Raw genomic sequence first — 115,343 nt, 5'->3', positions numbered from 1 at the left:
AGGCCTATGTAGCTTTTTCGGAACCTGCCAATGGTAATGTAGACATTAACGGGCAAATGGAGGACAATTACACTGGTTTTGGGTATCAGGGACCAAAAGTGCATACCATTAGCTTATTTGCAAATCCTGTATTTCAAAAACCAGATCCAAAAGATCCTAAGGTCAGAGTTTTACAACCTGGTGAAGATATCAATACGCTAGGTAGAAATGATTGGAAAACCATCATTTTTGCTCCCGGAGTACATGATATTGGTTTAAGTTTCAAGATTTTAAATAACGAAACATATTATATCCCCGGTGATGCTGTTGTGAAAGGAACCATGCATCCTCTTAATAAATGGGGTAAAGAAGCAACAAAAAACTTTAAAGTATATGGTTCGGGAACCTTAAGCAGTGAACATATTGCGAGACATCCTGATGATGATGACAATAAATCTGTTAAGCCGTTTACTTATCAAGCTGAAGGGGCTCACCTTGAAGGGTTTGTTGTTGCAGACCCGGCTTTTCACACCTTCAACATGGGGCATACAGGTGATGAATCAAATATTAACATCTATAAAAACCTAAAAATATTAGCCTGGAGAAAAAACAGTGACGGTGTCAATGCTTTTAGAAACTCAGAAGTGTTTGACTGTTTTTTTAGAGTTCAAGACGACGCCTTTTATCTTGGAGCTAGCCATGTTAATCAACATGATAACGTAGTTTGGACCGATGCCAATGGGGCGGTTTTATTTCTACAGAATGTTACGGACGGAAGCACCTGTAAATTTGAAAACGTAAAGGTAATCTATCAAAGGGCCCAATGGCATTGGTGGCATGGTGGTAGAATTATAAGTTTTCGTTCATTACGACCCGGAAATACCTTAGCTAATATTCATATAAAAAATATTTTAGTGGAAGATCCATTACCCGCGTTTCCGCCATTTTATGGAAGAATAACTTCGGGAGGTAAAGCAGGTGAGGATGCGATCATTAAAAATCTTGTTTTTGAAAATATTCATCAGGAGCATGATGGCGTATCCACCAGTTTAGATGATCAAAAAGGAAAACCCAGAAACACATTAACTGGACTAGACGACAATAGAAAGATTAAAAATATTCTATTTAAAAACTGTTATTTCAATGGTAAAATCCTAACAAGTTTTGAGGATGGCAATTTTAATACTGAATTTTTAGATCAGGACACCGTTAAATTCATTTATAGTCCTCAAAAATAATCAGGGCATTACAAATCATTTCAGTTTTTTTATTTATTCCAATGAGCTTGGTTGTTCAAAGTCAAGGTGCGGACAAACCAAATGTAATGTTCATTGCTATTGAAAATTTAAATGATTGGGTAGGTTATTTTGGTGTACATCAGCAAGTAAAAACAACAAAGCTGGATAGACCTAATTCATAAGGCATTATACGATCACTAAAAAACCGATACAAAAATGATGGTTTTAATCAAGACCAACTAAAGAATGGTCTTTAAAAAATTTTCCTTAATCTAAAAGGGTCTCTTCCTTGTCACTAGGATTCACCCATTCGGTATCCTCCATGGTGAACTCTCCTTCCATAAAACGCTCGTAATAGTTCCACCCTTTATCGGTCGAATATTTGTAACTGTTAAATATATCACCGTTACCGAACATGCGCGGATCATTCTGCTCCCTAAGCATCGTTTCCATGCGACGTTTCATACTTTTTTTCAAGTCTTCGAACTCAGAAATTGCCGCAAGATTATTCATGCATTCTTTATCTTGAGAAATATTAAAAAATTCCTCATGCGTGTCTCTTTTCCCCATGGACCACTGCCAATATTTGTCCTCCTCACCGGTTCTAAATAATTCTAATATTTCAGTTTTTGTGGGTGACCCATCAATATCTAAATAACCTATTTCAGGATTTCCGGCAGGCCATAATGAAATATCATAATTAAATAAATACAAGTAATCCTTAGATAAAATGCCTCGAATAGGATATCCCTGATTATTTGGCCTACTATAGTCGTGGCGTTCCTTTCCAATCAATATCATTTCACGGTCTGGATTAACCTGTCCTGTTTTTTTGGAATAAAAAATATCAGTTAAACTTTTACCCGGAGAACTATGCATTCCAGAACTGTCGACAGGAATACCCGCCAACTCCAAAAATGTTGGAGTAAAGTCAATAAAACTAACCATATCCTCAATGGTACGGCCCGGGTTTTTTATACCCTTTGGCCACATAATAGCTAAGGGAACATGATTAGAATAGAAATATTCCTGAGCTTTCACCCGTGGGAAAGGCATTCCATGGTCCGAAGTGAAAACTACAATGGTATTTTCCAATAAGCCTCTTTTTTCCAGATTATCTAACATCCGACCAAGGTGCGCATCGGCATACTCAATTTCAAGGGCATAATCGAGCATATCATTTCGAATGATCTCATTATCAGGCCAAAATGCCGGTACAGAATCAATGTCTTTAATATTCTTTTTACCTGTTTTTTCCCCTGATCCATACTCATAGTCACGGTGAGGTTCACGCGCTCCGTACCAAAAGAACCACGGTTGTCCTTCGGCATCATCGAGGAATTCATTAAAATTAGCCGCATAATCCTCATTACTCATCCCAGTGGCCCATGGTTTTGCCTTAAAATCAGCATAAGATTTTCCTATCAAAAGCCTGAGATCTCCATTAATCGCTCCGGGATCTCCAGGGCCCCAGCCTTTTCCCGTTTTTGCCGTGAAGTACCCATTTTCACGAAGTACCTCAGGAAAGGTTTTAAATTTTCCAGGAAAATTATTCACATGATTGGCTGCCTCTTCAAGTTGCCATGAATTTCGACCTGTGATAACGCAGGCACGGGAAGGCGCACATTTTGCGTTAGGGGTGTAAGCATTGTTAAAAAGAATACCATTCGCTGCTATCCTATCAAATGCAGGTGTTTTAACCCAATCGTATCCATAGGCACTCATGTGCGGTGAGGCATCATCGAGAATACAAAACAAAATATTAGGTCTAGCCACAACCACTTCTTTTTCAGAAGTAGTTTTACAACTAAATACGATTAAAATAAGAAGGAAATAGAATGCACGAAAATTCTTGCTAATCACTATTTTTAAATTAGTTTATTAGAATATTTTAAGAAAACCACGCCATTGGCGTTAATATCAAAAAATAAATTACCAACTTCCCTTTCTTTCCAAATATTATAAATGAAGTAATCCTTGTTGATATCTAATTTCAGGTCATCCATAGAAAATGACATTGATTGTTTTTTAGCTGATCTGTTAAAAATCCCAATCCAACCACTATCTTCTGATGTATGAGGTGTTTTCCAAATTTCTATATTATTTTTTTCATAAATTAAATGCCCCATTATACCATTTTGATTACACGCTATAATGTCATCATTCGTAACAAGCTTTAATGAAAAATCATCTAAACTTGGTAAATCACCTCCCATCATTAATGGTGAAGCTGATAAAGCCCTGAGGGTGATAAAGGTATACATTTGATCCTTTGTGAAATGGCTATGCCTATGCCATCCTTTTCCAGCGAGAAGCTCTATATTATGGAGCTCACCAGATTTTATCTTTTCCGATATCTCTTTTTTGGTTTCATCACCTTTAACCCCCTGCGGTTTTGGCGACATTAATTGTAGTTGTCCAAAGGGAATCATGTCCATATCAATCCAAAATCCCGGCGCCTCTTGACCTTGCCATTTACGCCATGCTGCGAAACATTGGTCTAAACCCTCTTGATCATCCCAAATATCTGGTGTGACGCGAAGCATGTTCGCTTTTTTAAAGGCATCAATGGCATTAACATCAACGGTACCCCCGGGACTTAAACTATAAACCATAGGTCTTTCACTTTGTTTAATGGCTCTGGCAATACCCTCAATTTCTTCCGGGTAAGGCACCAAGTCGTCGTATTTAAGGAAATCCACGCCCCAATCGGCCATTTGGTTCATTAGGGAATTATAGAATTCCTGAGCTCCGGGTTTCGACATATCTACACCATAATTTTGATGGTTCCAGTCACAAATACTTGTAGTATCAGCAATATCTTGTGCAAAATACTCGGTCCCTTTAACTTTTGTATTGTTCTCTACAGCAACTCGCGGAATGCCACGCATTAAATGAATTCCAAATTTAAGACCAAGTTCATGACAACGGTCTATGATAGGTTTTAGCCCATTCGGAAAATAGGTTTTAGAAGGTTGTAATAAACCGTATTCATTTATGTTAAGTTCTACGGCATGTTTCTCTGCAGGGTAAATAGTGCCTTCCTTTAATTTAAATTCACCAAACCATCCGGCGTCAATAACAAAGTATTCATAGCCATGAGGTTTCAGTTTCTTTGCAAAAGCCTCGAGGTTAGCCAAAGCCGCCTCTTCGTGCAAATAAACGCCATAACTATCAAAACTATTCCACCCCATTGGAGGTGTTTTTGCCAAATTTAATTGGTCTTTTTTACCCTGGTTAATTTTTATCGGAACAAATCCAAGTCCAATAACCAGCATAATAACCAGAAAAAAACTTAAAGCATTTATATTTTTTATATTCATTTCGAATTGAATATTTTAGTTCGGATTACTTAATCAATTTAAAAAATGGTAAGCGCTCTAATGGCACTGAAATTTCTATGGTACGTCCTCCCCTGTAGGTTTCCCCTTCATCTGACATCCATTTTCCTTTAGGTAAAACTACCTTTCTGGACCTTACACCTTTTTTGGTTACTGGCGCAACAACTATGGAATTACCGAGTACAAATTGATCTTTTATCGTTTCGTATCCGTTTCCGGGAAAAGCTAATTCCATGGGTTTAACAATTGGTTCGCCCGTTAAAGAAGCCTTTTTCGCAAGTTCTAAAAATTGAGATCCAAATTGAAGATGAAGCTTAGCCATGTCTTTACAAATATTTTCATTCGATTCTGAAAGAACACGCCAGGGAGCCACTGAAAACTGCATCATAGGCATTAGTGCATGCACCTGGGCCGACCTAACAATTAATTCTTCATCGATAGTCGCCGTATTCAAAAACGACTGATACTCACCACCACCAATCATGTCCGGGCAGGTATAGGCATAACCCATAACACTCTGAGACATTTGATCCGGGATCAATTTTTGCAGATCTTCCCAATTATGACCCTTATCTCTTAAACGCTGTGCTAGAGGCATTCCAGCCATTTTCCATGATGCTCTATATTCATTTAAAGGGTAACGCAACCCAATTTCAGCAAAATATTGGGTATGATCATTTGGAATTGATTCTTTAAATGATCTAAGTTCCCCGGTATAAAATTGTGCATCACCGGCATCAAATTTAAAGCCATCGACACCGTAGGCATCCATTAAGTGATCTAAGCGTTCATAAAACCAATTTTTTGCCTTGGGATTACTGAGATCTAAACATGCACTGGCGCCATTCCACCAACGGATTACCGCAGCCTTATTTTTAGTATTTGCCCATAAAATTTCTTGCGTTCCATCACCATCGAGCAGAAGCAAACCATCTGCCGCTAGTTTACGAAATACTTGAGAATCAGCACTAACAAAAGGACAAACCCACATCATCACTTTGAAACCCATACCATGTAATTTCTCAATCATGGCTTTCGGGTCTTTAAATCGTTTCGCTGAAAACTCCCATGTTCCATAGTCTTCCTGCCAGTTGTCATCTATCATGATAACGCCCGGTGGATAACCTCTAGCTATGATACTTTCAGCATACTTCAAAATATCATCCTCGTTTTGATCATACATCAGTTCGATCCAGGTATTATACTGCGGATGAGTGAATAATAATTCATCCGGTATTTTACCGTTAGAGGGGAAATAATTTTTTGAAACAAATTCGTAAGCAGATCTTAAATTCGTTCCGGCAGTACCAAATTGAATTTTGTCATTACCAGAAATAACCGTTAGTATCCCATTAGAAATACGATACTTAATCGGACCCTCACACCAAATATATCGCCCCTTACTGGAGAGCAATAGCGGTTGGGCCTGATTCCCTTTATTATCGCCATAAAGGTCTATTTCCATCTCAGAATTTATGGTATACGGGGTTTGATATCCTAAAGCGCTGATACCGCCCCACCAATATTCTGTTTTTCCAATCTCAATATTTATGGAATCTTTTATTTGCGAAAACACTAAGTTACAAGCACATAAAAGGAGTATTAAAAGTATTTTGCCTTTCATTTTACGGATAATAAGGTGAAAAAATCCCTGCCTGCAATTCTAAACAAGCAGGGAGTTGAACTAAACATAAACTCAAAAAATATGTTTTAAAAAGTCCTATTGAATTAATTAAGGTTGCACGTTAATGACTAATTCTTTGTACGCGCGATTTATATCATATTCATTGCCTGATGAAGTTCTATCATTTATATAACCCGAGCCTGAATACTGTTTTTCACCTACATTCGAAGCTATAAGTGTTGCCGTGAAGGTACCTGTTTCATTATATGTGTAGGTATAGGTGGTTTCATACCGATTGATAGCGACACCGGTTGAAAACCCACCATCAGGTGCTAATAAAACACTATTGTCTTCGAAATATAAATCAACTAAATTTCTAATCTCTTCACCTTGAATTCCAGGAACATACTCCCAAATCTCATAGGCTGCTGTTAATCTATTTGAATATTCTTTTCCAACAAGATTGGAAATATTACTCATCACATTATCCAAATTATATTGTTGACCTGCACCAACACCAGCGTTGTAACTATTTATGCGAGGCTCCAAATAATCTCTGATTTCCGGTAAACTATCAGCAACCAAAACCATAGATTCTTGGTCTACATCCATGCCCGCTGTAATTACTAAGTAGCTATTGGCAAAATCATGTGACGTATCTCCTGTGTAAATAACATAGGTATCGGCGCCTCCGGTAATCGTAAATGTAATGGTTTCACCAACCTGTGGATTTGCATTATCCACGGTGAAACTAACCTCCGGTTCCGGTGCATCTGTGTTGCAACTTAGGAAAGCAAGAACTACCGCACCTATTAAAAAAGACTTTATATATTTTTTCATTATTCTATTCATTAAATTAGTCATCCAGTTAGTAACCCGGATTTTGGATTAAATTAGGGTTTGATTGCAATTCCGTGTTAGGGATAGGCAATAGTTGGTGATGCTCATCTATATTATCTGCTGTTATATTCCATCCACCGGATTCTGCTGGTGATATTGTCAAAGGTGCCTGGATTCTCTCTACGAGATTACCCCAGCGAGACAAATCAAACCAACGTTTCGCTTCACCACCTAACTCACGAGCTCTTTCATACATAATGTATTCTTTCATAGAAGCATAATCCGGATAATCTGCAGCAGAGATATCAGGTAAAATACTTGGATCATAAGTTAAATTTCGTGGTAGGATATCGGCATGTAAATAATCTCGAGTACCATCACCATTCACATTTCTTGCTCGAGCTCTAAGCTGATTTAAGGCATCGAAAACTTCAGCATTTGGACCATTATTTACTTCATTAAGTGCCTCAGCATAAATAAGTAATACCTCAGCATACCTGAAAACTGGCCAGTTGGTATCTGCATCTCTAAACTGATAATCAGCTTTTCTAACCGGATAACGTCTAAATTTTCCAATTTTCCAAACTTGCCACCAAGGTAGGTCTAAACGCAAAGTTCCATTACCTAAAACTTGAACGTGAGGTGTAACCCATTCTTGTCTAACCATATCAGTGGGTTCATAGATGGTATGGAAATAGGTTGTTGCATGAATATTACCCCAGCTTCCTCCTAATTGTGGATTTCCTTGAAGTCCCATATGTGCACCAATCCAACTACCTTCATCGATACCGCCACTTTTGAATTGCACATCAAAAATGATTTCATCATTATTTTGATTTTCAGGAATAAAAACATCTGGATAATAAGGTAACAGGCTGTATTCTCCACTGGCCATAACCTCACCAGCCAATGTAGCTGCCATTTGAAAGTCTGCAGTACCATCTCCGGTTCCATCACGTTCCTTCATACTTCCACGAGTTAGATAAACCTTAGCTAGTGCCGTTTTAGCCGCACCAGATGTGGCTCTACCTGCCTGAGTTATTTCTGCTTTAGTATCGACATGATCTATAGCAAATTCTAAATCAGCAATAATTTTCTCATATACCATTGAAGCAGGATCTCTTGGTACTTCTAAATTTTCAAGGGAGCTTGTTTCAGTTTCAAAAAATGGAACATCACCGAAATAACGAACTAAATTAAAGTACATTAAAGCTCTTAAAAACCGGGCTTCACCAACGAGTTCATTTCTTCGATCTACGTCCATGTCTACATTAGGAACATGAGTTATGGCTGCATTTACCTCGTTAATACCTTGGAAGTGACCTTTCCATATCGGCAACACAACTTGCACGTTATCTGCAGAAAACGTATAGGTTCCAATACCACCCTGAGTATTCCAACTTGCGGTTCTCACAAGGTCTGTTGTTATAAAATATTGTTCTTTTCCAAAAACACCGTCTCGTTGTAAAGCATTATAAGCACCAACTACGGCAGCTTCTGCTTGATTCGCTGTTTTGTAATAATTCTCAGGAGATAACTGAGATTTTGGTTCTTCCTCTAAAAAATCTTGGCAACCAGTAAAGCATACTGAAACAGCTAAGATTAACAAATAATTTTTGAAATTTTTCATGGTTTTACTTTTTTTTAATTCAATATTATAGATTGATTGATGCTCCTAATGTAAAAGTCACCGATCTTGGATATGTAGCAAAATCAACACCCGGTCCTACTTTGGCAACCGTTCCAAAACCAGTACTAACTTCCGGGTCGAACCAACTGTATCTAGTAATCATAAATGGATTATTAACTCTTGCAAATATCCGCATTGATTTTATGCCGGAACTCGTCATAACATCCTCTGGCAATGTATAACCTAAGGTTATGTAATCACACTTTAAGAACGATCCGTCTTCAACTAAACTACTCTTCATAAAGTTCGAATAAGTATCTGGCACTTGGCCATGTACAGTTCCATCCGGATTAAGAGGTGTGAAGGCATTAGGCACGAAACCTGCTAATGTATTCCAGTTTCCATTCCCTACACGATCTAGAAATAGTGTGTTTGCGTTGATAACATCATTACCGTAACTCCATCTCAAAAAGAAACTAAAGTCGAAGTTCTTATAAGTAATTTCACTATTAAAACCACCAATAAAATCCGGTTGGGTATTCCCTATAATAACTTTATCGTTTGCATCGATAATACCATCACCGTTGACATCTCTAAATTTTACCTGACCAGGTATATTCTCTAAAAGGTTTGAATTGGGACTATTAGCAATTTCAGTATCACTATTTAGCACTTCGTCCTCAATATAACCTACAAACGTTCCAACTTCTTCCCCTACACGCAACATAATTTCATCTCTAAAATTGAAATTAAATACTCTGGAGAAATACATTTCTTCTCTTTCTCCCAAATCTAAAACTTCGGTTTTATTAGTGGAGAAGGTTAGCGTCGTGTTCCATTTAAAATTCTCAGTTTCAATGTTAACGGTGTTCAAAGCCAATTCAAAACCTTTACTGCTTATAGATCCTACATTCTTAACAGCCGTTTCGAATCCAGAGGTTAAGGGTAATTGCACGTCTAATAATAAATCATTTGTTTCCTTATAATAGGCATCTGCCGCTATTGATATTCTATTATCCAAAAATGCTAAATCCAGACCTATGTTATATTGTGTGGTGATTTCCCATCGTAAATCGGGGTTAGGAATACTTCCAGGTACTTGTCCTACCACCAATTGATCTCCGAAAATATATCTTTGCGTGCTTAATCTTGCTAGAGACTGGTAGGTTGGAATTTGACTGTTTCCTGTTTCACCATAAGATAATCTCACCTTAAATAAATCGAAGGTATTCAGGTCTTTTATAAACTTCTCTTCGGAAGCAACCCAACCCAAGGCTAAAGAAGGAAAATATCCCCACTTATTATTAGATCCGAAGCGTGAATCGGCATCGCCTCTGAACGAAGCTGTTAATAAATATTTATTAGCGAAGGAATAGCCGAATCTTCCTAAAAAGGATGCTGCTGTTCTTTCCTCAACAATATTTACAGGAAAATCTGTTTGTGATGCCGACGATAAATCGAAAAGTCCAAGAGATTGCTCCTCAAAGTTTGATGCACCAAAAGTTTGTAGGGTTACATCTTGCGTTCTAGCTTCAAATACAGCTGTAGCATTAAAACTGTGTTTCTTTATTCTTTTATTATAATTTAAACGCGTTTGAAAATTGGTGTCCTCAGTATCACGGGTTCTGAATCTTGCAAATCCATTAGGATCTTGACCTCTTCTTACAGTAACCGGATAAAATTGTGAATCTGAATTTTTAAATCTATTTATACCATAGCTTGTCCACCATCTCAAATTATCAGTAAGCTTATATTCGAAAAATAAATTACCTAAAGTTCTTTCTGTCTCAGAAAAATTTTGGACTTCATCTATATATGTTAATACATTTTCAGAATTAAAAATAAATGTTGGATCGTCTATAGGGAATTCACTAATTTCAAAATCATCAGACATGAAAGGGTTTAATTGAAATACCGTTTTCAGTAGTGAGTTTTGATCCCAAACAGTAACTAAGCCTTCTGTTTTCTTTAAGGAATACGTTATGGTTGAACCAATTTTAATATTCTTTCCTATTTTTTGTTCAATGTTGGCACTTAAGTTAGTACGATTGAAATCAGAGTTTTTGATAACACCTTCCTGCCCTAAAAATCCTGCTGATAATCTATAGTTCATACCGTCAGATCCACCACTAAAACTGATGTCTGCTTGATTGGTTAAGGCGGGTCGTGTAATTCTATCGATCCAAACACTACCTCGCTCGCCAGAATTTTTAGTATCTAACCATTGTTGTACTCTATTTTGGTTTCCACTATTGATGAAATTTAACTGTGGACCCCGCTCTATCTGCCAATCCAAGTACTCCTGGTCATTTAAAATATTTGGCGTATTCGTCATAAGAGAAACCCCACTATTATATTCAAAATTAATTTGTGGTTTTCCTGACTTTCCTGTTTTGGTTGTTATAAGAATTACACCATTTGCTCCTAATGCTCCAAATACTGCTGTAGCAGAAGCATCTTTTAATACTTCAATGGACTCTATATCATTAGGATTTAAATCGGCTAATGGGTTTTGAGAAGGATCACTATCATCAGGTACGATAGGGAAATTATCAATAACATATAATGGTTGATTCCCCCCTGTAAGAGTAGAACCCCCTCGAATTAATATTCTCATCCCTGCACCGGGAGAGTTGTCGGTTTGGGAAATTTGCACCCCTGCAACACGCCCTGCCAGAGCACTCTGAACAGTGAGTGGTTTTCCTTTTTCCATACTGCTTCCTTTCACAGAACCCACAGAACCTGTTAAATCCCGTTTTTTGGCTGTTCCGTAACCAACTACCACAACCTCATCAAGATCAGTAGCTGAAGGCTTTAACACAATATTAATGGTGTTACGGTCACCAACAATTACGGTTTGGTTTGCAAATCCCACATAACTAAATACCAGTATAGCATCAGGACCTTTTACGGTAATTGCATAATTTCCATCAAAATCAGTTGTCGTCCCTTTTTGGGTACCTTGAATTAAAATAGTCACACCTGGAAGAGGTATTCCATCCTCCTGTCCAGTAACCTGACCTGTTACTTCCATTTCCTGCGCGTAAGCAAAGAAACTAAGGAGACACCAAATCGCGGCACAAAAACTCTTTTTTAGTTTAAGTTGGTTTTTCATAAAATAAGAATTATTAGTTTGAAATTAGTTTGTTGACAGCGCAAATATTTTTCGATCAGAGAGATCCTGTAAAACATACCTACGACATCTAATTTCAAAGTAACTTCTTTAATTCTATAAATATAACCGTAATTTATATCCTAAACTGGTTTAAAATTGTTCAAAAAGGTTAAAAATTGGCCAGTTTATAGGTAAATATTGTTCATGACCTAAAAACCCATTTCGAACTAGGCAAATGGGCATAATATTTTTGTATTATTGTTTCTATGACAACAGGTAGTAAATTCTCCCAATTTTTGCTTTTGTTTTTAATCGGGTCTATGATGTTTGCGCAGAATAGACGATTTAAACACATTACCTCTAAAGAAGGCCTTTCTCAAAGTGAGGTTTATTGTTTCCTTAAAGATAGCCGAGGGTTTATGTGGTTTGGAACGGTAGATGGCCTAAATCGATTTGATGGGTATAAAATTGACATTTTCAATACCGAAAAGAACAACCCAAAATCCCTTACCAATAATACCGTCAGAAGTCTTGTAGAAGATCAGTTTGGAAGAATTTGGATAGGCACAGACGATGGCTTGAACATGTATGACCCCACTACTGAATTGATACACCAACTCATTCCAGTCTCTGTTTCAAGTCAAAAATTAAATATTAGTTCCTTACTGGTTTATGAAGATTATTTATTTCTGGGAACCGGCGAAGGTTTGTTCAGGATTGAACTGAAACGACAGTTTACCGGACCTAAGGATATCGATTTGGAAGCCATAGAATTTGATTCTGAAGACATGCTGGAAAATACGAACATCATTAATTTAAAACCTTGTAGCCTCGGTGGTATCTGGGTCCAAACCAATACCATCGTAAAACAAATCATCGTTGAGCCTCATAATAGCAAAGCCCTTACTATTGACACACCCATTTTTAATGAATCCTATAATTTTCTAGACCTCGAAGAGGATGATGCAAACAACCTTTGGGTTACTATTAATGGAACGGGTGTTATACGATATAATCTCATTTCAAAAGATTTGGACCTCTTTACACCAAACGGGAATAACGGCCCATCCTCAAGAAAATGTGCGGGGATTACTAAGGATATGAATGGAAATATTTGGATTGGCACTCTAGATGATGGCATCAATCTTATTCCTGCTGATCAAGTTAATCAGAAACAAATCAAATTTGAATATTTAAGACATTCGATCTACAACCCTTCGAGCTTAAACTCAAACCTTATTCGAACCTTATATGTTTCCAGAGACGATATTGTTTGGATTGGGACTATCGGAACAGGTGTTAACTATTATGATACGGAACAAAAAAATTTCAATAATTTCAAAATAAATACCTCTACCAGTAATGGATCAAATTTTATTCGTGCCGTTTACGCAAATCGTGAAAATGAAATTTGGTTGGGAACACACAGCAATGGATTATTTAAAATTGACAGAACCCAAAAAACCGTAAAAAAACTTGGCCTTGGCAACATGACTGTATTTTATATTGCCCCTTTTGAAAATGACAAATATTTTATCTGTACCGATGAAGGACTTTTATTAGTTGAGGAGAGAGATAACCAATTAAAAATTTTAAGTCATGAAAAATCAAATGCCACTTTTTATATTGTTAAAGGGGCACAAGGGTATTATTGGCTTGCGTCATTTCTTGGTCTTTATCGTCTAAAGGTTAATAATGATAAGATTAATATAGATAAGAATTACCCGCTAAAAACTTCAAAATCATCTAAACCTCAAAACTGCCGGGTGCTTTACTTTAATGAAAAAAATCATGACATTCTAGTAGGTACTGAGGGTGGTGGGCTTCACATCCTAGCACTAAATGAAAATCAAGAGCTTGTAACCGATAAAAAATATAAAAGTACGGCAACGGAAGGATCTATTAGTAATAATTATATCAGATCGATCATACACGATAGTCAGGGGAATTTTTGGATTGGCACTTATGAGGGATTAAATAAAATGATTAATTATGATTCGTCTTTGGGCAATATATCGTTTAAGTCCTATTCTAAAAAAGACGGCCTGCCGAACAATATGATCAACGCGATCATTGAAGACAATGAACATAATTTATGGGTTGGCACCAATAATGGCCTTTCAAAATTTACGCCCTCAAGAGATCGTTTTTTAAATTATTTTGAAAGTGATGGCATACAGAGTAATGAATTCTCTGAACACACGGCATTTAAAACTCAAAACGGCGAATTACTCCTCGGTGGAATAAACGGGGTAACCACCTTTTACCCCAATGAAATAAGTAAGAGTGAACGTGAACCCCAGACTACTATAACCGACTTCTATATTGATAATGAACGCGTAAAACCACTTGAAAAAGTTGGAAAAAATGTACCGCTCAAAAAAGGTATTACCATTTCGGACACCATCAATTTATTACCTATCCAAAACAATATCGGTTTTAATTTCTCTTCAATGATCTACCCAAACGCAGAGAAAATAAAATACACTTTCAAGCTCGAGGGCTTTGATAAGAATTGGCAATATACCGATGAAACAACCAATTATGCTAATTACACAAACCTGGATTACGGTGATTACATTTTTAAAGTAAAATCAACCAACAGCGATGGTATTTGGGAAGAGAACGGCACAGAAGTATTCATTCATATTAAGACACCATTTATCTATACTTGGTATGCATATTTACTATACCTGATCGTTATAATTTTAGTATTAGTTTACTTCTCATACTATTCCATCATACGGTATACAACTAAAAATAAATTATTGCTGGAGCAAGAACACAATAAACAGATCCAGTCTTTAAACAAGTTGAGAACACAGTTCTTTATTAATATTTCTCATGATCTTAGAACACCATTAACATTGATAAAAGGGCCTTTAGATAGCATTCTGAAAGAAAAAAATCTAAACAGCGACATTAAATCCAAACTCGTGTTGGTAAAAAGAAATGTAAAACGACTCAATTACTTGATTGAACAACTTTTGGATGTTCGAAGAACAGAGAAAGGAAAATTAGCAGCGCAGTTGGAAGAACGTGATATTGTGGCATTTACTGAAAAAGAAATGAGTCATTTCAGTTATGCCATGAATCAGAAAGGTTTAAGTTATCAAATTGACGGACCAAACTCGGGAAAACTTATGGTTAGTTTTGATCCGGGAATGATATCTAAAGTGTATTTCAATATAATTTCCAATGCACTAAAGTTTACTGATCAGGGTTCGATAAACATTTTGATTAATGAAGTTGAAAAAAGTGCTCATAACCTACTTGAAAATGCCACACACAAAAATTTTGTAAAAATTGAAATTCGCGATACCGGCAGAGGCATTCCTGATGAAAAATTAGCGAAGGTTTTTAAACGTTTCTATCAGGAAGATACAACTTACGGAAAAGGTTATGGTATAGGTCTATCACACACCTTTCAACTTATTGAAGCTCACGATGGCTATATTGAAGCCGAAAGTAAGGTAAATCAAGGTACCACGATTCGGTTTTTTATCCCCTTGATTCATAATCTGGAAGCACAAACCTCTACCCTGAATCCGAGTGAAGACGACATTTACCGAGACACCAATGACGATCTTTTACCGGAAGAATCCATGACTACAAATGCTGAGGCCAAAACCATTCTCATCGTGGAAGATAATGCCGATATGAGAACATACATTAAAACAACCTTAATTAAAGATTATCATGTTTTAGAAGCCGAAGATGGTATAAAAGGTGTAAGCCTGGCCGAAAATTATGATATCGATTTGATCATCAGTGATGTTATGATGCCTAATATGGACGGTATGGCCTTTTGCCAGCATATAAAATCCAATCTAAAAACAAGCCACATTCCGGTCATCCTTTTAACCGCAAAAACGGATAAAAAGTTTAAATATAAAGGTATTGAAACAGGAGCCGATGACTATCTGTCTAAGCCCTTTGAAATGGAATATTTGGTATTGAGAATTAAAAATCTACTTCAATCCAGAGAGCAATTAAGAAAAATATTTCAATCTAGAGATACCGTTTTGAAGCCTTCATCCGTGACTGTTAACTCTATAGATGAAAAGTTTTTACAAGACCTCATGGAGGCCATTGAAGAAGGTATTCCTGATTCAGAATTCAGTGTCAACTCACTCGAAAAAACACTTGGGATGAGTCATTCAAATTTTTATAGAAAAGTAAAAAGTCTTACCGGGTTATCGGGAAAGGAAATCTTGGATGAAATGCGCATGAAAAGAGCCAAACAAATTTTGCAGGACAATAAAAAAATACGCATTGATGAAGTAGCCTATATGGTGGGTTATACCAACCCAAAATATTTCGGTAAAAGTTTCAAAGAAACTTATGGTCTGTCTCCTACGGAAATGAAAAGAAAAAATTAGTCCCAAACTAAGCGTACTAGTTATAATTCTTTACAAGAAAATCACTCAAAGAATAAAAAAGACTCATTTTTTCTCTCATTGGTAATAACCAATATTTGAGAGTAACCTTCCATTTTTACGAGTTGGAAGTGCCTTCATTTACCAATCCAGCACATCTCTAACTCACCGAACAAAATCTATCTATTTTTTGGAATATAATAAGGCATTCGATTATGGGTGAAGTAGATACCTTAGCATCAACTAAATTAATGTTAATCAAAACAACAACACTTTTTATGAAAAACTTTTTAATCTATTCCCTAACCATTATGATGGGTTCAGGCCTATTTGCCCAAGTTAATATACCGATTACTAATGGCGATTTGGAAGATCAGACAGCCCTTTTTAAAAGCAAAAAATTCTGGAAAAAATGGGCCGTAGAAGGTATGTTTTTTAATGAAAATGCAGAGCCCAGTAAATTTGATGTCTCTAATAGTGGCTTAGCCCCCGGTGAAGGCATTGATAATTCTCAAGCCCTTAAATCCAAAGTTAACGACGCTGAAGGCAAAACAGCCGATGTAACGCTGGCGGTTGGTGATACAGACATCAGTAATTATGGACCTGGAACCTACAAATTCACCTTTTACGTTAAAACAGCAGACGCTTTTTCTGCCAGACCATTTTGGATTGTATGCAGTGCCATAGACGAGAAAAAAAATGATGTCAGCAAACAAACCCTTACCCATGTAGATAATGGTGGCACAGTAGCCTGGAAAGACCTTAATAATGGATACCAGGAACAATCTATCACTATAAAATTAACTAAAAACCCTGAAGGTAAGGATGCTCAATTTTTGAGATTACAAATTCAACACGGACGATTTGATAATACCTATTTTTTCGACGATTTTTCTTTAACAAAGTTGGATTAAAATAAAAAGTCTAACTTAAAAATTAACACCATCAAGATTTTTAATTAATGAACTATTTATTGTCACATTTTGAGACAAAAGTATCTAATAATATTTCATCCTAATCACTAGGTTTGATTTAATATAATTTATAGCTAACTAAAACAATTAACTATTAACTGAAACAATTAAATATTATGAAAAAAATTACTATTTCCTTTTTATTTCTTACGACCTTTTTTCTGTCTTTTGGACAAGAAAATATCCCTATCACAAATGGAGATATGGAATCGAGCACCGCAATGACCACTTCTGATAACAAGAACTATTTTATTGATGGGTTTTCCATTCTTGAAAATACACCAGACGATATTTTTGACGAGGCCAACAGCGGATTAGCTCCTGGTGAAGGTCAAGGTGGCTCCCAAGCCCTTAAATCGACAATCCAAAATTCGATTGGAGAAACTTCCAATGCTGTACTTGGAGTTAGTCCAGTTGATATAAGTGCAAATGGCCCTGGAAATTACACCTTTTCTGTATTTATGAAAACAACATCGGCACCAACAATAAGGCCTGTTTGGATGGTTGTAGTTGCATTCGATGAGGATATGGCTAACGTAAATAGTGCTACGCGAACAATTATCGACAATGGTGGAACAATTACCTGGCAGGATCTAGGAACTGGATATATCGAAGCAACTGTAAGTGTATCCATAAGAGCAAATACCTCTGGAGGTAAAGATGCTAAATTTTTAGTTTTACGTGTGCAGCACGCTGGTGAGAATAACACCTATTATTTTGACAATATTACCTTAACAGGACCAGAAGCCACCTTATCTGTAAATGAGCTAAAGAAAATTGGAGTAAGCATGTATCCGAATCCCGCCCATTCTTTATCAAGTATAAAAAGTGAGAGTCAATTGGAAAACATCTCACTTTACTCCATAACAGGAAAACAAATCTTTAATAAAGAGGTCGATTCTAAAGAGTTCCAATTTGATGTATCCGCATATGCGAAAGGACTTTACTTGCTAAAAATAACCAATTCCAAAGGTTCATCAACCAGTAAATTGGTAATAAAGTAATTTCTTTAAAATTGAGGTAATCTATTTTGATTACATTCGAAAACATTAAACACAATATTGGGGAGCCCTTTTTAAAGGGCTTCTCTCTATTTTCTTAAGATGCCAAAGAAATCCCATTCAAAAACAGTCCTGTCATTATGGTTAATTCAAAATTAAAAGACCTTATTATTATTGACATATTAAAAATGACAAAATCTTTGTTTTAAAAAACCGCCACCAAAATCTTCAAACCATGAAAAATTTATTCTTTCTGCAGACCCTTATTGGTCTGCTATTATGTTATACAACGACTCAAGCCCAACAGCTTGTTACTTATGACAACATTCCCGGCCGATCAGCTTCCGACCATTACACCTGTCGTGTAAAATTTGTAAATGAAGATGATACAGCATGGAGAGATGCTTTCGTTTTACAGACTAGAGGCAAGGAAGTTGCCGAAGATCCGGAAGATGCTTACTATGACCTCATCCGAGGTTTCACTGCTTCATGGATTACTTTCGAATCCGATTTCAACGGTGATAGTGTTATCGTTGAAATTGCTAAAAAAGATGGAACACCAATAACAGAGGCGATGGTAAGACCTGTCGCTGATGCTTCTGAAGCCGTTATAACCGATGGAAAGGCCTATGTTACTTTTACGGAACCTGCAAACGTGAATGTGGATATAAATGGTCAAATGGAAAATAACTATACTGGGTATGGTTACAACGGACCTAAGGTACACACCATAACCCTTTTTGGGAATCCTATGTTTACTGTACCGGATGTAAATGATCCCACGGTAAGAGTCGTGCAACCAAGCGAAGATATTAATACTATTGACCGTACTGATTGGAATACCATCATTTTCGCTCCCGGCGTTCACGAAATTGGGATGTCCTTTAAAATATATAGCAATGAAGTGCTATACATTCCCGGTGATGCCGTTGTAAAAGGAACTATACATCCTTTGGATGCCTGGGGACCCAGCGCTTCCCAAAATTGGAAAGTGTATGGATCAGGCACTATTAGTGGTGAAGATATCGCGAGACTCCCTGCCGATCAGGGAAAGGAATTCAAACCGTTCACTTACCAAGCCGAAGGTGCTCACCTTGAAGGTTTCGTTGTTGCAGATCCCGCATTCCACACTTTTAATATGGGACATTCCAGTGGGAATAACGCAAATCCCAATATTTATAAAAACCTAAAAATACTGGCCTGGAGAAAAAATAGTGACGGTATTAATGCATTTCGGGCTTCCGAAGTATCCGATTGCTTTTTTAGAGTTCAGGATGATGCCTTTTATTTCGGCCAGTCTGATGTTCATCAACACGATAATGTGGTTTGGAACGACACCAATGGCGCCGTGTTATTCCTGCAGAACGTTCCTGATGGCAGCACTTGTTCATTTAATAACGTTAAGGTCATTTACCACCGTGCGCAATGGCATTGGTGGGATGGTGGTCGCATCGTAAGTTTCAGACAAACACCAACATCTTCTTCTTTTTCAAATATTCTTGTTAAAAATATTGTAGTTGAAGATCCATTACCGGCTTTCCCCCCATTTTATGCCACTATGATCGATGGTACCGGAAGTGCAACTATGAGTAATATTATTATAGAAAATGTACATCAGGAACACGATGGCGTTAGCTCAAGCTTAGATGCCACAAGAGGAAAACCACAAAATACTATGATCGGTCTTGATGATGCCAGAAAATGGGAAAACATTTGGTTTAAAAACTGCTATTTTAACGGCAAGATTTTGACCAGTTTTGAAGATGGTAATTTTTACACTGAATTCGTGAATCCAAATACTGTTATTTTTAGCGCTATTGCAACAACTGGTGTAACAATTGACAATTGCCTTTCGAGCGATTTGGAGATTGAAAACGTACATCAGTTAACGGCTACAATAACTCCTACAGACGCCACCGATAAAAGCGTAACCTGGATATCTTCCAACACTTCTGTATTAACCGTAAATGAGAACGGCTTGTTAAATCCGGTTTCTTCGGGGAGCACAACCATTACGGTAACCTCAAATAATGGTAATTATACAGATACTTGTCAGGTAACCGTGAACGATTCAGGAACGTTAAAAACCAATGAATTTTCAAATCTAGGCGTTAAGGTTTTTCTTGACCCTGATAATAGATACATTAATATTGAAAGCGAAACAAACCTAAAAAACGTCTCGCTTTATTCCCTAACAGGGAAGCTGTTAATACATAAAGATCTTGATATAAGAACTTTTCAAATTGACGTTTCACCCTATTCGAATAGCCTTTATTTACTGAGCATAACCAATACTAAAGGTTCGTCTAATAATAAATTAATAGTGAATTAATTTTATCTTGAATTTTACATTTGAGAATTTCAAAATACTGTAAAAAAGTTTATCATTTCAATTTTATTAAATATCAAAAAGTAAATAAAAAATCGGTTAATTTAATTTTAACCGATTTTCATTATGCATCGCTATTAACAATTGCAAAGGGAGGTTTTACCTTAGGATATTATTGCTTTATCAATTTTCTTACACCGTTATTATTATCTGTTGTTTGTAAATGCAAAAGATATATTCCTGATGTTAATTGCGAGACGTCTATTCTTTTGTTATTTAAATCGTAAGAAGTCATCACAACTTTACCTGTGATATCATAAATTTTAATACTTGAAATTTCATCAGTAGTTTGAAAATTAAGATAGCTATTTGCCGGATTCGGATACATACTGAATGAAGCCGTATTGAATTCACCACTAGATAAGGTATTATCAGCTACCACAGAATTAATTTCAAGAGTACCGACATCATTAGCCTGACCCGGTGTTGCTGCAACTGTTGAACCAATTCCTATAGCGAACGTTTGATTTCCAGTCCATTCAGGATCAACCCCGATATCTGACAAATCAAAAGTATAGGTTTGGTCTGAGGAATCACCGGTACTCATTGTCATGGTTCTTGTATTTGTTCCATAAATAAATCTCAGTTGATCGTTGGTAGCCGAATTATTTTTTAAAGTTATATGAATATACTTATGAACATCAGCATCCACATGATGCAAAGTTTGCTCAATTTTAGCATATTTATCTGCTACGGGCGTAAAGGTTAAAACCCCACTCACTGGCCCTGAAATACTTCCGTTTGTGGCTATAAAACCTTCTACATCATCATCTGTATCAAAAGTGTAGCTCTCTCGAAGCGTGGTAGGTATTGACGAAATAAAATCAATTTTATCAATATTAACCGTTACACCTCCCACAGGCACCGTATAGGTTGCATTTCCTGCTGCTTTAAAATGAACCTGTATATCATTTTCTGTAGCGGTATCACCCCATTCGGAATTTGTTAAATCAAAATAATAGGTGACATATCCGGAGTCTCCGGCAGTAATATCTTGTTGTTGATATACACGACCACCGGCAGCCTTTGGATAAGAAATTCTTAAGAATGTTGGTCCATTAACACTAAGGTTTTGAAGGGTTACCGAACAAATGGTGTTCGTAACACCGTCAACACCTGCCGTGCTAGATCCAAATTTTGGGTTGTTTACACCTTCGGCTAAATCGACAGCCACGAAGGTCGCGTTAGGGGTTAATGTCGCCCCTGTAGTAACGGCATCCCAACCATCGGCCGTGTTGGTGAAATCGAATGTTTGGGAAAATCCAAAAAGGGGTAAAAAGATCAAAGTTAAGAGCGTAATTTTTCTCATCGTTTTAGTGTTTAGTTTTGAGTTAATTAATTAGTAATTTTTTGCAATTAGTTTCACCGTTTTCAAAAATGACCTTTACCAGATATATCCCGGATTTTAAATCTGAAACATCAATTAATTCTGAGTTTTCTTTTGGGTAAAACTGACCTAGACTAGTGTATAAGTGAATATTTGAAATTGTTTTGTTGGATTGAATTTTGACGACACCTGTTGAAGGATTTGGAAACAATTGAAAATCATTTTTTGATTTCACTTGAGCCAAACTAAGAGTCCCTTTTCCCAGAAGGGCGTTTTTCACATCTTCCACCCAGCTCCTGTCTGACACCTTGTAAATCGTTTTATTTGATTTTTCACCGGCGTCCCAAGCAGTAAAACTAAAGCCACGACTTAAAGCAGCCTCTGCAATATAATCATGGTACAAAACCCTCGAAAGATTATCAGGGCCACCATAGGGACCACAAACATTGTTTACATAATCATAACCACAGCTATTATCAGCTCCAAATTCACCTAGTAGAACAGGAATATTATTCGTTTGAGACCAGTTTAAAACAGTATCAAAATGACTATCTACATTGGCTTTGTCAGTATCGGTTCCCCAATCATAATCAGAGTATTGTTGCTTTGAGGAACTTGTAAATTTGAAGGGCACATAGTAATGGAAAGTTGCTATTAAATGAGTATCACTGGCAATGAGGGAATTCGATATTTGCAGTGGGGCTTGCCAGGAATTAGCTTCACCTCCAGTGATGATCACATTTCGGGTGGGATTGGCTTGCCGAATGATACCGAGAATATTTGTGTTTACGGCATCAACCTCTGAAGCCGACATACTAAAATATGGCTCATTCATAATTTCAAACAATAGATTTTCAGATTTTGTTTGAAAACGATTTGCAATAGCACTCCATATAGCCCGGAAACGGTCTTCCGCAGCTAACAGGTCATTACCTGTTTTGTACTCCGCACTTGTGGTATCATAACTTTCCCAAAACCACTTATCGCCATGTACGTCGATAATGGCCACAAGACCCTTGCTAAGTGCCCAATCTACAACTTGTTCAACCCGATCCAGATAATTTTGGTCTACCGTATAATCATTTGCACTACCAATGTAATTATTACTGCCATCGGTGTATGTAACATCCGTTAGAGCCGTTGTGTGCTTATCAAACCTGATCGGAATCCTCACAGTTGTAAAACCTTCAGCAACGACATCTTCAAAATAGGATTCTTCCACGGCCGGCGCCCAATTGCCCTCGTAAGGAGCACTTAAAACATTTCCTAAATTAATACCTCTGCCCATTTTCGCGACCATTTGCTGAGGGGTCGCCTGACCAATACTTTTTATTGAAAATGAAACGAGGAAAAGTATCGCAATAGGAAATGTTAGGTGCTTCATTATTAACTACTAACTATCGTTAATTTTTTACCTTATCTTTTCCTTTACTGCGTGCTTTCTTTTGTTCCTTGGTGAGCACTTCAGAATACATCTGCTTAAAATACTTTTTATTTACAGCCTTTATGGCTTCCTTATCAGCGTTACTTTTGCGTAAACCCCTCACCTCTTTAAGACGGTTCATTTCCAGTTCGGTTATTTGCGCTATTTGATCGTCTGTTAAGGCCTGTGATTTATCCCCAGCAACGATTTCGGTATTAAATTTTTCGGCACGTTCAGCGGCTTTATTCTCCATTTTTGATTGCGCTGAGAGACTTAGACTAAGTCCCAAAATCAGTAAAATACTAGTTATAATTCGTTTCATTTTTGTTTCAGTTTTTGTTAGATTAATAATTATTGGGCGATGGCTTTTACATTATCAAAGCGCCATCTGGTTCTGTAAAAATCAAAATCAATAGTTTGGGTAACACGCATTGCGATATAAAAATCTCCGGTTGCATTTACGGTAAAGGTTTCTCTCTTATAAGAATTATTACCAAAGCCTTCTCCATCCATGCTTGCTGCTGTTTCAGTGGCCAGAACCGTCCAATCACTTTCATTGAAAGTACCAGATCCATCATAGGTTTGAGACCAATAGATTGTGGCCTGACCAGAGTTTTGATTCTTAAAGGCATAGGCCACATCAACAGAAATGTTAATCGTACCTCTTCCTGTCTGTACGGGTGTTACAACAACATTATCAATGGTTCCAAAATCCGTAGCTACCTGATTGCTGTTATAGAATAAATTCAAACCATTATTAGAGGTTGCTGTAACGTCATCTACATCACTGAAATTACCAGCGTTAGTGATCAAATCAATTTGTTTATTTGAAATATCTTGTGTTGGTAAAATGATATTTTGAAATCCTAAAACATCATTTAAATAAGTATTAGATCCATCGTTGGATTCAAAGGTTTCAACATAACTATAGGCATTAGGGTCCGGGTCATTTTCAACAATGTTTGAATTATATTGAATTAATGTTGAACCGAGGTTCAATCCTCCTGAAGCATTGGTCATATCCAAAGAAAAAGGCTCATCACCTTCAAAAGACGTATCATCCGTAATCACCAGGTCTAATGATGCTGAGGAAGAACCTGCAGGAATCATTAAACTGTAAGGATTTGAACTATCCCCATTGAAGGTATAGTCATCTCCTATCGTGGCTGTACCCGATGCTGTTAATTCAATAGTGGCATCGGCCGTTGTAGTTCCTGAAATATCAAAATTTATAGTCACCGTACCTGCTCCTTCGTCTATGGTTACAGGGTTAGATGTGTTAAAATCGATTACCGGATTTGGTGCAGCATCATCATTAACTATAGAAATCGTTGTTTCTGGAGTAGTTCCAATTGCTAGTCCACCGGAAACATCCGTAATGGTAAAAATGATATTTTTATCTACTGAATATTCTGAATTATCAATAGCTTGAACATTAAAACTAGCCGCTGCAGCTCCTGCCGGAACATTAATAGTCATTGTTCCGCTGGTTTGACCTTCAACCGTATAATCAGTGCCATAAACAGCATCTCCTGTAGCTTCAATAGTAATTGTTCCACCATTGGTTGATTCCTGATCAAAAAGCATATTTATTGTTGTGCTCGATGTTGCATTTTCCTGTATACTACCCGTATTACTTTCAAAACCAACAAGAGCAATCAACGGATCGTCATTATCTAAAATAGTAAAGGAGATTATGGTATTTTCCCCAAGTTCTATACCACCCGTGGCATCGGTTAAAGTAATTGTTAAGGTTTTGTTATCCTCGATAAGGTCATCATCTACAGGTTGTATGGAGAACGTCTCCAACAAACTGTTCGCATCAACTTCAAGCTCAAAAGAGGCACTACCTGCACTCGTTTCAAAATCGGTTCCATATTCTCCACCGGTAACGGACACTGAAATAGTTCCCGCTGCATGATTATATGCGTCAATACCGATGTTAATTCCTAAAGCAGTAGTGGCATTTTCAACTTCAGTAATTTCTTTTATTGAAAAATTTGCTACACCTGTTCCGTTTGACTGAACTTCATCTTTTTCACAAGTAAAATAAAGTGTAGACAATAGGATGGTGATTATGATTAGTTTTAGTTTCATGAAATATATAGTTTACTTAGTTTTTGTAAAGTTCATGAAAATCACCTGTTTAGAGGTTCGAAAATTGTCAGATAGAGTTTATTTTAAGTAAATTATTAACGAAAAAGCATTTTTACAGGCTATTTTTTGTCAATAATGGTTTTTTATGAAATTCTAATTGTAAGAATGCTGATTAATAATTTTTATCGAAGCTATGGTTCCTGTTAAGCCTTTTGAAGTAGTCATATAGGTTGTTTTTGATCCTGAAAAATTATCTCCGGTATACAATTCAACAATAAAATCAAAAGGCACCATAATCGATTTGATATTGTCTTGATTTATTCCCAGACTCTTTAAATCCGCAAGAGTGTAATTTCCCTCCGATAATCTAAAAGAATTTCCGGCGTACGCATCAGCGTCGTAAAGTGCAATCGTATCTGGGTCTAAAATGACATCACGCACCGGTATTCCAGCGGCATCGGAAGTTTCTGTAAACCAAACATTATTTTCATAATCGTAATATTTGTTTCCCGCATTAATAGACCATGGAAGATTGAATGCATCAAGAGATCTCGACATAAAAGACGCGAAAGCTACTTGAGCAGGAATATCAAATTCGTTTCCTTTATTATAATTTCCGGCCATCCAGGCACCAACCCACGTTACGTAACCTGTTTGCTGCATCCAGTTTACTGCAGTATTAATGGGGTCTGTAATATTAGCACGCTCCAGAGCTGTAGAACCATCATTCCAATATTTTTTATTTGTAGGATCTGTGCTTGGTCCGGCCGCATAAAAATGCCATTCTACCATGGTGTATTTGTCCTTTGGTAAATCTAGGAATTGTAAATAATCAGGATTTGATAAATTCACAGGAGGAAATATAACGATACGCTTCGGATTGCTTTCTCTAATAGCAGAAAGTACTGATGCGTAAAAGTCATTCATTGCAGTGTAATTCTTTTTGTAAGTTCCTGAAATTTCAACCATGATATTAAAAGTTAAGTTTTCAGAATAATCTTTAAATTCTAAAGCCAGTTTTCTCCACCAATTGGTTAAATGATCTTTAGCTTCAGCATCACCGGTAGCGGTATCTTCAATATAATGCCCTTGGTACGCTATTATGGGGTAAATGTTGTGAGCCAAACAATAATCGACCTGACTTTTTAACATAGAAATAAACTCAGGTCCAAGATCTTCATCCTGCACACGGATCCTAACATTTTTAAATCCGGCCTTTTCGAAGTCTATCACGGCTTGTTCATTGAACAAGTTCATGTATTTTGTGAATTCTGCCCAGGTAACATCGAATCCCTTACCTAATTGAGCCACATAATTGGCGGGAAGAAGTGAAGTTCCTTTACTTTCGCCCGGACCTTTTAAGGTGTCGTTTTGAGTAGGATTAGTAACCGAATCATTTAAATCTGAAGTACCTTTTTCACAAGAAAGAAAAAGAATTGAAATGAAAAATACGGTAATAAACGGTTTAAGTTTCATGGTATGTTTAGTTAAATTGGTTTTGGTAAAACTCAAAAAAACACACCTATGGGAGGTATTCAAATTGTCAGAATGGGTCTACTTTAGGTTCGAATGCATTCTTACCCATTTAAAACCTAAGCGTATAAACTTATATTTTCTTGGCAACAATAGGGCTTTCTTTGAAACCAATGCGTTGCGCCATGCTGTAAACGTATTTTCCTTTTACAACTGAAAAAGGTTTTGTGTAGAGTTGCCAGTGACTATTAAGATCCAACTTTTTATCAGGACTGTCTGATATGATATAAGCAATGGAAGCCCCTTCCGTAGCACATTGTATCGCTACCTTACCATTATTATCCAAGATTGTTGGATGCTCTGTTTTGGGTTGTTTAAAATTTGGCCACATGATATCGATCAATTTGGCTTCCGGCATTTGCCCCATATCGGCACGATCCTCATAATGATCTCCAAAAGCAGTGCGCATGTCATTTAAAATATCAGCATAAATAGGATCATCCGCAAGATTGTTTATGTTGAAGGGATCTTTATTACAATCATACAGTTCTTCTTTCGTTTTGGTTTCAAACCAACCGTGTTGAACCTCGTTAAGTTTACCTTCTTTTTCCAGTTTAAGAAAATTAGACATCATTGGGATTTGTTTTCTGTAGCTTACATCCTTGTATTTCGGTAATTCCGGAAAGTAATTTCGTAGATATAAAAATTGTTTGTTTCTAACCGATCGAATACGGTCTGAATACTCATCGAAACGATCTGAACTACCAAATACATAATCACGCCTTTGCGAATCGTATTTTCCTCGAAATGCCTTTCCTTCCATATATTCCGGTGGTTTCACTCCTGCCAGACTTAGTACAGTGGCACCCAAATCAACATAAGAAATCAAACGATCGGTTCGCCCTGTGGTTTTATTGTTAATATCCTTTATTAAAAATGGTGTTTTTAATCCTGAATCATAAATCTCACGTTTTTCACGTGGTAATGGTCCTCCGTGATCACTATAAAAGAAAACGATCGTATTATCATACAAACCATCCTCTTCTAATTCTTTTAAAATGGCTCCCACCTTAGCGTCCATAAGTTCTATATTGCTATAATTTCGAGCTACCATATGCTTTGAAGCCGCATTATCAGGAAAATAAGGTGGCACATAAACGCTATCAGGATTTATTGTAAGTGGTAAATCTTCATGCTTCCAAAGTTTACTTTCATGGGTATCATCGATATTAAAAACCGAAAAGAATGGTTTTCCTTCTGGTCGGTTTCGCCAGTGTGCTTTTCTATTATTTTCATCCCAGGCAGTCACCGGAGCTGCAAATTGATAGTCGGTTTTTTGGTTATTGGTGCAATAGTACCCGTCTGCCCGTAAATATTCCGTAAAACATTTCACCTCAGGAGGAATAACTGCTGAATATTGACGAATAGGTTTTCCGGTGATATCATTTCGCCCCAGTTCTTCTCTGGTTTTATAACTGCGATTTCCCCAGGATTGTACATCCTGGCCCGTCCTCATGTGCATGGTACCTATGGTTGTTGGATACATACTTGTAATGATCGAGGACCGACAAGGTGCACAAACACCGACGGTAGCAAAAGCATTGTCATACACTAAACTTTCATTAGCCAGTTTATCCAGATTAGGAGTATGCGCTGTAGAATCCCCATAAAACGATAAGGTCGGACTTATATCCTCACACACGATCCAGAGGATATTAGGTTTGTTTTGCACCTCCGATTGAACCATTTTATCATCCTTTGGCTTACAGGAAACCACAGAAACGAGTGTAGTCGCAAATATTAATAAATATTTTAAAGAATTCATCTGTTTAAAATTTTATTTGGTTTTGTTTATGGTGGATTTTCCATCAATATAATCCTCGGATCTTAAGAAAGCATCTGTTTTCTTCAAGGTATCCTCAAAATAAGGGTTCCTGTTAAAAAAAGCATGCTCTGCCCCATCGTATAGATACAAATCGCAACGACTGCCAACAGTTTTCATTTTTTGCTCGAAGGCTTTAGAGGAAGCTACAGGAGTTGTTTTGTCTTTTGTGCCAAAAAAAATAATGGTGGGTGGAGCTCCTGTGGTAATATTGTGCAAAGGAGAAATTTCAAGGTAACGCCCCTTCATTTTACGATAACCATAGCCATCTTTACTATTATCATATACCGGATTGAAAAGCACCAAAGCGTTCGGTTTAGAGCTGATACTTAAATCTTCATTCGGTCCTTCGAGACCATTAATATTCCCGCAAGCGGCAGCCAAATGCCCCCCTGCTGAACCACCTCCGGCTGCTATTTTATTGGGATCTATATGTAAAGAATCTGCATGTGCTCTAACAAAACGTATCGCAGATTTTGCATCGGCTACTGCCTCAAAAGGGGATGTACCATGTAAATTAAAAATCCGGTAATCAGCAGAAAAAGTAATCAAACCTCTTGAAGCTAAATACCCGCACTGTCTTTGAAATGCCTTGTAACTGCCACTATTCCAACCACCACCATGAAAAAACACAATGCTGTTATATGTTTTATCCGGATCGTAATCCTTAGGCCTGTACATATGAAGTTTCAGGGTAATAGTGTCGATTTTTTTATAGCTGATAACTTCAGGGTCTATCTTAGGAATATAGGACTGCGCATGAATTAAGCAACACAAAAAAGAAATTATAGTAAATACTACAGGTTTCATAATCTTGAGATTAAAAATTCGATTTCCATTGATTTAATTCCGTGAGTAATGCTTCTGTTTTATCAGGCATTTCCTGAACAAGATTTTGAGATTCGAAAGGATCTTCCTTGATATTGTATAATTCCGTCCTACCTTCTTCATACCAATTGATCAACTTATAATCGCCTACACGAATGGCTGATGATTTAGTATCGCCTGTGTTTTTTGGTCTCGCATTTGGAGAGTGCCAAAAAACGGTTCTATTGGACCAGTATTCTTTGTTTCTCAGGATGGGTAAAAAACTTTGACCACCTGTACCCAATTTTTCTCCAGATGTAATATCTAAAATAGTAGGAAACACATCCATAAGCATCACTATAGACGCTGCTTCATCTCGCGGTTGAAAATGATCTTTCCACTTCACAAATAAAGGCACTTTAAGACCGCCATCATACAACCAGCCTTTACCGGCACGTAGCGGAAAATTAGATGTTGCTAAATGGCGCTTTTTATAGCCATCATTCGACAAACCTCCATGATCTGAGGAAAAAATCACAATAGTATTATCTCCAATTTGCAAATCGTCTAATACCTTTAAAAGTTTACCAACATTCTCGTCCATGTTTTCAACCATTCCTGCATAAACCGGATTATCCTGACGCATTTTTGTACGTCCCGTGCCTTCTTTTATGTATTCAGGTTGATCACCAAAATCAAATTCGGAGATTTCTTTTTTGTTTCTAGCGACATCTTTTGCCTTTGCTTCAAGAGGTTGATGCACCGCATAAAAGGCTAACATTGCCATAAAAGGTTTCTTTTTATCTCGGTTTTCGATGTATTTAATAACCTGATCCGTTAAAACATCGGTAAGATAATCGCCTTTTTTACCAATAGTATCCATATCAACGATTGGTTTCTTGTTGGTTTTCCAATTATGTTTTGGCGTATTGAAGGGATAGAAATAACTGATTGGAGAGCCGGCAGCACCCGCTCCAACTGAGGTATCATAGCCAAAACCTGTAGGACTACTTGCTCCTGTTCCCAAATGCCATTTTCCAAAATAAGCCGTTTGATAGCCAGCTGCTTCTATATGTTTAATATAATTTTTATCATTAGAAATATCTCCGATTTCAAAACCATCATCAGGTACTGTTCTATTTTGAATGGGATACCCCCCTGTCATCATAGCATAACGGGAGGGTACACAACGGGGATAATTAGCATAAGCATTTTCAAAACGTACCGACTGCATCGCTAGACTATCGATATTGGGAGTTTGATATATTTTAGATCCCGTTAAACCGAGGTCATTATAACCCAGATCATCCACATGAATAATCAGAATATTTGGTTTATTTAATGTTTCTCTTTCCTGTTTTTTCTGGTTACAAGAAAAAAAAATTGACGTGATGAAAAGGGTAATACTGAGATATTTTAAAGATTTAAATATCATTTTTACTGATTTTTAAAGCTTTTTGAATACTGTAATAGGCAGGAATAGGCTTATATTTTTCGTTATAAATCGATTGAAAATTACCAGTCTCTTTTTTAGGTCTCACACCTAAATCCCATAAATTGAGTGTGACCTCACCTTGTTTACTTTTTTCGATAAGCACATTTACGATTTTGTCGTAAATTTTTTTCTGAATTTCGCGTTCGCTTTTTAATTGATCGGCATCTTCATTTCGAACTAAGTAATCCAATTCCGTAATATGGAAGGCCAGATCATTACTGTGAGCCCAATCAATTAAATCGCTCAATTTTTGAATGCTCACGTCCATATTGTCAACAAAGTCCTTTCGTTTGGCTCCTAAAAGCAAGTGTGCTTGCCAGCCAATACCATCTACCCGATATCCTTTCGACCTTAAATAAAGTACTGTTTCTTTAACCTTACCCCACATCGGAGTTTCCATACCCACATTTTGATTATAAACCAATGCTTTGTTGGATGCATATTTTGTGGCGATCTCAAAGGCTTTTAAGATGTATAAGGGAAAACCATTTTCATCATAACCCATGTTTAACCAAGGATTCTCCCACTGATGTGTACCTTCCTTAGGTCCAAACCACGATCCGTCAGCCAAAATGGTTTCATTAACCACATCCATATATTTAACACAAGATTCATTATTGAATTTTTGAGTAATCGCCATCATGTATTCTTCCATGATTTTGGATAACTCCTCCGGGGTTCTGTGATCCGCTTTAGCCCATTTAGAAGCTTGCGGACTAACAGGGGAATGCAATCTAACTATTAAATTATGGTCATTCGCAAAATCAATAAATTCATTAAGTTCACTCCAGTCCCATTCTCCGGGTTTAGGATGCACTCGTGTTTGTTTCGCAGCATTGGCGGGTGTGAGGTATTTAAAATCTTTAAGAAATAATTTTTCCTTTTTGGTTCCCAACTCCTCATAATTCAAGGTAGCTCCTACGAGTAATGAGGGAATCGGTTTATTTTTATTTGTTGTTTTTTCTTCCTGCGAAAACCCTGATAACACGTTGCAAATAAGCAGGATATATAAAATCTTTCGGTTCATTATTTCTTTGGTTTTTCGTATTCAATATTATTTCTACCACCTTTGTGATTAGGTTTCATTTTTACCTGGCGATCCTTTTTAAAATTTTCTAATTTTGCTAGCATACTCGCTGTCCTTTGAGGCATATCGTTTGAAAGATCGTTTTTCTCAGAAATATCCTTCCCCACATTATACAATTCTACTTTACCGGTTTCCACGAATTGTAATAATTTATAATCACCTATCCGAATGGCTGAAGTCTTATCGTCTCCTGTTGAATTTGGACGCGCTTTATATGAATTCCAGAATACCGTACGTTCTGGTCCAGGTCTTTTATTAAGAATCGCAGTTTTCATGCTAACACCATCAATACCTTCAATTATTTTGTCCAGCACCAGATCAACGATTGTTGGAAATACATCCATACCAAGAATCACGGTCTCTTTATCCTCTCCCGGTTCTCCGTGTGGCACTTTGAATATTAAGGGTACTTTAATTCCACCTTCATAAATCCAACCTTTTCCTGCTCTAAGAGGCGCATTTGATGTTGGAATCAATCGGTTATTTGGTCCTCTCGTTGAGAGCCCGCCATGATCTGAAGTGAGTACGATCAAGGTGTTTTCGTACAGCCCTTCGTCTTTCAGCGTTTGGATTAATTTTCCAATATTTTCATCTACATTTTCTACAAGGCCTGCATACGGTGGATAATTTTGCTTTACTCGGGTATCACCATTGCCTTCTTTAACATAAGTTGGCCCATCGCCAAAATCGACATGCTTCATTTGTTCCTCATTGCGTTTAATGTCTTTTTCCTTGGCTTCGATGGGTGTGTGCACTGCATAATAAGCCAATACTCCCATGAATGGTTTGTTCTTATTATCCTTGATGTATTCAATGGTTCTTTTAGTGAGAACATCAGATAGATAATCACCCGGCTTGGCATAATCTTCAACATCCTCAATAGGTGCTTTATTACCCTTATTACGATTCTCTTTCTCCTCGTTAAACGGATAAAACCTTGAGTGTGTACCACCGGCCTTCCCTGCTGCAAACGAGGCGTTAAAACCCATACCAACAGGACTATCTTCTTTTTCTCCTAAATGCCATTTTCCAACGTAAAATGAATAATAACCAGCATTAGCAAATTGTTTAGCGAAGTTTTTACCTTCCGGAATAGAACCCGGATGACCATGGAATTCTTTTAAAGGATAAGTTCCCGTCATAATACCGTAACGTGAAGGTACGCAACGCGGGTAGCTGGAATATGCATTATCAAAAGTAAATCCGTTTTCCGCCAAAGCATCCACATTTGGTGTGTTGTACATTACTGAACCATTCCGACTCAGATCATGATAACCCCAATCATCAACTATGATAAACAATACATTAGGCTTCTGCTGAGCTTGAGAATTTTGAGCAAAAATTACAGCCGCAAGTATTAAAATGAATTTCAAAATAGATTTCATATTATCCTTTATTTTTCATTTGATGTTTATTACGATTATTGGCTTCCTGACCAATTTTCATAAGGTGTTTCAATAATTCAGCTTTATGCTTTTGAACCTCTTTTTGATACTCCGATTCCTTAACATGATTCTTGGTTTCCAGCGGATCTTTTTCGTAATCATAGAATTCCTCACCAACAATATAATCTTCATTGTAAGGTTTAAAACTTCTATAATTATGATTTAACCATAGTGTGTAACGATATCGATCGGTTCGAATACCATACCCCATGCGAGGTCCTCTTCGATATTGATGAAATGCAGCGTCTTGATTCACCTTAGTAGCAGGATCATCATCCAACAAAGGAACTAAAGAAATCCCTTGTGCTTGATCTGAGATCGGAACTCCTGCAAGATCAAATAGAGTTGGAAAAGTATCCAACAAATTCACGGGATTATGGCTAGTCTGATTTTTGGCAACACCCGGACCTGCAAACATAAATGGAATATGTGTAGCTTGTTCAAAATTAGAATGTTTACACCATTCTGTATGATCTCCCAAATGCCAACCGTGATCACCCCAAAGTACGATTACCGTATTTTCAAGTATTCCACGCGCTTCAAGAGCATCAAGCAATTTACCTAATTGAGCATCGATGTAAGAGGTACAGGCCATATAGCCATGAATGAGCTGCCGCTGTTTGGCTTCCGGTATTTTATCTCCAATATTCAGGCTGTCAGGGATATCGCTGAACGCTCTCAATTCACCAAAAGAGTGATAGGCAAATTCCGGCGTGCCTTCTGCTAATTCTTGAAACTTAGCTAATTCTATTTTGTCTTCATCGTATAGGTCCCAATATTTTTTGGGTGCTATAAAGGGTAAATGTGGTTTTTGATAACCTACACCAAGGAACCAGGGCTTATTCCCTTCAATTAAGATATCTAATTTTCTGAGAGCTTCTTTTGTGTAAAGTCCGTCGAGATAAGCCTCATCCGAAACGTCTTGATTTTCCGTACTGGGCTTGATCCGATCGAACACATAACTACGAAGTTTCCCTCTATTCAATCCTTTGGAAGTGGCGTCATCCATTAGAGACTGCATTTCCTTTTTGGTTTCAGGGTTTTGATAATATTCAAACATGGGGTCGCCATAATCCGGATCAAAATTATCCGGTTGGATCCAAGGAATACTCCAGCTTTTAGCATCATGCCCCGGCGCAGCTGATGGTTTATGGTAGATTTTACCAATAGCCGTAGTCTCATACCCTTGAGAGATTAAGTATTCAGGCATTGAAACAAGATCCGGTGCCGATTTTCTGAAATCAGTATGCAGATCCCAAACCTCAGTAATATCCGGATAGGCACCTGTCATCACGCTGGCTCGAGACGGACCACAAACGGCGTACTGTACATGGGCATTCGTAAAGGTCATACCCATTTTTGCCAGACGGTCGAAATTTGGTGTGATCATTTCGGAGTGACCGTAATTGGAAAGCAAAGGTTTCAAATCATCAACGGCAATAAAAAGAATATTTTTCTTTTGAGTATTAGTTTGTGCATTGCAACCCAAAGTTGCTAAACACAGTATTATGGCAAATATATTTTTCATATTATTTTCTTGTATTGTTCTTGTTTACAATATCCCTTACCGAAGTTTCCGAATCTGGTCTGTCAACAATAGAACCAAAATCAGCGTCAGTAATTTTCCTGAAATCGTCCAGTGGTATATCATCCCCGTACTGTTTCATTAATTTTTTCAATGACTCTTTAAGATGTTCAACGACATTTGAATATTGTGGATCGTTAATAATGTTATGTAATTCATTAGGATCCTTTTCACGATCATAAAGTTCCCAAACATCAATATTATAATAAAAATGAGCTAAAGTATACTGAGGTGTTCTAATACCGTAATGAGGCTGAACGTGATGCCAATACGGGAATTCATAGTAATGATAATACATTTCCTGCTGCCAGTCTTCAGGTGTGTTGCCTTCTAACACCTTCTTAAAGCTTTTTCCTTGTACCTCATGGTCAGTATTGATCCCCGCAATATCCATAAATGTTGGAGCAAAATCGATATTCGAAATAATATCACGATTCACCGTTCCGGATTTTACCATTTTTGGAAAACGCACGATAAACGGCATGCGAAGTGATTCCTCATAAATAAAGCGCTTATCAAAGAAACCGTGATCACCTAGATAAAATCCTTGATCGGAAGTTAAAACAATCATGGTGTTATTTGTTAATCCATTTTTATCAAGATAATCAAGAACACGCCCCAGATTATCATCAACAGATTTCACACAAGCCAAATAATCTTTGATAAACGTCTGATAACGCCATTTTCTTCCTTCCTCATAGCTCATCCCTTCAGGTTGTACTAATTCACCTGGTTTAGCACCATAAAACTCCCAGGCCAAGCCCTGCTTGCCTTCCAAGCTATCTGGAGTTTTTAGTTTCATATCACGACGTGAGAAAAAATCAACAGTCATTTCCGTGTCTCCGGCCGTTAACTCTCTTCCTTTATAATCATCATTAAAAGTAACCGGATATGGCATTTCAATATCTTCCCAAAGCTTTTCATATTTACGGTCGGGCTCCCATGGGCGATGTGGCGCTTTGTATTGTAAAACCATTAAAAAAGGGTCACTTTTATCACGTTGGTTCTCTAGCCAATCTAAGGCAAAATTGGTTGTTAAGTTACTGGAATAACCGGTGTGTTTAACATCTTCACCATTTTCATTGTATACCGGATTCCAATAATGTCCTTGTTGGCCGGCAGAGTTATGATATTTAAAAACATCGAAACCTTTAGGCTCAGATCCTAAATGCCATTTCCCAAACAAACTGGTTTGATAACCATTCTTTTGAAATTCCTGAGGAAAGGTCCATTTTGAAGCATCAAATTTTCCACCACTTTCATTTTTATAATAACCATTAACATTACTGTAATCGCCAGTTAAAATACTGGCTCTACTTGGCCCACATATGGCGTTTGTGCAAAGCACATCTTCAAATAACATACCCTCATTTGCCAATCTATCTATATTGGGTGTTGGCGCAATATCTTTATATATTCCACCGTAAGCACTAATTGCCTGTATGGTAAGATCATCGGCCATGACGTAAATAATATTCGGTTTCTCCTGAGATTCCTCTGTGGTTGTCGCTTTGTTATTATCGTTTTTACACGAAAAGGAAGCGAAGACAACAAACGCCGTTACAGCTAAAAGGGATACTATTGTTATTTTTCGTTTCATTTAATTTTATAATTGTTTATGACTCTATTTTTGTTTTTATTCTTTAAGATTAATTAATTCGGTAGCTTCAAATGTTACTTCTTTCAAATCCTTATCGTCTGAAGAATTTCCTGTCATCACCGTGAATTCCCCTGGCTCAACAACGAAATTGTATTCAGCATCGTAAAAAGCCAAACGGTCGGCGGTTATAGGGAGGCTTACTGTTTTAGTTTCACCCGGCTCCAGGTGAACACGTTTATAACCTTTAAGTTCCTTCACTGGTCGCGTAAATGAGCTAATATTGTCTCTGATATACATTTGAATTACCTCATCGCCTGCCATATTTCCGGTATTCGTTACGTCTACTGAAACTTCAATAGTATCGTTAATTTTTGAAAAGGATTCCCGTGATAATCGTGGTTCGGAAATTTTAAAAGTGGTATAACTTAATCCGAATCCAAAAGGATGTAATGGCACTTTCTTCTCGGTGTTATATTTATGAATGTACATGGTAGGTTTATGATTGTACACCATTTGTAATTGTCCTACAGATCGTGGAATGGTTACAGGTAATTTTCCTCCAGGATTTAGTTCTCCAAAAATAGTTTCGGCAACCGCCTGTCCTCCGAAAGATCCTGGTTCATAAGCGTAAATAACAGCATTTGCCTGATTTTCCAATTCGGGTTCTGCAATAGGGCTTCCACTAACATAAACTACAATAATCGGTTTCCCATGCGCTAAAATTTTGTTCGCTAGGTCCATTTGTTTCCCTGAAAGTTTAAGAGTTGCCCGGTCTATATTTTCACCGGTCGTTTTATTGGGCCAGTCGTACCGGAATGAATTTTCACCTAAAACGAGTACCGTCATATCGTATTGTTTAGCCAATGTGGCAGCCTGATCAATATCGTTGTCTTTCATTTTTCTTGAGCGTTCCCCGGAATTAAAGTAATCTACTTTAATTCCTTTTTCTTCACCCAGAGCTTTTAGGCCTTCATAAATGGTCGTTGTATTTTCTGCGGGTTGTTCGTAAACCCAATCGCCCATAATCGTTTCATTATTAGCGTTAGGACCTGTTACCAATATGGATTTATTATTTCCTTTCAAAGGCAGGATGCCATTGTTCTTTAACAAGGTTATGGCTTTCCGGGCTTGTTTTAAGGCTGTTTCTTGATGTGTTTTATTAAAAACAACCTCATTCTCGTTCCCAAACTCGATAAATGGATTTTCAAATAAACCGAGCCGGAATTTAGCTTCCAATATTTTGCTACAAGCCTCATCAACGCGTTCCTGCGGTAATTTGCCTTCTTTCACCAATTGGATCACATAATCCGAAAAATTTGGTCCGTGCATATTCATATCCAATCCTGCAGAAACAGAAAGCAAAGAAGCTTCTTTATAATCTTTAGCTATATAATGCCATTTTGCAATTCTGGAAACATCATTCCAATCACTTACGTAAAAGCCATTAAAACCCCAGCGATCTCTCATAACATCGGTCATTAGATATTTATCCATGTGCGCAGGAACTCCATTTACTTCGTTGTGTGATAGCATAATGGAGAAAAGGTTCCCTCCCTTTACAGCTTCTTTGTAAGGAGGTAAAAAGATTTCAAACAAGGTCCGTTTTGATACATCTAACGGTGAGGCATTAAGGCCATTTAGAGATTCGCCACCACCAATTAAATGTTTAGCACAAGCAATAACATGATTGGGTAAATACTCTCCACTTTCAAAATTATCAGACTGTAAGCCTTGTATCGTAGCCAAGCCCATTTTTCCAACTAAGTAAGGATCTTCACCAAAAGTTTCTCCGGTGCGTCCCCAACGTGGATCGCGCAGTACATCAATATTAGGTGTAAAAGCCCAGTGAGAGCCTGTAGCACGCATTTCTAGGGCTGTTTGTTTACTAGCTTCCTTCAACAAGGCATCATCCCAGGTGGCTGCCTGCGAAATTGGAGAAGGATAAATCGTTGCTCCATTGTACAAACCATTACCATGAATAGCATCGATACCGATAAGGAGCGGAATTCTTAAACGAGATTTTTGAGCTAGCTTTTGCAGCTCATTGGCCTCCTCAACAGTTACCACATGTAAAAAAGACCCAATTTTACCTTCGGCTGCCATGTCGGCAATATCTTGAATGGAATAGCCGGGATAAAAGCCCTGTGCATCATTTTTATCCAATTCGTCTGCCTTGAGGTTTTTCATCGCCTTACGCATATGCTCTAAACCAACATATTGCGTCATTTGGGCTACTTTATCTTCAAGCGTCATCCGATCCATGAGATCGTTTACGCGATCTTCTATTTTGGCTGAAGCATCTAAGTATAATGGTTCACCATTGTTAGACACTGATGTATTGTCTTGCTTGCAGGCAACAAACAAGACAAACACAATCAGATACAATAAAGTGTTGCGGGAATTCAAATTGTATTTCATTTCAATTAATATCCAGGGTTTTGATCAGCTTGTGTTATGGCTTGGTTACCTGAAATTTCCGTTGATGGGATAGGTAAAAGCATGTTTTTCACACTAACAGGATACATATAATCTTTTCTGGTATCAAAAGTTGGATTCGAATTATGAGGTTCTACAACTTCCTCCAGGAAATACTCATAGCCACGACGTCTTACATCGAACCACTCATGTCCTTCAGCCAATAATTCATATTGACGTTCTCTCATAATGCGCATTCTAAACTCGTCCTGAGTCATACCACTCCAATCTGCTGGTTCCGTGGCATTACCACTAGATGTATTACGTGCTCTTGCGAGAACTTCATTTACATAGGTATAGGCATTCGATGGACCGTTCAATTCGTTCTCAATTTCAGCCAATGTTAACAGTACATCGGCATAACGTAACACAATAAAATTTCTACTGGTCGTTGTACCGTTATAGTTGAAGTCCAAATACTTTCTGATATATGGATAGCCATCATTACCTCTGTCTTTTGCAGGATAGGTTATTTGTTCTGACCCATCTCTTAGCAAGTAGAAATCATAAATAAAGGTCGCATCTATTCTAGGGTCGTCAGGATACTGTGCTACATGCTGGTCAAAGGTTTCTTTGTTTGGTCTGATACGTCCAAACGTTCTTTGATCTGTAGAAACGTAAGCACTATTTTGTGGCGTATACATTCGAATAATATCTGAGTTTCTTGTTGCTCCATTTTGTGCATATTGAATTTCAAATATTGATTCCACTGTATTTTCGTTGCCTTGCTCAACAAGTTCTGCATAGGTTGGTGTTAGGCTATACATACCATAAACAGGTATAATTTCGTCATAGGCCTTTTGCCAGTAAGAAGGATCGCCTCCATCTTCACCCGCTAATTGCACATATACTTTAGCCAGATAAACATAAGCTGCAAGATTTGCCGGTCTCCCGGGTACATTAACACCAATTCCGGGCATCATGGTCTTCGCTTTTTCAAGGTCAGAGATAATCAAATCATACACCTCTTGTTTTGAAGCTCTTGGCGTGTGAAGAGATTCGGCTGTTGCGGGTTTTGTTTTAATAGGAACACCGCCAAACAATCTTACAAGATCAAAATAAACCACACCTCTCATAAAGTAAGCCTGACCTAATGCTGACTCTTTGTTTGCAAGATCAGCTCCGGTATTTTCGAGATTATTGATGATCACGTTAGCGACATTAATGGTTTGATACATTTGTGGCCATAAGCGTGTTAACCAGGTGTTAATTGGCGAACAATTCAGGCTTGTAGCGTCAGAACTCGCGCCTTGATTTGACCAAAATTTTCCGGAATGTGGGGCAATAAGTCCATGCCAGGATGAACCATGATACCCCGGATCGGCAAAACTTTGGTATAAACCATTAATAGCCGTTTCAACACCATCCTCGGATGAGAATATTTGATCTTCGTTGTAATAGGTCTCGGGTAATTCTTCTAAAGTATCGTCGCAACTTTGAAAAGCCGCAAACAAGGTTAGAAAATAGAGTATATATATTTTATTTTTCATGACAATATGCTTAAAATGTTATGTTTAATGAGATAGAGTACGATTTTTGATTTGGAAAAGAACTCGAATCTAAACCAACTCGAAGCGGATCAAAGGAAAAACTATTAACCTCAGGATCGAAGCCACTGTATTTAGTGAATAGTAATAAGTTCTGACCTGATATTGAAATATAGGCATTCGATATCGCCGGAATCTGATCCACAGGAATATTGTAACCTAGGGTTACATAATTCAATCGAAGGAAACTGCCATCTTCAATTAAGCGGTCTGTAAAACCGGTATCACGAGCGAGATCGTAACCCACTCTTGGATAGGTTCCGTTCGGATTATCTGGTCTCCAAGCATTAACATAGGCTTCTGTTCTTATGTTATTTGCGTTTGCATCGGCATAGGCTTCACGAAGTAAGTTTGCATTCGCGATGTCATTACCCTGAATGCCGTTAAAAAAGAAGCTTAACGATAAATTTTTATATTCAAAGCTTGAACCAAATCCGTAATTGAAATTAGGGTTAGGGTCTCCTATAACGGTTAAATCAGCATCAGTAATATTACCGTCATTATTTTGATCTATTAGATAAACATCTCCCAATTGTGGTGCAATACCTCTGAATGTAGGTGCTGCGCTTAACTCGGCATCATTTGAAATAATACCATCTGTGGCATAACCATAAAACAACGCTGGGGCTTGACCTTCAATAAATATATTAGCAGGTACTTTAAAAAAGTTACCACCTGAAACTTGTCTACCTAGGAAGGCACTGTAAGTTTCTGTACCGAATTGCGCTGGCGGAATACCTAATCTATCAATTTTGTTTCTATTAAAGGAAATGTTTCCATACATGTTCCAGGTAAAGTTTTCGGTTCGGATAATATCCCCTGCCAGGCTTATTTCCAATCCTTTGTTAATAAGATCGCCCTGGTTGGCGTAATAATTTTCAAAACCATTGGAAGGACCAATTTCAACATTCAACAATAAATCTGAAATTTTCTTGTAGTATACATCCACAGTAGCGGTGTATCGATCGTTATCTATCCCGAGGTCGAAACCAGCATTGTATTGACTCGTAGTTTCCCAGGTAAGATCGGGATTGGCCAAATTTGTTGGGATAATTGCTGTAAGTGCTCCCCCATTGGCATCAGAATACGGTGACTGGGTAGGACCAAAAGGCGTGATGGTACGGTAATTTGGAATACCTTGATTACCAGTAAGTCCCCAGCCCAAACGCAACTTAGCTTCAGAAAGCCAATCTACCTTTCTTAGGAATTTTTCTTTATTCATTTTCCAGGCAAAGGCTAGGGCCGGAAATTCTCCCCAACGGTTTCCTTTTGCAAATTTACTACTACCATCCGCTCTGAACGTGGCTGTAAACAGGTAACGATTCATTAAGGTATAATTAATTCGTCCCAGAAAAGACACGATAGTTTCCTGCTGCTTGTCGAAAAAGAGGGGTTGGTAAACCTGTCCTGTAGAAATTCCATCGGCTCTTAAATCCTTGTTTGGAAAATCCGAAGCCTGATTGGTAGTTTGTTGTATTTGTTTTTGATCGAAAATCACACCAACTGTTCCATTGATCCTATGTTTATTATTAAATCTTTTTTTGAACATTAAGGTGTTATCAACATTGTATCTAAAACGCTTTAAAGTACTTATACCAGCTTCACCATTGGCATTCTTACCTCGGAAAACCGCGGTACCATACCACACTTTACGTTCTTTGTTTCTATAATCTGCACCAAACTGGGTTCTATAAGTAAATACATCAGAAATATCATAATCCAATTTAATAGACCCAAGCACACGGGCCTCTCTAGAATAATCATCGTAATCCTTAATCCAGGCTCTGGGACCATCCAAGGTTTCTTCAAAATCAGTTCCGAAGAAATTATCCTCAAAATTTAAAATTGGAGCTCCGGAAATAATCTGTCGCACAAGGTTATTATTTGTACCTCCAAGATTATCTGTTCCCTTCGAGGCTGAATTCTTTTGATAATTGGCTGAAATTTTCGTCTGAAGCTTTAATTTGTCCGTAAGATCGTTTCTTAAGTTCGCCACAAAATCAATACTTTTTGCAGAGGTTCTAGGAATAAGACCTTGGGTATCGGTAAATCCGGCACCATAATAATAACGGTTATTATCTCCTCCACCTGAGGCAGTTATTCTATGATTTTGGTTTATTGTTGATCTATAAGTGTCTTTACTCCAATCTATACCCTCAATTCTATCTATAGAGTTCGCATTATCAATCATGTATTGTTCGCTGGTTTGGTAATACGCAGCGCTTCCATCAGGATAAACATAAAAATTAGGATCGAAGCCTAAATTTGCTCTGTATTCATTTTGATAATCTATATACTGCTCAGTGTCCAGAACATCGATATTTCGGGTGATATTTCCAATTCTAGTGGTAGAGCTATAACCAATTTTAGCATTACCTGGTTCACCCTGCTTTGTCGTTATTAAGATCACACCGTTGGCTCCTCTGGAACCATAGATTGCCGTAGCAGAAGCATCTTTTAAAACTTCTATACTTTCAATATCTCGTGGATTAATTCCTGAGATACCTCCCTGTGGAGACAAATAACTGCTTCCACCGGAAAGAGGATCCAAAGTATCTTCTGTAGCCGAATCTACAATAACACCATCTATTACATATAATGGTTGGGTATTGCCGGTTAAACTATTCACACCTCTAATCTTAATACTTGAAGGCGCGCCTGGTTCGGTACCATTAGCACTTACCAACACACCCGCGGCACGACCTTGTAGTAAGTTCTCGACACCTTGCGCTTGAGCAACAGCATCTTTTTTCGGAAGAACAGAGGAGACAGAACCAGTTAGGTCTTTTCTGTCAACTTCACCATATCCAATAACGACAACTTCATCTAACTGTTCATTATCTTGTTTTAGAACGATACTGATTGCTTTCTGGTCTGTAATGATAAGCTCCCTGGTCACATAGCCCAGGTAACTTACAACCAAGGTACTTGGTGTTTCACTGAGAGTTATTGTAAATTTCCCATCAAAATCTGTCACTTCTCCTTTTGATGTTCCCTTAACTACAATCGAGGCTCCCGGTAAGGGGAAATTTGATTCATCTGTTACAACACCACTAACGGTATGTTGTGCTAGCATCGCCAAAGGAAACATGGCAAAAAGTAGAAAGAGTAATTGCTTTGTGTACTTCATTGTTTTTTAGTTATTAGTCTTAAAATTTAGTGTCTGAAATCAAACCTCAAATTTTTAGTCTAGTTGGTAATTTATTTTTTGAGTTTAGTTACTGCTAAGCTACTTTTTTAATCCCTTTTAGAGTTTTAATAATTATCAAAAAGGGTATATTTATCGTCAAATTCTAGCATTTTCACAATATTAACCCTCTAAAAATGTGGTAATTTTAAAATTTAACAAGAAAATATACTGAATTATAAAAATCTACTATTCTGGGTTTTACTCCTGCAAACTATCAACAAAACCTGTTGGTGTTTGGCCGTAAAATTTCTTGAAAGAGGTACTAAAATATTTAGGGTTGGAGAAACCAGAAGCGTACGCAACCTCTTTGATACTTTTATCGCCGTGAATAAGTAATTTTTTGGCTTGTTTTAATTTGGTATGAATAATAAAATCCTGGGGAGATAAATTAACAAGACTTTTCAGTTTCATATATAATGAAGTTCTACTCATCCCGAAAATGCTCGATAGGTCGTGTACAGAAAAGTTATTGTTTTCAATGTTTTGAAGCACAGATCCTTCAAGATCTTCTAAGAACTTCTGATCATTTTCATTTCTGAAAGACGCAGCATTGTCTGCCTCTGTCTCATGAATGTACTTTTCTCTTAACTTTTGTTGCCATTTAAAGGTATTTACAATCTTAGCCAACAAAAATGGCATGTTAATGGGTTTTTCAATATACTCAGAAATACCACTTTCTAGGCTTTCAAGTTTTTGAACAGAATTTTGAAGAACTGTGAGCATAAAAATTGGAATGTGATTCAAATTAATGTCTTTCTTAATACGCTTCGACATTTCAATACCATCCATTTCCGGCATAATAAGATCGGTCAGAATTAGGTCGGGGAAATTTTGCATTGCCATTTTTAATCCTTCCTCCCCATTATGAGCTTCAAAAACCTGAAAATGAGTACCTAATGATTCTACCAAAATATTTCGAAGCTCATCATTGTCTTCAACGATCAGGATTTTATTATCACTTAATTCTGCCAATTCACTCGGATCCTCATGCTCTATTAAAACATCACCTTGTATTTGAATTTTTTCTGAGCTTGTTTCCTGATGTTTTGCTTTAAAATTCTTTAGAATTACAGTAAATGTGGTTCCTTTATTTTCCTGACTTTCGAAATTGATGGATCCTCCATTTTTCTCAATGAGTTTCTTGATCATAATTAAACCCAATCCGGTACCTGGTCTCTGACTGTTAATTACATTTCGAGCCCGATAATAGCGTTTTAAGATAAATTTTTGTTGATCTTTTGGGATTCCCATTCCAAAATCTTTCACTTTTAATCGAAGTTCACCGGACATTGTTTTATTTAATTCTATAATGATTTTATTATCATCGAAAGAGTATTTTATTGCATTCGAGATCAAATTAAGAAGTACCTTATCAAAGGTTTCCTTGTTGTAATAGAATAGGTCATTAGACCAATGGTTTTTCACTTCAATTTTTAAATTTCGTTCATCAAATAACGGTTTGAAATCATTTAGCATTTTTTGAATATGCTTTTCGAGATTAATGGGAGTTACATAACCTTTTCCAAATTTATCCGTAGTGGCCTTATGAAAATTTAGCATCTGTTCAAATAATGAACTAATGCGTTTCACTGTTGTTTTTATTTGATCTTTGGGAATATCATTTTGGGTTTGTTCCGTAGCATTATCCAATGACGACAATAATATGGTAAGTGGTGTTTTTATTTCATGGGTAATGTTGTTGAACATATCAATTTGTTCATCAGCATTTCTTTTATTCACTATCACACTGGTAAAATGTATAATTAGTAAAATAACACCAATTATAATTAGCACATAAATAAAAACGGCTTCGTTAGTGGCCCACCATGGCGATAATACCATAATATCAATTGCACGTTCATCACCGAAATTACCATACTTATCAGCAGCCTTTACTCTAAAAGTATAACTGCCAGAACCCAAATTTGTGTATGTGGCGAAGGCGTTATAGCTAGGAGTGCTCCAATCCGGATCGAATCCTTCAAGTTTCCATGAGTATTTTACTTTTGAAGGGGCGCCATGAGATACCCCCGTAAATGCCATTTGTATAGAGTTCTCATTACTTTTGAGAGTTATTTTTTTGGTAACATTAATATGACTTTTTAATATTTTTGACTCTCCCGGGTTAACATCCTTATTAAATAATCTGAATTTATCGAATACTAAAACAGGTTTATAGTTATGGCCTTTAATTTCGAAAGGATTGTAAGTTGATACGCCATCCACGCCACCAAAGGCGAAAAGCGAATCTTTAAGCTTAGCGAAACTACCGTAATTAAATTCCGTACAGGCTAAGCCATCGCGTTTGTCATATATATTTATGATGGTATCTGTAGAATTTGTTCTGATATGCGCTAACCCTTTGGTTGTACTTGCCCAGATATTATTATTATCCTGAACAATAACCCCTTGAATAATATCGGAGGGTAAACCGGATTGCATGTCCAACTTTTTGGATTGCTGGCTATTAAAATCATAAAACATTAAGCCGGTACCATTAGTTGCTAAGAGTAATGTTCCATTATTTAATTGAGCCAAGGCGTTAATATTGGAATAAGCTCTACTTTGGGTTGTTGGTTTTGTACCATCAATTAATTCAAATCTTGATTTGTTTGGATTAATTCTGTATGCACCATTTTTCCCTGCAGCAATAATATCACCCGAATTAGATTCTATAATTGACTTTATAGGCTGAATAGGATAGGTATCTATTTTTCCATTCGACCTTATAACGGTTACATCTCCTTGGATACCTCCAAACCAAATGTTATTTTGGGAATCTTTACAAACAGTATAAACCTTATTTAATTGAAGTTTTTGAGATTTCTTCGAATCAAATTTCGTGATACCATAGGTGTTTATATTCACTCTTAACAAACCGTTATTGTAGGTCCCCATCCACATAAAATCATCATCTGCAGCAAGGGCTAAAACGACATTGTCACTACTTCCCGGACCTGAAAAATCATTTAGGTGTTTCCAGTTGTTTGTTTTAGGATTCCATATGCTCACTCCTTTTTTAGTACCAAACCATAATCTATTCTTCTTGTCAATAGCAATCGCTCTGGTAAAATTTGTAACCAGACTGTTTTCATTATTAATTCGATGTTGAATTTTATTGAAAGGTAAGCGGAATGAATTGAAATAATTCACACCCCCACCGTAAGTCGCCAACCATAAAATACCCTCGTTGCCTATTTCTACATCATAAATACCATTACTGGAAATAGAGTTTGCATCATCAATATCATCTACAAAATGATTGAGAACATTAAAATTTTTATCTAAATAGTACAAGCCGTCTCCATCGGTGGCCAAATAAATATTACCAAGATCGTCGTTACAAATATCAGAGATAGGATAATTCCTAGAATTTTTAAAATCAACAACATTTAACTTATTTGATAATGGATTGAGTGTGTAAATATTTCCAGATTTAGTACCTACATATAAGGTATTGTTAACCTTATTGATTATATCAACATTTTTAATATCAGAAGAAACGGGCGATAATATATCACTATTAATATCGTATACGTATAAACCGTCGGAAGCACCAACATAAATTTGATTCTCTAAATAATAGATAAAATATAGAACATGATTACTTATTAAACGAACAAGGGTATCATCCTTACTATCAGGATTGTATTTCCATAAGCCGTTATAACAAGCAATCCAAATATTTCCTTTATCATCCTCAATAATTTTATTCACTAAAGAAGGATTGATATCCGGCGTTTTTCCAACAATATTGAACTGGTCTAAGGTATTGTCATATAAACAAATGCCATTTTCCATACCAGCCCAAATACGTTGTTTGGAATCTATAAAAATATCCATGGTTCTGTTACTAACAGAACTTGGTAAACCGTTGTACGTGTTATAAACTTTGTAAAATTTTGAGTTGTGTTTCAAAACACCCTCCTCAGAGGCGATCCAGACATTTCCAATACTATCCTGAACTACGGCATAGGTTATGCTTTGTGTTGAAACATTTTCACCTGTCAATTGCTTAAACTCAACTGGATTTTGAGCATAGACCAGTTGAAAAAGCCCCACAATGGCCAGATTAAGAAACAGCCAAACAGACTTCCTAAAAGGATTTATATTTAAATTTTTCGTTAGCAATTATACCGACCTTAGTTATTAACAAATATCAAATATTAAATTTAAGGACAATTAAATTAATTTTTAGTAAATAACAAGGCTTTAAATTAATAAATTCTTAACTAGTGACGCTAATTGAACCTAAACTGACAATTTACCAACCCTTTGGATATTATTAAAAATTACTTTTACTCAAAACCAAAAAATTATCGAAGAAGGTCAACATGAAGAAAAATAATCTGTTATGTCTTTTATTACTTTCACTACTTTTTACAAACCTTTTATCCAATAGGGCATTTGCCCAACAAAATTCTTATTCAATTTCCAACGAAAAATTAACCGCAACTATTTTGGCAAAAGGTGCAGAATTGACCAGTTTAAAGTCGGATTCTCTTGAATATATTTGGCAGGCTGATCCTAAGTACTGGAATCGCCATGCCCCTATCTTATTTCCAATTGTAGGACCATTAATAGACAGGGAATATATTTTAAAAGGAAAAACGTATTCCATGCCACAGCATGGATTTGTACGTGATTACGATTTCAGAGTCATTAAAAAGATGCACAACTCTATTACCTTCCAACAACAGGGTACCACCGAAACAAAAAGAATGTATCCTTTTGATTATATTCTAAAGGTAAAATACACCTTGAAAGGAAATACCCTTCAAGTAAATTATGAAGTTACAAATCCTAATTCAGAAACGATGTATTTTTCCTTAGGTGCCCATCCGGCATTTAATTGTCCATTTGAAGCCGGACAAAAACGCCACGATTACAAATTGGTTTTTGACAAAAAAACTAAAGTTAAAACAAAAAATAAGAATGAGGGGTTTTATATTGATGATTACTCAGAAGTCATGAACGCCCCAGGCGAATTAAACATTTCAGATACTTTATTCGATAATGGTTCTTTAACCTTTAATCCGAATCCGTTTTCAACAGCAACTATTGTATACAAACCTACAAATAAAAAATACCTAAAAGTCGTCTTTAGGAACTATCCGTATTTGGGTATTTGGTCCGCTGGAAATTCCCCTTTTGTGTGTATAGAACCTTGGCACGGTATTTCAGATAATTATGACCACAGTAAAAAACTCGAACAAAAAGAAGGGATCATTCAATTAGAATCTTCCAAGGTGTTTAGTTGTAGCTTCTCAATTAAAATACTCTAATTATTTTTTTTAATTCCTAAGAATTCCAAATAAAAAGGCGAATTGATTAATACTATTTAAGAGTATCGATGGTCCATGTCATACTTTCATCACTATCATTACGGTAGATTGTCCTGGGCCATCCCTCCATTTCTTTGGCTTCTTTTTTCGTAACATCTGTAAACCTGGCCCAGGATTCGAATTTCACGCTTTTTTCTTTCTTATTAAAACGAATGAAACCAAACCCATCATTTAGTTTTTCAGGACCTTCAACATTGGCGTAGGCATGCATCGTTATTTTGTTTCCAAGACCATCCTGATAATCACCGGTAAACTCCAAAGGATTTTTAGGATCCTTGTTATTACCAGATTTTTCATCAAGGGGATGCCACCATCTTCGATAGATTGTATTTACAATGGCTGGAGAAACGAAGGCAAAGGGACCGTCACGATATTCATCAATGCCATGCTGCACCAAGGTGGCTAAATGTTGATCACCCGCCAAATGAACTGCACCTGCATCGGCAAGGAGCCTTAAAGCTTTATTTCTTCCTGTTTGTGGCCAACCGTTACAGTCTAAATCGGCATGTAAATAATTTTCGAATTTGCCGTGGCGATGTGCACCACCGCAAAAACCTGTAGCCGAAACTACCGACTTAATGGCAACACCTTCATAGTTTTGCCCCCAATCCTGCAGGAATTTCAATTGCCTTTCTCCTAATAGGGTTAAACCCTCAAGATCGATAGACTTGGGATCATAATTAGAATCTATAATATGATCTGGACGAGGCCCTTGCTGAGGAATTTTTCCTTTTGGACCGCTTTTAAATTTTCTGTCCTCAATAATCGCAAAATCAATGCCTCCAACTAAGAAATTCGTATAATACACACCAATTCCCTGCTTTACAGGGATAGGATCATAAGGATCTGGTAAATGAGCCGTCTGGCAACGTTCTACCATTTTCACATACTCTGGACTAAAAAAGTAACCGCCATCATCGCCAGTCATGGAACTTGCTTTTTTACCACCTTCTCCCCATAAATTATATTGTCCGATGTCATGATCATCAGGCATTGTTACGCAAGGACGATTTCTAAAAACTTCACGAAACTGTAAACCAAATAATAACCATGCGGCCGTGTGCTCTTTATGATCATAACTCTGATCGCCAACAAAAAACACAACATCAGGATCCAAATAATTTATATTTCGAGAGAATTCTTCTCTCATACCACGATCTTTGTTAGAATTACAACTTAATAAGGCCGCTGAAATTTCATTTTTATTTATTGGATCTTTTCTAATCAGTCCTTCGAAGACAGCATTCTCTCCATGTCTTAAACGATATGGAACATTATTAGTTTCGTCCCAATTTTCGATCCTGAATGTCGTAGACCAACCAATATCATTCACTTTCTGACTGGCCACCTCTATCCAATTCCCATCTTTCTTTAGCTCTAATCTTACTTCTCTAGTTTCATCAGGATACAAGGGAAATAATTGAGCCGTAAGCTTTAGTACTTTTTTATGCGTAGTATAAATCCCAAAACAAACAACCTCATCTCTTGGCACCTCTAAATCGAGTATCATCGATTTTGTCCCACGAACTTTAGCCGCATAATTCCACCAATCATTTATGGCATACTTGTCAACGTTATCGAATGGCGCTTTCACCGGAGGAATCATAGCCTTTTTACAATGAGTTAAACTAAGCACGATCAATAACAGTAGCGTTAATATTCTATAATTTTTCATGGTTATTTTTATTATTAGGATAGTTGCCAATTATTTTTTAGTCGCCACAACTCTTACCATAGAGACCACAAGATTATCTGTATTCTCTCCGGCTTCAAGTGTAAAATCAAAATTGTGAGACATACTATTTTTGGTCATGTTATCAATAAAAAAGGTTCCCGTTTTCAATTTTTGATCTCCTATTAGAGCCAATGACTTCATTTGAGTCCCTTCATTAAATTTGAGAAGTATTTGACCTCTATTCTTATCTATATAGGTAATTTTAATGGCCAGTTTATCTTTATTTTTTTGCCATCGATCATCAATATCGAAGCCTATTTTTTTTCCTGATCTAGCAATATAATCAAAATACTTCCCGGGTTGAACCATCCACATTTCAATGGGGTGTTCAATTTTTATCTCCGGTTGCGTTTCAAACCCAGGAGCATCTCTCTGATAGAGCCACCTCTCAAAATTTTTAACCGGTATACCCTCTTGTTTTTCATCCTCAGTTTGAATTCTGTTACGGTAATCAAATTTCTTGTAATAATTTGGTTTGATAAAGCTCGTTCTCAAATAGGTCCATACATCAGGAGCATTTTCTACAGTTCGCCCCAATTCGAGAGCAATAAATGGTAACATTTTAGGAATCAAATGTCCCGTAGTATGAATGTAATTACAGCGCATTTGTAAGGCCCTTAAGTTACTTGTAAAATAACGATATGGAAATGCTTCTGTGGTTTTCCCGAACTGGAATCCACGATCTGAAGTCGCCCAGGCTTTTTCATATTCTTCATTCACTTCCCCATTAAAACAATTATATTTCATGATCGGGGCATCCTCATCAACCATGAGATACCCTTCTTCATTAATATATTGCCCCAAATTTTGGCTTGGAATTCTATAGAGATACATTTCAACAAAACCACGACGTACTCCGAAACCCTTTCTAAATCCATAATCACTGGGAGCACCCATAAAAACCTTATCCTCCTGCCCTTTAAACGCTTGCCCCCAAGCGTCCAAACGCTCCCGAACATGCCGCACGGTATCGTTCGCCGCACTATTTTGTTCTCTAAAAGGTCCGATGCCTTCATCTCCAAAACTATGCGATGCATAACCTGTATAAGCTGCCTTGACCATGTTTGGAATTCCACTTTCTTTCAGCGCCTTAATAAGTGCTAAATAATGTTTGTGAAAAACAGGGTGAGCTGGATCAAAATTTAAATTATGTCCAGAGCGCTCTTTCGGGAGTAAGTTCACTCCTAGATCCTCTAACCATAAAGGGGCCTCGCCTCGCTGAAGTGCTTTATCATCAGATCCGCGTGATTTTGAATGACAAAGAATTCTCAAAATGATTTCTGAACCAACTTTGTTAGCTTGTTTTATGCGATTTATGATAGGCTCAAAGTTATATTGGCCCTCAGTAGGCTCAATATCTCGCCATTTTACCCACAAAATACCCACAGCATTAGATTTGAATTTTAAATCCAGTGGTTGAAATTCCTTATTTAAACCAATAATTCTTTGAAGTCCAACAAGCGATCCTGGAGCAGGTTCAACAAATTCGGGCAAGGACCAGTCCCAGCCATGAACAATATGATCGTTGTTTATCCAGTTTTGCGCTGCAATTGTGTCTAAATTAGTAAGATCGAGATGCTGGTAATCGGGCCAATAGGAATAAGAACTATTTTGGTTCTGAAAAGGTTTAAAACCCGAAATTGATACAGCCAGCATTATAGAAAGAAAGACGAAAAGTATCATATTTCTTTTTTGACCTCTGCCTATAAAGCGAACACAAAATTTCTTTACCATATTAAAGACTACCATTTCCTTTTAGCTATTACTTCTATTAGCGCATATTTTTTTGAACACAGGACCATTTTGAAAGAAAAACAATGTTCTCAAATATATTTCTTCTAATCAACTTCAGACTAGGCTTTTTCGGATTCGAAACTTTATCCTAGTATGAATTCAAAATTATTTCAATTGCGTTAATAAAAGGGGTAGAATTATCCCTAATAGTACAAGGTTTTTGTTCTAAGGTAAATCGGTATTATGAAAAATACTCATGGAATTTTGGAAAAGACAATTAGTTTTTCTTGAATGAATTATTTACATTTTTATTAGTAACAAAAACCAAAAAAACTGGTAACAAAACGCCATTACAATCGTAATTTTCGCTTTATCACCAGTTTATTAACTAACTCTAATAATTCTTAATTAGAGCATTTAAAACTTCACCCGTTTAACCCTCTTAACACTTTTTGCATTGATAAATTTGCATTAAGAGGTTTATTAAACAAGCTTCAACTAAACACAAATAAGATTTTTAATCAAATCCAATATCGTCAATGAAAACCTCGACATCATTTAGACCTTGTTCCTGTATAACAAATTGGGTATAGGTCGTACTCCCATTTAAAAGAGCATTATCGAGTGGTACGGTGTAATAATTCCACTGCCCTGGAGCTGGATTGAAATAGTAACCATTACCCCATTGCTCGTTCATAACCAATCTAAAACTGGTTGCCGTTTCACAATAGACAGAAAATCTCACCACACTATAGGCACTTAGATCGATTCCCGTACCTCCCAATTGAAATCCTTGATCAGCTGGAATTGTAACACGCACTGAAAATATTCCCGTACTTGGATTTGATGTATCGTCAAATACAGGCGAGGTCCATCCTCCTATCCAATCAGCATTAAGGTTATTTTCGGTATAAACCTCATAATTAAAAGTAGGAATAGCCTGTTCATAAGTTACATCGAGACCAACCTCATCAATGTATAGAGTATTTGCTGTTAAACTAGCATCGCGAATTACTAATTGGTCAAGAATTGTTGTCCCATTTGAAATATTGGTAATAGGAATGGTTACATTAGTCCACTCACCAGCCGGTATATTCACCGTTTGACCATTATTCCATTGTTCGTTTAATATGAATGTCACAGATGTACCATTTTCAGAATAAAACGCAGCATTAACAGTAGAATATTGGGTTAGATCTTCCCCGGAACCTCCAATTTGGAATCCATCATCTCCCTGATAATCTACGCGAATCGAATAAACTCCGGACTTTACTTGTTCCGTATTTGAGAAATCTGGAGAGGTCCATCCTCCTATCCAAAATACCGGATTTAATGCATCGTCATAAATTTCATAACCATATACTGCGGCGCCTGAAGGTGGTAAAGGGTAGCCTAAGGCCTCAGCAAGTGTATCGGGAACCAGAACATTATCAATTTCATGAATAACACCATTATTGGCACCAATATCGGCGTTTACTATTGTAGAGTTTGGCGCATTTTCGTGTGTAGGTGCAAAACTCATGGCCATGTCGTCATAAGTAATACTTTCGCCATTAAGAGTTTCAATGGTCATGCCTGGAGTTAATCCCCCAGATAGTGTCGTCCCCGCAGCCAAATGATATTCCACTAGGCTTTTCAAGGCCGCTAATTCTTCCGGAGTATCAAAATCATCTAAGCTATCAAAATTATTGATCGTTAAGAAAAATGTAGTAAATGCTCCATTGCTTGGCACCAATGCTGTTAATTGATCTGTAGAGACCATAGAGGTTAGGCCTACTTTTTCGATGGCTGCAGTAAATGCTGAAAAATCGCGATCATTACATCTTTCAATAATATTTAAGGTTTTATCCAAAATGGATTGAAAAACGGTATTCGGTAATAAAACCTTATCAACACCATGAATAATGCCATTAGTAGCTTGCACATCGGTTAAATTAAGGGCGGCGTTCGTGTAACTCATATCGTCCACACTGCCGTTTTCACCAATAGTGAAACTTTCTCCTTGAACACTGGTTTGTGTTGTATTTAAAGCATCCCCGGAAACTAAATTGGTCCCTGAAACCACATGATAAAGTAAAACTTCAGTTAGAGTATCAATAGGAATTTGATCTAATGCCGTCCAGCCAAAAGCCTCTTCAACATCCATCATAAATTTTTCAAAAGCGGCATCATTAGGAGCAAAAACACTAAAAATATCAGCACCATTCAAAACATCCACTAATTCAGCTCTCTCAAGTGCGGCGGCTAATAAGGAATAATCTGGGTTAGCCAATATATGGTCAACCAAGGTGGCTGGCATTACGAGATTGTCCGTAACATGAACAATACCATTTGTAGCACCCAAATCCTTCGAATCATCCATGATTGCGGCCTGACCGTTAACCAAAACAGCATCTCCTTTATTAATATAAATACTAAGTCTTGTATTATCCGGTCCTGATGCTAAAGAAGACAAATATCCGGAGGTCATAGTTTCCGTAAAATCAGGCGTAGTGGTTCTAATGACATGGTTTAAAAGCACATTGGTGATCTCTTCCTCTGACAACGAAGATAAATCAACACCTGTGAAAGCCGAATTGTCCGGTGCGAAAACCGTATAGGTGGTAGTCGTACTTAAAGTAGACAATAAATTAGAAGTCTCCAGAGCACTTGCCAGGTTGGATAAATTAGGGTTTTCTGATATAATCTCCCCTATATTCTTTGGATTCAGACTTAGTTTATTTTCCAGAACATGGTCATCTTTAAAACAAGATAGAACCAATACTGCCATAAAAAAAAGGCTGAATATATTTTTAAATGATTTCATTAATACATGTTTTTAGTTTTCTTAATCTTGATAGTTTAGTTGATTTTATAGGAATCCAAAGTCATCGATATAAAATATATATTGTGATAATCCTGTTCCTGAAGCTTCTTGAAAGTCCATTCTAAAAATGGTATCTGGCGTTCCTCCGTTAGGATAAAAGTCTGAGAGCGGCACGACATATTTCGTCCATTCACCCGGAATTAAGGGTAAATTAATCGATGTTTCAAAATCATTTAGTGCTAAATTCACGCTGTCGCCAGACGCACCGGTACCATAAAGCGTTACAGATATCGCTTGATAATCATTGTATTTAATCGTTGTATCGATGGGTAAAAATGTTATTCCAGCCCAAGCTTCTCGGATACTTTTTACAGAATAAGTCCCCAAAGTAATATCCGTAGATTGTGATTCGTGAGTTCCTCCCCATTCTGTGATGATCCAATCAGCATTTAGTTCGTCTATATAAATAGAGTAACTAAACCCATAGGATTCTGATTTTGCAATGGCCCCTCGTGAGGTTTCCAGATATATAAAAGCTTGTTCAACACCTGCAGGAACTTCAGCCTGTACCTCTCCGGGAGAAATAATCGTGAAATTTGTAGGGCGTTCAACTAAATTTCCATTCGCTTCAGAACCACTCACAAAGGTTACCGCCGAAGTTTCACTAAAATCTCCTCCTAATAGGTTAACTACTTTTTTACCGTCAGCTGTCCCTTCTGTAAAATCAGATATCGTTAACAATGAAAAGTCATATTCGGTACTTCCAAATAAATTAACCAACTTCATTTTATTACTTTGGCCCAATACCGGAGCATTTCGAGGAACTTCTACAAAGGCTATTCCATCGGTTAAGAGGGCAGGATTAAAACTAGCTTTAACATCATTGAAATAGATCTCTACCAGAGAAGATAGGTTCTGACCTCTAATAATATAGGTGCTTTCTAAAACGCCCTGAGTTACCGCTTTATCTTCTACAGCCTCACTGACGCTGCTAATTACAGGTGGAGCGCTGTTAAAATTATCTCGTGATTCACTAAACTCACTCTCACATGATGAAACTGAAAAAATAGCTACAACACATAAGAAACAAATTTGCAGATAATTGCTTTTGATTTTTGTTTGAATTTTCATGTTTAATTTTTTTTAGTTGAAATCATATGGTACCGGAGCCTCTAATAGGGCTGGGTTGTTTTGTGTTTCTACAGTTGGATATGGGAATAATAAATCATCAACATTAGCCTGAAAAAACTCTGATTGTAATTCTCCAGTATCACTGTTAAAAGTTCCTCGATCTGTATTACTTAAAAATTCAAGGGCATCCACGGGATCCTGTCTTACAACGTCATACCAGAATTCAAATTCAAAAGCCAACTCGATACGTCTTTCGTGAAAAACATCATCCAAGGTTGGATTTGCAATTTCATTTAACCCGGCTCTTCTTCGAATTTTATTAAAGGATTCTACGCCATTGGAGATTGGTCCACCTCCATTTAAAGCTGCTTCAGCATGAATTAATAAGAGTTCTCCGTACCGCAAAATATAGGTATTGTTTGGCGTTGTGGTAATGCCACTACCATCATCTCTGGCAATCGCATATTCTGCACCAACAACATACTTTTTAATGCCGTGACGTGTACCTTGAAAATCGATATTATCGGGCACGGTATAACCTCCGTTAAGGTTAGGGTAGAATGCTCCTCTTTCCATAAAAGTGGCATAAAAACGAGCATCTCCGTCTTCATAGGCTGCCAATAAATCTGGCGAAATTCCTATAGCTGAGTAACCGTCAGAACCTCCGGTGAAACCTGAAGGTGCTAATAAAGATTGAAGGCCATTTCCTTCGGAATAACGGCTTGAACTGGTCCATTGTAGTGCAAATATAGACTCAGGATTGTTATCATTTTCGGGTATGAACAGGTCGAAATAACTCCCCGACGGATCGCCATCCGCACCATCACCACCAAATAATTTAAACTCCCCAGAATTTATAACCTCATCAGCTAACTGATATGCCATTTGATAATTACGTTCGTAAAGGTAAACTTTAGAAAGCATGGCTTTTGCAGTACCACTGGACACTCTCGCATTATCGTCATAATTTGCACCTCTTATGCGAGGATAACAATTGGCTAAAGCAAACTCCAAGTCTTCTCTAATAAACCTGTAAATATCAGACACAGGATTACGTGCCACTTTTGGCTCTAAAACGATATCGGCATTGTTCTCAATAATTGGAACAGACCCCCAAATTCTTACAATGTAAAAATATGCTACAGCTCTAATAAATCTGGCCTCGCCAAGAGCATTATTAACAACAGCACTCGAAATTTCCGGATTCACTGCCTGTGGCAAAGTATTAATTATAGAATTTGCCTGTGCAACAACGGCAAAAAGCTGTTCCCATGTCCGGCTTATTTGGGCGTTATTACCATTCACAGCAAAGTTGGTAAAATCTGCATTCCTAGGATCCCAGGTTCTGCCATTTCCTGAACTTAGTTCGCCGATGACCCAAATGGTGTTTTCATTAAAATCATACCACGGCACGGAGTAAAGTGCATTGGTGGAAGCGATAACCTGATCTTCTGTTTGAAAAAAGTCGGCCACATTAAAAGAATCTTCCGGCGGACGATTTAAAAAATCCTTTTCACACGACGTAGCTCCGCTTAGAAGAAGAACAGTAAATAAGATATATTTTATTTTGAATAAATTTTTCATTTTTATAATGCTTTAAATGAAGTATGATTAAAACTCTACATTAACGCCCAAAGAATATGTTCTTGGAGACGGATAACGTCCGGCATCAATACCTGTTAAAAGGGTGTTTTGGTTAAAGGATCCTATTTCCGGATCGTACCCAGAATATTTTGTGAACGTGTATAAATTTTGAATACTCCCATAGATTTTAATAAGACTGAAACCTATTTTTTCTGAGATCTCAGAACCTAGAGTGTATCCTAAAGTAACATTCTGGATTCTAATATAGGAGCCATCTTCTATATACCTATCTGATATTTCAATATTTCGCGTATCATTTCTAGCTAATCTTGGTGCAGTACCATCAGGATTATCTACCGACCAGTAATCCAGAACGGATGACAACTGATTGGTAAACGTTCTATTTCCTGCTGTAAGTAATCGGTTAATACCGTTAAATACATCATTCCCGTATGACCCCTGAAGGAAAACCGAAAGGTCGAAGTTTTTATAGTTGAATGAGTTTTGAAAACCGAAAGTAAAGTCCGGATGTGGATTACCAATTACGGTTCTGTCATTATCATCAATTACACCATCGTTATTTTGATCTTTAAATTTAATATCACCTAACCAAGTTGTGCCAAAAAGCGCATCTTCAAATGGTCTTCCATATTGAATTGGAGCACCTTGAAGATCATCAACAGTCCTAAAGATTCCCTCAACCTCAAGACCGTAAAAGAGTCCGATAGGATCGCCTGCTCTGGTTATAGTGATGTTTTGTTGGCCATCATAATTAATATTCATAGCCCCGTTTATTTGCGGCACATCGCCCAAATCTGTCACTTTATTTCTGTAATGTGATACTGTTAACGTTGAATTCCATGAGAAATCCTTAATGGCGTCCATATTATAATTCAGCGTCACATCGATTCCTTTATTTACCATTTTCCCTAGGTTTACCCATGGTGGGTTAATAGCACCAGGTGCCATTCCACCCGTTACAAAATTTGTAGAGGCAAATTGAAATAAAAAGTCTTTAGATATCTTATTATACAATTCTACAGTAGCATTTAAACTATTTTTGAATAATGAAAAGTCGATACCCAAGTTTGCTTGTGTTGAAGACTCCCAGGTTAAATCAGGATTTGCAAAATTGGTAGCCAGAAAACCAGTGCCTAAGCCTGTATTTACCGGATTTAATCGAGCTCCATATGCAAAGTTGGGTATGTTTTGATTTCCAACTTCGCCGTAACCGCCATAGATTTTTATGTTTTGAATAGCTTCAAAATCCTCCATAAAGGGTTCATTTGATAATCGCCATGCCCCTGATATTGATGGGAAATAACCCCATTTATTACCTTCAGAAAACTTAGAAGAACCATCAGCACGCATGGATGCTGTTAAACTATATTTATTACCGAAAGAATAAATGACTCTTCCAAAGTAGGATTCTAAAGCCTGGCTTCCTTTGAATTGTGAATTATTATCCGCTGCATCTCCAGTACCCAGGATTGGAAAATCGTTGCCTACGAAATTTCCATCTGTAGAAGTGACACCCCCAAAGCTAGATTCTTGAAACTCCGTACCAACCATAACCGTTAGATTATGTTTATCCCCAAAGGAATTATCATAGGTTAGGAAGTTTTTAATAATCCAAAAGTCATTATAATTGTTTGCGACGCTTAATGTGTTGTTGGCCACTTGAATTTCTCCATATGAATAGCGCGGCGTAAATTGATTGTTCAAGGAGGTTCCAAAGTCACCTCCAAATTCAGTTCTAAACGTCATATTTTTAGCAATCTGAAACTCGGCATAGATGTTACCAAGTATTCTATTTCGTCTCAAGTTGTTCTCCAAACTCAAGGCCTTTGCCACAGGGTTTTCTGTTCTGAAATCATCCTGTAAACTTGGACCTGCAAAGCTACCGTCTGGGTTGTATACTGCAATAGCAGGACTATTTAAAAGCGACAGACCAATAATACCATCACTTCTTCCGTTCAATGTGATCTTTTCATTAACCCTACTTGCAGTCATGTTAATTCCAACTTTAATTTTGTCGTTTATTTTAGCATCAATATTTGCTCTTACTGTTGACCGGTTAAAGCCAGAAGCTATAACGGTTCCATCTTGTTCAAGATGACCTGCAGAAATGAAATAATTGATGCCTTCATTACCACCTCTAAATGATATTTGGTGACTTTCCATAAACGCATTATCAAATATTTCTTGCTGCCAATTAGTTCCGTTACCCAATAATTCGGGATGAGAGAACTCTACAATAGGATCTAAGTTATAAATAGTATTAATAGCATTTTGAAGCTTGGCGTACTCAGGCAGTGTTAAAACATCAATAATATTGGTAGGTTCTTGAACTCCAACATAAGAATTTATACTTATAACGCCCTTGCTCTTTTTACCTCGTTTGGTGGTTATTATTACAACACCATTAGACCCCCTAGAACCATAAATAGCTGTAGCTGATGCATCTTTAAGGATACTGATGTTCTCAATATCATTTTCATTTAACGAATTTAAAGGACTGGTGCCACCGGCTTCTGTTTCCCCGGGAACGGGAACACCGTCGATAATATAGAGGGGCTCACTGGAACCTGAAATGGAATTCACCCCACGAATCCGCACCGAAACAGCCGCTCCGGGCTGACCCGAATTGGTAGTTACATTAACACCAGCTGCACGACCTTGAATCATTTGATCGACACTTACCTGAGGTATGGTTCTCAGATCCTCAGTTTCTACTGTGGATACGGCTCCTGAAATTTCTTCCTTAAGTTGTGAGCCATATCCGATCACAACAACCTCATCCAGACTTTCTAAGTCTTCTTGTAACTGAACATTTTGGGTTGAGCTGCTCGTAACTCTAATTTCTTGTTTTACAAAGCCCAAAAAGCTAAATACTAAAGTAGCCTGGTCAGCAACTTCAATATTGTAAAACCCATCAAAATTTGAAACCACTCCATTAGAAGTTCCTTTTTCAATAATATTTACACCGGCCAGAGGGACACCGTTTGAATCAGTAATTGTTCCCTTAATTACATTTTGAGCCAACACGAATTGACCCAGGAAACAAAAAAGCACAAAACAATAGTAATGTTTACTGATACGAAAAAAGTTATTCGTATTAAAATTTAGCATGTTTATAATTAGTTTAGTTAGTAAATGTCTAGAGTACTATCTAGTTTAAAGCAAAATGAATACTCAAAGTTTACGAATCAAAAGTAGTACATAAAAAGACTTAACTATAATACTATTTTGTCATTCACTAATAATAAAACAACTAAATATTCTAAATATTAGATACATAGAGAGAAAACATGATACAAATATGACATAAAAAACTCGTTTCCAACCCTTATTTAGAGTTAAAAACAAGATTAATATAACCGTATCATGGCGCAGAAATTTGTCTCATTAAAGTAGTAAAAATATTTAAACATAACCAACGTTAAATTTCACAAAAGAATGTAGCAGCCTACTCGAACAAAAATAAATAATTAAAGATAATTTGAACAATAGAAATGAATTACAGAATCCTTTTGATCCCGGAAAATTCCTGAGCATACTGACTAGGAGTTCGCTTTTTAAGTTTTTTAAAAACCCGATTAAAATTAGCAATATTATTAAAGCCACAGGAAAAAGCTATCTCTGAAATACTATGATCTCTTTCTATTAATTTCATGGTTGCATAACCAATCCTGACATCATTAACATAATCAACAAAGGTTTTACCTGTACGCTTTTTAATGAATCTATTAAAAGAAACTTCGCTCATACTCACTAGGTTTGAAATTTCTTGTAATGATATTTTACGATCGTAATTCTCGTGTACATAATCATAAACAGTCTTAATCTTATCACTGTTCTCAAAACTTTCCTTTCCAGCAGTATAAGTAGATAAGAGCCGCTGGTTTCGAGAATTGGACAAGTCATATAATATGGACAAGAACTCTAGAAAATAATCCATGCCATCAATTTTTGAGATCCGTTTAAACCTTTCATACATGATATTCGAGGTTTTTTGAGAAAACAAAATCCCATGAACCGACCTGCTTAGCATATCCTTGATCGGTTTCATGATTTGTTTAGACAATAATTTTTCATCGAAAAGATCTTCATGAAACTGCATCGTAATCTCATGGAACAATTTCCCTTTTACGTTATTGGTTAACCAACCATGATGCAAATTTGGACCAATTAATACCAGTTCTATATTCTCAATCTCTTCAACACTGTCTCCCACAATACGTTTTACGCCTTTACCATTTTTAATGAAATTTAGCTCAAATTCCGGATGAAAATGAATAGGAAAATCAAACTCTGACTTTACCCTATCGAAGACTAGAAAACTATCAGTCGCAGCCAAGGGCGTAATTTCTCTTCGTACTTTTTTCGCCATATTATTATACAATTTGTGTTTTTAGCAGTACTTATTGACAAAATAATATCATAAATTAAAACCAAATATAGTTAATTTTGTTTTTTATATATCCTATTTTAAAGGTAGGGTAATAATATTTTACCAAAATTATAATAACATATTATCAAAAATATAAAAAACGTGCCGGTTTTCAGTTCAAAATTCACCATAAATTCTCTAATACTTTTTTCAACCTTATTTATTTTTTCTTGTAAATCACTTTACAACGAGGACTATAAAAAACCAAATTTGGTTGACAACAAATTGAATCGAACCACAAAAAAGCTACATAAGAAACTATTTTTTTTAACAAAAAAAGGTTTTGCCATTGGTCAACAAGACGCTACGTCCTATGGCATTAATTGGAAACATAATGGATCTGAAATTACAGATAGAAGCGATATGAAAGAGCTTAGCGACAAGCTGCCTGCCGTTTTTGGCTTCGATATAGGCCATATCGAGTTAGGTGAATCCAAAAATTTGGATTCCGTAAACTTTAATACCATGAGATCACTGATTATTGAAGCTCACAAAAAGGGAGGCATTATTACAATAAGCTGGCACGTTAATAATCCTTCAAATGAATCCAGCTCATGGGATACCTCTCCTGCAGTAAAAGACATCATAAGTAATGGCATCCTAAAAAACAAATATGATCTATGGATCGGAAGAGTTGCCGATTTCTTAAAAACCTTAATGTACCGAGGTAAAAAAATCCCAGTAATTTTCAGACCTTTTCACGAAATGAATGGCCATTGGTTTTGGTGGGGAGACCCTAACAGCACCCCTGAAGACTACAAACAATTGTGGGTAGAAACAGTGGAACTGCTTCGCGACGAGCACAAGTTACACAATTTGCTTTACACCTATTCTCCTAATTTACTCGATGATAATGATGATTATTTAAAATATTATCCAGGTGATGATTATGTAGATATTTTAGGAATCGACATATACGACTTTAACAACTCCGAGGATTATAAAAAATCTTTATATAATGACATTTCGCTTTTAGGACAAATCGCTAGAAGCAAAAACAAACTTTACGCATTAACAGAAACTGGACTAGATAAAATTGATTCAGAGAATTGGTTTACTGAAGTTCTATACCCCAACTTAGCAAACTCAGGAATATCCTGGGTTCTATTTTGGAGAAATGCACGTAAAAGTCACCACTATATTCCATACAAAGGCCATAAAAATGCCAGCGATTTTAAAAAATTTGCCAACTTTCCTAAAACATTATTTTTAAAAGACATTAAAGAACTCTAATTAAATGAACTTATTACATACCGCTGATATTCTAATTATTGCGCTTTATCTGCTAACCATTATTATTATTGGCTTAGCACTTAAAAAAAGAGCGCAACGCAGCAAGGAAGATTACTTGTTGGGAGGAAACAGGATTCCCTGGTATCTTCTTGGGCTTTCTAATGCCTCAGGTATGTTTGATATTTCAGGTACGATTTGGCTGGTTACCTTAATGTTTGTATATGGTTTAAAAAGCGCATGGATACCTTGGTTATGGCCTATTTTCAATCAGGTCTTTTTAATGATCTATCTTTCAAAATGGCTAAGGCGATCTGGAGCTACAACCGGTGCTGAATGGATTGGAACCCGATTTGGATTTGCCAAGGGAGCAAAATTATCACATGTTATTGTTGTTATTTTTGCGCTCGTTTTATGCCTTGGGTTTTTGGCCTATGGTTTTATAGGGTTAGGGAAATTTGTTGAAATATTTATTCCTTGGGAGGTTGCCGGGAAGTATATTCCATTTAACATTAGCCCTGAATTTGTACCTCACTTTTACGGAATAATATTCACCTTTTTCGCTGTGTTTTATTCACTTTTAGGTGGCATGTCAGGAATTGTATGGGCCGATGTTGTTCAATTCGCTATTATGACGGTTTCTGCCTTGGTAATTGGCTATTTAGGTTTTATTGCCGTTGGTAAATATGGTTTAAATGTACCGGATGGCTGGTTGAGCCCATTTTTTGGATGGGAACTTAACCTGGACTGGTCTGAAATTATACCTGAGGTAAACCAGAAAATTAAAGAGGATGGATTCAGTTTGTTCACTGCATTTTTCATGATGATGGTTTTCAAAGGTATGCTTGTAAGTATTGCAGGACCAGCTCCTAATTATGACATGCAAAAAATATTATCTACGAAATCACCTGCGGAAGCTTCCAAAATGAGCGGATTTGTTTCGGTAGTACTTATGCCTGTAAGATATCTTATGATCGCTGGTTTTGGTGCCTTAGCTCTAATATTCTATGAAAAAATGGATTTAATGAATACCTCAGGTCAAATTGATTTTGAGCTTATTTTACCAAATGCCATTAAAGAGTTTGTTCCAATTGGTCTTTTAGGCTTACTGCTAGCGGGATTAATTTCGGCATTCATGTCCACCTTCGCAGGCACTTTAAATGCAGCCCAGGCCTATATTGTTAATGATATCTACTTAAAGTATAAAAACCCAAGAGCTACTTCAAAACAAATTAAAAACATGAATTACATCACAGGAATTCTGGTTGTTATTGTGAGTATTATTGTTGGTGTTTTTGCTAAAGATGTCAATTCCGTACTACAATGGATTGTATCTGTGCTATATGGAAGTTATGTAGGCGCCAATATTTTAAAATGGCATTGGTGGCGATTTAATGGCGAGGGGTTTTTCTGGGGAATGGTTTCTGGATTGGCTGCAGCCGCCATTATTCCAGAGCTTTTTCCAAATGTACTGAGTTTGTATCTATTTCCACTATTGCTACTGATTTCGGTAATCGGTTCTGTCTTAGGAACCTACACAGGCCCTCCAACAGATGAAAAAGTGCTCAAAACCTTTTATGTAAACGTTAGACCCTGGGGCTTTTGGAAACCAGTACACAACAAACTTTTAAATGAAGGGACCCTGATCAAAAAAAATACTGATTTCGGTATAGATATGTTCAATGTCTTTATAGGTGTAATAGCACAAACAGCTTTCGTGATATTACCCATGTACTTAATTTTCAGACAAACGACGCCAATGTACATCACACTGCTTGTGATTACCATTTGCGTAATACTTCTGAAGAAATATTGGTGGAATTCTCTTAACAAAAAATTAGATTAATAATGAGTCAACAAATCAAATCAAAAAACCACATGCTAGAGTCCATATTGAATAATTATAACCGTTTAATTAGTATGGAAAATGATGCCGTAAAAAATTCGAATAACATTTATACACGATATAAAAATCCGATATTGACCGCTGACCATATTCCGATCCATTGGAGATATGATTTAAACCCGCATTCAAATCCAAATTCACTGGAACGTATTGGTTATAACGCAACCATGAATTCCGGAGCCATGAAGTGGCATGATAATTATGTGGTATGTGTAAGAGTGGAAGGGAATGACAGAAAATCGTTTTTTGCTATTGCCGAAAGCCCGAACGGCATAGATAATTTTAAGTTCTGGGATAAACCCTGTGTTATTCCTGAAATTGAAAATGACCCGGAAACTAATGTATACGATATGCGTTTAGTAAGGCACGAAGACGGTTGGATTTACGGTATTTTTTGTACCGAAAGAAAAGATCCCAATGCTCCTCAGGGAGACACGAGTATGGCTGTGGCAAATGCGGGTATTGTCCGTACCCAAGATTTATTACATTGGGAGCGTTTACCTGATCTAATATCTTCTGCAAGCCAGCAACGAAATGTGGTATTACATCCCGAATTCGTAAATGGAAAATATGCTTTGTACACAAGGCCACAGGACGGATTTGTTGACGTTGGCAGTGGCGGAGGTATTGGCCTTGGCTACATTAAGGATATGGAAAACCCAAAATTAGAAGATGAAAAAATCATTTATACGAGACAATATCACACCATCTACGAATTGAAAAATGGTTTAGGTCCGGCTCCAATAAAAACCGAAAAAGGGTGGTTACATCTGGCCCACGGTGTTCGAAATACTGCTTCAGGCCTGCGTTATACCCTATATATGTTTATGACCGATCTAACCGATATTTCCAAGGTTACACACAAACCAGCCGGGCATTTGATGGCTCCCGTAGGAGAAGAACGGCACGGGGATGTTTCTAACGTTTTATTTTCAAATGGCTGGATTGAAGATTGCGATGGCAAAGTATTTATATATTATGCTTCATCCGATACACGAATGCATGTAGCTACTTCTACGGTCGATCGATTAGTGGATTACGTAATAAATACCCCTGAAGATAAATTTACCTCAAAAGGGTCCGTTGAAACAATCATTGACTTAATTGATAAGAATAAGGGATTTTATTAATGGATACAGACTATTTCAAATTAAAAAATGAACTCCACCAAGAATTATTACGGGTTCTCTCCTATTGGAGAGAGCAAACTATAGACCGTGAATATGGTGGTTTTTTTGGTCAAATTGATTTCTATAATAAGGTTATCCCTAAAGCGCCAAAAGGTATTATACTAAACACGAGAATACTATGGTCCTTTTCGGCCGCTTCAAATTATTTGAAAACAAATTCTTTTCAGGATATTTGTGAAAGATCCTTCGAGTATCTTAAAGAGCATTTTAAAGACACTGAGCATAAAGGCGTCTTTTGGGAAGTTGATTACTTGGGGAACCCCATCAATACACGCAAACAGGTTTATGCCCAATCCTTTGCCATCTACGCTCTTTCAGAATATTATATATTTTCTAAGAATGAAAGTTCCAAAGCATGGGCTATCGAGCTTTTTGAATGTCTTGAAGAATACAGCAAAGACCCTAATAAGAACGGTTATTTTGAAGCCTTTAAAGAAGACTGGAGCCCGATTGATGATATGCGTTTAAGTGCGAAAGACATGAACGCTGCAAAAACCATGAATACCCACCTTCACATTTTAGAAGCCTATACCAGCTTATTAAAAATACATGAAAGCAAAGAATTAAGGGCTGCTCTTAATAATTTAGTTGAAATAATGAATCATAGAATATTAAATTCTAAATATCATTATGATCTTTTTTTCGATAAACATTGGAATTTAATGAGCAACACAGTTTCCTTCGGCCACGATATAGAAGCTGCATGGTTAGTTCTGGAAGCCGCAGAATTACTGAATGAACCCGAACTTATTGAGGAAACAAAACGAATTGCTAGCCAAGTTGCCAATACTTTTTTAAACAAAGGTATTGATATCGATGGTCCTGTACTTTATGAGACCAATTTAACAACCAATGAAACGGATACCGATAGGCATTGGTGGCCACAGGTGGAAGCCTTAATTGGATTAAAACGTGCTTATAAACTCGAAAATAGAACCGAATACCTTTCATCTTCTCTTAAAATATGGGAATACACAAAAAAGAATTTACTTGATCACGAACATGGGGAATGGCATTTTAGGGTAAACCAGAAAGGCGTACCCTATATCCAGGAGGATAAGGTTAGTATGTGGAAAGCTCCTTACCACGTCACTCGAGCTTGTATATTGATAAATGAATAGATTAAGGAATTTATTAAGAATTTTGTTGATTAGCCTGACTGCCTTATTGGTCGACAGCTGTTCTAAGGACAGTATTGATCCAAAAGAAAACCCACAAACGGTTACCTCTCAGGTTTCAATAGTTACAGAAACAAATGTTGTTTCTGAACCCTCTATAAATGGGGCATTTAAAATAAATCTTTCCGAGGCTGTTAATAATATCACTACAGTTAATTACACCATCAGCGGAACAGCCATAAATGGTACCGATTATAAAGAACTCGATACAAAAATTAGTATTCCATCGAACACTATTTCCGTAATAATACCGATAGAAGTCTACGATGATCAAGAGACTGAAAGCAATGAGACTATCACTATAACCTTAACCAGTACCAGCAACCCGAAAGTGACTCTGAGCGCAGTAAAATCAGCTATGATAACCATTTCGGCAAATACCGAGACGTTCACTTTGCTTCCGGAAGAAACCAGAAACTACATGGTAAATCCGAATGCTACAAATGAAACTACGGCCATGTTTTACAATTTAAAGACCATATCAAAAACCAATTATCTTGTAGGGCAGCACGATGCATTTAGTAGTTTCTATATGGATATAGGAGGAGATTCAGACATTAAAAAAACAACTGGTAGCGATCCAGCATTACTAGGTTCCGATTTTATGTATATCACAGATGACGCCAATAATGAAACGTCTTCAAATTGGTATTTTCAACAAGAACAAAGCATTAAACAACGTGTTACTGAAGCCTATAATAAAGGTATGGTAAATATTTTTGCCTGGCATTTCCGAGAACCCTTTGAAGGTCTAGAGTTTTACACGAGTCAGATGTCCGACTATCAAAAGCAAAATGCCTTTAAAAGTATTTTACCGGGCGGCATTAATCATGACTATTATAAAAGGAAACTAGAAAAAATTGCGGAAGTAGCTAAAAGTTTGGTTGACAACAATGGCGCCTACATTCCTTTTATTTTTAGACCTTTTCATGAATTTGACGGGGATTGGTTTTGGTGGGGTGCTTCATATTGCTCACCTGAAGAATTTAAGACCTTATGGCAATTTACGGTAACCTATTTAAGAGACGATTTATTGGTGAACAATATTCTTTTTGCATTTTCTCCTGATAATAAATTTAATACTGAAGCGGAGTATTTAGATAGATACCCCGGAGATGCCTATGTTGATGTATTGGGTATGGATAACTACGGAGACTTCATAAGTATGACCCAAACGGGTGTGGATGAAGCTAATAAAAAATTAAAGATCATAAGTGATCTAGCGATTCAAAAGGTGAAAATAGCTGCCTTAACAGAGTCGGGATATTTTGTAAAGCCTGGGGTAACAGACCCCGATCCACAATTTTATTCCAAAAATCTTTATGAGGCTTTAACTAACAACGATGTAAATTTGGCCTTCATGATGTTTTGGAACAACGACGCAGAGAAATATTGTACACCTCCTCCCGGTTTAGCCACTACAAATGATTTTATCTTGTTTACTGATAAACCAGAATCTTTATTACAAAATGAAATTCCGAATATGTATGAATTACCACTGTAGAATGACATCAAAGCTCTCCGTCCTTATCATAATTATTATTGGACTTTTATCATGTAGAAGTGCCGAATATGTGAAAATCAAAAAAATGGATATTCCACTGATTTCCATTAAGAAATCCAGACTATTCAAAGGCCAGAAACCCTATTATTTTGTGGGTACGAATTATTGGTACGGCCCATTACTTGGAGCCAAAAAGAAGGGTGATCGCCAAAGACTTATTCGCGAGTTAGATCTCATGAAAAGCATCGGCATTGATAATCTTCGAATATTGGTGGGCGCTGAAGGTGAAGGCGAGTCCCAAATTTCCCCAAGCTTACAGCCACAGCAAGGCATTTATAATCAGGATTTACTTGATGGCTTAGATTTTCTTTTAGCACAAATGCGTAAGCGAAATATGTATGCCATTTTATATTTAAACAACAACTGGAATTGGTCTGGAGGCATGGCTCAGTATTTAAAGTGGAATGGCTACGGTGATATACCTAAACCTTTAACAGACGAATATACTTGGGATGATTATCAGAACTACACAAAACAATTTCAAAGCTGCGCACCATGTATGGAAGCATTTTACAAGCATGTAAAATTCATAATGGGACGAAAAAATCGATATACCAAATTAAAATATATTAATGATAACACGATCATGTCCTGGCAGGTTGCGAATGAACCACGTGTTATGATGACTCCTGAGCATGAGAAATCGTATTCAGAATGGCTCATAGAAACTGTTGACTTAATAGATTCTCTGGACCCTGTACATCTTATCTCTACAGGTGCTGAGGGAAAAGCGGGTTTTTTAGAAGATCTGGATATGTATAAACGACTTCATGTTAACGCTAAAATAGATTATTTAACCATGCACATTTGGCCCAAAAACTGGGGTTGGTATGATAAGAATAATGAGCCTGAAAGCCTGAAATTATCCTTAAAAAAGACCTTTGAATACATGGATAAACACATTGAAGTTGCCCGGTCCTTAAATAAACCCATTGTTATGTCAGAGTTTGGATTTCCAAGAAATAACGAAAGTATTTCCAGCCTAGCATCTGTTGAAAATAGAAACACTTACTTTCAGGACATATTCAAATATCTCTTAGACAAAAAGGGTGTGAATAGTATTTTTCAGGGTTTAAATTTTTGGGGATTCGCAGGATATGGTTCTAATAACCCTGAAAATGGTCAATGGAAATTGGGAGACGATTTCACCGCAGATCCTCCCGAAGAACCGCAAGGTTTAAACTCGGTATTTGCATCAGACACCATAACACTAAAACTGATAAGGGACTATAACAAAAGATTAACGAACTAATTCTTAATGAATTTCCTTTCATTAAAACTTGAACAAAATTTTATCTTGAACACAATGAGGCACTCAAAATTTTTAATATCTATAGGACTTCTTATTATGGTAGCTTCTTGTAATCAAAAAGATAAAAAGAAGATTGTAGATTATGAGAATATATATGCCTGGTGTATTGTTCCGTATGATAGTGTTCAGCGATCTCCTAAAGAAAGAATAGGCATGTTAAAAGAGCTTGGGCTAAAAAAATATGCTTATGATTGGCGCGAGGAAGACCTTGAAAATACGGCTACCGAATTAAGGCTTGCTAAACAAAACAATTTGGATGTAATTGCTGTTTGGATGTGGATTGATGATGCCTGGGACTCTGTTGGTAAGTTAAACCGTTCTAACACAAAAGTTTTTCAAATTATTGAGGAAGTCCAATACAAAGGACAGATTTGGGTAGGTTTTAACTCCAATTTTTTCGAAAATTTGCCTGATTCGATGGCTGTAAAAAAAGGTGCTAAAATGATAGCCTACCTTAGTAATAAAGCAAAATTCTTAGGCTGCAAAATAGCGTTATATAACCATGGAGACTGGTTTGGAGAACCCTTAAATCAAATTAAAATAATAAAAGCGCTCCCTAACCATGATTTAGGTATCGTTTATAATTTTCATCATGCACACAAACAAATAGATACTTTTCCTGAGATAATTGAAGCAATGTTGCCTTACCTATGGAGCGTAAATCTGAATGGTCTAAGAAAGGGAGGCCCAAAAATACTTCCAATTGGAGAAGGTGATTACGAAATGAAAATGATTGAGCTGATAAAGAAAAAAGGCTACAAAGGAGATTTTGGAATTTTAGGGCATGTTGAAGATGCTGATGTTGAATTAATTTTAAAGGCTAATTTGGAAGGTCTTTCAATTTACTGAATTTCACATATTGTACTAAAAAAAACGGATCATTGGTTATAAATAATCAATGATCCGTTTATGTGACCCCGGAGGGATTCAAACCCCCAACCCTCAGAGCCGAAATCTGATGCGCTATTCAGTTGCGCCACGGGGCCGATTTTAAGCTAAATTTTTCTTTACTATGGCTGAAATAGTTTTACCATCAGCTTGTCCGGCTAATTTTTTACTTACAATTCCCATAACCTTGCCCATATCCTTCATTCCATCTGCTCCAATGCTATTGATAGTGTCTGTAACTACTTTTTCAATTTCCGATTCGCTCAGAGCCGCCGGTAAAAACTGACTAATAACTTCGGCTTCCGCTAACTCCGGAGAAGCTAGATCTTCACGCCCCTGCTCTAAATAAACCGCAGCACTATCTTTTCGTTGTTTTACCTGTTTTTGAAGTATTTTGAGCTCCTGTTCTTCTGTTAATTCTTCCTGATGACCAACTTCTGTTTTTGCTAATAATATGGCCGATTTAACAGCTCTAAGGGCCGCTAAAGCCGTTTGATCCTTAGCTTTCATAGCTGTTTTTAAGGCAGACATAACATCGTCTTGTAAACTCATAGTATTCTATTTATTACCGTTTGCGAAGATAAAAAATAGATTTCTGCTACGATGCATGAATTCTTGTTTTTTTAATACAAAAACTAAAAAACCCGAAAAGTTGAGGGAGTCTTTTCGGGTTCATAACTAAAGTAAGGTTAGTATGTAAACTATGTGCTAATCCACATTATCGTGTAAGAACGAATTATTGGATCGCAATTTAATATCATCATTGTCATCGGTACCGATACTAGTTCTTGAAATATCGGTTTCCGAAGAATGTCTGGATGCCTCCAGATCAACACCCTGACGTTTGTAAGCAGGGATCTTCTCAATATCATCAATTTTAGCAGAGTTGAACTTATAATTAAAATCCTTCATTTTACGTCTGCGTTCTTCAGCACGCTCTTTTAATAAACCCGAAATAGGTAAATCAACAGGATCCGTCGACTCTTTTGAAATTTCTTCTTTTTGAGGCTCTTGTTTTAGAATTTTCTTCTCAAAAACAACCTCCTGATCGATCTCCTCAAAAGCTTCTTTTCCTGATTGCTTTTTATTGTTTAAAGATGACTCAACTTCCAAATAATCATCCAAAGCGTAACGAACATCACCTTCCTCACTTGTCTCAGTTACAGGAATGAGCTCTATATAATCATTCACAGGAATTTTTTTAATATCCTCATCCAGATCGTGCTTAATTGAATCCTCGTCATTAGCGGAGCCTGCCCTACTCTTGGGTGTTAATGGCAGGTCAAAGGTTAATGTTATTTGTTGTTCTTCTTCAATAATTTCAGAGGTATCCTTATTATCCTCCATTCTCGTTACAGGCTTAATAATAAAATCCTCCTCTTCTTCAAATTGTAATTTAACCTCTTCATATTCTACTGCCATATTCTTAATAGCATCCGTGGTTTTCATCATAGAGTCTTCATCCTCTTCTATTTTATTATCAGAAGTTACCGACTCACCCTGCTCGTCTTCATTTCCAAGATCCAAGGTGTGTTTAATAACCTCCGGCTCATCCTTTTTCTCCATTTCAATCACCGGCGAAATAATAACCGGTTCTTGATCCTGAGCTTTCACTTCGTCATGGTCACCCAAAGAGTGGATAACCCTTTTAGTTTCTGTATTCGATATTTCGTCTTGCTGTTCTATATTAAATCCGGTGGCAATGATAGTCACAGCAATGGACTCCTCTAAAGAGTCGTCTTCACCAACACCCATTATAATATTGGCACCATGACCAGCTTCATTTTGAATGTGGTCGTTAATTTCACCAATTTCATCAATTGTAATTTCATGAGAACCCGAAACGATAAGCAGCAAAACGTTTTTAGCTCCGGTAATTTTATTATCATTTAGTAATGGGGAATCCAAAGCCTTTTGTATCGCATCCTGAGCCCGGTTTTGTCCGGAGGCCAGTGCCGATCCCATAATCGCTGTACCACTATTACTTAGTACAGTTTTCGCATCACGTAAATCGATGTTCTGAGTGTAATGATGAGTAATAACCTCAGCGATACCACGAGCAGCTGTGGATAACACTTCATCGGCTTTTGAAAAACCAGCTTTAAACCCTAAATTTCCATAAACTTCACGAAGTTTATTATTATTGATCACAATTAACGAATCAACAACATCTCTTAACTTTTCAATACCCTTTTGAGATTGCTCAATTCGCATCTTACCCTCAAAAGCAAAAGGCATGGTAACAATACCAACGGTTAGGATATCTTTCTCTTTGGCCATTTTAGCAATAATAGGCGCTGCACCGGTACCGGTACCACCTCCCATTCCTGCCGTAATGAAAACCATTTTTGTATTCGAATCCAGCATTTGAGAGATTTCATCAAAACTCTCTACTGCGGCTTGTTCACCTATTTCAGGATTAGCTCCTGCTCCTAACCCTTCTGTTAGATTTACACCCAATTGAATCTTATTTGGCACACCACTGTTGTGAAGGGCTTGTGAATCGGTGTTACATACGTAAAAATCTACACCTTTGATACCTTGCTGAAACATGTGGTTTATAGCGTTGCTACCGCCCCCGCCAACACCAATCACTTTTATAACATTTGATTGGTTTTTGGGTAAATCAAACGATATGCTATCGAATTCTTTATTGCTGCTCATAAATTCCGGTTTTAGTGTGGTTTTTGTTTTTTGTTATCGTTTTTAATCGATTATGATCTTATTCTGCGTTATCTAAAAAATCTTTAACGCTCTCTGTTAATTTGTCTAAAAATGAACGACGCACTTTACGCTCGCGTTCTTTTGGTGTTTCCTCTGGAGCCTCTCCCTCATTCTCTAAAGCTTCCGCCTGAGCCTCCTCTACTTTTTTACGATCCTGGCGTTTCAGACCGTCCAAAACGAGCCCGACTGCTGTGGCAAACAATGGACTGGTAACCTCATCATCACTATCGCCTGCCAAATGTTCGTTGGGATAGCCAATGCGGGTATCCATTCCAGTGATGTACTCTACGAGTTGTTTTAAATGTTTTAACTGACTTCCTCCACCGGTTAATACGATACCGGCAATTAATTTTTTCTTTTGTTCTTCGTGACCGTAATTTTTGATCTCAACATAAACCTGTTCGATAATTTCTACCACGCGGGCATGAATGATTTTAGACAGATTCTTTAAAGTAATCTCTTTAGGTTCGCGACCTCTAAGTCCGGGAATGGACACAATTTCATTGTCCTTATTTTCACCGGGCCAGGCGGAGCCAAATTTTATTTTTAATAGTTCTGCTTGTTTTTCAATAATGGAACAACCTTCTTTGATATCCTCTGTAATCACGTTTCCACCGAATGGAATTACGGCGGTATGGCGAATGATACCATCTCTAAAAATAGCAAGATCAGTAGTTCCACCACCGATATCGATGAGGGCTACACCTGCCTCTTTTTCTTCCTGACTTAATACAGCGTTGGCTGATGCCAGAGGCTCCAGAGTAATTCCTTCTAAATTCAAACCGGCACTTTGTACACAGCGGCCTATATTTCGAATAGACGATACCTGGCCAACAACAACATGGAAATTGGCCTCAAGACGACCACCATACATACCGATAGGTTCTTTAATTTCTGCTTGTCCATCCACTTTGTACTCCTGTGGTAGAACATGAATAATTTCTTCACCCGGCAACATCACCAACTTGTGCACCTGATTGATCAGTCGCTCAATATCATCTTCATCAATAACGGTTTCAGAGTTTGGTCTTGTAATGTAATCGCTGTGTTGTAAACTTCTGATATGCTGTCCTGCAATCCCTACGGTAACCTGATCAATTTTAGTATCTGAAGCAGCTTCAGCTTCTTGGACAGCTTGCTGAATCGATTGAATGGTTTGGGTAATATTGTTAACCACACCGCGATGTACACCCAAGCTTTTAGATTTCCCGAGTCCTAAAATCTCTAATTTTCCGTACTCGTTCTTCCGGCCTATCATGGCCACTATCTTTGTAGTTCCTATGTCTAATCCTACTGCTAAATTATGTTCCATAGTTTATTATTTGGTACATACGACCTGGTTATCAAATTTTAAATTAACCATGCTATATTGATTCAACGTGTTATCCTTTAAATTCTTTTGATAAAACGCCTTCAGATTATTTATTTTTTTATCTAACTGCGTAACCTTCCCTAAATGAACAGTGAAAGTACATTCCCTTAGTTTTAAATATATATGTTGGTTTCTATCTTGATGTATTTCGATAACATTCGTTTTTAAAAATGTGTCATGTCTTACTTTATCGGCAATTTTATAAATGTCCTCTAAATGATTTTTATCAACATAACCTGTAATAAGTGGTACCCGAGCAGAATAATTAGTTGATAAAGGCATGTACTTTCCTTCATCATCAACATAAAAAGACGCATTAGTACGCACTCTGGCTATTGGGGTCTTTTGCGCAACTTCGGCGTAAAGAGTCCCGTCAATAGCGAGATAAACTTCAGCAGATTTAATCATGGGATTAGATTTGAGGGTCTTCTCTAACTGATTCAAATCTAAAATTTCTTTAGGTACATTTTCAAGAGTACCATAATTTTGTATTAACAATTTACTAACATTCTCATTTGTGATAAACAGATTGTTTTCACTCGTAAAAGTGACTTGCAATTGCTTTACTAATCGGGCGTCATTTTTGTTTGATGCAAAGGCAAACAAGAAAATAACAACGCCAAAAAGCAGTACTAACTTTATGTTACTCCAATTAAATCGCAAGTTCTAATTCTTTTTTTAAATGATCTACTTCTTCTCCAATATCTCCCGCACCAATGGTAATGATCACGGTTTCAGGTCTGTTTTTAACAACACGTATCAGGTCTTTTTTATCTACAAGTTGCTTATTTTTATTTTCAATTTTATCCAATAGCCACTGAGATGTCACACCTTCAATCGGGACTTCCCTGGCGGGATAGATATCCAGTAATATAACCGCATCGAACTGCGACAGACTTTTAGCAAATTCATCAGCAAAATCGCGAGTTCTGGAATACAAATGTGGTTGAAAAATGGCCAATACTTTTTGATTAGGATACATCTCTCTTACGGCTTGATGTACCGCATTAATTTCTTGGGGATGGTGGGCATAATCATCAATATAAACCAGGTCATTGGTTTTGATCTGATATGTAAAACGTCGTTTCACCCCTTTAAAAGACGCTAAAGCTTTGGCGAGCTGCTGGTATGGGCAACCGTAAATTACAGCCATCGCCAAGGCTATTAGTGCATTCGACAAATTATGTCTACCTGGTAGGCTAAACTCTATATTTTTAAGGACCGTTTCTGGTGTTTTTACATCAAAAACATAGGTTCCTTTATTAATTCTTATGTTTTGAATGGTGTAGTCGGAATCATCTTCAATACCGTAGGTTATACCATGAATAGACAAACCGCTTTTAACGAATAACACACCATTGGGTTTTAATTTTTTTGAAAAATCCTCGAAAGATTTGATGAGTTCTGAAGGATCGCCATAGATATCCAAATGATCGGCATCCATAGAGGTAATACAAGCCACATCGGGTGATAGGCGTAAGAAGGAGCGGTCGAACTCATCTGCCTCCACCACTGAAACTTCTGTGCCTTTTAATATTAAATTAGAATTGTAGTTCTCACTGATACCTCCTAAAAATGCTGTAACAGGTACATCACATTCAGCCAGTAAATGGGCGAGAATACTTGTGGTTGTTGTTTTACCATGGGTTCCGGCAACAGCAAAACAATAGGTGTTTTTAGTAATGATCCCTAAAACCTCCGAGCGTTTCAGAACTTCAAAATCGTGCGTCTGAAAATATAATAATTCCGCGTGATGCTTGGGAATAGCTGGTGTGTAAACGATCAGGGTATTCTTTATTTCTAAAAAGGCTTTATCTACCAAATTCAGATTGTCCTCAAAATGAATCTCGATCCCCAAGTTTATTAACCCTTCGGTAATGGCACTTGGTGTTTTATCGTAACCCGCCACACGCATACCTTTCTCATGGAAATAACGCGCTAAAGCACTCATGCCTATCCCGCCAATGCCCACAAAATAAACTTTATGTATGGTATCTAAATTCATTTATTAGGTTTCAATAATTTTTCTACTTCATTCACAATGTCTTTGGTCGCATTGGCCAAAGCCAGTTTCTTTATATTCTTTCCCAAAGCTTTTTGTCTTTCGGGAGCATTAATCAAGTTTGCAAATTTGTTCTCAAAATCAGCATCCAGATCTTCTTCTTTAATAATAACGGCGGCATCATTTTTAACCAAAGCCATGGCATTCTTGGTTTGATGATCTTCCGCGACGTTAGGAGACGGTATAAATATGACAGGTTTCCCAACAATACAAAGCTCAGAAACCGAGCTGGCACCTGCCCTTGAAATAATAATATCTGCCGCAGCATAGGCCAAGTCCATATTATTTAAAAATTCATAGACCTGAACATTATTTGTGTGATTGTATATTTTATACTGCTGATAATACAGTTTCCCGCATTGCCAAATAAGTTGCACATTATGGGTGTCGAAAAAATCCAGTTCTTTTTCAATAAGTTCATTGATGCGTCGAGCACCCAAACTACCTCCGACAACCAGAACCGTGTATTTACCATGCTTTAATTTGAATGCGTCCTTAGCTTCTACAAGTTTATCGCTTACTGATAATAGACTTTTACGCACAGGATTTCCCGTTTTTATAAGTTTTTCCTGAGGAAAGAACCTCTCCAGATCATCATAGGCCACACAGATCTTATTGGCCTTTTTACCCAATAATTTATTCGTAATTCCCGGATACGAGTTCTGTTCCTGTATAAGCGTCGGAATATTTTTAGCATTAGCTATATACAACAGGGGACCACTGGCGAAACCGCCGGTTCCGATAGCAATATCGGGTTTAAATTCTCTAACAATTTTATTAGCCTTCCACAAACTGCTTAATAGCTTAAAAGGGAATAAGAGGTTTTTCAATGTAAGCTGACGCTGAATACCGGAAATCCATAAGCCTTTGATCTCATATCCGGATTGTGGAACCTTCTCCATTTCCATACGATCTTTTGCACCAACAAATAAAAATTCGGCATCAGGATAACGCGATTTAATTTCGTTGGCAATAGCTATCGCCGGGTAAATATGTCCCCCGGTACCTCCTCCTGATAATATGATTTTATAATGACTCATTAAATTGCTTCCGATAATATTTCTAGAGGATTATCCTCCTGTAATTCACGTTCCTTAATTTCTTCACGCTTCGCACTTACACTCAATATGATACCAATGGCCATACAGGTCATCCAAATAGAGGTCCCCCCACTACTAATCAATGGTAAGGTTTGTCCTGTTACAGGAAATAATTCCACAGCAACAGCCATATTAATAAGCGCCTGAAAAACAATAGGTAATCCTACACCCAACACCAATAATTTCCCAAACATAGTGTCGGCTTTTTGTGCCACAATAACAATGCGGAATAACAACCACATGTACAAGATCATTATGGCTAGCCCTCCAAGTAATCCATACTCTTCAATAATCACTGCGAAAATAAAATCCGAGGATGATTGCGGTAGGGCATGTTTCTGTACACTTTTACCAGGGCCCTTCCCCCATATTTCACCTGAGGCGATAGCTATTTTTGCTTTTTCTATTTGATAATCAGCTTCAGTATCTTCATTATTTGCATAATTTATTAAGCGGTTTTCCCAGGTGGTTACTTTAACATTCAAGGGGCCTGTGGTTAACTTGGCTACCATAATGAAAAACATAAGCGCCACTAAACCAGAACCTAAAATAACCACTAAATATCGCACCGGATATCCAGCAAGAAACACCAAAATCACCACCATTAAAAAAATGATAGCTGCCGTTGAAAAATTGGAAGGTAATACCAACCCTAATATTAAAAATACAGGACACCATAAAGGCAACAACGTACTTTTAAAGGTGATCGTTTTATCTTTTATTTTCGACATATAGCGTGCCACGTACACTAGTAAAACTACTGAGGCTAGTGTTGATGTTTGGAAACTCATCCCCACAATCGGAATCTTTATCCAACGGCTGGCACTTGCACCACCCATAACAGTTCCTTGCATCATGGTAATAACTAACAACACTAAAACTACAGGTATCATTATGAGCGACAAGCCTTTAAAATACCGGTAGGGAATTTTATGTACCATATACATGATGGCAAAACCTAAAAGCAAATGCATAAAATGCTTTAAAAAAGCAATAAATGTATTGCCGTCGTACCTGCTGTAGGCGAGATCACTGGCCGCACTATAAACAGGTAAAAACGACAGAATAGCCAGCAAAGCTACAATAGCCCAGATAAGTCGGTCGCCTTTTATGTTTTTAAATACGGTTTGCATATGATCTTTTTATTACAGGTTTCTTACCGCTTCTTTGAACTGACGCCCACGGTCTTCATAATTTTCAAACAAGTCGAAACTGGCACAAGCTGGCGACAACAATACGTTATCTCCTGCCTCAGCCACTTTATAAGCAATCTTCACAGCTTCACTCATAAATTGCGTTTCAATTATAATATCCACCATATTCCCAAAAGTTTTCATCAATTTCTCATTATCGACACCAAGACAAATAATAGCCTTAACCTTTTCGTTCACGAACGGAAATAGTTCTTCATAATTATTCCCTTTATCCACGCCGCCAACGATCCAAACCGTTGGAGCATCCATGCTTTCCAATGCATAATAGGTGGCATTCACATTAGTAGCCTTGGAGTCGTTTATATACTGTACTCTATTAATTTTAAGAACCTGTTCCAAACGATGTTCCACACCCTGAAAGTTCTCTAAACTCTCGCGAATCGTTTGTTTTCGAATCCTTAATAATTGTGCCACGGTTGATGCGGCCATGGCATTTTTTAAGTTGTGTTGTCCCTCTAATGTAACGTTGCTTGTTGGCATAGTAATTTGGCTATTATTGATTTTAATTTTAATATTTTCGTTTTCAATGCACGCGCCATTTTCAATAGATTTCTCAAGTGAAAAAGGCAATAATGTTGATTGTACAGGATGATCTTCCAGATGCTTTACTATTACAGGGTCATCCGCGTCATAAATAAAATAATCATCTTTCGTCTGATTCTCTGCAATTCGGAACTTCGAAGCGATATAATTCTCAAATTTGTAATCATAGCGATCTAAATGGTCCGGGGTAATATTGAGCAACACCGCAATTTTTGGCTTAAAATCAACAATGTCATCCAGCTGAAAACTGCTGATTTCCAAAACATAGTTCTCGTAATTCTTTTCAAGAACCTGTTTGGCAAAACTGTCACCAATATTGCCGGCCAATCCCACATTCAATTCCTGCTTTAAAATATGATGTGTTAAGGATGCCGTTGTGGTTTTCCCATTACTACCAGTAATGGCAACGATGGTCGCATCTGTAAACCGGGCTGCAAATTCAATTTCCGAAACAACCTGAATTCGTTGTTGTCTGATTTTTTCAACAATGTCAACTTTATCAGGTATTCCGGGGCTTTTCATTACAACATCAGCGTTCAGAATTTTAGCTTCGGTATGCTGCTCTTCTTCCCATGCAATCTCATTATGTTCAAGAACGTGCTTGTACTTTTCTTTTATTTTTCCCTTATCAGAAACAAAAACGTCGTAGCCTTTTGCTTGTCCCAGAAGTGCTGTACCTACACCACTTTCGCCTCCCCCAAGTACCACTAAACGCTTCATTTTTATTTATTTTTCTATTCCGCTAAAGCGGAAAACTAATCGTTACCTAATTTTTAATGTCACTATCGATAGAATGGCCAGTAATATGCCCACGATCCAAAATCGGGTTACAATTTTACTTTCATGATATCCTAACTTTTGATAGTGATGATGTAAGGGGGACATTTTGAAAATGCGTCGCCCCTCACCGAATTTTTTTCTGGTGTATTTAAACCAACTGACCTGCATAACAACCGATAAATTTTCAGCAAGGAAGATGCCGCACAATACAGGAATCAACAATTCCTTTCTCACAGCAATGGCGATCACAGCGATAATTCCACCAATCGTTAAACTCCCTGTATCGCCCATAAATACCTGTGCAGGAAAAGCATTGTACCATAAAAACCCAATAAGGGCTCCTACGAATGCCGCGATATAAATAGTAATTTCACCTACATTAGGGATGTACATAATATTCAGGTAATCTGAAAAATCGATACGACCGGATACGAAGGTGAAAATCCCCAAAGTAAGCACCACAATAGCTGATGAGCCTGCCGCCAGACCATCAATACCATCGGTTAGATTCGCACCATTGGACACAGCGGTAATGATAAATATGGCAATCAAAATAAAGATCACCCAAGCATATTCTTTGAGTTCCGGGCTAATCCAGGTGATCATCTTCGCATAATCAAACTCGTTATTTTTTACAAATGGAATGGTAGTTTTGGTCGATTTGGTCTCTTCACCACTAAATAATTTTGAAGGTGAAATATTCGGGTTCTTTTCCAACAATACTTGTTGTTGTTCTTGCGGTAATTTCTCTTTAATCACCACATCTTCATGGAAAAACAATGTTAACCCAACAATAAGACCAAGCACCACCTGTCCCATAACCTTAAAGCGCCCTTTTAAGCCTTCCTTGTCGTTTTTGAATTTCTTTATATAATCGTCTAAAAAGCCAATAGCTCCCATCCACAGGGTGGTTACGATGAGTAAAATAATGTAGATATTCTCCAACCTTGAAAGTAGGATTACCGGAATCAGGGTAGCTAAAATAATGATGAGACCGCCCATAGTTGGCGTTCCCGCTTTTTCAGCCTGACCTTCAAGACCCAGATCGCGAATGGTCTCTCCCATTTGCTTTTTTTGAAGAAATCGAATAATGCGTTTACCATAAATAGTAGAAATAAGCAAGGCCAAGATCATCGCCATGGCCGCTCTAAAACTGATAAAGCCAAAAAGCGAAGCCCCGGGAAATTGAAACTCTTTTTCTAAATATTCAAATAAGTAATACAGCATTATTTTTGCATTTGTTTTAAAAATTCTTGAACGATCTTAAAATCATCAAAATCAAAGCGTTCGCCATTGATCTCCTGATAGGTCTCATGGCCCTTACCGGCAATGAGTATAATATCTTCCGGGTTTGCCATCTGGCACGCTGTTTTGATCGCCTGACGTCTATCCGTAATAGTTAAGGTCTTTTTAAAATGTTGTGGCTCTACCCCTACTTCAATTTCTCTTAGAATGGTTTCAGGATCTTCTGTACGCGGATTATCGCTGGTGAAAATAACCTTGGTACTCAAGGCTGAAGCGATATGGCCCATTTTTGGACGTTTTGTTTTATCACGGTCTCCACCACAACCAACAACCGTAATTAAGTTTTCATTCTTAGTTCGGATACTGTTTACGGTTTCCAATACATTTTTAAGCGCATCCGGCGTGTGGGCATAATCGACAATTGCTGTTATTTTATCATCCGAAATCACATATTGAAAGCGTCCACTTACGGTTTCCAGATCGCTAATTAATCGAAGGATCTCCTCTTTTTCAAGGCCCATTAATTCAGCGGTTCCGTAAACGGCTAATATGTTATAGGCATTAAAATTTCCAATAAGTCGTGTCCAGACCTCACTATCATTCACCTTCAACAAAAGACCACTTAATTGATTTTCTAAAATTTGAGCTTTGTAATCTGCATAGCTCTTTAAACCATAGGTAAATGTTTTCGCCTTCGTATTTTGAAGCATGAATAACCCATTTTTATCGTCTATGTTGGTTAGCGCGAAAGCATTGGCTGGCAGATGATCAAAAAAAGATTTTTTAACATTCCGGTATTCCGCGAAGGTTTTGTGATAATCTAAATGATCGTGCGTGATATTTGTAAATATGCCTCCGGTAAAATACAATCCCAGCGTACGATTTTGATGAATCCCATGTGAACTCACTTCCATAAAACAGAACTCCACACCTGCATCATTCATTTGCTTTAAATGGCTATTAATGGTGATCGAATCCGGAGTGGTATGTGTTGCTTTTAATTCTTTATTATCAATCAGTACTTTTACCGTGGATAATAATCCTACTTTGTATCCGGCTTTCTTGAATAACTGATACAAGAGACTGGCCACCGTGGTCTTACCATTGGTTCCGGTAACCCCAACCAGTTTTAGATTCTCGGAAGGATTCCCGTAGAAATTAGAAGCCATGATCGCGAGAGCCTTGCTCGAATCGTCCACCTCCACATAAGTGATTCCGGTTTCCAGATCCCTCGGTAATTTTTCACAAACAACCACTAAAGCTCCTTTATTTATCGCCTTATCCACATAATCATAACCATCAACTACCTGACCACGAATAGCTATAAACACATCGGCCTTTTCAACCTTTCGTGAATCGAAATGCAGATTATTAACCACAATACCGGTTGCTCCCTTAACCGCGTTTAGAGTGACCTTGTATAATATGTCTTTTAATTCTATCACGATGCTTTAAGTACGACAGTTTGATTATTTTTTAATTTTTGATTGGCACTTACTGATTGCGCAGTAATGACACCACCGCCCTGAAGATCCACGCGTACCTGAACATCCATGTTTTCCAAAAGTGCAAGAGCATCCATTGCAGGTAGCCCAACAAGATCAGGCATGATTGTTTTATAGGTCTTAGCAATATTAAAATACTGTTCATACTGTTCGTCAGCACGAGCCGTTTTTACATCCAAACTTTCCACTTCATCAATATTTGGCGTATCAATAAATATTTTTTGAGCGATTCTATTAAAAACCGGTCCCGTTACATCAGCCCCGTAATATCCTTTTTCCACGCTAGGCTTATAAATCACCACGATACAGGAATATTTTGGGTTCTCAGCTGGGAAATACCCGGTAAAAGATGAGATGTAGCGCTTATTCTCGTTCCAATCCTTCATCCAGTATTCGGTTCTGGCAGTACCCGTTTTACCGGCCATAGAGAAGTGTTTTGAATATAAAGAGGTACCCGTTCCACGATCAACGACATGCTTTAAAATAGTTTGCATCTCTTTAAGCGTTTTGTCAGAGCATATTTTTTTGTTTATAATTTCTTTGTCTATGGTGGCTATTTCGTCATTAAGTTCTTTTACCTTTTTAATAAAGCGAGGTTTTACCATAATTCCATTATTGGCTATCGCATTATAAAAAGTTAAGATCTGTAATGGTGTTAGTTTCAAGTTGTACCCGTAGGCCATAGATGGTAGGGCATTTTTACTCCATATCTTATCTCCAGGCTCGGGAATTATGGGATCTCCCTCTCCAATTATCGGTAGCCCAAGTGGTTTATTCAAATGCCATTCTTTTAAATGATCGATAAACTTTTCCGGATTTTTTGAATATCCGTCATCAATAATAGTAGCTATACCTACATTGGAAGAGACTTCTAAAACACGAGCTGCAGAAATTTTACCATGACCATGAGTGTCATATACAGCACGACCGTAGAAGGTTTTATAGCCCAGTTTGGTATCAATTACGGTTGAAGTATCTACGATCTTATCCTCCAAAGCTGCCATTAAGGCCATTGTTTTGAACGTAGAACCAGGCTCCTGACTTTCACCTACTGCATAATTTAGCCGCTCATAATACAAGCCGTTACTATTTCTACCTAAATTAGAAATCGCCTTGATCTCGCCAGTCTTGGTTTCCATAACAACAACACAACCGTGATCAGCTTTATATTTATCGAGCTGTTCTAATAAGGCATGATGTGCTATATCTTGAATATTTACATCGATAGTCGTATAAACATCATAACCATCCTGAGGCTCCACCTGATTATAATCGGTTAGCGGTTTCCATTTATTAGGACCTATCTTTTGCATCCAGCGCTTCCCGTTAGTACCACTCAAATATTTTACGCCGAAAGCCCCATCGATTCCGGGTCTTGTAATATTCCCATCTTCATCCTCGCGCTCATAACCAATGGTACGACGAGCCATCCCACCCATAGGGTATTCACGCTTCGTAGTCTGCTGAACAATGAGTCCGCCAGGGATAGCACCACGATTTAAGAGTGGAAAATTTCGAAATCGGATATAGTCAGAATAACTTAAATTTCGCTCGAGCAACACAAACTGATTCTTATTCACCCGAGCCTTTCGAATTTTTCTTTCGAAATATTTTGAAGCTTTACCACTATAATTTGAAAGAGAATCACACAAACCCTTAATATTCATTTCAAACAGATCAGTAGAAGATACCACCGGGTCGATCGCTATATCGTATTTGGGTATGGAAGTAGCCAGCAAGCTGCCATCAGAAGCATAAACATTACCGCGATTTGCCGGAATGGTCATGTTTTTAATATCTGTCTGTTCCACCATAGCGCGATATTTATCGCCTTGCAGAAACTGGATATTAACCAATTTAAAAATAACCGCTAAACCGAAGACAAACATACAGCCTGCTATAAAATACAATCGGTTCAATATGCCTTTTTCGTTTACTGCCAAGTTTCTGGTTTATTGTTTGGGTTTAACTATTATTCTCTTGGGCGGAATCTCTGAAGGCGATAAGCCTTTCTCTTTCATTTTCTGGATGATATTCGATTCCATTTTTAATTTCATAAGTCTGGAACGCCCATCCAAAAAAGCCGACCGCAGTTCCTTTACCTCTTCTTTCAGTCGGGCTATCTCATAAACCTTTTTATCAGCACTATGAGAACTAGCAATCATAACAAGCGCCAGAACTGATAGGAAAATGATAAAACGCCAGTTTTTAAAGGAGTCATCGCTCACTAAAAAAGTTCCACGCAATATGTTATAGATTCCCTTTTTCATTTACAGTTTTTCTGCAATTCGAAGTTTTGCACTTCGCGCTCTGTTATTTTCCTTTATCTCTTCTGCCGAAGGCACTACTAATCCATTTACTTTTTTTAGCGGCACCTCAAAATTCCCATACATATCCCGCTCTGGCTCACCTTCAAACAAACCGTTTCTAATAAAGCGCTTCACCAATCGATCTTCTAGCGAATGGTAGGAGATTACACTTAAACGACCTCCTTTTACCAAAACTTCAGGCGTTTGTTTTAAAAACTCCTTCAAAGCTTCAAGCTCCTGATTCACTTCAATGCGAATAGCCTGATATATCTGAGCCAAAACCTTATTCTCATGGCGCGGTGGTAAAAACTTTTTCAAGACCTCCTTTAATTGCTCTGAAGTTTCAATGGGCTCTTCCTGCCTTGCTTCAACAATGACTCGTGCCATTGCCGGGGCCGATCGTAACTCCCCATATTGGTAAAAAACGCGTTTTAGATCAGCTTCCTCATAATCATTGATAACATGGTATGCAGATAATTGACTTTCCTGATTCATACGCATATCTAGCTTTGCCTCAAACCGCGTTGAAAAACCGCGCTCGGCCACATCAAATTGATGCGAGGATACACCAAAATCAGCCAATATTCCATTTACTTGTTTCACACCATGAAACCTTAAAAACCGCTTTAAGAATCTAAAATTCTCATTGATCAGCGTAAAACGGTCATCATCAATTTTATTTTCAAGAGCGTCCAGGTCCTGATCAAAAGCATATAATTTTCCACCTTCACCGAGACGTTTTAAAATTTCTTTACTATGACCACCACCACCAAAGGTTACATCCACATAAATACCATCTGGCTTAATATTCAAGCCGTCCACCGTTTCCTTTAGTAGTACCGGTTTATGATATTCCATCGTCATCATCATCTTGTCCCATTACTTCTTCGGCCAAATCAGCGAAATCCATTGCTGCATCATCAATAGCCTGCTCGTATAGATCCTTATCCCAAATTTCAATAATATTAATAGCAGACGCTACCACAATATTTTTTGAGATGTTTGCAAATACCGTAAGGTCCTTAGGTATAAGTAAGCGACCATTTACATCAACCTCAATCATTTTTACCCCAGCTGTGAAGCGACGGATAAAATCGTTGTTCTTTTTCTTGAACCGGTTAAGCTTGTTCATTTTCTTCATTAACACCTGCCATTCCCCCATAGGATATAGTTCGAGACATTTTTGAAATACAGAGCGACGCAAAACAAAACCATCCTGTAAAATCGGAGACAGTTGTTTTTTAAGTGCAACAGGCATCATGAGTCTGCCCTTTGCATCTACTTTGCATTCGTATGTCCCTGTTAATAAATCCACAAGCGTTTGGCTAGTCTTTCTGCGTTAATGATTCAAATATATTGAAAATTTTACCACATTTTACCACAAAATACCACTTTGTTGATAAATTTTAGACGAAAGGAGTGTTTTTCTCCTCGATTAATTCGATGAAAGCCCCGATATACTAGGAATCAAATAGTTGAGGACATCTTTAATAACCTTTATAATTGTTAACAATCCTGTAGAACATTCTGCTGTATTTTGTAAGACATTTATATGATTGAAATATATCTGAATTGACTATATTTGTCCTTAGAGAAAAGACTAACTGATTGATGACGCATCCTTTAAAGAAAGAAAAAAACTATAGCTATATTGAAGCTGGCGAAGGAACGCCAATTATTGTTTTACATGGATTAATGGGCGGTCTGAGTAATTTTGACTCGGTTATAAATTACTTCAGTAATAGCGGTTATAATGTTATAATCCCTGAACTTCCTATTTATTCTATGTCTTTATTAAAAACCAATGTGAAAAGCTTCGCCAAATACTTGCATGATTTTATTGAATTTAAAGGCTTTGATGACGTTATTTTATTGGGTAATTCCCTTGGAGGTCATATCGGCCTTTATCATACCAAAATGTTTCCTGAAAAAGTTAAAGGGCTTGTGATCACTGGGAGTTCCGGGCTTTACGAAAGTGCTATGGGTGGTGGTTATACAAAACGTAGCGATTATGAAGTTATTAAAAAGAAAGCTCAAGACGTTTTTTATGATCCTGCAGTGGCAACTAAAGAAATTGTTGATGAAGTTTACGAAACGGTTAACGACCGAAATAAATTGATAAAGACTTTAGCTATTGCCAAAAGTGCTATTCGTCATAATATGGGAAAAGATCTTCCTCATATGGATACGCCAACTTGTATCATTTGGGGGAAAAACGATACGGTAACTCCTCCTGAAGTCGCTGAAGAATTTCACCGTTTACTTCCTGATTCGGAGCTCTATTGGATAGATAAATGTGGCCATGCCGCCATGATGGAACATCCTATGGAGTTCAATAAGATTTTAGAATCCTGGTTTCAAAAAAGAGGTTTTTAAAACCCAATAATTCGACTTTCAGGCTCCGTCTGAATAAACTTTTTACTTATGGAAATTAAATCGGCCGAATTTGTTGTAAGCAACTCTGATGTTACGAAATGCCCGAATACCCGACTGCCAGAATATGCGTTTATTGGTCGAAGTAATGTAGGTAAATCTTCGCTGATCAATATGCTTACTAATAGAAAAGGTTTAGCAAAAACATCAGGTAGACCAGGGAAAACCCAATTAATTAATCATTTTCTGATCAATAAAAACTGGCATCTCGTTGATCTACCCGGTTATGGTTATGCTAGGGTTTCTAAAAGCACTAAAAAAGTATTTCAAAAATTTATAACTCAGTATTTTGCTGTTAGAGAACAACTTATTTCTGCCTTTGTACTGGTAGATATTAGGCATGAGCCACAACCCATAGATCTCGAATTTATGCAATGGCTAGGAGAGCATGCCATTCCTTTTTCTATAATTTTTACCAAAGCTGATAAACTGAAACCTAAAGCCATTGAAAGGCATATTGAAACGTATAAAAACGTCCTTTTAGAAACTTGGGAAACCATGCCTCCCTACTTTATAACTTCTGCCACTAAAAACTTAGGACAAGACACTGTTTTACAATATATTGAAGACTTGAATAACAATTTAGGCAAACAACTTTAGTTCTTTACATCTAAAGCATCGCGAAGTGCGTTACCTATGAGCATAAAGGCCATCACCAAACTCATGATACACAGTCCGGGTATTATCGCCAAATAAGGTTTTCCCAGAATGATATAATTATAATGATCTTTGATCATAGCACCCCAACTAGCCATTGGAGGTTGGGCTCCGATACCGAGGAAACTTAAACCGCTTTCGATCAAAATAGCCGCAGCAAAATTTGCCGCTGAAATGACAATTACCGGCGCCATAATATTAGGAAGTATATGCCTTTTAATGATCCTGAAATCCGAATAACCTAAAGCACGAGCCGCCGTAACGTATTGCATCTCTTTGGCGCTTATTATCTGACCACGAACTACTCTGGCGACCTCAACCCACATGGTAAGTCCTACAGCAATAAATACTTGCCAAAACCCTTTACCTAAAGCAAGTGTTATTGCGATAACCAGCAATAAGGTTGGAATGGACCAGGTCACATTGATGATCCACATAATAAGAGCATCAATTTTACCACCAAAATACCCGGCCAAACTACCCATAAGTATTCCGATAACCAGCGAAATAAATACAGCAACAAAGCCAATAAAAAATGAAATTCTTGCACCAACCAAAATCCGACTTAATAAGTCACGGCCATATTTATCTGTACCAAAAAGAAAGGTTTTTTCTTTGATATACGCCGTAGCATCTCCATCAGGAAAACGGTCTAAAGTCACGTGCTTTTTCATACCTTCAAGACCATCAGAAGCGTATTCAGTATAATTCAAAGTATCCGGTGTAATATTGTAGTTCACAATAGGCACTTCAGTATCAGCTACTTTTTTGCCAAAAAACAATTTACCCAATGTTTTCTGCTTCCTATTAATCTCCGAGGGAATGGTTAGCATGGTAACTGTAAACCCTGGCTTTTTTGAATGAATGGCTAAATGCATTTGATTAGCCGCCTGAGAATTATCCGGAGCCAGAACATATGCGAAAACAGCAACAAAACCCACTAACACAATAAACCAGAAACTAAAAACGCCCCAAAAATTCTTTTTGAATTTTTGGAGCGCTAACTGTTTTAATGAGTTGGATTTTGAACTCATGTATTACATTACTTTTTAACCGTAGAGGATGGTACGTTTGAAGCCATCTTTTTTACGGGTTGTGTCATTTTTAAATCCTCAAGAACATTAAGAGCCTCTTCAATATAAACATCCTGACTCAAGGTTTCATGCCAACGTTGGCGCTTTTCTTCTAAATCCGTAGTATCTGTTACGAACAGAGATTTTTCGTAGCTGGTAGAATCGAATGTTAAATTGGTTTTATAATCATTAATGGCGTCAAACCGCTTGGCTTCATTGTCGTTTTCCTCTAAATCTTTCTTGTAGGTCTCATAGTGTAATGAAAATACTGTTTCATCAATTTTACTTTTCACCCACTTGGCATTTTCATCAATGAGTTTAAATTGCTCATTCTTTGTAATGCGCTTCTTACTACGCTTGATAGCCGTTTCGAAATCCATATAATTTTCCCAGGAAGCGTAACTTGCCGGATCAATACCGTCGTAAGGTAATGGATTTGGTTTATCCTTTTCACCTACGTCAATATAACTGAAACGCCCCGGAACAGTCACATCACTTTTCACGCCTTCAAGTTGTACAGAACCTCCTGTAATTCTATAATATTTTTGGGTGGTTAAGGCCAAAGCTCCATAATCGCCACTGGTATTATTTCTAACAACATTATTTAAATCAATTACATTCTGAACCGTTCCTTTACCATATGTTTGTTTACTTCCAATGATAATAGCACGTTTATAATCCTGCATGGCAGCAGACATAATCTCTGAAGCTGAAGCTGAAATTTCGTTTACTAAAATCACAAGTGGACCATCCCAAACGATAGATTTATCGCGGTCTTTTAGAACTTCCTTATTTGAACCTGTTGACCGAACCTGAACTACGGGACCTTCTTCAATAAACAGGCCTGCCATATCTACTACTGCCGGTAAAGATCCACCACCGTTATTCCTTAGGTCTAACACTAAACCTTCAATGCCATCTTCTTTTAAACGCAGAATTTCTTCTCGTACATCCTTGGCGGCATTAATGTTCTTGTAGTCCTTAAAATCCACATAAAATGCAGGCAAATCGATAACGCCATAGCGATTGTTCTCTTTTTTAACAACAGACGCCTTCGCATAGGTTTCGCCAAGTTCTACAACATCACGAGTTATGGTAATATCTTCAATTGTTCCATCAACCCTTTTGATCGTCAAGGTTACTTTCGTTCCTTTAGGACCTTTAATATATTTTATAGCATCACTTATACGCATACCCACAATGTTTACAGGGTATTTCTCATCTTCTTGTTTCACTTTTAAGATAACATCCTCAACCTCAAGTTTTTTACTGCGCCATGCAGGACCGCCAGAAATCAATTCTACAACTTTGATATAGTCGTTTCGTTTTTGTAATCGGGCTCCAATACCTTCCAATTTACCAGACATACGTTGGTCAAAATCTTCTTTACCGCGAGGCGCTAAGTAATACGTGTGCGGATCAAATTCTTCAACCATGGTATTGATATATCCCGCAAACCAATCATCACGATTAAAATCATCCACGTTATCATTGAAATAAATATCAATAGATTTTAAGGTAGCCAAACGAGCCTCTTCTTCAATCTCAGCATCCGTTTTCATCACGTAGCTTGGATCATTTTCTTTTTTAAGGTTTTCTTCGGTTTTGATGTCGTCGTAGTTGGATAAGGTAGAGAACTTCAGTTGCTTTCTCCAACGCTCACGCATCTCCGTTTTATTTTTCACATAAGGTTTATTCTCATAATCCGTATCGAAAGTTTCCTGAATATTGTAATCAAAAGGTTTTGACAAAACCTCCTTGTAAATTGCTTTGGCTTCATCAATACGTTTCAGCATCCGCTCATTAACTACGTTAAAAAAAGTAATATCAGTAGCTCTGATCTGGTCATCGATATTATATCTGAACTTTTCAAAATCCTTGTAATCCGAAGCATAAAAATAACGTTTTACAGGATCAATAGAATTCAGGTAATCTCTAAACATATTAGCAGAAAACTCGTCATCAAAATCAATAGGATTGTAATGTCCTTGCTGTAAAACAAAGGTTATAATTTCTAATAAGCGTTTGTCTTTATCCGGATTATCAAATCGTTTTGAAGTAAAACTACATGACGCAAATGCTAGGACCAACAAAAGCGACAATACTTTAAAATTCTTTTTCATAATATTCATCATCTAAGATTATTTGGAAGCATTTTTAGATGGTACCTCTAATAATTTTTACTAAAATAAAGAAAAAACCATGCCAATAGAGGCATTTGCTACTAATTTTTTGTTAAACCGAATAATTAGAGGCATTCCTAAGTAAAATATGTATTTTAGCGATGCTATAAATTTTTTGTATGACAGAAAAACCTCTTATACTAGTCACCAATGATGATGGTATAAATGCCCCTGGTATTCGTGCTTTAATTGAGGTGATGAACACGCTTGGAACCGTTTATGTTGTGGCGCCCGATAGTCCGCAAAGCGGTATGGGACACGCTATTACCTTAGACTCCATGCTTTTTGCAGAAAAATTGAATATTTCAGATGATGTACCACAAACCGAGTTTAGTTGCTCGGGCACACCTGCAGATTGCGTTAAAATTGCGATCCGTCAATTACTGCCCAGAAAACCTGACCTCTGTGTTTCAGGGATTAATCATGGTTCTAACTCTTCCATTAACGTTATTTACTCCGGTACTATGAGTGCTGCTATTGAAGCAGGCATCGAAGGTATTCCCTCTATTGGGTTTTCATTATTAGACTACAGCTGGAACGCTAATTTTGAAGGGGCAAAACCCTTTGTAAAAGCTATTGCTGAACAGGTTTTAGAACACGGACTTCCAGACGGCGTTGTACTAAATACTAACATACCTAATAAGCCTGAAGAAACTATTAAAGGCATAAAAATTTGTCGTCAAGCCAAAGCTAATTGGGTTGAAAAATTTGACAAAAGAAAAAACCCACAGGGGAAAGAATACTATTGGCTAACAGGAGAATTTGTAAATTTAGATAACGGAAAAGATACAGACGAATGGGCTTTAGAAAACGATTACGTATCGGTTGTACCGGTTCATTTTGATCTAACGGCACACCATTTAATAAGTGAAATGAATACCTGGGATTTCAAGTCCATCAAAACCAAATCATAAATTATAACATGAAAAAAGAGATTTTTATCGGCATGTTTACAGGCTTAATGGCAAACGCCATAGGCCTTATTTTAGCCGCGACTTTACTAGGAAATAACCAAGATTTCGAAGAGGTAATCAAAGCTGCTGCTGCCGAGGGTTTTTTAGGTAAACTCATTAGCCTAGGCGCTATATTAAACCTCGTTGTCTTCTTTGTTTTTATAAGAAAACGACAAGACTACAGAGCTAGGGGCGTTTTATTAATTACTGTATTTATTGCAGTATTTACTTTTGTTTTTAAATTATTTTAAAAAATGACCTACTATATCCTTGCCGGGGAAGCTTCGGGCGATTTACACGGCTCAAATTTAATGAAAGCCTTATATGAGATTGACTCTCAGGCTACCATTCGATTTTGGGGCGGGGACCTCATGCAAGGTGTGGGAGGAACTCTAGTAAAACATTACAAAGAAAGGGCCTTCATGGGTTTTTTTGAGGTTCTTACCAATCTTAGTAAAATTCTCAAACTTATTTCCTTTTGTAAAGAAGACATCAAAAATACCAAGCCGGATGTCATTATTTTTATCGATAATTCAGGATTCAATTTAAGGATAGCCAAATGGGCGAAAAAGGAAGGTTTTAGCACTCGATACTATATTTCACCGCAGGTATGGGCTTCCAGGGCTAAGCGTGTAAAAGCCATTAAACGGGACATTGACGAAATGTATGTTATTTTACCTTTTGTTAAAGACTTTTACAAAAGGTATGATTATGATGTCCATTTTGTTGGACATCCTTTAATTGATGCCATAGCGAATAGAAATCCTGTAAGTCCGGAAGGATTTAAGAAAGCCCACAATTTGAGTAACAAGCCCATTATAGCCCTATTACCCGGAAGCAGGAAACAGGAAATTAAAAACATGCTTTCCGTAATGTTGAGTTTGGTAAAGGATTTTGAAGGTTACCAATTTGTGATTGCTGGAGCTCCTAGCCAAGATTATGATTTCTATAAAGGTTTTATAAAATCGAATCGGGTAACCTTCGTTACTAACAAAACCTATGATCTGTTGAGCGTTTCTACTGCAGCATTGGTAACTTCGGGAACCGCTACTTTAGAGACCGCTTTATTCAAAGTGCCACAAGTTGTGTGCTACAAAGGCAGTGCAATTTCCTATCAGATCGCCAAGCGAATTATCACTTTAAAATATATTTCATTGGTGAATTTGATCATGGATAAAGAAGTAGTCACTGAGCTAATTCAAGGTGATTTCAATAAAAAACGGCTAAAAAAAGAATTGGAACGCATCTTAAAACCCGACATTCGGGAAGCGCTTTTTCTAGATTATTATAATTTAGAAAAAGCGCTTGGAGGTGCTGGTGCGAGCAAGAAAACAGCTCAGCTCATTTTCAAGTCCCTTAAATCTTAACCCTCATGAAATACCTACTTATCCCCCTCCTTATTATTCTTAGTTTACAAAGTTGTAAATCGTCCAAGTTAAGGCGTAAAAACAAGGAAAAAACAGCTAAAATTATTATTGGAAGCAAGACTCCTGAATTCAATAATGCCATTGAACTGTCCTCAAATAAGCCACGAAGTACACGGAAAAGCGTCATATCTTATGCCGAACAATTTTTAGGAACCCCATACAAATGGGGTGGCACTACTAAAAGAGGAATGGATTGTTCCGGTCTGGTCTTTGAAAGTTTTCAATCAGAGAATATTTTTTTACCACGGATCTCAAGAGATATGGCGAAAAAGGGCGATAAAATTAAATTGAATGAAGTCCTTGAAGGTGATCTTCTTTTCTTTAAAACCGGAAACAGAAGAGACGCTATTAATCATGTTGGACTCGTTGTAGCTATTCGAAATAACGATATTAAATTTATCCATGCAACAACCCGTGAAGGTGTTATTATTTCCGGATTGAATGAAACCTATTGGCTGAATGCTTTTTTTCAAGCCAGACGTGTATTATAGACACTAAAAATCGCACCCCAAATGCGCCTACTTAATTTAACTCTGATCAAGCTAACTGTTGGCTTAATAATTGGTATTCTGATTGGATATTATTTCCACATTCCTGTGGTCTGGAGTTTAGGTATTACCTTAGTCTCACTAGTTTTTTTAGGCTACTTTCTGCTTAAATCTAAGAGGCAATTCATTCAAAAACCATGGTTTGGCCTTATCGCTATGCTAAGCATTGTTCTTACGGGCATTTTAACAACAGGAAGTCATGACGCCCTTCAAAAAAATACGCATTTTACTAAGCATATAACTCATGAGGACAGCCTTCAAACCATTACACTCAAAATAAAGGAAGTACTCAAACCTAGTCGCTATTACGATAAATATATCGCTGAAGTTGTACTGATCGACAGCATTTCTGTAACAGGAAAAACCTTAATTAACCTACAAAAAGATAGTATCGAAAACCAACTTGATGTCGATGCTATTATCGTCGTTCGAAATAGCTTTCAAGCACTAAAACCACCAATAAACCCAAACCAGTTTGACTATAAAGCCTATCTAGAGCACCACCATATTTACCGAGAACTCGTCCTGAGAAGCACTCAATTTTTGGTATTCGAACCAAACCGGAGATCTATTTTGGGCTTAGCTTATAAATTTAGAACTGCTGTCAATTCAAAATTGAAAAAACACCCTTTCTCCACCTCCGAACTGGCCATAATCAATGCTTTATTACTAGGGCAGCGACAGGATTTAAGTCCAGAGGAATACAAAAATTATGCAGACGCAGGAGCGATTCACATCTTGGCGGTTTCGGGTTTACATGTTGGAGTGATCCTACTCATTTTCAGCTTTTTATTAAAGCCTTTGGACCCTCTTAGACACGGTCCTGCCATTAAAACCGTATTACTGTTATTTATACTTTGGGGGTTTGCATTTGTAGCGGGTTTATCGCCGTCTGTAACGCGAGCTACCACCATGTTTAGCGTAGTATCTATCGCACAGAATTTAAAACGGCCCACTAACATTTATAATACTCTGGTGACATCCATGTTTTTGATACTACTTTTCAAACCACTTTATATATTCGATGTTGGTTTTCAATTAAGTTATGCAGCCGTTTTCGCGATAGTCAGTATAGATCCCTATTTATTTAGATTATGGAAACCAAAATATAAGATTACCAAAATTTACTGGCGCACCCTTACCGTAACCATTGCAGCTCAATTAGGAATCCTTCCTTTAAGCCTCTATTATTTTCATCAATTTCCAGGTTTATTTTTTATTTCCAATTTGGTTATTATTCCTTTTTTAGGGCTCATATTAGGCTTCGGTATTTTAGTGATTTTATTAGTGGTTCTCAATCTATTGCCCCAGTTTATGGCTAAGGGTTATGGGTATGTTATCGACTACATGAATCGCTTTATTGCTTGGATTGCCGATCAAGATATCTTCCTATTTAAAAATATTCGCTTTACGGAATTTCATCTTATCGTGCTTTACGGCCTTATAATTTTTGGTAGTCTGTTCTTTTTAAAGAAACGCTATAAGTATTTAGTCCTAGTCATCATATGTTTCATTGGATTTCAAGTTTATGAGATTTATGGTCGAACAATTCCTTTTAAAAATGAATTTATAATCTTCCATCAAACAAGGTCAACCTTAATAGGAAATCGTATGAAAAACACCCTGTCTGTAGCCAGCACCGATTCAATTTATTCAACCGAAAACAAAATAATTTCGGACTATACGCTAGCACACACCGTAGACCATGTTAAAAAAGACTCGATTCGTAATTTCTATAATTTAAAAGACAAACTATTGTTTGTTATAGATAGTTTAGGTGTTTACAATCTACGATCGGTTAAACCTCATTATGTTTTGCTCCGGGAGTCTCCAAAACTTAATTTGAACCGATTGATCGACTCGTTGAAACCAAAATACGTTATTGCAGACGGGAGTAATTACAACAGCTATAAAGCACGTTGGGAAGCTATTTGTGATAAACGAAAAATCCCTTTTCATCGAACCGATAAAAAGGGAGCCTTTATAATAAAATATTAAGTTTTATTAATTACTGAATTCCGGTTTAAACTTATTGTAGTATTCGGTAAACTGGTCTTGTGATGTAATACTTTTATGATCATCATTTTTAAAAAGTTTTAAATACAATTCCAATTGTGTGGGTTTTTGATAGCCAACAATTGGGGCTATAACGTTTCCTGTCTCGTCCATAAAAACAATTGTTGGGTATGCAGTAATTCTCAAATAACTTGACAATTCATGTGGTGAATTTCTTCGATTTGCCAGAGCCGGATCATAATTCGGATTGGAATAAGTTTTCCCATTGTAGGTTACCGATTCATTTCCTTCGGCATTAAATTTTACAGCGTAAAAATTAGCATTCACATAATCTGCAACATCCGGGTTTTGAAATGTATTTTTATCCAACATTTTACAAGGTCCACACCAGTTCGTGTAGGCATCCATCATGATCTTTTTAGGTTTCTGTTTTTGAAGTTCCAGAGCTTTATCAAGCGATACCCAATTGATTTCTTGGGCTGTAACTGAAGTACTTATCAAAGCAACAAACAGTAGTGTGTATAGTATCTTTTTCATATTACTTTGTTTTCAAAAGTTGTGCCCAACTTACAAAAAATGCGCCTAAGATGGCGCATTTTGATTATTTTTTAACTAATTTTTCGATTAACGGACCCCATGCATTAGTTTTTTAATAACAGGGTTCATGATCAAGGAGAAAACGGCTAATACTAAAGCAATCATCGTAAGCAGCCAGAAAAAATAACTAATTCCATTCTCATCAGCTACTTTATCAACATTCTCTCCAAAAACACCAGCCAATTTCATACCAATACCAACAGCGAGATTATAAATACCAAACATAAAGGCGATCATACGCGCCGGCGATAATTTACTTACCAACGATAGGGCTACCGGGGAAATACACAACTCTCCCAAAGTATGGAAAAGATAAACTAAAATAAGCCAGATCATACTCACTGAAGCTGTTTGTGCACCCGGAGAAATACCTGAAGCTCCAAAGGCTACGCAAGCCATACCTAAACCTAACAAAGTTAGACCTATAGCATATTTAACATTGGCTGAAGGATTGTATTTACTTTCCCAAATTTTAGAAAATAAAGGCGCAAAGGTAATAATGAACAAAGAATTCAAAACGCCAAACCAAGAAGCCGGAACTTCTGTTAAGGGATTCGTTGATTTCTCAAATCTTAAAAAGTCAAGGGCGCTGTCTGATAATTGAATATAACCGGCTCCGTAAAAGTCACGCACCAACATCCAAATAGTTATTAACCAAATAATGACAAAACTGACAGACAAAAAGACACTGGCCAATGTATAGGTTTTAAAGGTTTGTTTAAATAATTTCACAAGCACCCAATTGATAATCACCAAAGGAACTATCGCCATTAATGAATTGACAATTAAATAGACGAGGCCTGCATTTCCTGTTAAAACCCTATTGGTATAATCTTTAGCGAAAATGGTCAAGGTACCTGGAGCTTGTTCAAAAATGGCCCAAAAGAAGATAATTAAGAAACTGAAAAACGTAATAGCGATCATCTTATCGCGGGTTATTTTTGAGTAATTCGAGACACGATATACTAACAAAAACACAAAAATCAAGATCGCAGAAATAATCATCACATTATTCCCGCTCAGTCCAAAAATATTAAAATCAAACATATTAAAGGTACCTCCCGAAATAATGGTTGCCGGTGAATTAAGGAGCCATAATAAGCCTACAATTACTGAAAACCCGATTAAAACAAGTTGCCAAACCGGAAAAGGGTTTCTTTTATCTGTATCGTTTTCTTGTTGGGCTAATCTAGATTCAGGGGTAGGCTTCTTTCCTATATCTCCAAAGATATTCTGAGAAAACCAAAACTGCATTAATCCAAAAAACATAAAAATTCCTGCCAATCCAAAACCAAAACTCCAACCAACACGTTCACCCAAATAACCACAGAGTAAAATACCAAGGAATGCTCCAGCATTTACACCCATATAAAAAATGGTGTAGGCTCCATCTTTCTTTTCTTCATGGTTTTTATACATTTCCGAAATTATAGATGTCATATTTGGCTTAAAAAAGCCACTACCGAAAACCAATAAGGTTAACCCGAGGTAGATCATAAATTGCGTTTCCAAGGCCATACAAGCATGTCCCATCGTCATAAGCAAGGCGCCAATAGCAACGGCATAACGATACCCAATAATCTTATCGGCAAAATACCCTCCCATAAGGGTCGATAGATACACTAAACCTGTGTAGGTTCCGAATAAAGCCATGGCATGCTCCCGAGGCCAGCCCCATCCTTCATCCATTAAGGATGCTGTAAAAAACATCACAAGTAAGGCACGCATCCCGTAGTAAGAAAAACGCTCCCACATTTCAGTGAAAAACAATACGAAAAGTCCTGCCGGATGCCCTATTACCGGATTTTTAAAAAATTGCTCTGTAGTGGTGTCTGTTGCCATAATAGTCTTTTATTTAATAAGCTTTATATTTTTTAGATTTATTATTCACTGTGCATCATGCGTTCGCTCTCCTCTATACCATGAGTTAAACGCTTAAGCGGTTTAATGATAGCTATGAACAATAAACCAACTACTACTGTAAATATAACAATGCCGGCAAAAACACTTAATTCTCCATATTCACTTGCCGATTCTCCTACGATTCCAGCAACTTTGTTACCAAGTCCTGTAGCTGCAAAATAAACACCCATCATTAGTGAAGCATATTTTACAGGAGCCAATTTAGTAATAAATGATAAAGCAACCGGAGAAATACATAATTCACCAATAGTGTGAAATAAATAAGCTAAAACCAACCAAATCATACTTGAGGTTCCTGTACTATCAAATTGTATGGCTGCAAACACCATATAAAGAAATCCAAAGCCCATGATAATAATTCCTAGGGCCATTTTAAAAAGTGACGAGGCTTCTTTACCCTTTAACTTTCTACTTGCCCAAAAACTGGCGATTGGTGCCGCTAACAAAATAATAAAACCAGCATTTAAACTCTGGAACATCACTGTTGGAATGGTCCAGCCTAAAAGCACTCGGTCTGTTTTACTATCAGTATAAAGATTCATCAAGCCTCCGGCTTGCTCAAAGGCACCCCAGAAAATAATAACCATGATAAACGAAAGCAATAACACAAGAAAACGGTCTTTGTAAACCTGAGTTTTCAGGTCTTTATAGATCATAATTAAAAGTGCTGATATGGCGGTTAAGAAAACAAATAAAAGACCGTAACCCCACTCTAAGGTATACCAACCATAAATAGAAAGCAATAATAAAACCGTTACGATGGTCAATTGCCTTGGCGATTTAAAAAGTTGAGAATATAGCGCTCCATAGGACACATTATCCGGATCGTCCTTTAGCGGTGGAACAAAGTTCCCAACTTGGATTAAATATTTTTGCCCAACAATATAATTAAGAAGCCCTAATAGCATCACGACACCCGCTAATCCAAAACCGGCATGCCAGCCCCATTTGGCTACAACGCCACCCACAATCATGGTTGCAAGTAGGGAGCCTAAATTTATCCCGATGTAAAATATACTAAATCCCTTATCGCGTCTGATATCACCTTCTTTATACAAGCCACCAACCATGGTAGAAATATTAGGTTTTAAAAATCCAACACCCAATATCACAAGTCCTAAACCTGTATAGAAAGCCCAGATGTCTGTTAACACTAAAACGCCATGTCCTAAACACAAAATTATGGCACCGACCAAAACAGCTTTTTTCTGCCCGATCAGTTTATCGGCTATCATCCCACCGGGAATCGACATCACATAAACCAACATAGTATACCAACCATACAGCGCTAAAGCCTCTTTATCAGTCCATCCTAAGCCTGCTCCCCGGGGATCATCCCCTATGGTCGAAGCCGTCATGTATAATACCAATAAAGCTCTCATGCCATAGTAGGAGAAACGTTCCCACATTTCAGTTAAGAATAGGATATAAAGCCCTACTGGTTGTCCGAAAAGTTCTTTTTGATGCGCTTGTTTAACTGCTGTATCTGCCATGTGTAGTTTGATTTGTTAAAATGAGTTCCTATAATTCCTCCGAATCTTCCTTTTCTATGTTATCGCCAAGCGTGTTATAAATAAATTCAGTCATTTTGTTATAAAGATGTAATCTTGAATTTCCTCCTTTTATGCCGTGATTTTTATCCGGATAAATAGCCATGTCATATGGTTTATTGGCCTGAATCAAGGTTTCCGATAATCGTATGGTATTTTGCAAATGGACATTGTCATCGGCGGAGCCGTGAATGAGTAAAAAATCGCCCTTTAATAACTCTGAAAAATTAAGAGGTGAATTAGCGTCATAACCATCAGGGTTTTCCTGAGGCGTCCGCATATAACGTTCCGTATAAATGGAATCGTAGAAACGCCAGCTGCTAACAGGCGCAACAGCAATGGCCATCTTAAATACATCGTTTCCTTTAAATAATGCACTGCTACTCATAAATCCACCGTAACTCCAGCCCCAAATTCCGATTCTGGAAGCATCTATATATGGGCGACTTCCAAGGGCTTTGGCGACTTCAATTTGATCTTCAACTTCATACTTACCCAGTTGAAGTTGCGTAACTTTTTTAAACGCTGCTCCTTTAAACCCAGTACCTCTACCGTCAACACAGGCAATAATATATCCCTCAGCAGCTAACTTCATATACCAGTAATCATTTTCAACATGCCAAATATTGGCTACTTTTTGTGAGCCGGGACCTGAATATTGAAACATTAATAATGGATAGGACTTTGAGGCATTAAAGTTGGCAGGTTTTATCATCCACATGTTCAAATCATTGCCATTGATAGAAATCGTACTAAACTCTTTTTGTACCGTTTTGTAATTAGCTAGCTTTTCAACAAGATCATGATTGTCAATAATCGTACGAATCACCTCCCCTGTTTTACCAGAATTTAGAGTATAACGCGTTGGGGTAGATACATTTGAGAATGTATTTATAAAATAGCTGTAATCGGCACTGAACGAAGCTTTGTTTGTACCGGTTACTTGGGACAAACGTTTTTTGTTCCTGCCATTGATCTTAATGGCATAAACATCTCGATTAATCGAGCCATTTTCAACCGACTGATAATAGACCATTTTGTCATCTTCATCAACACCATAAAAATCGGTCACCTCCCATTTGCCTTTGGTAACCTGATCGATCAGCTTGCCGTCTTTCGCATAATGATAAATATGATTGTAACCATCTTTTTCACTCGTCCAAATAAAACTATTATCACTTAGGAAGGTTAAATTATCGGTAACTTTCACATAAGCGTCATCGGTTTCTGTTAAAACAATTTCAGCTGAATTATCAGCCGTATTGATCATCCAGATATCCAAAACATTTTGGTGTCTGTTTAAATACTGGGCACTCAAAACATCAGGATCGTTAGTCCAATTCAATCTAGGAATATAAAAATCACTGTAAGATTTATTTAATTTAACATCCGACGTGTTTTTAGTTTTCAAATTGTAAACATGCAAAGAGACTAATGAATTGTTTTCTCCAGCTTTTGGATATTTGAAAACCTCTTGTTTTGGATATAAATTGGTACCGTAAATATCCATAGAATATTGTGGCACATCGGATTCATCAAATCTAATGAAAGCCAATTTGTCACTATTGGCATTCCAATCAAAGGCTCTAACAAGGGAGAATTCTTCTTCATAAACCCAGTCGGCAACACCATTGATGATCTTATTTTTTTCACCATCAAAGGTTATCTGAGTCGTGATATTAGTTGTTAAGTCCTTGATATAAATATTGTTCATATATCCATAGGCAACTTTCGTTCCATCGGGCGAGAAGGTAGGCTCCTGGATTTGTTCCTCTGCTATTAAAGTTAAATCTTTGGATTTCAAATCATAAATATAATAATGCCCTTTTTTAGACCGACGATAAATATCCTTTACATTTACAGCTAAAATTAATTGCGATTCATCGTCACTAAACTTATAGTCGGAAAAGGAAGGCATATCTTCTATTTCCGCAGAATTAACGAGTGTACTCAATTTTTCAGAAGTACGATAGTCAAAGAGTTCTACCGAGGTTGTACTGTCGGTGGGATTAACTTTTAAAACCGTATACTGCTTTCCATTTTTCATGGAGTGCAGAACATCCATTTTTTCAATTTTGAACGTATCATTCCAAATCTCTTTAAGAGAAATCTTTTTTGATTGGGCCGATAAGTTTATGCTAATAATTAAGGAAAGGAAAAGGGAGAATTTTAAGTTTTTCATTCAAAAAAATGTTTATTTGTCAAAATGATGTCAAGTTTACTAAATTTTATGAAAAAAACCACTAACATTAACAGTTATTATAGGCTTTCAATTAATGCCTGTATTCAATATTCATACTAAGAGTAGTATCTTTGCAATTGTAAAACAATTTCATATGAACAAAACCATTGCTGGCTTTTCCAAATTATCCAAGTCGCAAAAAATTGATTGGATTGTTAAAACTTATTTTTCTAATGCCGAGGGCACAAAATCCATATTAAAACAATATTGGAATACCAACGAAAAATTACAGCAATTACACGACGAATTTATTGAAAACACCATTACTAATTATTACTTGCCATTTGGTGTTGCACCCAATTTTTTAATAAACGGAAAGCACTACACTGTTCCCATGGCTATTGAAGAAAGTTCGGTAGTAGCCGCCGCAAGCAAGGCTGCCAAATTTTGGTTGGATCGTGGTGGGTTTAAAACTGAGGTTATCTCAACGAACAAAATCGGACAGGTACATTTTATGTTTTCGGGTGATTACAAAACTCTGAATACCTTTTTTGAGCGCGTAAAACCCAAACTTATTACAGACTGCAATGGTATTACGAAAAACATGGAGCGTCGTGGTGGTGGGATTTTGAATGTTGAACTTGTTAACAAAACAGAAGCCATTCCTAATTATTATCAATTACACGCTACTTTCGAGACTCTTGATGCCATGGGAGCTAATTTTATAAATTCCTGTCTAGAACAGTTTGCGAAAACCCTTAAAGAACAAGCGGCTTTATATGATGGATTTTCAGAGACTGAAAAGAACATTGATATCGTGATGAGTATCCTTTCCAACTATGTTCCGGACTGTTTGGTACGCGTTTCGGTTAGCTGTCCTGTAAATGAATTATCAGAAACTGAAGCTATATCAGGCCGTGATTTTGCTGAAAAATTTGTTCAGGCCGTAAATATAGCGGAAGTAGAACCTTACCGTGCTGTAACCCATAACAAAGGGATTATGAATGGTGTAGATGCTGTGGTTTTGGCCACTGGAAATGATTTTAGAGCGATTGAAGCCGGTGTGCACGCTTTTGCGGCACGAGACGGACAATACAGGAGTTTATCACACGCAAAAGTCGAAGGCGATACGTTTACCTTTTGGATGGATATTCCTTTAGCTTTGGGTACCGTTGGAGGATTAACCGGGTTGCATCCTCTGGTGAAATTAGCCTTAGAACTATTAGGACATCCTTCAGCAAAAGAACTCATGCAAATTACCGCAGCGGCAGGTTTAGCTCAAAATTTTGCAGCCTTAAAGTCTTTAACCACAACAGGTATTCAACAAGGACACATGAAAATGCATCTGCTTAATATACTAAACCAATTTGAAGCAACGGCTGAAGAAAAATCAAAGTTGATCAAAAATTTTAAAGACAATACAGTTACCCATAGTGCTGTAGTAGAAGCCCTTAATAAATTACGTTCAAAAGCATAAAAGTGAAGGTATTTTCAAGTCATGGTAAATTATTACTCACGGGCGAATATGTTGTCCTGGATGGCGCTTTAGCTTTGGCGTTACCTACTAAATATGGACAAACCCTGCACGCAGAGCTTTCTTCAAACTCGAAAATTGTTTGGAAAAGTTATGATAACGAGGGAAACATTTGGTATGAAGACACCTTTGAATTGAAGCAACTTGAAAAAAGTATTATAAGCGACAATCCTAATAGTAAACGTTTGATTGAAATTATAAATGCCGCTAGGGAATTAAATCCAAATTTCTTAAAGGATTTTCAGGGTTTCAAGGTTAGTACCTATTTAGAATTTCCAAGAAACTGGGGATTGGGTTCCTCTTCCACTTTAATTAATAACATAGCACAATGGGCCGAAGTTGACGCTTATATTTTGCTTGATAAAACATTTGGAGGTAGTGGTTACGATATTGCCTGCGCACAGCATAAGACACCAATACTTTATGAACTTGATGGGCCCACACGAAAAGTTCAACCGGTTAATTTTAATCCGGATTTTAAACCACAGTTATACTTTGTTCATTTAAATAAAAAGCAAAACAGCCGTGATGGTATTAAACACTATCAGACACATAAAAAGAACTTAGCCCATTTAATTACTAAAATCAACGCCATTACCAAAGATCTTCTGGCGTGCACAACACTGTCGGATTTCGGAAAAGGTATCAGGGCGCATGAAACATTGATTTCAGAAATCACACAGCAAACACCTGTAAAAGATTTATATTTTCAAGATTTTAATGGCGCTATTAAAAGTTTGGGTGCCTGGGGTGGTGATTTTATATTAGTTACCTCTGAAACTGATCCAAGCGCATATTTTAAGGAAAGAGGTTACGATACCATTTTAAACTACACAGAAATGATCTTATAAAAAAAGCCCCGAATGATCGAGGCTTTTTTGTTTTAGTTAGTCGTTGTATTGATTTTTATTATTGTATTTGAATTTTAGCACGGTTATCTTCAATTTCAGCAGCATCCTGAAGAGCCTGATATAATTTAGAAGTTACCACAGCTAATTTTTGATTCTGAACTCTATTAGCTGCCGCTTGATAATTATCAAGCTCTACAGCAGGCGTTACTTTGGTTACTTCTACCATATATACGCCTTTTTCTCCATCAATCAATCCTGAAGTTTCACCTTCATTAAGTGCAAAAGCGGCACCAACTACCATAGGCTCACTTCCAGCACCGGCAATTGTTGGGTTTTTCATAGTGATGGCAGAAGCCGTTTTAACCGTAGTGTTTTCTGCTTTCGCAATATCTTCCAAAGATGAAGCCGTTACGCGATCTCTTATAAGTTCAGCTTTCTTTTCCTTACGAATAATTGGAAGTACAGATGCGGTGGCATCATCCACAGACATTAAACCAGCCTCGTGTTTAGCAACCAATTGAGCAATTACGTATCCACCTGTAATAGTGAAACGTTTTACAGCCCCAATCTCTGTCTCTTCTTCGAATGCCCAACGAACAATCTGACGCTGATTCCCTATTCCAGGAATACTTTCATCCAAAGCCTTGATCTTATTCACCGGTCTTACAGCATAATCAGTTTCTTTGGCTACTTCCTCAAAATCTTTTTCTGCTACGGTAATTTCAAAATTAGAAGCATCTCTAAACACCATATCAATGGTTTCTTCAGAAGGCTCTATCTTTCTGGCCAAAGTTCCAATTTGAACCGCTTTTTGTTTTTCGGTTTGCTCTAATATTTCAATAACATGATATCCGAAAGATGTTTTAACAACATCCAGAGATCCAACCTTATTAAAAAAGGAGAAATCCTTAAATTCAGGAGCGAAAGCATCTCTGTAAGAAAACTCAATTTCACCATCTTTCTCATTACTTACTTTATCTGAGGACAAGTCCAGTAGATCTGTAAACTTTGAACGATCTTTGCTAACAATGGTGTATATGCTATCAGCTGTTGCCTTTGCCTCAGCATCGGTTTTAGTTATGTCCGGTGTGGCTCTGGTAGAACCAATGAACGGAATTAGGATATGACGCACTTTTGCTGAATCCGGGATCTGTTTAACAGCTAATAATTTTGAGATTTTATAATATCCTCCATCTTTAAAAACCCCAAAAATCTCTCCTACATTTAAGTTGAACAAACTATCAGATACAGCCGTAGGCAATTGGTTTTTGAATAGGAATTGAGGATTAAACTTAAGATCCGAATTTACATTTATAAAATCCTCATTATCTTCAGTTTCCAAAAACCCTTTTATTGTATCGGTAAGTTTTGTTACTTGATTATACTCTGCTCTATTAGTCAATAGGGCGTTAAGATCTTCCTTGATCTTATTTTCATCTTCAACAGAAGCTTCTTCTTTGAATTGAACATAACGAATATCTCTGGAAGCTTCCACCTGATAATTACTCTTATGGTCTTTAATGTAATCAGACACATCCGATTTTGAAACTTTAATCACACTATCAGCGATAGAGGTGTAAGGTATCTGCACATATTTTATATCGCGTTTGTTTCCTTCCAGTTCGTTTTCTAGTTTACCTTCTGCTAAGGTTCCGGTTAATCCCGCTTTTACCAGATTAAAATACTCTTGTTGCAGGGCATTTTGTTCCAGGTTTTTTTCATAGTTTGTCCAATCTGAAAAGGTGATTGGTTGCCCGCCCAAGAAACCGGGTTGTGGTGCAATTTCTTTCAAGTTTGCTATAAATTCGTTCAGCTTATTTTCGTCAAACAAACCGTTCTCATCTAAAAATTCAGGTGCACTGGCTAAGGTATTTTTAAGCAAATCACGCATTTGATCTTTCTCTACAGAAATACCAAGTTGTTCAAACTGGTTTTCCAAAATCGTTTTACGTACCATCTGATCCCAAACACGGTTCATAACCTGTGAATTCGTAGCATTTGGTCCCATTTGCTGTTGCATCATTTCTACCTGACTCATGAATTCAGTACGGGTAATATCTTTACCGTTGATGGTTGCTACCGTATTTTGTGATTTCGTATCGAATCCACTGTTATTTTTAAATAAATCTGCTAGAACAAAAGAGAATAACGCCAATGCGATAATCAATATCAAAAATAAAGAGCGTTGTCTGATCTTATTTAAAACTGCCATGTGTTTATTTTATTTAAAGCTCCAAGCGAGAGCCTGTTATGTTTAATTATATAAGGTTTCCTTAGGGTCGACAAAAAATATCGTGCGCGAAAATACCATTTTCTGTTTAATAATAAAAGGGATATGATGTATTTATTCGTGGTGGTAAGCGTTAAAATATTTGAAGATTTCCAACTATACTTTTATATCATTTTCAATTTGAAAAGTGCGCTAATCTTCTTCAATAATTCTAAGTTCCAACATATCAATTTTGGTATTGGATACTTCAAGGATTTTAAACTGAAAACCTTCAATTCTAACGATTTCATTTTGCTGCGGAATTTCTTCAGTATGGCTCACGACCAAACCGCCAAGCGTTTCATAGTTTTCACTATCCGGAAGATTGATCTTGTAGGTTTCGTTGACGTAATCGACTTCCAAACGAGCCGAAAACTGAAAGGTCTTTTCATCCATTTGATGTTCTACCAAATCAACGGTATCATGTTCATCTTCGATCTCACCGAATAATTCTTCTACAATATCCTCTACCGTCATAATGCCTGAGGTTCCACCATACTCATCAATAACCACCGACATACTTCGTCGCTTTTTAGTAAGCAAACTCAAAACATCTTTTACCAGAACTGTTTCGGGAACATATTCCACAGGTAACATCATGGATTTGATATCCTTTGGTTTTTTAAATAATTCAAAAGAATGTACATAACCCAGAATATCATCAATACTATCCTTATACACCAAAATTTTAGTGTATCCTGTTTCAGTAAATAAGTTATTCAAGGTTTTGATGGATTCTGTAATTTCCACAGCCACGATCTCGGTACGCGGCACCATAACCTCCCGGGCTTTAACTTCTGAAAACTCTAATGCATTCTGAAAAATCTGAATCTCTGAATCCACGTCATCATGAGATTCGACGGATTCCATTTGCTCACTAATATAATTTCCTAGCTCTACCTTTGTAAATGCCATTTGGATCTGATCTCCTTCCGTTTTTAAAAAATATTTTAAAACAAAATCTGATATCCAGATCACAAATTCGGAAATAATCGAGAACAGCAAATAAAATATATAGGCCGGCACAGCCAAAGCTTTTATAAACTTATTGGCATATATCTGGAAAAATACTTTAGGCAAGAACTCAGCGGTAATAAGAATAAGAATTGTTGAAATAATAGTTTGACTAAGTAAACTAAGATCATTCAACAAATAATTTACAAGCTCGTATTGTGAAGGCAACATGGTTTTGAACCAAGCTACCAAAAGGTCTCCCATAAAAAACCCGTAAATAACCAAGGCTATATTGTTACCAATAAGCATAGTTGTAATAAATTTGGAAGGTTTAGCCGTAAGCTTGCTCAAGACCTTTGCCAGAAGCCCATCTTGTTTTTTTTCAATCTCGATGTGTATTTTATTTGAAGACACAAAAGCGATCTCCATTCCCGAGAAAAAAGCAGATAGAATTAAGGATAAAATAATGATAACGACAGAAATACTCATTTACTCTGAGTTATTTCTATTATCATACTTTTTTCTGAATTTTCTTCGGAAGAAGAACATAAAAACAGCTGTGGCAGCCAAAAATATCGATGGATAAGCTATCTCTCCATTTGCCATATATTTTGTAATGGCATCATAAATAAAGAGGATGGCAAAAGCCAAGTAAGCGTAAAGAAAAATTTTAGAATATTTCATTCGTTTTTTTTTGCTTTAAACCCTAAATCTTAAGTTGATAAAAGGTTGATGATACTAACAAAGATAAAAAATTAGAGGATGTCTTCAGGAAAAAGAATCGTGTTTTTATTAGTCCTCTATCGTAATAAGACCGGTAACTTCTAAAACCTGCGCATTAGCAAATTTTGAATCTGAATCAAAACCATTTCCGTTGATTTTATCACGATCGGTTGTAAATTCAACAGGGTAATTGGTGAACAGCCATTCATTACTTTGATCGTAATAGAGTTGCTCGGTTTTAAGAATTTTACCATCATAGGTTGTTATGACTACATTCCCTTGAAGATCGATCAGGTCGGTTTTGTTATAAACAATGGCATAATCCGACACAACCTTGCTTTTGTTATCGTCTTCATCAAAAAGATAAAGTGTAAGTCCGTTTACAAATTCATTATACGGAAAATCCCGGTTGGAGTAATCCAGCATTTTACTTGCCAATAGATTGGCGGTAACTCTGCCGGAATCGGTATATTTTAAATTAATATCTTCTGCGATGCCTACAGGTTCATTTTCAGACACCCCAATCTTTTGTACTTCCTTAATGTTGTCTGTACATGAAAAAAACATAGTCACGATAAAAATCGCGACTATGTTTATAAATGAATATGTTTTTCTCAATATCAATTGATCGCTGGCACTTTTACTGAACTACCAATCCAACATCCAATATTAATAGTTTCTCCTGATCTTCCGGAATTAAATATTTCCGACTTGCTTGGTGCCTTTGCTTGATAATTCGCTACAGAGGCAGCAGAAGGCTTTGTGAGCGTTGGATCAACACGGGCCGCTTTTTGGGCTTCCTCAGCCGCTAACCAGTACACAGCACGTTTATCAAAATTAGTATCACCACAACTGTTAGCACTATCAGCATACATATCGGCAATAGATAAATGTGGACGGCCGTTTGAAGGATTCAATTTTAAAGCATCTCTAAAATATGTTCTCGCTTGACTGTAACGTCCCTTCTTCTTTAAAATCAGACCAATTCGATTGGCAAGATTTGCTTTTTTGAAGCTGTCGCTTTCCAGATCATAAGCTTGTTGAAAGTAATTAATGGCTTCACTTTCTTTGTTGTTCTTCATTAATATAGTACCAACGAAGTATTTCGTATCTGCAGATGGCGATGCTTCATCATAAGCCTTTACTAACTTTTCATAAAGCGGATCATCCGTACATTCCTTGTAGTACATTTTACTTACCGCACGTTTTAACCATACTGCATTAGTTTCGTTCTCAGCAAAATCTCTGGAATAAATTGGAATCAAATTCTCACAATTCGCTCTATCACCTAAAAGACCATTAATACCTTCTGATATTTGGTCATAGGCTTTAAGGTAACTTTCGTAATATTTTCTATAGCGATCTTCTTTGCTTGAAAGCTCTGTTCCGGCATCCTTTTTCTCGATCAACTGGTTAAGCTTACGCGCATAGTTTTCATTTTCACTTTCTACCTTTTCACTAATATCATCGTACTTACTAAAAAGTTCTGCTGCTGGTTTTTTACCGGCGTCATACAATTTCACCATTAACGAAAAATAAGTATATAAGCTTTTCGGATTGTTAAAGGTTTCTTTATCAGCATTATAGGCAGCATCAAAACAATCGTATAATTGTTGATCTGTTTTCCCTAATATCTCACGGTTTTCATACATCAACTGACAAGCCTGGGCACCAAACTCACCTTTTGGTGTTTTGCTGGCAAAGTGTTCACCTCTTTGATCCCATAATTTGATAAGATCATTAACGAATGCCACTTTTTCTGTACCAGAAGATTTTTCAATTTTATCCTCTAATATTTTCTCTCCATCGGTGTAAATCGCCATGTTGAACTTTGGAAAGCTATTTCTAACCTCCATCCAAGGTTGGTAGGCGGCATCGAAGTTTTTGGCTTTTACGTATTCATGAAAAATTGAAAGTTTTGTCATGGCCTCTTCTTGCTGAGCAAAACTAAAATTCAAACCTAAAAACAATAGGGCTAATAATGTAATTTTCGTTTTCATAATAATTGTGTTACCGTTAATTGTACTTCTTCTTTTGGAACCATAAATCGTTCAAAGATAAGCTTAAATAAACATTTATAAAATTCTCTTCTATTAAATTGCTATTTGTAGTACCTCTTTTTCCCAGTTCTACACCCAAATTGGCATTAGAAAAGAAAGACCCTACTGGTACTCCTACTCCAAAAGACATGCCAAACTCGTTAATGGATTCATTCTTTAAACGCAACCCTGTTTTTTCGTACCGTATCCCGGCTCTATAAACCACACGATTTAAAAACCCTGAAAAAGCATTGTAATCCGGGATATAAAAACCACCCAGAGCAAAACCTGATGCATCTTCGTAAGTGGTTTCATTGCTTGAATAAAGGGCATTGGAAAAACTACTTGTTTTCTGCGCATTGTATTCCGCACCTACGAACCATTTTAAAGGGTCGCCAATTCCGGCTCCAAAACTATATTTGGAAGGTAACACAAGATCGGTCTCGTCTAAGCCCAAAGCTTCGAGATCCACAGGTATTGTATTAATATTAAATTCCCGCCCATTCGATGTAGAAATAGTTGAGATGGAGCGCTCGTTTAATGAAGAAATATTGCTTTGAGGCGTATAGGTTACCCCGGAAACAAGTTGCAACTTCTCAGTGATCATGGTTTTATAAGTTAACCCCAGATCCACATTAAGACCACTTAGGTCCGAGCGATTGTTTTCCTTTGACTGGTATTGTAAAGGCGTGCCATCGGCATCATAAATATAAGCTACACTACTATTCTGTATGTTCCCAAAATTGTACTGGACATTTATTCCGAAACTCAAATTTTCAGAAATCTGATAACCTCCACCTAAAAACACTTTGTTCAATCCACCATCTCCGGTATATCTATTTTCCAGATTACCATCAGCATTTACAGATTCCAATTTGTAACCCACAGCAGTATATGGCATCAAGCCGAATGCAAACCCAAACTTCCCTACCGGAAAATTCAAGGCTAAATAATCTATGGATGTCGAACTTGCCTCACTACTCCCCGAGTCACTATTCAAGGTTGTTCTGGTATGGGTAGCCCCAACACCATATTTTACCGGTCTTGCCGTATTGTTAAAAGTTTCCAGATTATTCCCTGTGAAAGATGCCGGATTTCTTAAATTCAAGTGAATACTGTCTGTAAAAATGCTTAAACCACCCATACTTCTATTTTCAACGGTGCCCTTAAACTTTAAACTTCCTATGCCGTAAAATGAATAAGGAGACGCTGTATTCTGTTGACCGTAACTGTTTATTGCTATGAGTGCAACAAAAATGAATAGAAGTTTTTTAATCATTAAATTGAATTAAAATTTAAAATATAGTTTAAGCCTTCTAAAAGAAAATTAGAGTTGGCAAATATGCTACTTTTTAATTGTTTTGACAAGAAATTAGCGTCCCCACCTGTTAAAATAACTGTTAAATCTAAATATTCCTGTTTATATTGATTAATTACCCCATCAATTTCTTGAGATAGCCCGTTTACAACACCTGAATGCATAGATTGAGCGGTTGTATTACCAATAAAGTTGTCGGGGTATTCAGTTTCTAACAACGGTAATTTTGCTGTTAAATTATGCATGGCCTGATAGCGCATTCGTAAGCCCGGTGAAATAGCACCACCCAAATAATTAGTTTCGGAATCTTTAAAATCAAAAGTCACACAGGTTCCGGCATCAATAATCAGAACATTTTTATCAGGATAGTTTTTTGCTGCCGCAGAAATTAAGGCCAAACGATCTACACCCAAGGTTTGGGGAGTTTTGTATAGATTTTTGAACGGTAATTTTGTTTCTGAATGAAGTTCTATCAAATGAAACGTCTCGAATAAATATTTCATATCCTGATCTGAAAGTGTATTTACCGACGATATAATGGCGTTTTGAATAGCAGGGAATTGTGCTTTAATCCTTTTTGAAGTACTAACGACGTCTTCAATACGCACCTGTTCTTTATGGATTAGGGTATCCACCTGAAAAACAGCGAGTTTTACAAAAGAGTTTCCTACGTCGATTATGAGATTCATGCGTGTATTAAAATCGTAAACTTACAAAACGGAACACTAAAAAAATCTTAAAAAATTTATAATATTGGTCTAAAGTACAATTGAATTTGTGTGAAGGCGAATAAACTATACTTTTTTGCATTATTCCTTTGGGGAATTACAAAAATGAATATATATTTGCAACCGCTTTAGCGAGGTACCTTAGCTCAGTTGGTAGAGCAAAGGACTGAAAATCCTTGTGTCCCTGGTTCGATTCCTGGAGGTACCACAAAAAAATCCCGAAACTTAGGTTTACGGGATTTTTTGTTTCAATTCATTATATTAAAAATCAGCACTAGACTTGCTATTTTAAACCCTCTCATGTCATACTCTACCTCTGGCCTATTTATAGGGAAGAAAATTGATATTACTTTTTACAGCCGATAGCATAACAAAAGGATAATAAAAATATTTTGGAATTTGATAAAGACAAGCTACTCTATAGGATGTTTTTTAATATTCCTTCAGTATAGCGCAAAAAAAATCCCGATTCTGTAAAGAATCGGGATTCAAGAAAGGCAACGACCTACTCTCCCACAAATGTAGTACCATC

The 115,343-nt window shown here is 37.1% G+C and carries 78 protein-coding genes and 2 tRNA genes (1 of these 80 running past the window's edge); 23 read left to right on the top strand and 57 right to left on the bottom strand.

Going from position 1 to position 115,343, the window contains the following annotated elements; all coding sequences use genetic code 11:
- Positions 1-1,217, top strand: partial view of a hypothetical protein gene (locus V8G61_RS05940; RefSeq protein WP_394874577.1) — the 3' portion only. The gene continues 391 nt to the left of window position 1, outside the view; 1,217 of the gene's 1,608 nt are visible here — the last part of the coding sequence; its start codon lies beyond the left edge, outside the window; it ends in the stop codon at positions 1,215-1,217.
- Positions 1,218-1,484: 267 nt separating this feature from the next.
- Here V8G61_RS05940 and V8G61_RS05935 read toward each other — a convergent pair whose 3' ends face one another.
- From V8G61_RS05935 to V8G61_RS05910, 6 genes are all read right to left on the bottom strand, one after another.
- Positions 1,485-3,080 carry a sulfatase gene (locus V8G61_RS05935; protein WP_394874576.1) on the bottom strand — a complete coding sequence of 532 codons (1,596 nt, stop codon included), beginning with the start codon at positions 3,078-3,080 and terminating at the stop codon, positions 1,485-1,487.
- Between the two features lie 5 nt (positions 3,081-3,085).
- Positions 3,086-4,540, bottom strand: a complete 1,455-nt coding sequence (locus tag V8G61_RS05930) for a glycoside hydrolase family 27 protein (protein ID WP_394874575.1) — start codon at positions 4,538-4,540, stop codon at positions 3,086-3,088.
- Positions 4,541-4,565: 25 nt separating this feature from the next.
- Positions 4,566-6,182: a glycoside hydrolase family 31 protein gene (locus V8G61_RS05925; protein ID WP_394874574.1), complete on the bottom strand. Its 1,617-nt coding sequence runs from the start codon at positions 6,180-6,182 to the stop codon at positions 4,566-4,568.
- A gap of 108 nt (positions 6,183-6,290) precedes the next feature.
- Positions 6,291-7,022 (bottom strand): hypothetical protein, encoded by a 732-nt coding sequence (locus V8G61_RS05920; RefSeq protein ID WP_394874572.1) that lies wholly within the window; start codon positions 7,020-7,022, stop codon positions 6,291-6,293.
- A gap of 28 nt (positions 7,023-7,050) precedes the next feature.
- Positions 7,051-8,652: a RagB/SusD family nutrient uptake outer membrane protein gene (locus V8G61_RS05915; RefSeq protein WP_394874571.1), complete on the bottom strand. Its 1,602-nt coding sequence runs from the start codon at positions 8,650-8,652 to the stop codon at positions 7,051-7,053.
- Positions 8,653-8,677: 25 nt separating this feature from the next.
- Positions 8,678-11,767 carry a SusC/RagA family TonB-linked outer membrane protein gene (locus tag V8G61_RS05910; protein ID WP_394874570.1) on the bottom strand — a complete coding sequence of 1,030 codons (3,090 nt, stop codon included), beginning with the start codon at positions 11,765-11,767 and terminating at the stop codon, positions 8,678-8,680.
- A 320-nt stretch (positions 11,768-12,087) separates the two neighbouring features.
- Here V8G61_RS05910 and V8G61_RS05905 point away from each other — a divergent pair, with 320 nt between their 5' ends.
- The 4 genes from V8G61_RS05905 to V8G61_RS05890 all read left to right on the top strand — a co-directional run bounded on the left by V8G61_RS05905 (position 12,088) and on the right by V8G61_RS05890 (position 20,453).
- Positions 12,088-16,149, top strand: coding sequence for a two-component regulator propeller domain-containing protein (locus tag V8G61_RS05905; RefSeq protein ID WP_394874569.1), 4,062 nt, complete (start codon positions 12,088-12,090; stop codon positions 16,147-16,149).
- A 275-nt stretch (positions 16,150-16,424) separates the two neighbouring features.
- Positions 16,425-17,060 carry a hypothetical protein gene (locus V8G61_RS05900; RefSeq protein WP_394874568.1) on the top strand — a complete coding sequence of 212 codons (636 nt, stop codon included), beginning with the start codon at positions 16,425-16,427 and terminating at the stop codon, positions 17,058-17,060.
- A 176-nt stretch (positions 17,061-17,236) separates the two neighbouring features.
- On the top strand, positions 17,237-18,124 hold the full coding sequence (locus V8G61_RS05895; protein WP_394874567.1) for a T9SS type A sorting domain-containing protein: 888 nt from the start codon (positions 17,237-17,239) through the stop codon (positions 18,122-18,124).
- 232 nt (positions 18,125-18,356) lie between these two features.
- Positions 18,357-20,453, top strand: a complete 2,097-nt coding sequence (locus tag V8G61_RS05890; protein WP_394874566.1) for an Ig-like domain-containing protein — start codon at positions 18,357-18,359, stop codon at positions 20,451-20,453.
- A 169-nt stretch (positions 20,454-20,622) separates the two neighbouring features.
- Here V8G61_RS05890 and V8G61_RS05885 read toward each other — a convergent pair whose 3' ends face one another.
- The 16 genes from V8G61_RS05885 to V8G61_RS05810 all read right to left on the bottom strand — a co-directional run bounded on the left by V8G61_RS05885 (position 20,623) and on the right by V8G61_RS05810 (position 48,074).
- Complete coding sequence (locus tag V8G61_RS05885) at positions 20,623-21,819, bottom strand: T9SS type A sorting domain-containing protein (protein WP_394874565.1); 1,197 nt, start codon at positions 21,817-21,819, stop codon at positions 20,623-20,625.
- Between the two features lie 22 nt (positions 21,820-21,841).
- Positions 21,842-23,221, bottom strand: coding sequence for a cellulase family glycosylhydrolase (locus tag V8G61_RS05880; protein WP_394874564.1), 1,380 nt, complete (start codon positions 23,219-23,221; stop codon positions 21,842-21,844).
- A gap of 19 nt (positions 23,222-23,240) precedes the next feature.
- On the bottom strand, positions 23,241-23,582 hold the full coding sequence (locus V8G61_RS05875; protein ID WP_394874563.1) for a hypothetical protein: 342 nt from the start codon (positions 23,580-23,582) through the stop codon (positions 23,241-23,243).
- 29 nt (positions 23,583-23,611) lie between these two features.
- Positions 23,612-25,357 (bottom strand): Calx-beta domain-containing protein, encoded by a 1,746-nt coding sequence (locus V8G61_RS05870; RefSeq protein WP_394874562.1) that lies wholly within the window; start codon positions 25,355-25,357, stop codon positions 23,612-23,614.
- Positions 25,358-25,510: 153 nt separating this feature from the next.
- Positions 25,511-26,833, bottom strand: coding sequence for a glycoside hydrolase family 5 protein (locus tag V8G61_RS05865; protein ID WP_394874561.1), 1,323 nt, complete (start codon positions 26,831-26,833; stop codon positions 25,511-25,513).
- A gap of 130 nt (positions 26,834-26,963) precedes the next feature.
- Positions 26,964-28,655, bottom strand: a complete 1,692-nt coding sequence (locus V8G61_RS05860) for a sulfatase (protein ID WP_394874560.1) — start codon at positions 28,653-28,655, stop codon at positions 26,964-26,966.
- A gap of 12 nt (positions 28,656-28,667) precedes the next feature.
- Complete coding sequence (locus tag V8G61_RS05855; protein WP_394874559.1) at positions 28,668-29,522, bottom strand: alpha/beta hydrolase; 855 nt, start codon at positions 29,520-29,522, stop codon at positions 28,668-28,670.
- 10 nt (positions 29,523-29,532) lie between these two features.
- A complete protein-coding gene (locus V8G61_RS05850; protein ID WP_394874558.1) occupies positions 29,533-30,954 on the bottom strand; it encodes a sulfatase in 1,422 nt (473 codons plus the stop codon).
- The gene (locus tag V8G61_RS05845) at positions 30,944-32,041 is read right to left on the bottom strand and encodes an endo-1,4-beta-xylanase (RefSeq protein WP_394874557.1); all 1,098 of its coding nucleotides are present in this window, start codon (positions 32,039-32,041) and stop codon (positions 30,944-30,946) included. The genes V8G61_RS05850 and V8G61_RS05845 overlap by 11 nt, the downstream gene beginning before the upstream one ends.
- Entirely contained in the window at positions 32,041-33,486 is a 1,446-nt protein-coding gene (locus V8G61_RS05840; RefSeq protein WP_394874556.1) for a sulfatase-like hydrolase/transferase, read from the bottom strand. Before V8G61_RS05840 ends, V8G61_RS05845 begins: the two co-directional genes overlap by 1 nt.
- A gap of 1 nt (position 33,487) precedes the next feature.
- Entirely contained in the window at positions 33,488-35,074 is a 1,587-nt protein-coding gene (locus tag V8G61_RS05835) for a sulfatase (RefSeq protein ID WP_394874555.1), read from the bottom strand.
- Position 35,075: 1 nt separating this feature from the next.
- Positions 35,076-36,731: a sulfatase gene (locus V8G61_RS05830; protein WP_394874554.1), complete on the bottom strand. Its 1,656-nt coding sequence runs from the start codon at positions 36,729-36,731 to the stop codon at positions 35,076-35,078.
- A 36-nt stretch (positions 36,732-36,767) separates the two neighbouring features.
- Entirely contained in the window at positions 36,768-39,149 is a 2,382-nt protein-coding gene (locus V8G61_RS05825; RefSeq protein WP_394874553.1) for a glycoside hydrolase family 3 N-terminal domain-containing protein, read from the bottom strand.
- Between the two features lie 5 nt (positions 39,150-39,154).
- Positions 39,155-40,696 carry a RagB/SusD family nutrient uptake outer membrane protein gene (locus V8G61_RS05820; RefSeq protein WP_394874552.1) on the bottom strand — a complete coding sequence of 514 codons (1,542 nt, stop codon included), beginning with the start codon at positions 40,694-40,696 and terminating at the stop codon, positions 39,155-39,157.
- 10 nt (positions 40,697-40,706) lie between these two features.
- Positions 40,707-43,883, bottom strand: a complete 3,177-nt coding sequence (locus V8G61_RS05815) for a SusC/RagA family TonB-linked outer membrane protein (protein ID WP_394874551.1) — start codon at positions 43,881-43,883, stop codon at positions 40,707-40,709.
- A gap of 258 nt (positions 43,884-44,141) precedes the next feature.
- Positions 44,142-48,074: a two-component regulator propeller domain-containing protein gene (locus V8G61_RS05810; RefSeq protein ID WP_394874550.1), complete on the bottom strand. Its 3,933-nt coding sequence runs from the start codon at positions 48,072-48,074 to the stop codon at positions 44,142-44,144.
- A gap of 203 nt (positions 48,075-48,277) precedes the next feature.
- On the opposite strand from V8G61_RS05810, the gene V8G61_RS05805 reads away from it, so the two are divergent.
- Positions 48,278-49,228 (top strand): aldose 1-epimerase family protein, encoded by a 951-nt coding sequence (locus V8G61_RS05805; RefSeq protein WP_394874549.1) that lies wholly within the window; start codon positions 48,278-48,280, stop codon positions 49,226-49,228.
- 52 nt (positions 49,229-49,280) lie between these two features.
- On the opposite strand, the gene V8G61_RS05800 is transcribed toward V8G61_RS05805, so the two are convergent.
- From V8G61_RS05800 to V8G61_RS05770, 7 genes are all read right to left on the bottom strand, one after another.
- Positions 49,281-50,963, bottom strand: coding sequence for a hypothetical protein (locus V8G61_RS05800; protein WP_394874548.1), 1,683 nt, complete (start codon positions 50,961-50,963; stop codon positions 49,281-49,283).
- 30 nt (positions 50,964-50,993) lie between these two features.
- On the bottom strand, positions 50,994-52,706 hold the full coding sequence (locus tag V8G61_RS05795) for a hypothetical protein (protein ID WP_394874547.1): 1,713 nt from the start codon (positions 52,704-52,706) through the stop codon (positions 50,994-50,996).
- Positions 52,707-53,274: 568 nt separating this feature from the next.
- Positions 53,275-55,563 carry a fasciclin domain-containing protein gene (locus tag V8G61_RS05790; protein WP_394874546.1) on the bottom strand — a complete coding sequence of 763 codons (2,289 nt, stop codon included), beginning with the start codon at positions 55,561-55,563 and terminating at the stop codon, positions 53,275-53,277.
- Positions 55,564-55,608: 45 nt separating this feature from the next.
- Positions 55,609-56,694 carry a hypothetical protein gene (locus V8G61_RS05785; protein ID WP_394874545.1) on the bottom strand — a complete coding sequence of 362 codons (1,086 nt, stop codon included), beginning with the start codon at positions 56,692-56,694 and terminating at the stop codon, positions 55,609-55,611.
- A gap of 12 nt (positions 56,695-56,706) precedes the next feature.
- The gene (locus V8G61_RS05780; RefSeq protein ID WP_394874544.1) at positions 56,707-58,278 is read right to left on the bottom strand and encodes a RagB/SusD family nutrient uptake outer membrane protein; all 1,572 of its coding nucleotides are present in this window, start codon (positions 58,276-58,278) and stop codon (positions 56,707-56,709) included.
- Positions 58,279-58,305: 27 nt separating this feature from the next.
- Complete coding sequence (locus V8G61_RS05775) at positions 58,306-61,410, bottom strand: SusC/RagA family TonB-linked outer membrane protein (RefSeq protein ID WP_394874543.1); 3,105 nt, start codon at positions 61,408-61,410, stop codon at positions 58,306-58,308.
- Positions 61,411-61,798: 388 nt separating this feature from the next.
- Positions 61,799-62,671, bottom strand: a complete 873-nt coding sequence (locus V8G61_RS05770) for an AraC family transcriptional regulator (RefSeq protein WP_394874541.1) — start codon at positions 62,669-62,671, stop codon at positions 61,799-61,801.
- Between the two features lie 270 nt (positions 62,672-62,941).
- Between V8G61_RS05770 and V8G61_RS05765 the strand changes: the two genes are divergently transcribed.
- The 7 genes from V8G61_RS05765 (at position 62,942) to V8G61_RS05735 (ending at position 71,960) form a co-directional block, all read left to right on the top strand.
- On the top strand, positions 62,942-63,964 hold the full coding sequence (locus tag V8G61_RS05765; RefSeq protein ID WP_394874540.1) for a glycoside hydrolase family 26 protein: 1,023 nt from the start codon (positions 62,942-62,944) through the stop codon (positions 63,962-63,964).
- Between the two features lie 4 nt (positions 63,965-63,968).
- Entirely contained in the window at positions 63,969-65,807 is a 1,839-nt protein-coding gene (locus V8G61_RS05760) for a sodium:solute symporter family protein (protein ID WP_394874539.1), read from the top strand.
- A gap of 74 nt (positions 65,808-65,881) precedes the next feature.
- Complete coding sequence (locus V8G61_RS05755; RefSeq protein ID WP_394875292.1) at positions 65,882-66,997, top strand: glycosidase; 1,116 nt, start codon at positions 65,882-65,884, stop codon at positions 66,995-66,997.
- The gene (locus V8G61_RS05750; protein ID WP_394874538.1) at positions 66,997-68,178 is read left to right on the top strand and encodes an AGE family epimerase/isomerase; all 1,182 of its coding nucleotides are present in this window, start codon (positions 66,997-66,999) and stop codon (positions 68,176-68,178) included. The genes V8G61_RS05755 and V8G61_RS05750 overlap by 1 nt, the downstream gene beginning before the upstream one ends.
- Positions 68,171-69,739, top strand: coding sequence for a glycoside hydrolase family 26 protein (locus V8G61_RS05745; protein ID WP_394874536.1), 1,569 nt, complete (start codon positions 68,171-68,173; stop codon positions 69,737-69,739). Before V8G61_RS05750 ends, V8G61_RS05745 begins: the two co-directional genes overlap by 8 nt.
- A gap of 1 nt (position 69,740) precedes the next feature.
- On the top strand, positions 69,741-71,051 hold the full coding sequence (locus tag V8G61_RS05740) for a beta-mannanase (protein WP_394874535.1): 1,311 nt from the start codon (positions 69,741-69,743) through the stop codon (positions 71,049-71,051).
- 54 nt (positions 71,052-71,105) lie between these two features.
- Positions 71,106-71,960, top strand: coding sequence for a sugar phosphate isomerase/epimerase family protein (locus V8G61_RS05735; protein WP_394874534.1), 855 nt, complete (start codon positions 71,106-71,108; stop codon positions 71,958-71,960).
- A 63-nt stretch (positions 71,961-72,023) separates the two neighbouring features.
- Here the strand turns inward: V8G61_RS05735 and V8G61_RS05730 are convergent.
- The 15 genes from V8G61_RS05730 to mraZ all read right to left on the bottom strand — a co-directional run bounded on the left by V8G61_RS05730 (position 72,024) and on the right by mraZ (position 88,168).
- Positions 72,024-72,097, bottom strand: a tRNA-Arg gene (locus V8G61_RS05730).
- A 4-nt stretch (positions 72,098-72,101) separates the two neighbouring features.
- Positions 72,102-72,551 carry a GatB/YqeY domain-containing protein gene (locus V8G61_RS05725; RefSeq protein WP_394874533.1) on the bottom strand — a complete coding sequence of 150 codons (450 nt, stop codon included), beginning with the start codon at positions 72,549-72,551 and terminating at the stop codon, positions 72,102-72,104.
- A 156-nt stretch (positions 72,552-72,707) separates the two neighbouring features.
- On the bottom strand, positions 72,708-74,663 hold the full coding sequence (ftsZ, locus tag V8G61_RS05720) for a cell division protein FtsZ (RefSeq protein ID WP_394874532.1): 1,956 nt from the start codon (positions 74,661-74,663) through the stop codon (positions 72,708-72,710).
- 58 nt (positions 74,664-74,721) lie between these two features.
- Positions 74,722-76,035: a cell division protein FtsA gene (gene ftsA / locus V8G61_RS05715; protein WP_394874531.1), complete on the bottom strand. Its 1,314-nt coding sequence runs from the start codon at positions 76,033-76,035 to the stop codon at positions 74,722-74,724.
- A 6-nt stretch (positions 76,036-76,041) separates the two neighbouring features.
- Positions 76,042-76,758 carry a cell division protein FtsQ/DivIB gene (locus V8G61_RS05710; protein WP_394874530.1) on the bottom strand — a complete coding sequence of 239 codons (717 nt, stop codon included), beginning with the start codon at positions 76,756-76,758 and terminating at the stop codon, positions 76,042-76,044.
- Positions 76,748-78,100, bottom strand: coding sequence for a UDP-N-acetylmuramate--L-alanine ligase (gene murC / locus V8G61_RS05705; protein WP_394874528.1), 1,353 nt, complete (start codon positions 78,098-78,100; stop codon positions 76,748-76,750). Before murC ends, V8G61_RS05710 begins: the two co-directional genes overlap by 11 nt.
- Positions 78,097-79,197: an undecaprenyldiphospho-muramoylpentapeptide beta-N-acetylglucosaminyltransferase gene (gene murG / locus V8G61_RS05700; protein ID WP_394874526.1), complete on the bottom strand. Its 1,101-nt coding sequence runs from the start codon at positions 79,195-79,197 to the stop codon at positions 78,097-78,099. Before murG ends, murC begins: the two co-directional genes overlap by 4 nt.
- A complete protein-coding gene (locus V8G61_RS05695; protein WP_394874525.1) occupies positions 79,197-80,390 on the bottom strand; it encodes an FtsW/RodA/SpoVE family cell cycle protein in 1,194 nt (397 codons plus the stop codon). The genes murG and V8G61_RS05695 overlap by 1 nt, the downstream gene beginning before the upstream one ends.
- 12 nt (positions 80,391-80,402) lie before the next feature.
- Positions 80,403-81,734: a UDP-N-acetylmuramoyl-L-alanine--D-glutamate ligase gene (murD, locus tag V8G61_RS05690; RefSeq protein ID WP_394874524.1), complete on the bottom strand. Its 1,332-nt coding sequence runs from the start codon at positions 81,732-81,734 to the stop codon at positions 80,403-80,405.
- 42 nt (positions 81,735-81,776) lie between these two features.
- Complete coding sequence (gene mraY, locus V8G61_RS05685; protein WP_394874523.1) at positions 81,777-83,021, bottom strand: phospho-N-acetylmuramoyl-pentapeptide-transferase; 1,245 nt, start codon at positions 83,019-83,021, stop codon at positions 81,777-81,779.
- On the bottom strand, positions 83,021-84,484 hold the full coding sequence (locus V8G61_RS05680) for a UDP-N-acetylmuramoyl-L-alanyl-D-glutamate--2,6-diaminopimelate ligase (RefSeq protein WP_394874522.1): 1,464 nt from the start codon (positions 84,482-84,484) through the stop codon (positions 83,021-83,023). Before V8G61_RS05680 ends, mraY begins: the two co-directional genes overlap by 1 nt.
- On the bottom strand, positions 84,481-86,433 hold the full coding sequence (locus tag V8G61_RS05675) for a penicillin-binding protein (RefSeq protein ID WP_394875291.1): 1,953 nt from the start codon (positions 86,431-86,433) through the stop codon (positions 84,481-84,483). The genes V8G61_RS05680 and V8G61_RS05675 overlap by 4 nt, the downstream gene beginning before the upstream one ends.
- 63 nt (positions 86,434-86,496) lie before the next feature.
- A complete protein-coding gene (locus V8G61_RS05670; RefSeq protein WP_394874521.1) occupies positions 86,497-86,814 on the bottom strand; it encodes an FtsL-like putative cell division protein in 318 nt (105 codons plus the stop codon).
- Entirely contained in the window at positions 86,815-87,723 is a 909-nt protein-coding gene (gene rsmH / locus V8G61_RS05665) for a 16S rRNA (cytosine(1402)-N(4))-methyltransferase RsmH (protein ID WP_394874519.1), read from the bottom strand.
- Positions 87,698-88,168: a division/cell wall cluster transcriptional repressor MraZ gene (mraZ, locus tag V8G61_RS05660; protein ID WP_394874517.1), complete on the bottom strand. Its 471-nt coding sequence runs from the start codon at positions 88,166-88,168 to the stop codon at positions 87,698-87,700. The genes rsmH and mraZ overlap by 26 nt, the downstream gene beginning before the upstream one ends.
- 296 nt (positions 88,169-88,464) lie before the next feature.
- On the opposite strand from mraZ, the gene V8G61_RS05655 reads away from it, so the two are divergent.
- On the top strand, positions 88,465-89,229 hold the full coding sequence (locus V8G61_RS05655; RefSeq protein ID WP_394874516.1) for an alpha/beta fold hydrolase: 765 nt from the start codon (positions 88,465-88,467) through the stop codon (positions 89,227-89,229).
- A gap of 48 nt (positions 89,230-89,277) precedes the next feature.
- On the top strand, positions 89,278-89,886 hold the full coding sequence (gene yihA, locus V8G61_RS05650; RefSeq protein ID WP_394874514.1) for a ribosome biogenesis GTP-binding protein YihA/YsxC: 609 nt from the start codon (positions 89,278-89,280) through the stop codon (positions 89,884-89,886).
- On the opposite strand, the gene V8G61_RS05645 is transcribed toward yihA, so the two are convergent.
- Complete coding sequence (locus tag V8G61_RS05645) at positions 89,883-90,977, bottom strand: ABC transporter permease (protein ID WP_394874512.1); 1,095 nt, start codon at positions 90,975-90,977, stop codon at positions 89,883-89,885. The genes yihA and V8G61_RS05645 overlap by 4 nt on opposite strands.
- An 8-nt stretch (positions 90,978-90,985) precedes the next feature.
- Positions 90,986-93,151, bottom strand: coding sequence for a carboxy terminal-processing peptidase (locus V8G61_RS05640; protein WP_394874510.1), 2,166 nt, complete (start codon positions 93,149-93,151; stop codon positions 90,986-90,988).
- Between the two features lie 167 nt (positions 93,152-93,318).
- On the opposite strand from V8G61_RS05640, the gene surE reads away from it, so the two are divergent.
- Genes surE through V8G61_RS05615 form a run of 5 tightly spaced genes read left to right on the top strand, consistent with a single transcriptional unit; the run spans position 93,319 to position 98,125 of the window.
- Positions 93,319-94,113 carry a 5'/3'-nucleotidase SurE gene (gene surE, locus V8G61_RS05635; RefSeq protein ID WP_394874508.1) on the top strand — a complete coding sequence of 265 codons (795 nt, stop codon included), beginning with the start codon at positions 93,319-93,321 and terminating at the stop codon, positions 94,111-94,113.
- A gap of 8 nt (positions 94,114-94,121) precedes the next feature.
- Positions 94,122-94,403, top strand: a complete 282-nt coding sequence (locus tag V8G61_RS05630; protein WP_394874507.1) for a hypothetical protein — start codon at positions 94,122-94,124, stop codon at positions 94,401-94,403.
- Between the two features lie 3 nt (positions 94,404-94,406).
- The gene (gene lpxB, locus V8G61_RS05625; protein ID WP_394874505.1) at positions 94,407-95,519 is read left to right on the top strand and encodes a lipid-A-disaccharide synthase; all 1,113 of its coding nucleotides are present in this window, start codon (positions 94,407-94,409) and stop codon (positions 95,517-95,519) included.
- A gap of 5 nt (positions 95,520-95,524) precedes the next feature.
- Positions 95,525-96,070: a C40 family peptidase gene (locus V8G61_RS05620; protein WP_394874503.1), complete on the top strand. Its 546-nt coding sequence runs from the start codon at positions 95,525-95,527 to the stop codon at positions 96,068-96,070.
- A gap of 21 nt (positions 96,071-96,091) precedes the next feature.
- Positions 96,092-98,125 (top strand): ComEC/Rec2 family competence protein, encoded by a 2,034-nt coding sequence (locus V8G61_RS05615; protein ID WP_394874502.1) that lies wholly within the window; start codon positions 96,092-96,094, stop codon positions 98,123-98,125.
- 6 nt (positions 98,126-98,131) lie between these two features.
- On the opposite strand, the gene V8G61_RS05610 is transcribed toward V8G61_RS05615, so the two are convergent.
- The 4 genes from V8G61_RS05610 to V8G61_RS05595 form a co-directional block, all read right to left on the bottom strand.
- On the bottom strand, positions 98,132-98,680 hold the full coding sequence (locus tag V8G61_RS05610; RefSeq protein ID WP_394874501.1) for a thioredoxin family protein: 549 nt from the start codon (positions 98,678-98,680) through the stop codon (positions 98,132-98,134).
- Positions 98,681-98,767: 87 nt separating this feature from the next.
- Entirely contained in the window at positions 98,768-100,582 is a 1,815-nt protein-coding gene (locus V8G61_RS05605; protein ID WP_394874500.1) for a peptide MFS transporter, read from the bottom strand.
- 41 nt (positions 100,583-100,623) lie between these two features.
- Positions 100,624-102,156 (bottom strand): peptide MFS transporter, encoded by a 1,533-nt coding sequence (locus V8G61_RS05600; RefSeq protein ID WP_394874499.1) that lies wholly within the window; start codon positions 102,154-102,156, stop codon positions 100,624-100,626.
- A 28-nt stretch (positions 102,157-102,184) separates the two neighbouring features.
- Positions 102,185-104,395: a S9 family peptidase gene (locus V8G61_RS05595; RefSeq protein ID WP_394874498.1), complete on the bottom strand. Its 2,211-nt coding sequence runs from the start codon at positions 104,393-104,395 to the stop codon at positions 102,185-102,187.
- Positions 104,396-104,549: 154 nt separating this feature from the next.
- Between V8G61_RS05595 and V8G61_RS05590 the strand changes: the two genes are divergently transcribed.
- Complete coding sequence (locus tag V8G61_RS05590; protein WP_394874497.1) at positions 104,550-105,872, top strand: hydroxymethylglutaryl-CoA reductase, degradative; 1,323 nt, start codon at positions 104,550-104,552, stop codon at positions 105,870-105,872.
- 2 nt (positions 105,873-105,874) lie between these two features.
- On the top strand, positions 105,875-106,780 hold the full coding sequence (locus V8G61_RS05585) for a GYDIA family GHMP kinase (RefSeq protein WP_394874496.1): 906 nt from the start codon (positions 105,875-105,877) through the stop codon (positions 106,778-106,780).
- Between the two features lie 58 nt (positions 106,781-106,838).
- Here V8G61_RS05585 and V8G61_RS05580 read toward each other — a convergent pair whose 3' ends face one another.
- From V8G61_RS05580 to V8G61_RS05550, 7 genes are all read right to left on the bottom strand, one after another.
- Positions 106,839-108,992 (bottom strand): SurA N-terminal domain-containing protein, encoded by a 2,154-nt coding sequence (locus V8G61_RS05580; RefSeq protein ID WP_394874495.1) that lies wholly within the window; start codon positions 108,990-108,992, stop codon positions 106,839-106,841.
- Positions 108,993-109,202: 210 nt separating this feature from the next.
- Positions 109,203-110,492, bottom strand: a complete 1,290-nt coding sequence (locus V8G61_RS05575) for a hemolysin family protein (RefSeq protein WP_394874494.1) — start codon at positions 110,490-110,492, stop codon at positions 109,203-109,205.
- On the bottom strand, positions 110,493-110,687 hold the full coding sequence (locus tag V8G61_RS05570) for a hypothetical protein (RefSeq protein WP_394874493.1): 195 nt from the start codon (positions 110,685-110,687) through the stop codon (positions 110,493-110,495).
- 108 nt (positions 110,688-110,795) lie between these two features.
- Positions 110,796-111,344, bottom strand: coding sequence for an LPS export ABC transporter periplasmic protein LptC (gene lptC / locus V8G61_RS05565; RefSeq protein WP_394874492.1), 549 nt, complete (start codon positions 111,342-111,344; stop codon positions 110,796-110,798).
- A 2-nt stretch (positions 111,345-111,346) separates the two neighbouring features.
- Entirely contained in the window at positions 111,347-112,726 is a 1,380-nt protein-coding gene (locus V8G61_RS05560) for a tetratricopeptide repeat protein (RefSeq protein ID WP_394874491.1), read from the bottom strand.
- A 16-nt stretch (positions 112,727-112,742) separates the two neighbouring features.
- On the bottom strand, positions 112,743-114,044 hold the full coding sequence (locus V8G61_RS05555; RefSeq protein WP_394874490.1) for a hypothetical protein: 1,302 nt from the start codon (positions 114,042-114,044) through the stop codon (positions 112,743-112,745).
- Positions 114,044-114,772 (bottom strand): type III pantothenate kinase, encoded by a 729-nt coding sequence (locus tag V8G61_RS05550; protein WP_394874489.1) that lies wholly within the window; start codon positions 114,770-114,772, stop codon positions 114,044-114,046. Before V8G61_RS05550 ends, V8G61_RS05555 begins: the two co-directional genes overlap by 1 nt.
- Before the next feature lie 174 nt (positions 114,773-114,946).
- Between V8G61_RS05550 and V8G61_RS05545 the strand changes: the two genes are divergently transcribed.
- Positions 114,947-115,019 (top strand) — tRNA-Phe (locus V8G61_RS05545).
- Positions 115,020-115,343: the final 324 nt, after the last annotated feature.

This window comes from Gaetbulibacter sp. M240 (assembly GCF_043876815.1).
GTDB lineage: Bacteria > Bacteroidota > Bacteroidia > Flavobacteriales > Flavobacteriaceae > Gaetbulibacter_A.
This window is presented reverse-complemented; position numbering and strand designations above follow the sequence as displayed.

Excerpts from the sequence above, each read along its gene's own strand:
- V8G61_RS05930 (WP_394874575.1), bottom strand. The coding sequence starts at position 4,540 with ATGAATATAAAAAATATAAATGCTTTAAGTTTTTTTCTGGTTATTATG.
- V8G61_RS05925 (WP_394874574.1), bottom strand. The coding sequence starts at position 6,182 with ATGAAAGGCAAAATACTTTTAATACTCCTTTTATGTGCTTGTAACTTA.
- V8G61_RS05920 (WP_394874572.1), bottom strand. The coding sequence starts at position 7,022 with ATGAAAAAATATATAAAGTCTTTTTTAATAGGTGCGGTAGTTCTTGCT.
- V8G61_RS05915 (WP_394874571.1), bottom strand. The coding sequence starts at position 8,652 with ATGAAAAATTTCAAAAATTATTTGTTAATCTTAGCTGTTTCAGTATGC.
- V8G61_RS05910 (WP_394874570.1), bottom strand. The coding sequence starts at position 11,767 with ATGAAAAACCAACTTAAACTAAAAAAGAGTTTTTGTGCCGCGATTTGG.
- V8G61_RS05905 (WP_394874569.1), top strand. The coding sequence starts at position 12,088 with ATGATGTTTGCGCAGAATAGACGATTTAAACACATTACCTCTAAAGAA.
- V8G61_RS05900 (WP_394874568.1), top strand. The coding sequence starts at position 16,425 with ATGAAAAACTTTTTAATCTATTCCCTAACCATTATGATGGGTTCAGGC.
- V8G61_RS05895 (WP_394874567.1), top strand. The coding sequence starts at position 17,237 with ATGAAAAAAATTACTATTTCCTTTTTATTTCTTACGACCTTTTTTCTG.
- V8G61_RS05890 (WP_394874566.1), top strand. The coding sequence starts at position 18,357 with ATGAAAAATTTATTCTTTCTGCAGACCCTTATTGGTCTGCTATTATGT.
- V8G61_RS05885 (WP_394874565.1), bottom strand. The coding sequence starts at position 21,819 with ATGAGAAAAATTACGCTCTTAACTTTGATCTTTTTACCCCTTTTTGGA.
- V8G61_RS05880 (WP_394874564.1), bottom strand. The coding sequence starts at position 23,221 with ATGAAGCACCTAACATTTCCTATTGCGATACTTTTCCTCGTTTCATTT.
- V8G61_RS05875 (WP_394874563.1), bottom strand. The coding sequence starts at position 23,582 with ATGAAACGAATTATAACTAGTATTTTACTGATTTTGGGACTTAGTCTA.
- V8G61_RS05870 (WP_394874562.1), bottom strand. The coding sequence starts at position 25,357 with ATGAAACTAAAACTAATCATAATCACCATCCTATTGTCTACACTTTAT.
- V8G61_RS05865 (WP_394874561.1), bottom strand. The coding sequence starts at position 26,833 with ATGAAACTTAAACCGTTTATTACCGTATTTTTCATTTCAATTCTTTTT.
- V8G61_RS05860 (WP_394874560.1), bottom strand. The coding sequence starts at position 28,655 with ATGAATTCTTTAAAATATTTATTAATATTTGCGACTACACTCGTTTCT.
- V8G61_RS05855 (WP_394874559.1), bottom strand. The coding sequence starts at position 29,522 with ATGAAACCTGTAGTATTTACTATAATTTCTTTTTTGTGTTGCTTAATT.
- V8G61_RS05850 (WP_394874558.1), bottom strand. The coding sequence starts at position 30,954 with ATGATATTTAAATCTTTAAAATATCTCAGTATTACCCTTTTCATCACG.
- V8G61_RS05845 (WP_394874557.1), bottom strand. The coding sequence starts at position 32,041 with ATGAACCGAAAGATTTTATATATCCTGCTTATTTGCAACGTGTTATCA.
- V8G61_RS05840 (WP_394874556.1), bottom strand. The coding sequence starts at position 33,486 with ATGAAATCTATTTTGAAATTCATTTTAATACTTGCGGCTGTAATTTTT.
- V8G61_RS05835 (WP_394874555.1), bottom strand. The coding sequence starts at position 35,074 with ATGAAAAATATATTTGCCATAATACTGTGTTTAGCAACTTTGGGTTGC.
- V8G61_RS05830 (WP_394874554.1), bottom strand. The coding sequence starts at position 36,731 with ATGAAACGAAAAATAACAATAGTATCCCTTTTAGCTGTAACGGCGTTT.
- V8G61_RS05825 (WP_394874553.1), bottom strand. The coding sequence starts at position 39,149 with ATGAAATACAATTTGAATTCCCGCAACACTTTATTGTATCTGATTGTG.
- V8G61_RS05820 (WP_394874552.1), bottom strand. The coding sequence starts at position 40,696 with ATGAAAAATAAAATATATATACTCTATTTTCTAACCTTGTTTGCGGCT.
- V8G61_RS05815 (WP_394874551.1), bottom strand. The coding sequence starts at position 43,883 with ATGAAGTACACAAAGCAATTACTCTTTCTACTTTTTGCCATGTTTCCT.
- V8G61_RS05805 (WP_394874549.1), top strand. The coding sequence starts at position 48,278 with ATGAAGAAAAATAATCTGTTATGTCTTTTATTACTTTCACTACTTTTT.
- V8G61_RS05800 (WP_394874548.1), bottom strand. The coding sequence starts at position 50,963 with ATGAAAAATTATAGAATATTAACGCTACTGTTATTGATCGTGCTTAGT.
- V8G61_RS05795 (WP_394874547.1), bottom strand. The coding sequence starts at position 52,706 with ATGATACTTTTCGTCTTTCTTTCTATAATGCTGGCTGTATCAATTTCG.
- V8G61_RS05790 (WP_394874546.1), bottom strand. The coding sequence starts at position 55,563 with ATGAAATCATTTAAAAATATATTCAGCCTTTTTTTTATGGCAGTATTG.
- V8G61_RS05785 (WP_394874545.1), bottom strand. The coding sequence starts at position 56,694 with ATGAAAATTCAAACAAAAATCAAAAGCAATTATCTGCAAATTTGTTTC.
- V8G61_RS05780 (WP_394874544.1), bottom strand. The coding sequence starts at position 58,278 with ATGAAAAATTTATTCAAAATAAAATATATCTTATTTACTGTTCTTCTT.
- V8G61_RS05775 (WP_394874543.1), bottom strand. The coding sequence starts at position 61,410 with ATGCTAAATTTTAATACGAATAACTTTTTTCGTATCAGTAAACATTAC.
- V8G61_RS05770 (WP_394874541.1), bottom strand. The coding sequence starts at position 62,671 with ATGGCGAAAAAAGTACGAAGAGAAATTACGCCCTTGGCTGCGACTGAT.
- V8G61_RS05760 (WP_394874539.1), top strand. The coding sequence starts at position 63,969 with ATGAACTTATTACATACCGCTGATATTCTAATTATTGCGCTTTATCTG.
- V8G61_RS05755 (WP_394875292.1), top strand. The coding sequence starts at position 65,882 with ATGGAAAATGATGCCGTAAAAAATTCGAATAACATTTATACACGATAT.
- V8G61_RS05750 (WP_394874538.1), top strand. The coding sequence starts at position 66,997 with ATGGATACAGACTATTTCAAATTAAAAAATGAACTCCACCAAGAATTA.
- V8G61_RS05745 (WP_394874536.1), top strand. The coding sequence starts at position 68,171 with ATGAATAGATTAAGGAATTTATTAAGAATTTTGTTGATTAGCCTGACT.
- V8G61_RS05740 (WP_394874535.1), top strand. The coding sequence starts at position 69,741 with ATGACATCAAAGCTCTCCGTCCTTATCATAATTATTATTGGACTTTTA.
- V8G61_RS05735 (WP_394874534.1), top strand. The coding sequence starts at position 71,106 with ATGAGGCACTCAAAATTTTTAATATCTATAGGACTTCTTATTATGGTA.
- V8G61_RS05725 (WP_394874533.1), bottom strand. The coding sequence starts at position 72,551 with ATGAGTTTACAAGACGATGTTATGTCTGCCTTAAAAACAGCTATGAAA.
- ftsZ (WP_394874532.1), bottom strand. The coding sequence starts at position 74,663 with ATGAGCAGCAATAAAGAATTCGATAGCATATCGTTTGATTTACCCAAA.
- ftsA (WP_394874531.1), bottom strand. The coding sequence starts at position 76,035 with ATGGAACATAATTTAGCAGTAGGATTAGACATAGGAACTACAAAGATA.
- murC (WP_394874528.1), bottom strand. The coding sequence starts at position 78,100 with ATGAATTTAGATACCATACATAAAGTTTATTTTGTGGGCATTGGCGGG.
- murG (WP_394874526.1), bottom strand. The coding sequence starts at position 79,197 with ATGAGTCATTATAAAATCATATTATCAGGAGGAGGTACCGGGGGACAT.
- V8G61_RS05695 (WP_394874525.1), bottom strand. The coding sequence starts at position 80,390 with ATGCAAACCGTATTTAAAAACATAAAAGGCGACCGACTTATCTGGGCT.
- murD (WP_394874524.1), bottom strand. The coding sequence starts at position 81,734 with ATGAAGCGTTTAGTGGTACTTGGGGGAGGCGAAAGTGGTGTAGGTACA.
- mraY (WP_394874523.1), bottom strand. The coding sequence starts at position 83,021 with ATGCTGTATTACTTATTTGAATATTTAGAAAAAGAGTTTCAATTTCCC.
- V8G61_RS05675 (WP_394875291.1), bottom strand. The coding sequence starts at position 86,433 with ATGTTTGTCTTCGGTTTAGCGGTTATTTTTAAATTGGTTAATATCCAG.
- V8G61_RS05670 (WP_394874521.1), bottom strand. The coding sequence starts at position 86,814 with ATGAAAAAGGGAATCTATAACATATTGCGTGGAACTTTTTTAGTGAGC.
- rsmH (WP_394874519.1), bottom strand. The coding sequence starts at position 87,723 with ATGATGATGACGATGGAATATCATAAACCGGTACTACTAAAGGAAACG.
- V8G61_RS05655 (WP_394874516.1), top strand. The coding sequence starts at position 88,465 with ATGACGCATCCTTTAAAGAAAGAAAAAAACTATAGCTATATTGAAGCT.
- yihA (WP_394874514.1), top strand. The coding sequence starts at position 89,278 with ATGGAAATTAAATCGGCCGAATTTGTTGTAAGCAACTCTGATGTTACG.
- V8G61_RS05645 (WP_394874512.1), bottom strand. The coding sequence starts at position 90,977 with ATGAGTTCAAAATCCAACTCATTAAAACAGTTAGCGCTCCAAAAATTC.
- V8G61_RS05640 (WP_394874510.1), bottom strand. The coding sequence starts at position 93,151 with ATGATGAATATTATGAAAAAGAATTTTAAAGTATTGTCGCTTTTGTTG.
- surE (WP_394874508.1), top strand. The coding sequence starts at position 93,319 with ATGACAGAAAAACCTCTTATACTAGTCACCAATGATGATGGTATAAAT.
- V8G61_RS05630 (WP_394874507.1), top strand. The coding sequence starts at position 94,122 with ATGAAAAAAGAGATTTTTATCGGCATGTTTACAGGCTTAATGGCAAAC.
- lpxB (WP_394874505.1), top strand. The coding sequence starts at position 94,407 with ATGACCTACTATATCCTTGCCGGGGAAGCTTCGGGCGATTTACACGGC.
- V8G61_RS05620 (WP_394874503.1), top strand. The coding sequence starts at position 95,525 with ATGAAATACCTACTTATCCCCCTCCTTATTATTCTTAGTTTACAAAGT.
- V8G61_RS05615 (WP_394874502.1), top strand. The coding sequence starts at position 96,092 with ATGCGCCTACTTAATTTAACTCTGATCAAGCTAACTGTTGGCTTAATA.
- V8G61_RS05610 (WP_394874501.1), bottom strand. The coding sequence starts at position 98,680 with ATGAAAAAGATACTATACACACTACTGTTTGTTGCTTTGATAAGTACT.
- V8G61_RS05605 (WP_394874500.1), bottom strand. The coding sequence starts at position 100,582 with ATGGCAACAGACACCACTACAGAGCAATTTTTTAAAAATCCGGTAATA.
- V8G61_RS05600 (WP_394874499.1), bottom strand. The coding sequence starts at position 102,156 with ATGGCAGATACAGCAGTTAAACAAGCGCATCAAAAAGAACTTTTCGGA.
- V8G61_RS05595 (WP_394874498.1), bottom strand. The coding sequence starts at position 104,395 with ATGAAAAACTTAAAATTCTCCCTTTTCCTTTCCTTAATTATTAGCATA.
- V8G61_RS05590 (WP_394874497.1), top strand. The coding sequence starts at position 104,550 with ATGAACAAAACCATTGCTGGCTTTTCCAAATTATCCAAGTCGCAAAAA.
- V8G61_RS05580 (WP_394874495.1), bottom strand. The coding sequence starts at position 108,992 with ATGGCAGTTTTAAATAAGATCAGACAACGCTCTTTATTTTTGATATTG.
- V8G61_RS05575 (WP_394874494.1), bottom strand. The coding sequence starts at position 110,492 with ATGAGTATTTCTGTCGTTATCATTATTTTATCCTTAATTCTATCTGCT.
- V8G61_RS05570 (WP_394874493.1), bottom strand. The coding sequence starts at position 110,687 with ATGAAATATTCTAAAATTTTTCTTTACGCTTACTTGGCTTTTGCCATC.
- V8G61_RS05560 (WP_394874491.1), bottom strand. The coding sequence starts at position 112,726 with ATGAAAACGAAAATTACATTATTAGCCCTATTGTTTTTAGGTTTGAAT.
- V8G61_RS05555 (WP_394874490.1), bottom strand. The coding sequence starts at position 114,044 with ATGATTAAAAAACTTCTATTCATTTTTGTTGCACTCATAGCAATAAAC.
- V8G61_RS05550 (WP_394874489.1), bottom strand. The coding sequence starts at position 114,772 with ATGAATCTCATAATCGACGTAGGAAACTCTTTTGTAAAACTCGCTGTT.